This is a genomic window from Flavobacterium panici (assembly GCF_024499525.1).
GTDB lineage: Bacteria > Bacteroidota > Bacteroidia > Flavobacteriales > Flavobacteriaceae > Flavobacterium > Flavobacterium panici.
Genome location: NZ_CP100437.1, coordinates 3,460,290 through 3,575,632, shown reverse-complemented (window position 1 = coordinate 3,575,632; position 115,343 = coordinate 3,460,290). Strand labels below are relative to the sequence as shown.

The following is a 115,343-nucleotide window of genomic DNA, read 5'->3' as shown; positions in this document are numbered from 1 at the left end:
TGTTATTTTCATTTTTGATGCTGAATTAGTATTAGTATTTTCATTTTCATTCTTATTGTCTTGCGGTGCTGTATGATTGTCATTGCCACAGCTTGCATTACAGAAAGAAAGAGCGAAAAGAACAGCCATAACCGTTAGAAGAGATTTCAGTTTCATAATCTATCTTTTAAGGTTAAACATTTTTAATGAATTTTGCAGGAATCCCGCCAACAATCGTATTATCGGGAACATCTTTGGAAACAACTGCCCCTGCCGCGACAACTGCATTTTTCCCAATGGTAACGCCGGGCAAAATCGTGGCATTGGCACCAATCCATGCATTTTTTTTGATATGGATGGGTTTGGCAGTCAATCCTTTTCTCTCCTTGGGATCTAATGGGTGGTTTTCGGTAACAAGAGTGACTTTAGGGCCAATTAAAACATCGTCTTCAATGGTAATCCCGCCCAATGCCAGAAAAGTGCAGCCAAAATTGATAAAAACATTTTTTCCAATTGTAATGTGTTTTCCGCAATTGATGTAAAGAGGTGTAAATACGGTTACATCCTGGATTTTTTTATCTAAAATTGTGTCTAATATCTCTGTAATTTCCTGAGGATTTACAGCATTGTTCATCTGGGTAAGCAATGCTTTGACAGCAAATGCTTCATCCCTTAATCTGCCTAGCTGCGGATCGTTTGAAAGTATGGTTTCACCTGATAAAAGCCTCCCAAAAATATCTATTTGGGATGAGCAGGCAGCGGAAATAGGGTCTTTATCTGACATAATATTTGAATTAAATATTCAGATACAAAGATAAGGCTGCCTATAAGGATGGCAGTAACGATTATCAAACCAAAGCTTAAGAAATTCAAACTTCTGCTAAACGGAATGCGGTGGGATTGGTTCCGGTAATTTTTTTGAAGAAATTATTAAAGTAGGTCGGATATTCAAATCCCAGCGCGTAGGCGATTTCAGAAATACTCCAGTCGGTATGCTGCAGCAGCGCCTTGGCTTCTGTGATGATTCGCTCTGTAATATGTGTAGTTGTTGATTTTCCCGTGACTTCTTTTACGGCCCGGTTCAGGTAATTAATATGCACATTGAGATGCTGGGCGTAATGCTGCGCCGTTCTTAATTGAAGCGGACTCGAAGTGGTTTCAATAGGAAATTGTCTTTCCAGAAGTTCTAAAAACACAGATGCTAATCTGGATGAGGCATTCTTGTTTTGCTCAAAATTTTCAGAAGGTTCCATCTTTAAAGATTCGTGAATAATAAGACTGATGTAATTACGAATCAGTTCATCTTTAAATGCATAATCACTTTTTTGCTCGGCAATCATTTTCTGAAAAATAGTATTCAGAAACCCTCTCTGCTCTTCTGTGATTTTCAAAACAGGCGTCCCGCCGATTTTAAAAAAGGAAGATTGCTGCAGACTTTCAGAACGTTCGGAATTTTTAAAAAACTCCTCAGAAAATAAAATGGTGTAACCAACGTATGTTGTGGAAATGGTTTCCCACGAATACGGAATGTGCGGATTTCCGAAAAAAAGAATCGTTCCTTCCTGCTCATAGGTTTTATCAGAATAATGAATCTTGCTTTTTCCCGTAGTCAGACAGATTTTATAAAATTCCTTTCTGCTGTAGGTCCTGGTTTCTGCGCCATCATCCTCTATCTGAAATGCCTTAAAACCCTGGAGTTTCAATTCATTGTTAAACTGCGAAATTTCTCTTGTTATGATCTCTTTCATAATGCAAAGTTAAGAAATTCAAACATACCATAACTCTTTAATCTTAATTTCGACCTAAATCACTTTCCATTACAATCCTGTCCAAGTTTAGAATCCTTTTTTTTATAGACATAAAAAAGCAAAAAAAATATCTTACATAATAGCTGCTTTATTTTTGCACCGTCTGCAAATTAGAAATACGACAATTGAATTCAATTTTACAATTCTCCAACGCAAAATAGGGCCTGCAGCTCTAGCCCCGATAGCAGTGGAAATCCTTTTGTGCCGGGGTTCGGCGCAAAAGATTGGAACGAATAGCGGGAAAAAGCTCCTAAAAAATAATATCAAACCTTAAAATAATATACCCACCTGATCACCTGTATGCTGTTCTGTAAATGCCGACCCTTATCCTGAAAAAAAGAAACGCCCCTACCCGCTTTACTTTCAATAAAGACCAGCGCATCAGCATTACCCATATTGGAATTTTTGCGGCACTGCTCCAATTCAGAACAAATCAAGGCAACATCAATCCTATCAGAGCCTACAGGCATGAAATTATGAAAATAGCAAAGATAACCGGCCCTGCCACGTATCACAGGTGCATAAAGGATTTAAATGAATACGGTTATATAAACTACGTCCCCAAAAAAAATAGAAACCAGAAAAGCGTCATTTATTTTCTTGTTTAAAAGTGGAACTGCTATTTTTTGGGCTGCAAAAATAACTTTTACTATTGTCTGTTGTTGCATCGAGGTCAGAAATTGGCTTATTCCAAATTGTCTGTTTAACTTTTTAGCCCCGATAGCAGCGTAAATCCTTTTGTGCCGGGGTTCGGTACAAAAGATTGAAACGAATAGCGGGAAAAAGCTCCAGAAAAATAATATTAAATACAATTGACAATGCTAATCATCCCGATCAGATTGCGTTAAAAATTCCTCCTGCCGATTAATAACAGCCAAAAAAACCGGCCCTGCCACGTATCACAGGTGCATAAAGGATTTAAATGAATACGGTTATATAAACTATATCCCCAAAAGAAATAGAAACCAGAAAAGCGTCATTTATTTTCTTGTTTAAAAGTGGAGCTGCTATTTTTTGGGCTGCAAAAATAACTTTTACTTTTGTCTGTTGTTCCATTGAGGTCAGAAATTGGCTTATTCCAAATTGTCTATTTAACTTTTTAGCCCCGACAGCAGTGGAAATCCTTTTGTGCCGGGGTTCGGCGCAAAAGATTGCTTCGCCAGTTCGCTAGCGCTCGGGTGGAACGTATAGCGGGTAAAAGCTCCAAAAAAATATTAAACATAAAAAAAATATCAAACCTAAAAACTCAGTAATCAGCATCGTCTATATATACAATATTACACCTACCCTCCTGATTACCTGATCGCTATTTTATAACTGCAGCCCCTTATTCTGTAAAAAAATCCCCCCTATCCGCTGTACATTTGATAAAGGACAGCCCGCAAAGCACACAAAAGGAAAAAATGTCAGCTGCCACGGCAGTACCCACAATCTTCCTGCGGTACACCCCTTTAAAAAAACGACAGCAATAATCCAGCTAAAAAAAATAAAATGGCAGCTTCAGATACAAAGGAAAACAACCCTCAGGATGAGAAGAATTTTCAAAACCCTGACAAAGGCAATAAAGCAGATCAAAAAACTGCCTCAACTACAGCCCACCCCATTACAGATAATGCCGGGCCGGATTACGCAGATGACCTGGGCACCGATGAGAACAGTAATAAGTATGATTCAGAGAACCCCCGTAATGAACCCGGCCCCCGGTCCAAAGACATAACCGAAAAGGAAATCGAAAATGACCTTATGGAGAATGACCCATCCGGAGGTTTTGAAACTGATATTGATACCCAAAACAGCGATGAAGCGGAAAGCGACAGCTTTGAAATTATAGAACCCGATCAGGATAATCCCGTGCAGAGGGAATTCGAAATCGGACAGCTTGGAAACAAGGAGCTTCGAGAAGATGAAATGACCAGAGACGCGACAGACGGCGGAGCGCCCGGCAATTACAAACCTTCCCAGCGAAAATTTTAGTGTACTGAAAGATTTGATGCCTTAAAACTGAATTTTGAGATAAAAACATCCGCCGACATTTGCGGCGGATTTGTGCATTCCCTTTATGGAAAGCTGGTTATGATCACTGGAGTTCCATAAACTTTATAATGGAAAATTGTCCAGAATTATGCATTTGCAGCTTATCATCGCATTAAGACCCGCTAATTGCCCTGCCCTGCATCTTTGAGTTGATGTTTCCATAAAAAAAAGCTGGTTACTCCCTTTAGAATATCAATATGCTTACCAAATTTACTTAAATGCCCAATAAAAATTGAAGTAATTTTTTTTATTTAAAACAATATCGTAATATTGCAATATAAATATAAAACGATGGGAGCAACAAAAACAGATCACTTTACAGAAAGCCAGAATGAGCTGGCTGTTTTAGCCAAAGCATTAGGCCATCCTGCGCGTATTGCTATTATGGAGTATTTATTAAAAGTGGATGCCTGTATCTGCGGAGATATTGTAAACGAACTTCCCCTTTCACAGCCGACCGTTTCTCAGCATTTGAAAGAATTGAAAAATGCAGGGCTGATTAAAGGAAGCATCGAAGGAAATTCCATCTGCTACTGCATCAATGAACCAGGACTGGAAAAGATAAAAGGCTTCTTTGAGCATATATCAGATCATTTGGCAAAAAAGAGAAGTGAATGCTGCTAATCTATAAAAATATGGAAATCAGAAAACTTTCGGACAAACACTGGAATCAGGTAAAAATAATTTACCAAAAAGGGATAGACACCGGCAATGCCACTTTCCAGACCAGCGCCCCCACATGGGAAGACTGGGACAATTCACATCTTAAGTCCTGCCGAGTTGTGATGCAGGAAGATGGCAATGTAATTGGCTGGGCTGCCCTTACCCCTGTTTCTTCACGCTGCGTTTATGCAGGGGTTGCAGAAGTGAGCGTATACGTGGATCCCGAACATTCAGGAAAAGGAATCGGGCTTACCCTTTTAAATGAACTTGTCCTGCAGAGCGAAGCAGAAGGAATCTGGACGCTTCAGGCAGGGATCTTTCCTGAGAACACGGCAAGTCTCCGCATCCATGAAAAGGCAGGTTTCAGGATACTTGGAACTAGGGAGAAAATTGGAAAACAAAATGGTATCTGGAGAGATACTGCGCTTCTGGAAAGAAGAAGCTCCGTTATTATTTAATAAAAAAATATAGTTTAACTAAATATAAAAAATTATGAAACTTTCAGAAATTAAAGAAGTGCTTAAAACAGTGGAGGCTGTAAATTTTGAACTGCCGGACGGCACATTTGTTCCGGAATATTTTCACGTAACCGAAGTAGGCCTGGTTACCAAAAACTTCATCGACTGCGGCGGCGTAGTAAGAAAAGAAACGGTTGTAAATTTCCAGCTTTGGGATGCCAGCGACTACCAGCACAGGCTGAAACCTCAGAAACTGATCCACATCATTGAGCTTTCAGAAAAAGTATTGGGTATTGAAGACCATGAAATTGAAGTGGAGTACCAGAATACCACTATCGGCAAATACGATTTGGATTTTAACGGCGAAAACTTCACTCTGCTGAATAAACAGACAGCCTGCCTTGCTCAGGAGCAGTGCGGTATTCCATTAGATAAGCCTAAAGTAAAATTATCCCAGTTAAATACTGATAATGCTTCTTCATGCACTCCGGGCGGAGGATGCTGTTAATCATTAAATAGATATCAATAAACCTTTACAGCCAAAAAACTATGTTATATCCAGAAATTGAGAATACCGTTAAATCATTTGATTTCAAGCAGATCTCCGAAGACCGAAAAGCAGTCCTGCAGCCCTTAATCGATTTCATTCAGACTAAAGTGGACAGCAAGCAGCAAACCAGACTAAACCTAATCTGCACACATAATTCCAGAAGAAGCCATCTCTCGCAGGTTTGGGCGCAGACCGCGGCTGCCTATTACGGCATCAAAAACGTTTCATGCTATTCAGGAGGAACCCAGGCTACTGCCCTTTTCCCAATGGCAGCTGAGACATTAGGGGATTCAGGATTTAAGATCAAAACTCTTTCAGAGGGATTAAACCCTATTTATTCCATAAAATATTCAGCTGATGAACTTCCTGTCATCGGTTTTTCCAAAACCTATGATGATGATTTCAATCCTGAAAGCGGATTCGCCGCAATAATGACCTGCTCGAAGGCTGACGGGGGATGCCCGTTTATAGCAGGTGCTGAGAAAAGAATCCCGATTACCTTTGAAGACCCTAAAATTTCTGACGGAACGCCTCAGCAGAAAGAAACTTATCTGGAGCGCAGCGGGCAGATAGGAACTGAAATGTTTTACGTATTCTCACAAATAAAAAAATAAAATGTCAGCAAATAACTGTGTACCAGCGCTCGGACGCAAAAAATTAAGCTTCCTTGACCGCTTTTTAACCCTTTGGATTTTCCTTGCTATGGCTATAGGCGTGGCTATAGGATACTTTATTCCTTCCAGCGGAGATTTCATTAATTCTTTCTCCAGCGGTACCACAAACATTCCATTGGCAATAGGGCTTATCCTGATGATGTATCCGCCTCTGGCAAAAGTAAAATACGAACAGATGGGACAGGTTTTCAAAAATACTAAAGTCTTGGGTGCCTCTTTATTCCTGAACTGGATTGTAGGCCCTGTCTTAATGTTTTTACTGGCGCTCCTGTTTTTGAACGGATATCCTGAATACATGATTGGAGTGATCCTGATCGGTCTGGCACGCTGTATCGCAATGGTTGTGGTATGGAATGATCTGGCAGACGGAAACCGCGAATATGCAGCAGGTCTTATTGCCCTTAACAGTATTTTTCAGGTACTGCTTTACAGTGTATACGCTTACATTTTTATAACCATTCTCCCGCCCTATTTTGGATATGATGGTTTTGAAATCAATATTAGCATTGCGCAGATTGCCGAGAGTGTCGGTATTTATCTAGGTATTCCATTTGCTCTTGGAATCATAAGCCGTTATACTTTGATAGCTTTAAAAGGTTCTGAATGGTTTGAGAATAAGTATGTATCGTTTATCTCACCAATTACACTTATTTCATTGCTCTTTACAATTATTGTAATGTTCAGCCTGAAAGGAGAACTTATTGTTCAGATCCCTATGGATGTCGTGCGTATTGCAATACCGCTTGTGATTTATTTTACTTTAATGTTTATCATCAGTTTTTTTACAGGAAAATATTTTGGGGCTGACTATTCAAAGGCTGCATCTATAGCTTTTACAGCCACCGGCAATAATTTTGAACTTGCCATTGCCGTGGCAATCGGCGTGTTTGGAATAAACAGCGGCCAGGCATTTGCGGGAGTTATTGGTCCCCTGGTAGAAGTACCTGCTCTTATAGCACTGGTAAACCTTGCATTCTGGTTCAGAAAAAAGTATTTCACAAAACAGGTAGCTGCAGAAACTGCTTAAACAAAAATGAGAATTGCAGTAATATTCTTTAAAAAACTGCACAAAAACAAGATGCTATTACGCCTTATCATGCCTTTAATTTTTTTAAAGTCAACCAAAGTTATATCTCTTTTTAGGAACTATTGCAGCAGGGTGGACTCTATGCAATTTTAAATATTCTGAAGGCGTGGCGCCAACATGCTTTATAAAGGCCCGGTGAGCGGCAGCCCTGGAATTAAATCCACAGGCCGTTACCATTTGCTCTACTGTTAAATCTTTCCACCGAGTATCATTTATTTTTTCTTTGAAATACCCGATTCTCATTAAATTTATATAATCCCTAAAATTTTGACTGGTCTGTGAATTAATCAGGTGCGAAAGCGTGTGGAGCTGAATTCCTGTTTCCTGCGCCAGGTCCGGAAGAGATAAATCAGATTTTAAAAAGAGCTTTTTAGAAACTAGCGTACTTTCTATTTTGGTCAAATAAACCTGTTTTTGGCCCAGTGTTAGTTTTTTAAAATTCATATTTATATTCTTAATAAAAAATTAGTACAAGATAGCTTAAAAAGTAAACGCTCTATCAAATCACCTCAGGATAAACAAAGTAACAGCTAATACCTGCAAAATAGTCCCCTAGCGCTCCTTGCCCGATAGAGGCGGAAATCCTTTTGTGCCGGGGGTTCGATGCAAAAGACTGCTTCGGCCAAGAGGCCCGCTGATCTAAATCGCGTTTCAGGGTGTCCCACTGACTTAACACAAAAACGGAGAGCAATAGAAATAAAACCCGTAATTTTGCCTTTTAAATTAAAGCTCAGGCTGCCACAGTTCTGGGCGGGCATCAGATATGAAAAAGTTTGAAATTAAAGACGCAGGAGCCGGCATATGGCTGGTATCGCACAACGAGGTGCCAAAATTCACCTGCCGCTTTGAAAATAAAAAGTTCAATTACCAAAGAACCATAAGCGGCCTTTCCAATCCCACAGGAGACAAAAACGAAATCCAGCTTCTTGAAAAAATGGAGAAATGGCTCAGGGGGTACCATAAGGAGAAAATAGATGGTTAAGCAGACCTATTTAGTGTTCAAAAGTTATCGGCACCAAGATTAAGTCAGAAGAAATTTTCTTTTTTTCTCCAAAGCAGAAATAAAGTTCAGGCTCAGGATATCCCTGAGCAGGGATTTCAGGTACTCAAAGGAACTGGGCTTGACTGCGTAAAATGCAGCTCCCAGTTCCAGTGCTTTCTGAACATTGTCCGGATCACTGCTGGTGGAGAGCATAACGATATTCACTTCTTTGAGCCAGCCGCTATGGCTTCTTATTTCTTCCAGGCATTCAAGGCCTGATTTGCGGGGCATATTGATATCAAGAAAAATAAAGTCCGGGAGCTCATCACTTGGAAGGGCAAGCAGCTTATACATTAAATACATCCCGTCCTCTGCCTGTTCCAGCACAGCATCGGGAGCGGTTTCGCTCAGCGCATCGGCAAAAAATTCCCTGTCGTCGCTGTCATCATCGGCTAAATAGATATATTTCTGGGCATTGTCGTTGTCAGCGGCCATAATCAAAAATTTTACATTATTAAATGGAGAATTCTGCAGCAGCAGAACAGCATTTATAATTTTCCGCGGGCGTAAATTCAGGGTTCGTCATCATGTCCAAAACCGGACAAGGGTAGTAAAGATAATTCTTATTTAGGAAAAAACACACTAAAAAAAATCTTTTTACATTTTCTTAATCCGGCCCTTTAAGCAAAAAATCAATATTTACTGCCCCTAGCCCTATCAGAAAAAAAATGACTAAATAAATTTGTCATAAATTAGAACATGCTAATAGTAAAAAATTCTACGATCTGTCATGATCTTAGCGCTTATAAAAGCAGAAGATTATGCAAAGGCCGGTTGTACATATCGATATGAACACATTTTGTGTCCTGTGAAAGGCTTAGCAACCCGAAATTAAACAGCATTCCGCTGATCATCGGCAGTGGTATAAGAGGCGTTGTGGCATCGTGCTCTTACAGGGCGCGGAGCTCTGCGCCACCTTCAGCCATGCCTCTCCATAGGGCAATGAAACTCTGCCGGCAGGCCAAAATCATGGAAGCAGAGATGCAATTGTATTGCTGCTTTTCCCACGATATTATCAAAACCATTAAGAAAAAGGCGCCTGTGCCAGAAAAGCCCTCATCGATGAGTTTTATCTGGATAGGTTCAAAGTAAGCTCATCTGAACAGCAGTTTGGGAAGATTCAATTAAGATACTGTCTCCCAAAGGGATATGAATATTCAAAAGAGCAACGAGGCTGAAAATAGGCCATTTGAAACCATTGAACCCGAAAAGGATAATCCCGCGCGCAGGGAATTCGAAATCGGGCAGCTTGGCAATGAAGAACTTAAAGAAGACAAACTTACCAGAAATGAGACAGATAACAGTGCACCGGACAATCATAAACCTTCCCAGCGAAAATTTTAATGTACCCGCATTATGCTGCGGGGAATAAAAACTGAAAATACCTTAGCAGCCCTTTTTCAATACTCAATAACTATTTTTCAATACTAAATAATGACCAGCTGTATTTCAAAATCAGCCGGGCATTAAAAGGGTTCCTGCCGTCAAATGAATTTCCTCTACCCGATCGGTCTGACCGGCCTTGCGCGATTGGCCAGCAATTGTGTTTCTTTGCATCTGGCATCAAAAATGCTGCCCATATGGAGTCCAGCAGAAATAATCCTTATAAACACGGCAGGTAAAACTACCTGATCTGAGCAGTCTTTACCTGCTTTATTTGCATGCCAAAATTACTTTTCCTATATTTAAGAAACATTAAATTCAAAAATGATGAATTCAGCAAAAATAACAGGTATTGTGCTTATAGTGATCAGCATTGCCGCAGGCTATGTGGGCTTAAACCGTGTAGCGGACAGCACCAAAGAAATTAACTTTTTAGGACTTAAGATTGATGCTTCAAACGAGTCGGGCCAAATGCAGGGTTTTCTTTATCTTGGAGCGGCAGCTGCTCTGTTGGCAGGCGGACTGTATACTTTAAAAAAGTCAAACTGATTAAAAATACATAGTAAAACAGAAAGCCTGCAGCATAAACCGCTGCAGGCTTTTTGAATCAATAAGCTCCTTGATTGAAAAGAAGGTTAATACTTGAAAAATCAGGTCTTATTGGAAAAGTCAGTTTATGCAGGAGTGTCTCCCTTAAAAATAAAGAATTAATCCGGAAGTTAAACGATTTGGGTATATAAGCATAAAGCTCAAAATAAAATTTTTCAAGCTTTATTATAAAAATGGAAGCTGGTATTAAATCAGATCAAAAAAAGCCCCTGCTGCCAGGGGACCGGTAAATAGATCTGCAAGCTTATGCGGCATAATCCGCACTGTGAGCATCCTCACGACAGGCCGTTATAATAATTCACGCAGCATCGCCCTGAATTCCTCCATACCGGCTGGCTTGGATATGTACTTTACCCCTGCATTGTTTCTCTCCAGCCAGGGTGTCATAACCTGCTCGGGCGGGGTTGAAAGCACAATGACCTCAATGTGCTTTAGGCGCTCTGTGGACTGTAGGCGCTTTATAAATTCCAGTCCGTTTACCACAGGCATATTATAATCCAGGAAAATAATATCGGGCAGCTCCGGCTCTTGCAAAGTCTCTAACTCTTCCCATGCCCTGGCGGGATTAAGTCTCGTGCGGCATACTGCCTGGTTGTTTACCGCACTAAGGGCTTCAACAAAAAAAGGGTATCGTCACTGTCATCATCAATAAGCAGTATATTTTTGTAAGGCATATCTAAATTTTAAAAACTTTATTTCTTCGGCCATCTGATCACGCCAGTGTCATGGAATGGTAAAATAAGCAAAAGCGATGACATTTACCGGCGCTTATAAGCAAAATCTAAATTAGGTTCCGCTGCATTGCCAGCCTGCTGCCTTATTTTCGGGTATTTAACCCAGTGGAATGGGATTCATTTAGCAACGATATGGAACTCTACATTTTAAAGTTTTGTAGATTTACTTACTGCTTTGTTTAAAATTATTTTCAATCAGGCATTCTCGGCAGTCCTTATTTTTATTATGCCCTGGTCGGTAAGATCATCCAGAATTATCAGGTTATTATCCGCTAAATAAAGCAAGGACTCCAGCACTAGTGCCTGGTTTATCTTTTCAGAAGAACAGCATCGTCTTGCGATGTCCAATTATCCGAAGCGGGAATGATCATCCCAGAGCGTTCTTCCAAAGTGCAGCTCCTGTTGTGATTCTCCGTCAGGATCATACCTCTGAGTACAAATGATTTTTGCGGCATATCATAATTTTGGTTCAATAATCCATTAGTGAAAAACCACTCAAAGATATATAAAATTTACAGGAGGGATTTCCCAACCACTACTGCGGCCTGTAATATGCCGTTGTGCAAGACAAAATGGGGCTCTGCGGCAGCCCTCAGCCCCGATAGCAGTGAAATCCTATGCATCAGGGGTCCGGCGCATAGATCGGAACGGATAGCGGGAAGAGCTTCTAAAAAACAATAACTGCCTTAAAAAATGATCCACCAAGAACTGCAGCCCGAAACACTAAATACTATTTCATACGGCCCCTGATTTACAAACTGCAAAGCCATCACTGCGCCGGATCGTTTATAAACGGCAGTACGGGTATCCCCTAAATTAAACCTTTTGCTGTGAAACATATCTAATCATATATCAAAAGGTTTAAACTGCTGGTACACTTGTATAATTTAATGACGCAGACCCTCAAATTGAACCCCAATTAAATGCAGCAGAGCAGAAAAAACAGCAGGTAAACCAAATATTGGAAACTTAATTTCAGAACAAGACAAAAACGAAAAATATGAAAATAAAAGACATACTGCCGATATTTCTATTTTTGACCAGTTTCCCATTTTATGCACAAAATGAAAAAACAAACCAAAAATTCGAAAAAATTAAAGCCTATAAAATTTCTTTTTTAACCGCAGATCTGGAACTTACCCCGGCAGAGGCTGAGAAATTCTGGCCTCTTTACAATACTTATGAAGACAGGCGATATGAGCTGAGGCATGAAAAAATGAAAACCTATGCGCAAAAACTCAATGATGATACTATCAATTCCATTTCAGAGAAACAGGCCGGAGCACTTTTATCACAAATGGAAAGCACCAACAGGAAACTGTATCTGTTGAAAAAAAATTATCTAAGCAGCCTTCGCCGGGTACTTCCAGCGAAAAAAATAGTAAAGATCAAAAAATCCGAAAAGGATTTTAACCGAAAACTGCTACAACAATACCGCAATAAGGCCGGTAAAAAGTAACCAAGGAAACTAACTAATAGCTATGAAGCCCTTTAAGTAGTTTGTTTACTTTGGGCTTCTGGTTCTCTTAACCGCATCGGGCGTTACACCCTGTGTGCTCGATAGTACGGCTGAGATAAGCGGTATGAATTCTCAGGGGTGCATACGGGGGAGCCATAATACTAAAAACAATTTACCTTTTTTTTGTCCTGGTCAGCTCTACATCGAATACCGAAGTACAGTTGTCCTCTATGGTAATGGTCTGGGTGCCTTTAATGACATTGTCCTTTATATCATCCAGGACAACGTTGATTTTCAGGCGACTCTCCGAGAGGCTGTCAGGGCAGGATTCCAGGATGATTTTATCCCCCTTGTGTATTGCCCTGAATACACTGAGCAGCTTTTTGCGGTTCAGGCCATTGGCATACACCCTGACGGAGTCCTGTATAAACTCCCAGAGCTCATTTCGCCGGTCCCCGATCACATACAGGCCGCAGTCTGCTTTGCTGCAGAGCATCCCGCTGTCCCAAAGCCCCTGCAGCGATAATTCCCACTGCCTGACGGACTGGGCATTACTGAACACCGAATCTTTTAAAATTACAGCTTTTTTACTGTTCTCAAGTCCTGACTCTTTTTTTCTTTCACATGACATACACAGAAATATAAGAAGTACAATTATTGGCAATTTTCTCATGGCTCTTTTTTTTGGACCTGTAATGTACTGAAAATAAAGCGCGAGACCAAAAATAAGGACACAAAAACTGAAAGCATCCTATAGAGCAAAGCCAATAAGCAGCAATAAAATGCAACAGAAAAGCAGTGAATTGGAAATAAAAGCATGATTTTAAGTAAAGAAAAGTATATTTGATAAACTTTAAATATTTCAAAATGAAAAACATCACACTTTTTTTTCTAATATTATTAAGTACAGCGGCTTTTGGCCAAAAGGGGCCTAAAATTGAGTTTTCAGCCCCGGATAACACTATCGATTACGGCCAGGTTTCAAAAGCAGAAATCACAGAAGGGGCTTTTGAATTTAAAAATACGGGAGACGCGCCCCTGCTCATTACAAGAGCAGCATCCACTGCCGGCTATATCGTGGTCATAAAACCTGCCATGGCCATTATGCCGGGTAAAAAAGGAAATATCACCGTCAGGTATAAAAATGTGCCCGCCGGCCCGCTGCGCAAAACCATTATCGTGGAAAGCAATGCCGTAAATCAACCCGTCGGCAGGGTTGGCCTTAAAATTAAGGGAGAAGTTTTATAAAACCTACTCTTTGAGTTATGCTATTATAAGGGCGCTATTTGCCTGTTGAAAAAGCGTGCCAGTTTCAGCAAGGCTTGACTCAGGCAATAAAAAAACCCGAAACTAATGCCCGGGTTCTCCTATTTTTTGATATAATAATTTACCTTTAAATGCTGCGCCCTTTTTATCCTATCTTCCATAACGCCTTGAAGGCGGACAGGAAGAAATGCTGCCAGGGAGTTTCATTCTCTGCAAAGATAAGATTTTTAAACTAAAGCCCGGCTTTGAACTCGGTGATGCAGTAAATTTTACCAATCTGCCGCTTCTTTGCAGTGCTAATGCCCTTTTTTAAGAAACTCATCAAATGCCTTATCGGGATCTGAGGTGGCATATTCATTTTCGGGTTCGGGGATAACGTGAATTTTTGAGTCCTTTACCGATACAATAGCCGAGCAGACATACACCCCTATCTTTCCTTCGTTGTATTTAAAATCCAGCAAGGTCAGTTTTACCACTCCATTGATTGAAAGCTCATAATAATTGCCATGGCGGATTATTTTAAAGTAAATTTCCTTAGGGTCCACAATCTCAAACTGATTGGCCTGGATGTTTTCAAAAATGAAATTGTTTCTGAAATCTTTTTCATTAAATCCCCAGGCCCTGAACTGGACATATCCATTTACAAAATCGATCGAAATGTAGTAGGCAGTTGCCTGCTGGTCACATTCAATTACAAATCCCGTTTTTCCCATTCCTTCAACGGCAAGGGTTCCTTCCCAGACAAAATCACTGGAAGGTTTTTCAAAACAAAAAACCTCATAACCGCTTCGGCATCCAAAACGCCATTTGTTTTCATGCTCCAAAACAAAATTAGCCGAAGGGTTTCCTAAAATGGGCAGTGGCACGGGTAAATTTCCCTGGGCAATGGTTCGCTGGTAAATGGATTCCCAACGATGGTAGCTTTTTAACACAAGCCTGCCGGTACTATCCACTCCAAGCTGTTTTGGAGGCGGGATAACGCGGTGCGTGTTCACATTTCGGCCTACAAAATAAAAATTGTAAATCAGGTAAGAATCACCCTCTTTTACAATTCGGGCAGCATAATTTCCCTGAGGCATCAGTACATTATTATGAAAGGCGTGATATTCCCCCTTAAAATCGGGTGAAAACCAATAACGCACTTTTATATCCTCACGAATAGAGCCCAGCAGATAATGCATTCCTTGTATTTCCACAACACAAGGGCATTCCACATCATCGTATACATAGGGAAAATGCAGCGGTTTTTCAAGCACAAAACCATCTTCTTCTCTCTTTGCCACACCAATACAGCCTCTTCTGTAAGCCGGACCAACGGCACTCCGGGCACAAATAAGCAGATAATCCACACCTTCAAAAGTATATTTATAAGGATCCCTGAAGCTAATCCATTCCCGGGGATTATTTACCGCGCTTTCATAATAGGGTGCCTGGCTTTTTAAGGGAAGTCCATATTCATTTTCTTTTCTCCAATGAATCAAATCCGGTGAAACTGCCCTTCCCACTTTCTGGGTAATTCCCTTATCCCTGCGCTTAAGGCCTGTGTAGTACATTTCATAGCCTTCTGCTGCCGTATTTTTACTCACATGCATTGTCCAGAGCATATCATCATCCCACTGTCCGGGATCCCCAACAAACAATGCATTTTTAACCCTCTTCCAGGAAAGGCCGTCCCGTGAGACTGCATGCGCAATATAATCGTGATTGGGAATAATCAAGTGAAATAAATGATGGAGCCCGTTCTCATCAATAAAAACATCAACATCACCAATTTCCCAGCTGCTAAAACCTGATCCTGAATACATATTTACTTAATTATTTTATAATGTTTTAATCCTTCTAATATGCCGGAAGAAGCCGGACTTTTTGCCACAAAAATGCTTTTGGAGGTCTGGTAATGATTTAACTCAACACTCCGGTTGCCGACAATAATACCTTTTATGGCTCCCCTGAACATATCAATATCATTGCCAGAATCGCCCGCCGCAATTACATTAGACAAGGGAATTGCCCACTTACGGCATAGAAATTTAATGGCATTTCCCTTAGAGGCCCTCTTGGGAATAAAATCCAGAAACTGTCCGTGGCTGGGAATAATATTGATTTTATACCATCCTTTACCTAAAGCGGAAACAAGCTGGTCATAATTGTATTTTTCCTTATCATAGTAATAAGAAATCTTAAAAGGGTTCTGCGCTTCTTCTTCCTGGAGCTTTATCCACGAAATGGCTTTTAAGCGGTTTTCTACATCTTCTCTTTTCCATCGGCCTGACAAAAAAGTGGACCATCCCTTGTCTAAAATATAGTCTTTGCCATTTGTATAATAGATTTCGGTTCCTACAGAGCAGATAATAAAATCAGGCACAGGAAACTTCTCTTCTTCAATTACCTTTTTTACTAATCTTAAATTTCTTCCAGTCGCTAAGGCAAAGGCCATTTTGTCTGTACGGCTGGCCAAATACGCCTTTAATTCCTTCAATCCCGGGTTTTTTAATTTAGGTTCTATCAGCGTTCCGTCAATATCTGAAACCAGTAAGTGCTCCACTTTTCTTTTCAAACGCGAAATATTGATGTTTGGATAATGCTGCTTTTTAATACCGGCCCCTGAAGAAAGCTCTAAATTTTCTTCAATAAGCTCCACATACTGATTGACATGACTCAGCCAGCTGTAATGCTTCTGAATGTTGATTGCCCCGTTATTTGAAAAATATTTCCACTGGTTCTCATCGGTTAAGATAGTTCGCAAAGCCTTTTTTATCTGACCCGCATCCAGTGGGTCTACCAATATTCCGTTCTGGCAGGTTGGTATAATTTCCGATGGGCCGCCGTTTTTGGTTACTACAACAGGCAGACCCGAACTTGCAGATTCAATGACGGTGAGCCCAAAATTTTCATGCAGGGTCAAATTCACAAAAACTCCTCTTTTCTCGGCTGCGTAACGATAAATGATAGAAACTTCATTCTCGACATCGTGCTTTTTGGGAATTGCCATTTTTCCGTACAAATCATATTTGTCCATTGATAAAAGCAGATCGGTCAGAACGTCTTTTTCAGATTCCGGCATTCTTGTAATATCTTTTCGGATTCCGGCAAATATTACCAGATTGGCCATACTCTGCAATTCTTTATCTTTTCCATAAACATCTATCAAAGTATGAAGATTTTTATGACGGTCAGGCCTCGATAGTGCCAAAATAAAAGGTTTATGAGGATTGGTTAAAAACTTAGAAATCGTTTCGGCTACCCAATATTTCCTTTGCTCCTCTTCCATATGTTTTACAGAATCCTGTTCCTGGTGATAATAGGGAACAAATTTGCGCGTATCAATTCCCGGGGAAATGGCATGGTATTTAGCCAGTCCGAAATTCTTATAAGGCCTATAGGTTTCAATTTCCTGCTCCGTGGAGGTGATAATAAATTCTGATAATTCCAGTGTTTTTTCCTCAGCGGCAATCCTGGCTTCAAACTTAAATTTCTTCTCCATCTCTTCTTCTGAAATACCGTTTTCAAAGAGTTTTTTCCTTTTATAAAACCCCAGGGAATGTCCGGTGTGGGCAAAGGGAATATTCAATATGATTGATAATTCTGAAGCAACATATCCTGCATCACCATAATGGGAATGAATCCAATTGGGAAATATATCATGAAAGGTAATGTGCTGTACAACACCAGTTACAAAAGTATCAAGACCTTCCCACAATTGTTCTTTCGCTTTGTATTTTTTTCCTAAAAAAGGAATTCTTCGTATACTAAGCCTTTCATTTACAGCTTCAATTGGAACGGCATATTGAGGAGATAGATTTGGGTCATCAATCAGTCTGGTAAATAAATCAACGTGTTCTACATCCGGGTGCTGAGATAAAAATTCAGCCAGCTCGTAGACATATTTTGTCTGTCCTCCATTATCGGCATCTCTACCAATCTCAAGACCTGAACCTTTCAAAAGTCCATGAATGTTGATTATTGAAATTCGTAATTTTGTCATCATTTTTTTTATTGATTAGATTTTTAATTTACAAAAAAATAATGCGAATCTGTCTAAAATTCAAAAAAAACTGCAATTAGCTGTCTTAAAACACTAAGATTGAAAAGATATATAACCACATAAGTTCCAAAAAATCTGATTAATTATTAAGGAAAACCTAAAACTTTATTGAAAGTGACAGGTATTATTAAAATAAACTTTATCTTTAATAAAAAGAGGCTTATAACATATTGATAATCCTAATTCTGAAAGAATATGAAAAAAATTACTGATATTCTAAATCTAAAAGAAGGAGAGGACGACAGGGAAAAGACCTTGGAAACCGTTAAAAAAAACATTTCTTTTAAAGGAGCAAATCTTTGGATTCTGGCCTGTGCCATAATTGTGGCCTCGGTAGGACTGAATGTGAATTCTACGGCTGTCATTATTGGCGCAATGCTCATATCACCCCTTATGGGACCAATTGTAGGAGCTGGTTTTGCCCTTGGAATATATGATTTTACACTGCTTAAAAAATCACTTAGAAATTTGCTCAATGCCACTGTGGTGAGCCTGGTGGTTTCTACTTTATATTTTTACCTGAGCCCTTTCAAGGATGTGCAATCAGAATTGCTGGCCAGAACGGCGCCCAATATCTATGACATCCTTATTGCTTTTTTCGGCGGTGTTGTAGGGGTCATTGCTGTTACCAGATCAGAAAAAGGCAACCCCATTCCCGGTGTGGCTATTGCAACGGCCTTAATGCCGCCATTATGTACTGCAGGATATGGAATTGCCACCGCGCAATGGACTTTTTTCCTGGGTGCCTTTTACCTGTATTGCATTAACTGTGTATTTATCGGAATTGCCACTTTTTTAATCATCAAGTACCTGAATTACCCTGCCGTTAAACAGGTGGATGAAAAACACCAAAAACGGGTAAAGTACACTATTGCTTTTCTAATTACCGCAATGCTGGCTCCCAGCAGTTATCTGGCCTATTCCTTGTACCGGGAACAGCAGTTTAAAAAGAACGTGAACCTTTTTATTGACGATGAATTCAGCAGTAAGGGATATACCGTTGTGTATAAAAAAACCGATTTTAACCCGCAGAACAAAAAACTCGAACTTGCTTTTTTGTCTAAGCGTTTCTCCCCCGAAGAAATAAAAGACCTTAAAAACAGGCTTAATCGAAATAAATACCTGATTGGTACCAAGCTTCATATCAGGCAGGACAGCACTGATCGCTTCAATGACATAAAAGGCGATATTTTAAGTCAGATCAAGAGCAGCGAGAATGAAATGAATGTGAAAGACGTGAAAATCGTACAGCTTGAAAAAGAGCTGGCCAAAAACAAGTTTGACAACAGGCAGCTTTTAAAAGAAATAAGAACCTTATTTCCCAATGTCAATTCGCTTTCGATTGCCAAAAGCTCCCTTACCAACTATAAAGACAGCACCATAACAATCACCGCTGTGATCTACGATGCCCCAAAGAGCCTCAGTGCGAATGACACTGAAAAACTAAGAAAATACCTCAATGAGCGCCTATCGGTAAAAGATGCGGCACTTTTCAAAAGGCAGTAAGCAATATGAAATTATTTTTGCTGCTGTTTTTTATTGTAAAAGCTTAAAAGCAGGAAACCCGACACACCGGCAAGTATTGAAGCAATTAAGATGGCAAATTTAGCCTCATTCTGAAATGCCTGCTGGGAGAAAGACAAAAGGGCAATAAATATGGACATGGTAAAACCGATTCCTCCCAAAAGGCCCAGGCCCAGTACATGTATCCATGTGGTTTCAGCCGGCAGGTCCGCAGCCCTGATCTTCACAGAAAACCAGGACATTACAAAAATACCTATTGGTTTGCCAAGAAAAAGACCAAGGATGATGCCAAGACCAAGATTTCCGGTAAGCCCCCTGAGCATTTCGGGTTCAAAAGCAATATTGGTATTGGCCAGGGCAAAAATAGGCATAATGATAAAATTTACCGGCCTTGTAAGGGCATGCTCGAGTTTTTCCAGGGGCGAATCAGTATCCTCTTCATTGGTGGGCAGGGCTAATGCCACAAGCACCCCGGCTATAGTGGCGTGAATGCCCGAATGATGGATAAAATACCACATAAGGGCGCCCGGCAGCAGGTAAAAAAATAAATTCTTGACCCCCATTCGGTTAAAGAACATAAGCAGAACAAATATTGCTCCGGCATAGCCCAGATAAAGAAAATGAAGCTCCGAAGAATAAAAAATCGCAATGACCAGAATGGCAATCAGATCATCGACAATGGCCAGTGCGGCAAGAAATATCTTAAGGCCCGACGGGACTTTATTGCCTAAAAGTGAAAGTATCCCCAGGGCAAAGGCAATATCGGTAGCCATCGGAATCCCCCAGCCTTTTGCCGTTTCAGGGCTCTGCCCGTTAAAAAGAAAGTAAATGAGAGCAGGGACCGCGACCCCTCCAAGTGCAGCCAAAACAGGAAGGGCTGCCTGACGAACCGAAGAGAGTTCCCCTTCTATAACTTCCCTTTTTATTTCAAGGCCGACCAAAAGAAAGAAAACAGCCATCAGTCCGTCATTGATCCATAACAAAATAGGATACTCAAGGTGCACAGAAGCAGTCTCATAGCCCAGCGGGTAGGCAAGGAAATCATTAAAGGATGTCCCCAGGGATGTATTGGCTATTAAAAGCGACACAAAAACACATACCAGAAGCAATATGCCCCCCGATGAGGAGGACTGAAAAAAATGCGCGAAAATCTTAAGGTTAATCAGTTTTGCCATTTCACAAAAATAGGCAATAGCTGCTAAAACGGCAAGCCGATAATGGGAAAATAAATCCAAATACGAACAAATGTATCTTAAGATTCAATCACAGGTATCCTTTTTTTTTACCCTTGATTCCTATACCCCTTTTTTATATCTGCTGATAAAGCTGTAATTATTCTTTAAAATAGTATAAGCCCTTTTGGGCTTTTTGAACTTATATTTGTGTATTGAAAATACCTCTTCCCATTACAAAAGTAAGCTGGTCCAAAACCTGAATTATTTGATCAGATAACACTCATTAATTAATTTTATTATGGAAAATCTAAACCACAAGGCCTATAAAAAAATGGCACTCATGCTCATTGCATCCTTTATCATCATGTACATGGTGATGTTCCTGAACGCTGATAAAATAAATGACATTTACTTTAGTTTGGCAAGAACCTATATGGCACTCTTAATGACAGCGCCCATGGCATTGTTAATGCTGGCACTAATGCCGGATATGTATGCCAGTAAAAAATTAAATACTGTAATTGCCACTATTGCCGTTATAGTCTTTACCTTCGCATTAACTGCCCTTAGAAGCCAGGCCTTCATCAGTGATACGCAGTATATCAGGGCAATGATCCCGCATCACTCTTCGGCAATAATGAGCAGCAAAAATGCCAATATAAAGGATCCTGAACTGCGCAGGCTCTCGGACAGTATAATACAATCACAGGACAGGGAAATCAGGCAGATGAAAAAGATCCTGGAGCGTTTAAATTAAAATTACCATTACATTAACATTTTATTCTTTGAGAAGGAATCTTTAGAAGTACCTTTGCACTTCTACTGTATAATTCAAAAAAATGTTCAAAATACTTCTCTTACACGCAAAACAATTCTTAGTGAGAGGACAGCAAAAACTGTCCAGAAAACAATTTATTTTTCTTTCCAGTATATTAATAGGCATTGTTTCTGCCTTTGCGGTAATTTTTTTAAAGGCTTTTGCCCATTGGGTATATTCCTTTGCAACGGCAATGAATGCCATATTAAAGTTAAGTTTCATCAACAGTATCCTTCCGGTAATTGGTATTGTACTGACTGTTTTTGTAGTGAAAAGAGTATTGGGGGGCACCCTGGAGAAAGGAACCTCCCAAATATTATATATTGTTGCCAGAAAGGCAAGCATCATCCCTAAAAAACAGATGTACGCCCAGATTATTACCAGCTCCCTTACAGTGGGGCTTGGCGGATCAGCAGGACTGGAAAGCCCCATTGTGATTACCGGCGCGGCCTTTGGCTCCAATTTTGCCCAGCAGTTCAGGCTTACTTACCAGGAGCGTACTCTGCTGATAGGATGCGGTGTTGCGGCCGGAATTGCGGCCGCTTTTAATGCCCCGATAGCCGGTGTGCTTTTTGCCATTGAAGTGCTGCTGGTGGATGTGACTATCTCGGCCTTTACCCCTATCATGATTGCAGCAGCTACAGGAGCATTGGTATCGGCTATCATATTAAATGAAAATATACTATTGATATTCAGGGGAAAACAGACCTTCGATTACCATAATATCCCTTTTTACGTCCTAATGGGGATCTTTACAGGTTTCATAGCCGTTTTTTATGCCAGAAATTTTTTAAAAACAGAACACTTTTTTGCCCATTTAAAATTTGGAGCCTACAGAAAAGCCTTAATTGGTGCCTCGATCCTGGGACTTATGATTTTCATTTTCCCTACCCTTTTTGGCGAAGGCTACGAAAGCATTAAAACACTTGCCGATAAGGATCCCGGAAAAATTCTGCAAAACACACTCTTTGCCGATTACAGTAGCAACAGCTGGATACTTTTGGCCTTCGTCGGTCTTTCTATGCTGCTGAAGGCTTTTGCCTCGGGAATTACTCTGGGAAGCGGCGGGAATGGCGGCAACTTTGCCCCTTCGCTTTTTCTGGGTTCTTACGCGGGATATTTCTTCTCAAAATTTCTGAACCTCACCGGATTTACAAACCTGCCTGTGAGCAACTTTACCCTTGTGGGTATGGCAGGAATCCTCAGCGGCCTGTTTCATGCGCCTCTTACCGCTATTTTCCTTATCGCTGAAATAACAGGGGGATATGACTTAATGATTCCCCTTATGATAGTAGCCTCTGTGAGTTTTGCTATTTCAAAGCGTTTTGAAAAACACTCTCTGGATGTAAAGAACCTGGCCAGAAAAGGGAATGTTTTTACCAGCAACAAAGACACCAACATTTTATGCACCATGAATATCGAGGATCTTGTAAAAAAAGATTATCTCACCGTTCAAACGCATCAGTACCTTGAAAAGGTCTCGGATCTTCTGGCGCATTGCGATCAGGTCATTTTCGGCGTGGTAAGTGATGATAACGAGCTTCAAGGAATAGTATACTTTAACGATATAAGGGAAATCATTTTTGACAATGACAAAATCAAAAATACAGCCGTAAAAGACATAATGGTCCAGCCGGTTCAAACAGTCCATTTATTTGACAGTATGGAAACTGTGATGAATAAATTTGAAAAAAGCAACAAGGTATTTCTTCCCGTACTGAAAAATGGAAAATATTACGGTTTTATTACCAAATCCGATGTTTTGGAGTCCTACAGAAACAGGCTTAAATCCATGATATTTGAATAATTTGGGCAGTTGATTGTCCATTTCATAATGCTCTGCCTGGAGATAGCACAGCGGATATATAAACCCTTGCTGCTGATCCGAAGTTAAAGTTAATTTTGTGTATTTTCTGATAGAAATGTAGCAAAAATAGGATTTTAATGAATTATACTTTGCTATTTGCCTCTCTAATCTCTATATTTGGGACTTTACTAATTTTTAGCCCTGTCTTTTGCAGAGAAAAAGTATAATCCCTTATTTGATTAGATGAAACAGTTTAAGTTCATAGCCGGCATTTTATTATTTCTGTTTTCCTATACAGCAAGCACGGGAAACTGCAAATATCCGTCCGCGCATCAAATTCTTCCAACCGGGCAGAGTGATTTTTATTTTGGCTTTAAAACTGCAAAAACAATTTTTTATGATGCATCCCTGTCCACAGATGCGGACGTTCATTGTAAAATCAAAAAGAAAGTACGCTCTCGTGCCACTGCTTCTGAAAGCAGTTCCCTTAAAACACCATACTTCTCGAAACTGGTACGTTTTATCATCTGCAAAAGCCGTTTGATTTACGGTGTTGCTGTCATTTATCACATTGATCGCCACACTCACCTGCACCTCTACCAGCTTTTTTAGATTAAGCTCACCCTTTATTTTTTATTAAATACTTTCATCGAAAATCCTTTGCATAACTTGCAAAGGCATTGTACTGTTGTAAAAATATTTAATTACCGAGGTGTCTCACCAGCACCAAACAGCATTCAAAAAACATAAATCCAAACATAATTAATGACTGTACTGCCTGTAAATATTACAGGCAGACGGCCTGATTATATATTTCACCCCATTATGAGTACTATCACTAAAATAATTCTCTCAGCTGTTTTATCCATTCTATTTCTAGGCTCATGCGGGGATAAGCAGAGAAAGAAATCCAAAGCTCTAAAAACCGTTCCCCTTTACAGGGTCGAGCTCAAAGACACCATCGTCACCAACCGGTTTGTGGCAGATGTGCACGCCAAAAACAATGTAGAAATACACGTTCGCATACCAGGCTTGCTTGATAAAGTTTTTGTAAGTGAGGGACAAAAAGTAAAAAAGGGACAGCTCCTGTTTAAAATTAGCGATGCCGAGCTGCAGATACAGTTGTTAAAAGCACAGGCGGTATATAAGACTGCACAGGCAGACCTAAGGATTGCTTCGGTCCATCTTGAGCAGGCGCAAACACTTTTTGATAAAAAAGTAATAGCGGACAAGGAGCTGGAACTCTCCAAGGCCAAATATGAGGCGGCTTCGGCCAAACTGGCGCACGCCGCTGCGGAGAAAAAGGCCATTGACCAGCAGATTAACTTCACCACTATCAGGGCTCCCTTTGACGGAACTGTGGACCGTATCCCCTTTAAGGAAGGAAGCCTTGTAGAGAACGGGTCACTCCTTACTACCGTATCGCAGTTAGATGATGTATATGCCTACTTCTCTATACCTGAAAATATCTATTTTCAAATGATGACCGATAAAACGCTTAATCAGGGGGATATCAAGCTGATCCTGCCCAACGGCATGGTTTACAACCAGAAGGGAGAACTTAGAACCGCCGACGGGGAAATAAACAGGCAGACAGGCTCTATTCAGTATAAAGCTAAATTCCACAATCCAAATGGCTTTATAAAACACGGAACATCGGGAAAACTCATTATTTCCGAACCTAAAAAGGACGCGGTTATGATTCCGCAAAAGGCTGTTTTTTCCATACAGGACAAACAATTTGTTTTCGTGGTTAACAAAGAAGGATTAATAAAAATGACCAATATTATAATTGGAAGCACGCTTGATGATGTTTACATCTTAAACAAAGGACTGAAAAAAAACGACCTTATTGTAGAGGAAGGCACCCAGTCACTGCGTGATGGCGATAAAATCAATATCAAGGAGATGAAGATGTAAGATTCAATGCGTTACTAATTATTAAAAAACATACCATGATAGAATTGTTTATCAGAAGGAAAATATTGTCCTTAATCATATCGGTCATAATCGTCCTGCTGGGCCTGCTTGCCCTTTTTCAGCTTCCTATAACACAATTTCCCGATATTGTTCCCCCATCGGTAACCGTGACGGCAAAATATACCGGAGCCAACGCGGAAGTCTCTGCCAATGCAGTTGCACTGCCGCTGGAAAGGGCCATTAACGGGGTTCCGGGCATGACCTACATGTCAACTGTAACCTCAAACGACGGTTTAACGCTCATACAGGTATTCTTCGAGGTAGGAACCGATCCGGACCTGGCCGCGGTAAACGTACAGAACCGGGTCACTACCATACTGGACGAGCTGCCCGAAGAAGTAATCCGCGCAGGGGTCACCACCGAAAAGGAAGTAAACAGTATGCTGATGTATCTCAATATCACCAGCACTGACAAATCTCAGGACGAGCAGTTTATCTTCAATTTCACTGACATCAATATCCTGCAGGAACTAAAAAGAATTGACGGGGTGGGAAGGGCAGAAATTATGGGCCAGAAAGAATATTCCATGAGGGTGTGGCTTGATCCCCAAAAAATGCTTTCCTATAATATTTCCCCCAATGAAGTTATTGCCTCGCTTCAAAAACAGAATATCTCTGCAGCGCCGGGTAAAGTCGGAGAAGGGTCCGGAAAGCTGGACAACCAGCTTCAGTATGTTATCAAATACGGAGGGAAATTTTATGAACCCGGCCAGTATGAAGAAATCCCGCTCAGGGCCAATTCCGATGGAACGGTCCTGCGATTGAAAGATGTTTCAAAAATTGAATTTGGCTCGATGAGCTATGGGATGGTTTCAAAAACCGACGCAAAACCTTCGGCATCTATCATGCTCAAGCAGCGTCCGGGCTCAAATGCATCGGAGGTCATAGCCAGCGTAAAGGAAAAAATGGCTGAACTCAAAACAAGTTCTTTTCCTCCGGGAATGGAATTCAGCATCGCCTATGATGTATCACGATTTTTGGATGCTTCAATTGATGAGGTACTGCGAACACTTATTGAAGCCTTTATCCTTGTAGCTTTTGTGGTATTTATATTCCTTCAGGAATGGCGCTCGACCTTAATACCTGTTCTGGCAGTACCGGTGGCCCTTATCGGCTCGTTTACCTTTATGTCCATGATGGGCTTTTCCATTAACCTGCTTACCCTTTTTGCCCTGGTGCTCTCGATAGGAATAGTGGTGGATAATGCCATTGTGGTTGTAGAGGCCGTGCATGTCAAAATTTCCGAAGAACATATGGACCCCCTGCCGGCAACCATCAGCGCTATGAAAGAAATTACCGGAGCCGTTATTGCCATCACAATTGTAATGAGTGCCGTATTTATTCCCGTAGCATTTCTTAGCGGTCCTGTTGGGGTTTTCTACAGGCAGTTTTCACTCACAATGGCCATTAGTATTGTCATTTCCGGGATAAACGCCCTTACCCTGACCCCTGCTCTTTGCGCCATATTGCTGAAACCCCATAATCCCGATAGTGAAAAAAGAACATTTTTGCATCGTTTTTTCCTCGGCTTTAACACCTGGTTTGACAAGGTTACCTCTGGCTATATCAGAATTCTTTCAAAATTTGCTGACCGGACTGCTGTAACTATCGGTTTACTTGTTTTATTCTGCTTTTTTGCCTGGGGAGCAGGCAGACTGCTTCCTTCGGGATTCATACCATCGGAAGATCAGGGGATGATTTATGTCAGTGTCACAACCCCGCAGGGCGCGACGGTGGAACGAACAGAAAAAGTACTCGATGAGGTAACACGCCTGGCAAAAGAAATTAAGGGAGTCGATAATGTCACTACCCTTGCAGGATACAGTGTTGTTACAGAAATCGCAGGGGCTTCTTATGGTATGGGAATGATCAACCTGAAAGACTGGGACCATCGTGATATATCGGTAAGCGAATTTATAGCCATGCTCAGCGAAAAAACAAAGAATATTTCCGATGCCCAGATTGAAATTTTTGCTCCTCCAACTGTTCCGGGTTTTGGTAATACAAGCGGATTTGAACTGCGGCTTCTTGATAAATCAGGAGGAAGCATCACCAATACGGACAAGGTTACCAAAAATTTCATTAAGGAATTAAATGCCTCTCCGGAGATTCTCAATTCCTTTACCAGTTTTGACGCCACTTTCCCGCAGTATATGATCCATATCGATTATGATCTTGCCGCCAAAAAAGGAATTTCGGTCGATAATGCCATGTCAACCCTACAGACGATGCTGGGCTCTTTTTATGCCACCAATTTTATCCGTTTCTCCCAGATGTATAAGGTAATGGTGCAGGCCAGTCCGCAATTCAGGAGAAACCCGGAAAGCATTCTGGATATGTACCTTAAAAATGACGCCGGGGAAATGGTGCCTTTCTCTACCTTTATCACCCTTGAGAGGGTATATGGTCCGGAAGTCCTGACCCGATATAACATGTACATGTCTGCCATGATTAATGGTGAACCTGCTCCGGGGTACAGCTCGGGGGAAGCCATTGCTGCGGTAGAAAAAATTGCAGCGGAAAAGCTGCCCGGCAGGTTCGAAATCGAATGGTCGGGTATGACGCGCGAAGAAATCCTCTCGGGAAACCAAACCATATACATTTTTGCCTTATGCATCTTGTTTGTTTACCTGCTTTTGGCAGCTCAATATGAAAGCCTGCTGCTTCCCTTCCCTGTGCTTTTAAGCCTTCCGGTAGGGGTTTTCGGATCTTACCTGGCACTTTTGATCGTCGGGCTTGACAATAATATTTACGCGCAGGTGGCGCTGGTTATGCTCATAGGGCTGCTGGCCAAAAATGCCATTTTGATTGTGGAGTTTGCCATGGCCCAAAACAAGCAGGGACGTGATATCTCGCAAGCCGCAATTGAAGGGGCAAAACTGCGCTTCAGGCCTATTCTAATGACATCGTTTGCTTTTATTTCAGGTCTGATACCTTTATGTATTGCCAGTGGAGCCGGTGCGGTGGGGAACCGTTCGATCGGTACAGCCGCTGCAGGGGGAATGTTAATAGGAACCGTATTCGGACTTATTATCATACCCGGACTTTATATCCTGTTTGCAAAACTTGAAAAATCTTTGACAAAATAAATTTAAAATGAAAGACATCATAAACCGATATATAATTTACGGCAGCATTGCACTGCTTACGTCCTGCTCTGCTCCTAAAATCAATGAAAATTTAACCCCGAAAGCACTCCCTGAAAATTTTGATGTAAAAAACCGAAAAACAGTTGAAGATCTTAAAGATTTCGTTCCGTTAAAAATAGAAATGTATTTTAAAGACCCCAAGTTACAAAAGCTGTTAGATAAAGCCATCGCTCAAAATCCTGATTATCTCATCATGGAGCAGCGCATACTTATAGCCAACTCGCATCTTAAGACTGCAAAACTTGCCCTTTTGCCATCTCTTGACCTGCAGGCAGATATATCAGGGACTCATTACGGAAAATATACCATGGATGGTGTTGGGAATTTTGATACGAACTTTTCACAAAACATCAGCGAAAAGCAAAGGATTGCCACAGATGTAACACCTAATTTATTTTTGGGCGCGAAGGTATCCTGGGAGGCCGACATATGGGGAAAGCTAAGGAACCGTAAAAAAGCGGCACTCCTGCGCTACTTTGCCTCAAAGGAAGGTGTCCGTTTATTACAGACAAAACTTCTCAGCGATATCGCAGAATTATATTACCAGCTCATTGCACTGGATAAGCAGGCTGTTATTTACAAAGAAAACCTCAATACCCAGCATAGGGCACTGGACATTATCTCTGCGCAGAGATCCGTTGGAAAAGCCACCGAGCTTGCGGTACAGCAATTCAACGCCCAAAACAATAACTTATTGGCCGAGGCAGAGCAGCTTGACCTTAAACTTGACCAGGCCGAAAAGGCAATGCTAAACCTGCTTGGAGAATACGGGGGCACCGTGGAGAGAAATACTGATTTTTTGTCCGGCCACCTTGAGGTATTAAATCAAAAAATAAGCGTGGATTCGGTCATTCATAAAAGGCCCGATGTGGCCAAGGCATATTTTGAACTGAAGGCATCAAGCGCTGATGCTAAAGCGGCCAGGGCTGCCTTTTTTCCAAGTGTAAATTTGGGTGCCTACGGCGGGTTTAATTCGTTTTCTTTTTCTACTTTTTTTGACAGCGGCTCACTTGCCTGGCAGCTTCTCGGAGGACTTACCGCTCCTATTTTCAATAAAGGGCAGATCAAAAATAATTTTTTTACCGCTAACAGAAGGCAGCAAATATATTTTCTGCACTATCAAAATTCAATAACAACAGCTTATAATGAACTCAGTGCACTGCTGCACAGAACAGCAGCCTTTGAGGACGTTTTAAAATATAAATCCAAAGAGATAGAGCATCTGGAAATAGCAGTGAATGTCTCCAATGATCTTTACCTGAGCGGGTATGCCAATTATCTGGAAATCATCAGCGCCCAGAAAAACAAGCTGCAGGCCGAACTGGATTTCGTTGACATCCAATTAAAAAATGCCAATGCCCAGGTGATGCTTTATAAGGCTTTAGGGGGTGGAATATATTAAAACCGTTTTTTTATCTTATAAACTGCAAAAATTTGAATTAGTATTTAAAACTGCAGTTATAAATCCCATTTATATAAATGGGATTTATTTCCTTATCAGTAAACATCAATCCGGCAGCATGCTAAATTCATGTCAGCTCAATTATAGGCAATGACGCAATTTTAACGACAATTAAAAATAAGATCTTTAATGGTCATTAAAAGATGCTGGATCTTATACAGGTAATGAGCGTTTAGCGAATTGCTATTTTTTTTATAAAATTAACTGATCTACTGTGACTTAATTTCAGCGGACAACGATAATTAAAATATAGTGCTGTACATCGCAATTATGAACCCCTTTGGTCAAGCAGTGCAAATATAACAACTTAATAAACAACTTAGCTCAAAATAGATTCAATCACTATGTACCGAAATATGAGGCTTTTAAATGATATAGTGGACAATGCTCCCTTGCCCATTGCAGTATACTCAGGGGAAGAACTAAAAATTGAATTGGCCAATGCCGCGATGATTAGAACATGGGGCAAGGGCGCTGAGGTAATCGGTAAGAACTATCTCGATGTACTGCCTGAAATAAAGAAATATGACTTTTTCCAGCAGGCCCGAAACGTTCTTAAGACCGGCATTCCTTTTCACGCCCTCAATAAAAAGGTCGACCTGTTAATTGACGGAGTGACCAAAACACATTATTTCAACTATAGCTTTGTACCCCTTATGGACCCGGAGGGAACTATTTACGCAGTAATGAATACCGGTACCGATATAACGGATTTACAGCTTGCCCAACAGCAGATTCAAAGTTCAGATGAAAGGCTGCGCATGGCTATCGATGCATCAGATATGGGTACTTATGAAATAGACCTTGCCTCGCAGGAAATGAGGACCTGCGGAAAATTTAATTCAATTTGGTCTATTGATAAGGATATATCCTACAAAGAGCTCATAGCCAGACTGCATCCCGAGGATTTGGCAGTTCATGAAAAAGCCCTTCTGGAAGCGGAAGCTACAGGTAAAATATCGTATGAAACCAGAATCATAAACCATGACCAATCCGTTAAGTGGGCCAAAATTACCAGCAAGATTATCAAAAATCAAAATGGCAGGCCAATAACGATCATTGGCATCATTCAGGACATTAACGAGCAGAGGGAATTTGAGCAGGAACTAAAAAGGCAGGTTGCCTCCAGTACCGAGGAACTCAGGCGCTCCAATGATGATCTGCTGCATTTTGCCAATGTCGTGAGTCATGACCTGAGGGAGCCAGTACGAAAAATCAAGATTTTCAATACCCTTCTAAAAAATGAAAAAGACAGTGTTTTTAATGACAACTGCAAAGTATACATCCATAAAATAGGCCAGTCCGCCCTGAGAATGAACAATATCATAGAGGGTATTCTTGCCTATTCCACCATCAACAAAACCAAACAGCCCATTGAAAAAATTGACCTTAATGAGGTTATTGAAGACATACAGACAGATCTGGAACTGATTATTAACGAAAAAGGCGCCATCCTCAACACATGTGATCTTCCTGAAATACAAGGGGCTCCGATTCTCATCACCCAGTTATTTTATAACCTGCTTCAAAATGCGCTGAAATTTTCCAAAGCACAGCAGCCCCCACGGCTTATCATCACCTGCAGTGCCAGCACTCTTGATGGCCAGGAGGCTATCGAGATTACAATCAAAGACAACGGAATCGGGCTTGATCCTGTTTTCGCCGAGAGGATATTTGGCGCCTTTGAAAGATTGAATTCCAAAGACCAGTATGAAGGAAACGGGCTTGGCCTTGCACTGTGCAGAAAAATAGCAGAAAGGCACCATGGCATTATAACTGCGGGGGGAGAAAAAGATAATGGGGCAGAATTTACAGTAACACTTCCTTTAAAGCAATCCAATATCGTATGAAGTATTCATATATAATCATACATTGCAGCTATATACCATAGATAAACAATATCTTCTTAATATTGTCTATAATCCTAATTCGATCATGATGCTCCCTATAAGAAAGGCTGCCATAAGGCAGCCTTTTCCTACTACTAATAAAAAAAGAAAACAATTAATTCCATCCGCCGCCCAATGCCTTGTAAATATTGACAAAAGCATTCATCTGCTGTTTTTTGGTCTCGATAAGTTCGAATTTAGATTCCAATGCATCTTTTTGAGTAAGAAGCACTTCTATATAATCCGCCCTTGCAGAACTAAATAAATCACTGGAAATCTTTATGGATTCATTGAGTGCCTGCACCTGTTTGGATTTCAGATCATAGCTCTGTGCCGTGTTTTTAATTTTAGAGAGCTGGTTGGCCACCTCAATATATGCATTTACCAAAGTACGCTCGTAATTATAAACAGCCTGAATCTGCTTGGCATTGGCAGTCATATAACTGGCCTTGATCGCATTCCTGTTTATTAAGGGAGCTATCAGATCTCCAGCCAAAGAATACATTAAAGACTCCGGAGAGGTTAATAAATATTTTGTATTGAAAGCCTCATACCCAATACCTGCGGAAATTCCCAAAGAAGGGTAAAACTTTGCTTTGGCTGCTTTTATGTCTAGTTTGGCAGCTATCAGATCCATCTCGGCCTTTTTAATGTCAGGACGGTTTTCCAGTAATTGGGCGGGAACGCCGGCTTGAACAGCAGGGGGAATCATGGTATTAAAACTATTATCGTCCCTGGCTATTGTCTGGGGGAAACGCCCTAAAAGGAAATTGATTTTATTTTCCGTTTCATATATGTCCTGCTGTATCTCAAACTGCAGGCTCTGCGTATTGAAGACCTGCGCCTCAAAACGGCGTACAGCAAGCTCATTGACCCTGGCGGCTTCTTTTTGTATTTTTACAATTTTTAAGGCGTTGGACTGGATATCAATATTTTGATTCACTATTTTCAATTGATTGTCCAGGGCCAACAGTTCATAGTAAGAGTTTGCAATTTCAGCTATCAGGTTAGTAACCACAAAGTTTTTTCCTTCTACCGACGCCAGGTAACGGTTCAAAGCTGCTTTTTTGGCATTATGAAGTTTGTTCCAGATATCAATTTCCCAGGATGCCGAGAGTCCAAATCCGTAATTAGGCAGAGGATCAGGCGTTTCTTTACCAGGCCTGATTTCAGTAGTTGCCTCACCGGAACCCGTACTGGTATAGCGGCCTGATTTATAAAGGCTGGCTCCTGCATTAAATCCCAGAAAAGGCAGATATTCCCCTTTTCTTGCCCTGACTTCACTTCGGGCAACCTGTATTTCCTGCAAAGTAATGTTCAGCTCCTGATTGTTCTGTAATGCAATCTCTATAAGATTTTTTAAATTCTCATCTTTAAAATAACTTCTCCATTGTACTTTTCCTGTATTGGCGGTATCTGCAGAAGCATTTGCATAAACCGCCGGAACGGTCTTATTTTCGTCTTTTTGTACAACAGAAGGGGTTTTACATCCAATTAAGCACATCAATACGCAGGATAAGCCTGCGTATTTTATTTTTATATTATTCTTCATTTTCAAGCGTTTGATCGTTTGCTGAAAAATCATGTACGTGATGCATAAAATCATCTGACAATGAACTTTCTTCTTCTCCTTTAATTAATTTTCTTCCCTGGGCCAGTGAACCAAAAATATAGTACAGTCCCGGAACTATGATTACCCCGAAAATGGTTCCAAAAAGCATTCCGCCAAGAGCAGAACCGCCAATGGTACGGTTACCGATAGCACCTGCCCCCGAAGCAAAAATCAAAGGGATCAGTCCCGCAATAAAAGCAAAGGAAGTCATTAAAATAGGCCTGAAACGCACCCTGGCCCCTTCAATAGCCGCTTCTAAAATTGTAGCGCCCTGCTGATGTTTGAGCACCGCAAATTCAACGATAAGCACTGCATTTTTCCCCAGTAATCCCACCAGCATAATAAGTCCGATCTGGGCGTAAATATCATTCTGCAAGCCCATCATCTGCAGTATTACAAAAGAGCCCAAAAGCCCTATTGGTATGGACAGGATCACAGATAAGGGAATAATAAAGCTCTCGTATTGCGCCGCCAGCACAAAATAAACAAAAGCCAGCACTACCAGAAAGATATACAGTGATTCATTTCCTCTTGCGGCCTCGTCATACGAGAGCCCTTCCCAGGCAATATCATATCCTCTTGGAAGCGTTTTGGCCGATACTTCACGGACGGCCTTGATCGCATCGGCGGTCGTATATCCCCTGGCCGGCTGTCCCTGGATTGCCGCAGAATTATACATATTATAGCGGGTAACTTCATTGGGGCCCTGCGTTTTTTTAAGTTTCATAAAGGCAGAGTACGGAACCATTTCTCCGTGGTCGTTCTTTACGAAAAGATTTAAAACATCCGAGGGAAGCCTTCTGAACTTTGGATCCGACTGCACATATACCTTGAAAAAACGTCCAAACTTTATGAATCCCTGCTCATAAGTACTGCCTATCATAATGTTTAGGTTCTCCATTGCTTTTCCGATGGAAACGCCTTTCTGCATGGCCAGGTCATTATTAAATTCGAGTTCGTATTGCGGATAATTGGCGGCAAAAAACGTAAATAATCCAGAGAGTTCTTTACGTTTGCCAAGCTCTGCCATAAAATTTTTATTGATTTTGTCAAACTCCTGATAATTGGTGCCTGTTGTTTTATCGAGCAGACGCATGGAGAAACCTCCCGAAGAACCAAAACCCGGAATCGCCGGCGGTTCAAAAAATTCAACCACTGCCCCAAGGCCCCTGGATTTTTCCTCCAATTCCTGCATAATTTCCTTTACGGTATGCTTTCTGCCTGACCATGATTTCAAATTAATCAGGCAGGTTCCGGCATTGGATCCCCTTCCTTCGGTCATAATTTCATAGCCTGCCAAAGACGAAACTGACTCCACTCCTTCTACATCTTCACAAATTTTCTGAAGCCTGTGCGCCACTTCATTGGTGGTTTCCAGAGTTGATCCCGGTGGTGTCTGAATAATTCCATAAATAGTTCCCTGATCTTCACTTGGAATAAATCCTGAAGGCAGCACCTGGTTCTCAACAAATATAGCTCCACAGAATCCAATTAGAATGAAAAAAGTCAGCCATCTCCTGCTTACAATAGATTTTAAAACCGCTACATATCGGCCAGTCAGACGGTCAAACCATCTGTTAAAACCATCTAAGGCTTTGGTCAATACATTTCCTTTCTTTGGTTTCCCGTGATTGTTTTTCAATAAAATAGCACATAAAACCGGCGTAAGTGTAAGTGCTACTAGAGCCGAAATGATAATAGAACTTGACATAGTTACCGAAAACTGTCTGTAGAAAGTACCTACCGGTCCGGTCATAAAGGCAATAGGAATAAACACCGCTACCATAACGGCAGTAATGGCTATAACAGCACCACCAATTTCTCCAAGCACCAATTTTACCGCATGATAAGGGGTAATATGAGGAAATTCCTCAAACTTGGCGTGGACGGCCTCTACAACTACAATAGCGTTATCTACCACAATACCAATAGCTAATACCAATGAGAATAAGGTAACCAGGTTTATCGACATTCCAAAGAGCTGAATAACAAAAAAGGCACCCACCAGAGAAACCGGCACAGCAATAATAGGAATCAGAGTGGAACGCCAGTCTCCTAAAAAGACAAATACGACCAAAGCAACCAAAATAAATGCATCCCGAAGCGTATGCATTACCTGATCAATCGAAGCATCAAGGAAGCTTGATACGTCATAGCTGATTTTATAATCCATCCCCGGGGGAAAACTAGCTTTCATTTCCTCCAATTTTGCTTTTACATCATTGATTACATCACTTGCATTACTGCCATAGTTTTGTTTCAGTACAATAGCCGCAGAAGGGTGCCCGTCTAAATTGGAATAAATATCAAAAAATTCACTGCCAAGCTCCACTTTTGCTATATCCTTTAAATGAATGCTCTGTCCCTCTGCATTGGCACGTATAACAATATTTTCATACTGTTTGGGTTCATTATATCTCCCTTTATAGGTTAAAACATACTCTAAAGACTGTGCTGAGATACCCGAACTTTGCCCTAGTCGTCCCGGACGTCCAATAATACTCTGCTCCTGGAGAGCCTCCATGACTTCTTCTACAGAAATTCTGTAAGCCCTCATCCTGTCGGGATTCAGCCAGACACGCATGGCATATTTACGGCTACCTAAAATTTGTGATCTTGCGACCCCTTTTACCCTTGAGATCTCTGGTATCATTTTTACGTCAGCATAATTATAGAGGAATTTTTCATCCATACTTTTGCTTTTCGAATACAAATTGACATACATCAGCATGCTGGGCTGAATCGGCGTAATCACAACACCTTCACGCTGGACCAATTCAGGCAGCAGCGGCATTACCTGGTCTACCCTGGTTTTGACCCTTATAACAGCCTGATTGGGATCTGTTCCCGGCTCGAATATGATCCTTAGCGTTGCTTCCCCGGCGCTTGTCGCATCAGTGGCCATATAGCGAACCCCCTGTACCCCATTAAGGGAATTCTCCAGGGTAATCAAAGTTGATTTTACCAGTACATCTGCACTGGCTCCCGGATAGGCTATAAAAATGTTTACCGTTGTTGGCGCAATCTGGGGAAACTGTGATATAGGAAGCTGTTTGATGGCCAGCGAACCTATAAAGACAATTACAATCGAAATTATAATTGCAAAAACGGGCCTGTGTATAAATTTATTAAACATGTTTTTTTATTTTTAAAGATTCAATTACTCCGCATACAGCTCTAAATGAGACAATACGGATTCTGGCTGTACTAATTTGTAGTCTATTCTGTCGTTCTCTTTTACAAGACGCAGACCTTCCAGGAGAATCTTATCATCCAGGGACAAACCTTCTTTTATGACAAATAAGTGAGGCATCTCGGCCATGACAACAACTTCTCTTGATTTTACAGCGTTATCTTTATCAATTACATAAACATATTTTTTATCCAGTACCTCAAATGTAGCCTTCTGTGGAATAAGCATTGCGTTTTTTAATGCTATCGGCATCTCAATGCTTCCGGTTTCTCCATGTCTGAGTAATCTTTTTGGATTAGGGAAAGTAGCCCTGAATGGAATATTACCAGTCTCATTGTCAAAATCCGCTTCAATTGTTTCCACTTTTCCAGGGTAGGGAAATCTCTGGTTATTGGCCATTAAAAGGTTAACCTGCATTGGACTTCCTTTATCTGCCTGGGTCTGATAATCCAGATATTCGGACTCCGGAACATTGTAATACACCCACATGGAGCTGTTGTCAGCCAGTTCTGTTAGAAGCTCCCCTTCATCAACCAGACTTCCCGGGCGGACATGAAACTTATCGATGATACCATCAAATGGTGCCCTGATTTCAGTAAACTGTAAATGGACCTGGCTTAAGGACATTTCGGCATTGGCTTTCTCCAATTTTGCTTTTGCCATAGCCAGCTCGCCCGGAGCAACCACATTTCCATCGGCTAATCTTTTGGTATTTTTATATTCTATCTCCGCAAAACTCGCTTCTGCTTTCGATTTCTTTAATTCTGCCTCGTAAAGGGTCGGCATAATTTTAAAAAGCAGCTGTCCTTTCTTGACCGCCTGTCCTTCATCAACATAGATCTTCTGCAAATATCCGCGTTCCTGAGCCCTTAGTTCAATATGCTGGATGGAATGAATCTGAGAGACATATTCTTTGGTAATGGTAGTATCTCTTTCTATTGGATTGGTAACCAAAAATTTGGTTTTTTCTTCTTTTGTTTCTTCTTTTTTAGAGTTGCAGGCAGTATTCAATAGTATAGCCGCCACGCTTAGAAGCATGAGGATTCTGTTCATAATAATTTTAAGGTTTAAACCGAAATGATTTTTTTGTTTTAAAAAAGTCTTCAGGGAAGACCAAGGAAATCCTTACCCGTTTATTATAGCAGTAAACACTGCGCAACAAAGGATAAAAAACAATATATTATAAGTAATTTGGAATACTTACAGATTAAAAATCAAATTCTGAAAACCTGAAAAAGGACATATACCTTGTTGGAAAATAAATTGAAAATTTTGCGGTAATTTACCTTTTTAGTAAAGGCAACCGTATACTCGGTTAATTTATTACTGCCTAAAAAATTTAAAAAATAAGTGCTTTTTACAAGCTGTTTTTGGATACCTGCGAAATTTTCTTCTGTTTCTTCATTGTCAAGAAGACAGGCTTTTCTTTTAAATGTTTCAAAAAAACGGCCCCTGTCCAAACAGTGCCCGGAAACTGAATTTCCTTTGACAGGGATTATCAAATTTAGCTGACGATGAGAAAGCTGGGTGCTATGCGCGTTGACATTACCTTGTCCGCCGAGCAGAATGATAAATAAAAGGAAAAATTTTGTAAACCATTTTTTCATAGCGTGACAAATTTAGTAAACAGTATGATAAAAGCAATCATTAAAATTCAAAAATTCCAAGAAATGCTATTTTGCATTTCTTTAGTGCTATAATTTTAAAATATCGTTATTTTTGATTCTTAAAATAAAAATTTGATAAAAACGTTCTCAGTATCTTTGCAATCGGACTTGAAAGTTGTAAATAAAATGGAGAAAAGATGTTGAGCCTGCTTTAATTAGTATGTCATTTTTTTTGTTTATTTAAGTGAATTGCCAGTGCTCAAAAAATATTGAAACAGCTATTTTTTATAAGTCTATTTATTTTTTGCCATTTTTTTTTAAATTTTAGAATAATAAATTTTTCAAAATAACTATCTTTGTAAAACAAAATATAGCCTCAATTCAAAATATTTTTTTGCCTATAATCCCCAATGAAACAATTTAAGTTCATAAGTGTTATCTTTCTGCTACTGCTTTCCCTTGTAGGCAGAGCAGAATGCAGCAAACACAACGGTGCGCTTGAAAATTTCAAATCTTACAATACCTTTATAACTTCTGGAATTCAGATCAATTCAGCATCCGCTTTGGCGCATACTAAAGACCAGGATATTCATTTTATAATAAAAAAGAAAGTAAAAAATCGTGCTACGTCTTCAGAGAGCATCACTTTTAAAACGCCGTACCTGATCAAATTAGTTGATTTTAAGATCTTCAAAAATCGTCTGATATATGGCATTGCATCGGTTTATCAAATTCAGCGCTATAATTATCTGCATCTCTACCAGCTTTTCTAACATCTGGTATTTCCTATTTTTAAAATTCAGTTTTTTTAACGTTATCTTCTTTGATGATTTTGACAAGGCAAATAACCTTATAAAATCATTTTAGAAAACTGTATCAAATTGCCCCGCCTGTTATTAATAATAATGCCAAATATCTTTTTACAAAGACTTGCAGCATAACCTTTAATAATTTCAAAAACTGAATATCCAAATTTGTAATTTTTACAATACGCAAGATAAATCCAAAGAATTAAAACCAATAAAACATACCTTATCATGAAAAAAATTACTCAAATCATCTGTGTTCTTTTGACAGTTACAAGTATGAGTGCACAACAGGAGAAAGGAATCATTGGCTACTCGAACTGGCTTTCCAACTGGTCGGAATTTAAGCCTCATAAAGCAGAATACGGAGAGGCCAACCAAATTTTGGCAGGAAACATTTCTGTCAATACCAAACTGCTCAAAAGGAATATTTATGTGCTGCAGGGAAACGTGTATGTCACTAATAATGCGGTGCTAACAATCGAACCCGGGACTTTAATTATCGGTGATTTCCAGACAAAAGGAACCCTGGTTGTTACAAAAGGCGCGCAGCTTGTTGCAGACGGTCTGGAAACCGACCCTATTGTGTTTACTTCCAACCGCAGCATGAAAAAAGCAGGAGACTGGGGAGGGATTGTACTTCTTGGAGATGCCCCTATCAATAAATTTGGAAATATTGGTTCGTATAACTTAGATCTTGATCCTGCACTAACAACATATGGCGGGGATAATACTTTATCGAATTCCGGAATTTTAAGATATTTGAGAATCGAATTTGCCGGCAAAAATATTAAGGGTGCCGATACATTCAACGGTTTGACAATCGCAGGTGTCGGGAGCCAGACCATTCTGGAGAATATAATGGTCAGTTATTGCGGCGGTAACTCATTTGCCTTCTATGGTGGTGATGTAAATGCTACTAAATTGGTATCCTATAAGTCAATTAACGACGACTATAAATTCACTCAGGGTGTCCAATGCCGATTGTATAATTCGCTGGCTGTAAGATCTTCTTATCTGTCAAGCAACAGGGACGGCTCACGCTGTCTGGAGGTAAAATCATACGAAAATAAAAATGAAACGGATTTTACCAAAAAACAGACTTTTGTTTCGGCAGCCAATATAACAATGCTCAATGACAGTGAAAATATCAATGCCGATATTCAGTCAGGTCTTGTCAAAGAAGCCCTGTATATTTCCGAAAATGCCTCCCTTGAAATGAAGCGCAGTGTAATTTCAGGATTTAATCCTGCTGTTGTACTGGACAGCAAAATGGAGGTTAAAGCTGATAACCTAAAGGGAATTAAATTGGAGGAAATGTTTTTTAATCTCTGTACGGCAAATATCCTCACAGAGGGCAACAGGAACAAGGAAGAATTAGAACACTGGTATGGCAACAGTTTGTTTTTTAATGTGTATTCCAAAACGGACAATAAAGAGACATTTGTTGACATATTTGATCCAAAAAGACCGGATTTCAGATTGCAGTTAGGAAAAATTACCGCCTCAAGCGGCAATAGATAATTTTAATTTCCATATCTAATCCACATGCCGCTTATTTAGACCCATATTAGATTTTAAACTAAAGGTATTTTGATAAAAATATCTTTAAGCTAACCCGTTTATGCGGTTTTGCAATCAAATCATACAGGAGCTTTTAGCCTGTAGGACATAAAATAAGACATTTATGTCCTATAGGCTAAAATAATTCAAATGTTGTTTTTTATCTGCTGCTCGATTATTCTGCTTATCAGCAACATTTTTTTTGCATTGATCCACTTCGACAGCATGCAGATGACAAGTTATGTGCACTGCTGAAGCGGATTAGGTGTGCTTTTTCCCCAAATGCCGCTGCCAAAACTTATTACTTAACTGCATTAACCTTACCCCAACTGTTCACCTTGAGAAAATTATTATTTCCAATTATAATTATAACATCCGCCGCTATCTTAATTATAAGAATATTTTATTTACAAATTTTGAATCATTCCTATAAATTAAAGGCTGAAAACAATTCCATAAAAATTCAATATGTAATACCCGAAAGAGGCAATATATACGACAGATATGGCAAAATATTAGTAACAAACCAGCTCTCATATGATATTATGGTCATCCCTGGGGAAATCAAAAATATCGATACTTTAGAGCTTTGTAAATTATTAAAAATTAGTACCGGGGAATTTTCAAAACAAATAGCAAAAGCAAAGTCATACAGCACCCGGCTGCCTTCTTTATTTCTAGCCCAATTGGATCGCAGTAAATTTTCAGCATTTCAGGAAAAAATAAGAAATTTTCCCGGATTTTATTTTCAAAAAAGAATGCTCAGGAAGTACACAGTAAATTATGGGGCAAATATATTTGGCTATACCGCGCAGGTAAACCAGGAATTACTAAAAGAAAATTCATATTATAAAAGTGGTGACTTAATAGGGAAACAAGGCGTTGAAGAAAGTTATGAGGAGCTTCTGCGCGGTGTCAAAGGAATAAAATATTTTCAAAAAGACAAATTCAACAGGAAGATTGGATCCTATCAAAATGGCAATTATGATACGCTGGCTGTTAAGGGAACTGATATGAACCTGTCAATTGACGCAGAACTGCAGTGCTACGGAGAGCGGCTGATGGTACATAAAAGAGGCGCAATTGTAGCTATTGAACCACAGACCGGCGAGATACTAGCTTTAATAACTGCCCCCTCGTACGATCCGGGTTTATTAACAGGAAGCTCGCGGTCAAAAAATTACACGAAATTATTCTATGACTCGATTTCAAAACCATTGTATAACAGGGCCCTATTAGCAGAGTACCCGCCCGGCTCGCCCTTTAAGATATTGACAGGTTTAATTGGCCTTCAGCAAGGTGTCATTACCGAAAATACAAGCTTTATATGCAGCCATGGATTTAGTTATGGCCGAGGAAGCTTTATGAAATGCCACGGGGCAGGGCCCCATCAATTACGTAATGGGATTTACAATTCCTGCAATACCTACTTTGCCAATACCTATATGCTGAGTATTAACAGGTATTCAACACCATCAGAGGGTGTTGACTCCTGGGCTAATTACCTGAAAAGTTTTGGTCTGGGCAACTATATGGGCTATGACCTGCCAACGGGAAGAAAAGGCAAAATTCCAACATCGCAGACCTATAACAAAATTTATCCAAACAGGAAATGGAAGAGCACCACTATCATTTCCAATTCTATTGGACAGGGAGAGGTTTTAATCACTCCTATCCAGCTTGCAAGCATGATGGCGGCAGTAGCGAACCGTGGCTATTATTATACACCTCATATCGTAAGGAAAATTTCCGGACAAAAGATCCCCTCAAGGTTTACCACAAAACATGTAACCGCTATAGAGGAAAAGTATTTCAATGCTGTTATTGATGGATTGTCTGATGTATACAATTTTGGGACAGCACGCGGTTTGAATGTTCCGGGAATAGAGATTTGCGGAAAAACAGGTACAGCAGAAAATTTTGCCAGAGTAAATGGAAAACGGGTTCAATTGACCGACCATTCCATATTTGCTGCATTTGCCCCAAAGAATAATCCCAAAATTGCCATTGCAGTATTAATTGAAAACGGCGGTGCCGGCAGAACCATTGCAGGTCCGATAGCCAGCCTTATGATCGAAAAATATCTTAAAAGAAAAATAAGCCTTGCGGATTTGGAAATTAAAGTTCTTAATACCAGTTTAGAAAATCAATACAATCATTCAACGGAGCTAAAAAATAAAATGTAACCGAAAAACAAAGCCATCCTTTAATATTCTTAATTTCTAAAAAGAACAGCCTTTTGTGCAATATGATCAGACAGCCTTTTCTATATAGTACTTTTCGATAGTTTTACATAATCAGTCTTACCCCTCCCAATTCAGAAACCCGATAGGAAAATTTATCTCCAGGCGAGGCAATAAACATAAAATTTTTGGGAATCTTCCACTGCTGTGACAATTCATCTATAAGATCAGGTCCAAATACGCCATCAATCTCCACAAACTCAATATGGATTTCAGGATAGGCCCTGTCAAGCACCTCAAGATCTTTCCTGAGTGCGTCGTTGCATTCCTCCACTGCCCTGACATTGACAATTTTCAGCTTTCTGGTAGTCTCATTGTTCTGAACATACTGCATTACTTTGTTTAGTATTGCCACGTCGTCACCTTTTGTAAAAAAAACAAACTCCTGAGAATGAATTTTATTCTGCACTTTTCTCAAATAGCGATTGCTTATAATGGCAAACTTGCGGACAGGCTGATAGAAATATTCCAAAATATCCACCATCGTCTGTATCAAAAGCGATCTGTTGAGCATAATGAGCACAAATAAAACCGCGGGTATAAGATAATTAATAAAGGTTTGAAAGGCCTCCTTATTTAGAATAATATTCCCTGCAAATCCAATTAGTATAAATGCAATTGCCACCACTACTGCTATTCCCCTTGCCTTTTCAGGTCTGGGAAGTTTTCTGCGTTTTATTTTCAGCAGCAGATTTCCAATACCAAAAAGCGCCATAACGGCCAGAAAAGAAAAAGTATAAACACCGGCTAATGCTTCCAGTCTTCCTTTTGTAACGAGCATAACCGATACGCATAGTATCAGAAAGGTAACGATGATCCTGTAATTGGAGCCTCTTTTGTTTTCTTTAAGAAAATAATTGGGCAGTATCCTGTCCAGGGTCATTCTTTTGAGAAGTCCTGAGACACCGACAAAAGAAGTAAGCACCGCACCGCACAAAACAAGAACGGCATCTATGGAGATCATCCATGCCAGCCAGTCCCCGCCCGTGGTGTGTCCCAGGTAGGATAAAAGCGATTCTTTGTGCTCTCCAAGCTGGGCAATGGGTATTATGGCAATTAACAGCAGGGCGATTACTGGATTAAAAAAGCTTACAATAGCCCACATATTGCGAAGGGTCTTTGGAAAAACCCCTGCCTTTTGTTCTTCTACAAAGTTAGCAGAACTTTCAAAGCCGGAAATCCCCAGCATTGCTGCAGAGAAACCCAGAAACAGCGTATATATTATCCCATTGGAATTCATAGGCAGTTCCCAGTTAAGGTGAAAGGTTTCCAATCCATTTGAAAATATAAAAAAACCTGAAAACACCACCAGCAGTACTAGGGTAACCAGATGAATTATAAAGATACAGACAGCGACAATGGCCGACTCCCCTATTCCAATAATTGCCAGTAAGGTAAATAAAACCAAAACTACTGCCGCTGCCATAAGGATATTGATTCCCTCAAATATAGTATGCAGATAATGCATAGCCTCAGTGGCTGATATTACTGCCGTGGTCATATAGGACAGTACGGTAAGAATCGCTGCAAATGAAGCTATCCTTTTTGTTGATGTATTGAGCAGCACATTATATGCTCCTCCATTAAGAGGCAGTGCCCCGACAACTTCACCATAAATTTTCCGAAAAAGCAGCAGCACAAATGCCACTATCAAAAGTGAGATCCAGGCATACTGCCCGGCATATCCAATGGTAAGAGCAGAAACATAAAGGCAGGAAGAAGTAATATCGTTACCGCAGATAGCAGTTGCCTGAAGTTCATTTAGTTTGTGCGTAATGTTCTTTTTCATAGAAATAATGGTAATTATAAAAAGGAAATAACCCGAGGTTTTTTTATAAAGGGTATTCTCCTATAAACAAAGTTAAGTCTAAATTAATACTTTACCCAACAAAAGTGCTAAAAGTCCAACAGGGCAATTATCCAGATAGTCTGTCATCTTATAAAAAAGAAAAAATAGAACTATTGGTTATTTTTCTTGGAATCGGTTTTTTATATGGTTAACTTTGAAAATACTAATTATCAGTACACCTATTTCAAAATTATAGCTGTGTAAATAATTCGTTACTGCTTGTGTCAATTAACTGTTGATCTACTATTTTGATAGTATTCTTTAGCTTTCACTGTCTTTAGACAGCACTCCCCGGGCTTTTTTCAACTAAAAACTTTGATAAGCAAAATTTGCGTCTATTTTATGCTTTTGTAATCTCCAGGTGTTCCGTTAGTCCAATACTTTTGAATCGAAACATTAAAACTTATCTATGGATATCTTAAACACAACCTTTTTAGACAATACTTTTTTAACATGGCTTATCGCAGCGTCAATAATAATAGCATCTGTAATTATTGTAAAGGCAGTCAAAGTTGTGGTTATCAGAAGACTCAAAAACTGGGCCCTGAATACAAAGACTACCTGGGATAATTTTATCATCGAGGTAGTGGATAAATCTGTACTTCCTCTACTATATATCAGTGCTTTTTATTTTGCATTGCAGACTCTTAAACTCCCTGCAAATATTGACAAAATCATACAGGTAGCCTACATGTTCGCCTTTACCTACTTTATCCTTAAAATCATCAGCGCAGCCTTTAAAAAATTTATCTATTCCTTTATCCAAAGATCGGAAGAAAGCGAAAGCAAGCAAAAACAGGCAGGAGGCCTTATTGCTATTGTAAATATTATTATATGGGTTTGCGGTATCATATTTCTAATCGATAATATGGGCTACAACGTCACTACTCTGATTGCCGGATTAGGTGTCGGGGGTATTGCCATAGCCCTTGCCGCACAGGCAGTTCTGGGGGACCTTTTCAGTTATTTTGTCATCTTTTTTGATCGTCCCTTTGAAATTGGTGATTTCGTGCAATTAGGACCTGACAATGGAATTATTGAATATATCGGAATTAAAACCACCCGTATTAGGACCCTTAGCGGAGAACAGCTGATCTGCTCCAATACAGACCTTACGAATTCCAGACTCAGGAACTATAAAAGAATGGAAAAAAGACGTGTTGTTTTTTCTTTGGGAGTTACCTACCAGACCACTCATTCACAGTTATCGGAAATACCAAACATTGTAAAAGGAATTGTATCCTCAAAGCCTCAGCTCCAATTTGACAGGGGACATTTCTCGGGATATGGTGATTTCAGCCTGAATTTTGAATTTGTATATTATGTACTGGATGCTGATTATAATCTTTATATGGATAATCAACAGGAAGTCTATCTTGAAATATTTTCTGTTTTTGAGAAAAAGGAAATTGATTTTGCTTATCCTACCCAAACCATAGTTATGGACAAAGAAATCAAATTGAACTAACAGCATGCTGTCGCTATTCTGATTGCAAATTCAATACACTTTATCAAAATTGGCAAACACTGCTTAAATTATAGTCAAAAATTATATTCCTTAAGTCAGATTTCTTTAGTTAAATTATAAAGTTATGACCGGCTGGCCTTTAATCAATCTGCAATAAACATTTTTAGCATGGAAAAAAATAAAAAAAGCACCACTTTTGACAAAGGTGTGACAATACCCGGGTTACTATTTATATTCGGCATCTGCACATTTACAATATTATTTCCTAAACCAACGGAAATAGTGCTCGAAAATATTAAAAATTTCATATTTGTAAACCTGAATTGGGTTTATGTCTGGTCAGTTACCCTATTTGTGATATTTCTGGTATATCTTATGTTCAGCAAATATGGCAATATAAAATTAGGAAATAACGACAGTGAGCCTGAACATTCTTTCTTTTCCTGGATATCCATGCTTTTCGCGGCGGGAATGGGAATTGGACTGATGTATTTTGCAGTCGCAGAACCGATGTCTCATTACGATGATGAGGCTTTTTCCACAGATCATTATATCAATCAGGCGAAAAATGCACAATTATACACTTTTTTTCACTGGGGCATACACGCTTGGGCTGTTTATGGTTTGGTAGGGCTCTCACTTGCTTATTTTTCTTATCGGTACCGCTTACCCCTGTCGCTTCGCAGCTGTCTTTATCCGCTCTTAAAAGAAAAAATTAATGGCCGGTGGGGCAATGCAATTGATGTTTTTGCCCTGTGCAGTACTTTCTTTGGAATTACAACTACATTAGGTTTTGGAGTGGTGCAGATTAATTCAGGACTCAAGGCATTGCATATAGTATCGGACACTAATTTCACCTCTCAGGTCTTTATTGTTGTGGTGCTGGTCTCGCTGGCTATTTTCTCGGCCATTTCAGGAGTAAGCAAAGGCATTAAAATTCTAAGCAATATCAATATATCGGCTGCCATAATCTTAATGCTTTTTGTGCTTATCGCAGGTCCAACCGTGTATATAATTGCAAGTTTTACCGAGGGCCTCGGGAATTATATCAGCAGCTTTTTTACCATATCTTTCAATACCCATGTTTATGATGAAAAGTCCCTGCCCTGGTTCTACAACTGGACCATATTATATTGGGCCTGGTGGATTTCATGGGCACCATTTGTAGGATTGTTTATAGCCCGTATATCAAAGGGACGTACTATAAAATCATTTATAGCGGCAGTACTTCTTTTGCCAACGCTCTTTAATTTGATTTGGATGTCAGTTTTTGGCAGCAGCGCAATCTGGACAGACTTTCATATTGCAGGAGGAGAACTGAGCAGCCTTGTAAATAATTCTGAAGCCTTAATGTTCAGCTTTTTGGATTACCTGCCTTTTCCCCTTATTTCAAAGGCACTAGTTATCCTGATTGTAATCATATTTTTTATGACCTCCGCTGATTCAGGAATTTTGGTTATGGACAGTATTGCAACAAAAAATTCCCAGGTCTCCCCAACATGGCAGAAAATTTTTTGGGGTATAGTGCTTGCAGCTCTTGCGCTTTTGCTTTTAGACGCAGGAGGATTAAAAGCACTTCAGACCATGACACTCATAACTGCCCTGCCTTTCTCGGTAATCATGCTTTTTATGGCAGCCGCCCTCATGAAAGGCCTCATTATAGATTATAAATACTACCAGCGCAGTTTTTCTGTGTCCACTGTACCCTGGTCGGGAAAATTATGGAAAGAGCGCTTAAAACAGATCGTTACTTTCAAAGACAGACGCTCTGTGGAGGAATTTATAATCATCAAAGTAGAACAGGCCTTTACCGAATTGCAGGATGAATTTGCTTTGAGGGGAATTCAGGTATCCATCAAATCTGTATCGGATCCCTTTGGTGTGGAACTGGAAATTTCGCATGATTTGGTGCATAATTTCATATATGGAGTTAAGATCGAAGCAAAAATAGTTTCAGATTATCTGGTTGAAGAACAGAACCTGCCTGAATTTCAAAACAGCAGGACCTACTATCCTACAACCTATTTTGGCGATACCAGAGCAGGATATGATGTTCAGTATTTTACTAAAAACGAACTCATCAGCGATGTGCTGAAGCACTATGAAAGATTTATTGAAATTACGGCTGAACAAGCAAACGAAATGTTTACAAGCAGATAATTAAATAGTTATTGCTTTTGAGAATTTTAATACATTTTCCATCAATCCCCAACGGGACATCCAAACCAAAATACAAAAGCCACCTAAAGACAGCCTCTACCTCCAGTAAGCCAATCTCTTCAAATCCTCCATAAAATTTATAGAAATTTGTCCTGTCGGGGTCACAAATAAGCCAAATGGCGCCAATTGAAGACAATTGACGCCATTTTTTATATAACCTTCTTATTTTTATTAGTCTAAAGAACCAGGCTCCTCCAGCAGCCCTAGCCCCGATTGCTTCGCCAGTTCGCTTCGCTCGTGTGCAGTGAAAATCCTTTTGTGCCGGTGTTCGGCACAAAAGATTGCAGCGGATAGCGGGAAAAGCTCCTAAAAAATAATATCGAACCTAAAAACTAATATTAAATACAATTAACGATGCTAATCATCCGAATTAGATTTCGTTAGCAATACCCGATTAATTCAGGCCTTACAGAGCTCTGTCCGCTTTTCTGCAGTCAGCCATAAAAAAGCCGGGACTTACCAAATCCCGTCTGATGCATCTCAACGATAATTAACGGCATCAAAAAAAACATCCCCATATTGCAGATAATGGAAAAATGGCTCAAAGAGTACCATAAGGAAAAAATAAACGGGTAACACTGAAAATTAAAGCTCAGTGTTATGCTATAACCAGTCCCTTTTGGACCTGCATTTCAATTCAGATATCAGGGAAAACATTTAAAAAACATTCAAATCCTAATCAAATCTTTGTATCTTTATTCAAAGCTATTATGTTATAATTTAAACTGTTATATCTTGGAAAAATCATCCCTTTATTTTGACAGCATACTAAAAAAACTTGCCCAGAGTTATCCCGGGAGCTGCGCGCTGGAGGAGCTCAGGGCACTTGTAATGCCCCCTTACAATGTTCAGAGGACATTTGCCCAGAATATGTCCGCCCAGAGGCAAAACCAGGCAGAAATACTCGATGCCCTGATCCTGCTGGATGAAAAGGGGTATATTGTCCTGAATGAAGCTACAGATGAGAGCTCTATAACCCTGAAAGGCCTTGTCAAAATAAATCATACGGTATTGTGCAATTAACCTATGGTGCAAAATTCGGATAAAATGCAAACTGAATCAGAAGCCATCTGAATTTGGTTTGAATTTATTGTGCAATTTAATAGAACCTGACCATCTTAGCAAAAAGCATGATTTCGAATTATAAAAAATAAAAGTAATCCCTTCTATTTCAAACCTTTACACCACATTTTTTTAGTCCTGCCCACCAACGGGTCAAATATTAAATTCTACGCTAAAAAAAAACAAATAGAAAAATTACTTGTATCTATGGACTAAACTTTTATTTTTGCGCTCTTAAATTTAACCACATTTAAACATGAAAGATCTAGTTGCAAGAATCAACGCAGAAATCCAGACCTTTAAAACAGAATCAGATGCACTGATCGAAAAAGGTGTGAAAGCGGCCGGTGCAAGAGCCCGCAAGTCAACTTTAGAAATCGAGAAGCTGCTCAAAGAATTCAGAAAAGTTTCGATCGAAGAATCTAAAAAATAAATTCATTCTTACTTATTTTTACCCAAATTAGGCCTTCCGGAAAACTGAAAGGCCTTTTTTATACTCTTCTTTACACTGGTAAGCCCTCTAAAGAGGGAACCTCTGAACAAAAAAAGCTGATCCAAAGCTCAAGAGCAATTTTCAATGACAATAAAGCTTAATTTTTGCTGCGCTTCTCGTTGAAAAACCCATTTCGAATCAGCAATAAAAAATATATTGAAAAATCATTCACCTGCAATACAAAGCTTCTAAACTATGATTGATAAAGATTCTAAAACTAAATATGCACGCTTTAGAGCGCGACTGGATTTTTTTATTCTTTTTATTTATGGCGGTTTGTTAATCATCACTCTAATGCTAAATTACATAACAGCTCATGAGATATTAAACACCAGGCGAGCTGATGGCTCAATGCATATTAACAGGGCAATGTGTGCTGTATTGTTGATCTCCATGTCTTTGTTTTCTCTGGCATTATATCGTATTATAAGAGTATGCAGAGAAGCGGTTTTTTTCATCAACCAAGTTCAGATAAGCAATAAGAGATTACTATTAAAAGGATACAGGTATGATGCTATATGGGAAGAAACCCTTGATATTAAAAATACCCAAATTGAAATGTTAAACCGCGGAAAAAGCAGGGCTCCCCAGGTATATTATCTGCAATTCACCGATGAATTAAATCTAAAATACCACATAAACACATCTTTTTATTGGAGCTACACCGAGATTTTGTTTTTATACAGAGATCTTAAAAAAATGCAAAAACAAGAAATAGCATCCGTAAAAACGGCATCGAGAAACTAAAATTTCCTTTTTTACAAATCCTGCATAAGCATACCATAAGAAATGTAATATACTCAAAGATCAGGTTAGATCGATACATCCCCAATAGTTCTAAAGCAAAATCCTGAGAAAATTAGCCTGTTCAGGATTCTTTGCGGTTTGATCTATTCTTGCTTCCATTTCTTGAAAGTTTTAAACGCCTGTGCATTCCAGGACAAATGCCTTGCGCCCTATTAGGTCTAAATTATACCAAAATGCGTTTGACCCGTGTTTAAAAATTTAAACCTTCAAAAGAAACTAAAATTGCCAATAGGTAAATTCTATTTATCTGCTTTTTTGCCCATTATCAGACATTATCTAATGATTACATTTTATCGCACAATCATATATAAAACTAAACACATTTTTGCTTCAATCCCCAACAGGACATCCAAACCAGATTTCTAGTGCCATTAAAAGACAACACCTTCTTGTACTTGTAGTAAGATAATCTCTTCAAATCCTCAATAAAGTGGTGCGAAATCTATCCTTTACGGGTCACCACGGCCAAAGGCGCCAATTCAAGACAATTGGTGCTTTTTTTTATACTATTAGCCCCGATTGCTTCGCCAGTTCGCTTCGCTCGTGTGCAGTGAAATCCTTTTGTGCCGGGGTTTGGCACAAAAGATTGGAACCTATAGCGGGAACAGCTCCTAAAACCAAAAAAAAATACTGCCGGACTGTAAATTATATAACAAAATAATACAGTAATGCGTTAATTTTGCAGGCTGCAATTCGGCAGTAGAGAGATATAAAAACAACACTAACAGCCTGCTGCGCAGCGCTGTTATGGAAATGATAAAAAATGAAAAAATTTGAAATTAAAAAAGCCCATCACAACAAATGGCTGGTATCCCACAACGAATTCCCTAAATTCACCTGCCAGTTTGAGGACAAAAGGTTTCATTATCAAAGAACCATTACAGGGCTTTCTGATCCTGCAGATGATCTTAAAGAAGTCCACCTTTTGCAGAAAATGGAAAAATGGCTCAGGGAGTACCACAAGGATAAAATAAACGAATAAAGCCGGAGCATTAAAGCGCAGCTTTAGAACCGCAAGCTTGAAATTTTCGATCTACTGATAAAAACAGCAGCAAACGCAGTGCATAGGCACAATGCGTCGTAAACAGCTGGAAACCCTTATTGCCCACCAGGAAATTTATTTTCATAAATTCTTCAATTTTATTGCTGCTTCATCTTTTATCTGCCCTGGCACAGGCAGTAAAAAAAGAATATCAGCGAGCTGGATTTCGCTCCAGATCCTATCCATTATCGCAGCTGACTGCCTGTACTTTCGTTTATGGCAACCTGCTCAATTGTCAGACTCCCGAGACAGTAAAGTCCATCTGGATGATATGTCAAATAAAATTATAAATAATTAGCTTTTACAGCTAATAAATCGTATCTATCAATATAGCATTATCTTATTTTTTTTATAAATAGGTATTCAAATCAGCAGAATAAAAGTGCTTCCTACTCATTTAAAATAAAAAATAAGAATCTTACAGTAATTCATTAAAAAATAACATTACCCGCATTATTGAGAGACTGACCGGGTATCAAGGCGGGCGGATAATTTAATATTCACCCGCCGTTTTTTTTATAGAATTATGATCCGCAAATCTTTACTTCATCAATGTTACTTTACATCCATCTTCTCACCAAATCAGAAAACCGCTGCAGGCAAAAAGACACAAAATAAAGAAACAAGTGTGGCTAAAATTTTGGTTGGCCTGGAAACTTATAAGCATAGGTATATCTAATCAGAACTAATTTCCGGTTCTTGGAAATGTTCTTCCTTTCGCTGGCAAATCTCTCTGAGTTTGCGTTGCTTCCCATGAGAACACTTAGGAGAACAGGGCCATAAGCCTCTTAATAATAGATTCGTTTTTATTGTACATTACATCACCTAATTTTTTTTATAAAAAACCATTGCTATTTGGAGGGCACTAAAAAAGTAGCTATCTACCAAAAGAGGCTATTTTCAATATTGAAAACAGCCTCTTTTTCTTTGATGTATTCGGATAAGATAGGTGATGGAGACCACTTTCGTACAGACGATTCTCAGAGCCTCTATTTTACTTGCAAGCCTGCCTTTTCAACTCTAAAGGACTTTTTGAGTGCCCTCGCTATTTGACGACTCTTTATATGAAAAAACCGCCTCAACTTTTAAATTGAGAACGGCTTTCAGTAGGAATTATTGATTGTGGGATTGTTTGATCTTGTGTTTGCCGGACAAATAACGGTATAACACGGATCGTTTTGTATCAGAGTATAATTTTCTTCATCAAGAGTGTGAACAATTCATACTTAGGGAGTTCTTCCCTCATTGAATCGGCAGTGTCCTGACAACAAAATTCATGGTAACTTTCCTTGCAAAGTGTGTTTACTAAATTTTTAAAGAGAGCCAACAACCATTCTAAAAGGACTTGTTGCACTTGCAAAAGTGTAACCTCTATAACCAATAACCGGTATCTCTGCAAAATAAAGACCATTAGGATTCATAAATTCATCATCAAGCGCTTTTAAGAAAGATGGGCGTGAGATTGTTGGCCCTTCCGGAGGAGTCGCTGATTCCCCTGCAATTGCAGTACTTTTTTTCCAAACACCTGGAATAAATATAACGGTTTTGTTTACATCATCTGCTTTTATGGTGAAGTAGTGATAATATCTTACTTCTGTTTGGTTGTCACCAGATCTGTATTCTACATAATTTGTCCCATCAGTATTATTAAACCAAAACTGTGCTCTTATAAGCGGTACTCCGCTAGCTTTCTCTATATCTCCTAATAAAGATAAAAATAAGGGAGAATTTGGTCCTTCAAATTCTGTAAAACCATGCATATAGGCATAGACATTATTTCCGCCTCCGGGTAATAGCAATTTATAATCATCCGTTAAAATCAAAGGTTTATCACTATATTTAATTGCAGCACTCACCCCATTTGTACCGGTTGCAGTAAAACCCTCACTAACATCATCATAAATAAATTCGGTTAATTGCTGGTTGCTGACTTCGATAGCGGGACTTACAATAATACCTTTTTTTGTAAAAGCAATACCCATATTATAACTTTTACTGTAACCTTGTTCTACAGAATTTGCAGTTGCAAACCGAGTATTTGAAGCATAATTAAAGTCTAATTTATGAATATCGGTACCATCATTAATTTCCAAAAATCTAAAAATAGAGCGCTTATCTGAACCTATTACATTTTGAGCCATTTCCGTATTTAGTTCTAGATCTGTCCAATCTTCGGCTGTTGCTTTTACGAAACGCAATTCTTGAAAACGATTGGTTTTAAAAATTATTTCACCATTTTCCTGTCCATAATATAAAAATTGAAAATCTCCTTTATATCCTTTGCCTTTTAATCCCGCCGTAGGAGAATTATTTGCATCGGATAACAAGTGTATTCTGTTTTTGGTAGAGAATAATAAACTAACTGTACTTCCCATCTCAATACTGTAATCGCTGTTATAAATACTGGTATCGCTATCAAAATCAGACGCCATAGCTACTTTTCCGTCAACAGAAAATTTAAACAAATGTGTAAATCCTCCAAGTTGTGTATTATCTGTGTAATAAACTGCCTTCCATCCATATTCAGACGTTAGTAAGACATCATTAAGCTCTTTTTTTTGGGCATTTATTCTTTCCGTTGGCGTCTTATCAAATTTTTGTTCTGCTTCATTCTTGTCGCAGGCTCCTAATTGTGTTGCCAGAAAAGCAATAATCAGAAACTTAAATATATTTTTTATTTTCATAATGTTTTCTTTTTTAAATTAACCTAACCTCAATTAGTTTAAAGTCCATTTAGTACAGCTGTAGTATTTTTTTCTGCTTCATTCCTTAAAGCATAAAAATCCACATTGAATTCTCTTTTAAAATATTTCACAACAATAGCTTCTTTGGCCCTTATCACAGCAACAGCTGTCTCACTATGTATACCTTCCAAAAAGGTCTCATATTCATCTTTAGAATTAGTTAGCATAATAGAAGCCATTTCAGCAAAATCCTCATTAATATTTGACTTTGCATAGGCTGTAATAAAACCTTGTTCATTAGCATCCTGATCTGAGGTAGCATACCAGTCTGCTGTGTAACCGGATGGCGTTATTTTTGCCATCGATTTTTCATCATATGGTTTATGCTGATTTAAAATATGAATGTATTCGTGATGAATGGTATGTATAAATCGTTTTACGTTTTCCCTGTCTGTAATATCTACATTATCAGTTTCAAAAAGTGTTACTCTTTGCCCGCCTTCTGCCAAACCCAAAGTAAGGGTTCCGGTTAAATCCAAATTCATTCCGCCAACCATTACAATTTCTCGGGGAGCAATTTTCTTTGCAAAATCAGGACCGGCAATTGTTGTATAGCTATTCAACCAGATTTTTTGTATAATTTCTAAAACGGGCTGTACTTTATCTTCCTGAGGCGGATACAGGTAACGATTATTGTCAACTGTATTCTGGTTCCATTTGTATTGAACATTTATGTTATAAGGATTTGAATAATTAGTGGCAATCCAATTATCTAACATTGATTGAGGAGGATTTGTAACATCTAATTGACTGCCTCCAAGCTGATCTTCGTGTGTACATCCCGAAAAAGCAATTGCAGCTATTGCCAAAAAAGTCATTGTATATTGTTTTACTATTTTCATGTGCTTGATATTAATTTATCTTGGATTTTTTTCGATACCATTTGTTGAAGCCTGAAGTGGTATTTGTAATGCCCGGCGATTGTCATCTTTAGTTAAAATGTTTGTTGGCTCGTTGTATGTTTCATGTTTAACCTCTAAATTAAATCGTTTAATATCAAACCATCTGAGGCCCTCTTGTACAAATTCTTTTCTACGCAGTTCTCCTATAATATTTATGTATGATTTTTGCAAATCAGTCAAAGCATAAAAAGGAGCATATTTATTTTGGGTTGCAGGATATTTATTAACTATTAATTCATCAGTTAAAACATCAGTTGCCGGATCATAATTCGCAGTTCTTGATCCAATAAAATATTGCAATGCTGTTCTTGCTTCATCTATTCTGTTTGCCATGACAAGTGATTCTATCCTATTCAAATAGAATTCATCATTACTAAATAATACTATTGCAACATATTCGTAACCGATACCTGCATTGGCATTTGTATACTTGTACTGTTCATTAAACTTAGGTACAAATGATGTATTATTATTGTAGCTTAAGTATACATAAAGCCATTCTTTATTAAAAATATTTGTTGCAGAACCTAAAACTTCATTTTGTCGGGCTAATGTCAGCTGAAACCTGTTTGAATAAAAAGATCTTGAATAATAAGAAGTTACTGAGGCAATCAATAAATTTGTTTCCTGAGTTGGCTCTGCATAAATTTTTAATTGAGTATTATAATCAAGATTCAGATAAGATCCATAATCCCTTAGTTTTCCATCCGGATTAGCTGCTAATTCATCCGTAAGTTCAATAACTCTGTCCCAATTTCCCTTTATTAAGTAAAAACGGGATGCAAAAGCTTTAGCAGCTTCTTTATTAAAATGGAATTTACGCTGACTATAATCATCAGTAACATATTTTAGACCTTCCTCGATATCATTTTCCAGATAATCAAAAACCTCCCTCATAGAATTTCTTTTGTATTTTCTGATCAATACATCTTCCGGCTCTGTTACATATGGTATTCCCAAATCTGTATCAGCAGTAGCCGGATCATAACGTTTAGACCAAAAAGAAACCAACATAAAATGTGCATAAGCCCTTGCCATTAAGGCTTCTCCTTTTTGCGGATTTAGGCTTGCAGGACTGCCTAGCTCGTCAATGGCCTTAAGTGCTTTATTAGCATGGGCAATTGCAATATAACAGGCATTCCAATAGTTAGCCTGAGTATCTGTAGTAGTACTATTGTTCATTTCCCAATTGTAATTTTCTGTATTTACAGCTGTAAATAATCCAGCATCACCACTATCAAAAACATTGTCAGTCATGGTTTCTGCAAAATCCATATAACATGCATTTGGATAAGCATTAACCAGTAACTCAGAAATCTTTTCAGGTGTATCTATTTGTGTCCTGTTATCGGGGGTTTCAGAAAGAAATTCATCACAACTGCTAATACTTATAAGTAGTAATAATGCCAGTAGAATTTTTAATTTTTTCATAATATTATATCGTTTATAATGAAACATTTAGAGTAAATGTATATTGTGTTGTAACTGGTAATGCAACACCTCCCGCATTGCGAAATTCAGGATCCTGACCGTTTAATCTTTTATCAGAATAAAGTAATAATGGATTAACTGCTGATCCTTTTAATGTAAAATTTGTTACTCCTATTTTTTCTTTAAAAGCTTTCGGGAATTCCCAACTTAGAGATACATTCTTTAATCTGACAAAATCTCCATCTGCGATACGCACATCCGAAAAATTGTATGTGTTATAAGCAATTCCCAATGTTTTAGACTGAGCATTATAACTATTAATCAAAGCTTTATCTGCTATTACAGGTACATTAGTATTATTTTCATCTCCCGGATTAATCCAACGATTGCTAAAATCTTTTGTAAAAACAGTTAAGTCATTGTATTCGCTGGAATAAACAGGATTCAATCGAACTTTATTTCCTCCCGATGCAACGACAAAAACGTATAATGACCAATTTTTGTAAGTAAAAGTATTCGAAAGTCCAAAAGATTTATTAGGTTCTATCGAACCCTCATATTTTAGATACTTGGTTACATTATCATTATCATAAAAATTTGCTCCGGTAATGTTATCCGATTGCCCATCTTTCATTACAAAAGTTGGCAAACCCTGATTGTTTAATCCTGTAAAATGATAAGAATACAGAGAGTTTCTTGGATGACCAATAGTATTTCCTCCTGTTCCTTCGATTAAATCAAAAGCTGATGCCTGGCTCGCTAACTTTGTAATTTTCTGGTTATATACAGAAAAATTAAAATTGGTTGTCCATTTAAAATTTTCGGTAGATATATTTTTAGAGGACAAACTAACTTCAAGACCTTTAGTTTCCATATCTGCATTATTACCTTGTTTCATTGTTTGTCCACCAATTCCTGATGTCATAACATAATCCACTAAATCAAAAGCTTTACGGCTGTATACATCAGTTGTTAATTGTAGTCTGTTATTAAACACACCCACATCAAAACCTAAGTTGGTTTCAAATTGTTTTTCCCAGGTTAAATTTTTGTTTTGTAATTGGTCTATACTAATCCCGGATTCTCTGTCGCCAAGATTTATACGATCCGTGATAAAACTTTTATAAATTGCTAATGAATTAGTAGCCGGCCCAGCCGTTGCGGTAAGTCCATAAGAAGCTCTTAATGCTAAAGCATTTATAGATTCGATATCTTTCATGAAATTTTCTTCCTTTATGTTCCATTTTCCACTAAGAGTGTAGGTTGGCAGCCAACGGGATGAGGAATTATTACCCTGCCTGTTTGAACCATCATAACGTCCGGTAAATGATGCCGTATAACGTCGATCATAGGTGTACCCTGCTTTTCCAAAAAACCCTACCGTTCTTTCTCTCTCTTCATTAAATCCATAATAAGAACCTCCTTCGCTCATCGTTTTCTCCAATATTCTTGGATCTGTAAAACTGGTAAGTCCTTTATCGTACTGCAACCCATAAGCCGTAAAATTGTCGCTATTTCTATTTAAAGACCTTAGCTCAGTACCAAACAATCCTTCAAATTCATGTTTAAAATTAAAAGTACGTCTATAGTTGACGCTATTTCTTATATAATAGGAAGTCAGGTCGTCTGTAAATTTTCTTAACATTCCTCCATTAGGAAGAACGGCAACTTTTGGAGCTGTTAAATCATTTGGATCCTGATATAGAAAAATATTCGCATCTCTGACAGTTGTTGTTTCTGCGGCATTATAAGCTCCTACTATATTTGAATTTTCAAGAATTTTATGTTCCCTGCCAGTGTTAGCATAACGTGCTGAACCCGCTAGATTATAAGTCAGGTAAGGATTGATTTTATATTCTAAATCCATTTGGAAACGAATATCTTTTACCTGAATTTCCATAAAATTATTTTTAAGTTCATTCAAAATATTAATAGGTGCCCAATTGTTCCTGTAATATTCCAAATCCCCATTGTCATCGTAAGGTCTTAGAGTTCTATTTGTATTTAAGGCATATTTAAAAGGGTTAATATCAAAATTTCGGGTTGTCTTTCCATAATAGGTGTCTGTTTCACTATCATAACTTCCAGGAACACCCTGATCCCTTACAGAAGCTTGTGTAGTCAGCGTAATATTTAAGTCATCATTAATATAAAAAGTTCCTTTTAAATTTGATGAAAATTGTTTTACATGATCGGCAATACTCCAGCCCGGATCACTATAATAACCTAAGGAAGCGTACATTGTACTTTTTGCTCCTCCTCCCGAAAAACTCAGGGAATGATTTTGGGCAATCGAAGGTCTAAAAAGTACCTTAAACCAATCTGTATTGGCTAATTCATATTTTTTTAAAAAAGTATTACGTCCAGCGGGGTCATTACTTACTAAATAGCTGTCCGTTTCGGGAACATACGTATTAATTCCTCTGGCTAAAATATTATAAACACCCCCATAACGCCCTTGTGTAGTCGAAGGCAGATCTAAAAATCCTTTTGCCTCCACTTCTTTCAAAATACTCATTGTTTCTTTTGAATTCAAAATATCGTATTGGCTGTAATTAGGTGTTGCTCTAACTGTTTGGTCAGATGAATAGGTGATCTTTAATGGAGAATCTTTTCGTCCTTGTTTTGTAGTTACAACTACAACTCCATTTAAAGATCTGGATCCGTAAATCGAAGTTGCAGACGCATCTTTCAGTATTTCAATACTCTGTATATCATTAGGATTAATTCCAGCAACAGAAGAACTTAATAACGTTGAAGAATTTCCGGAAGCCAAATCAGCCACAGACACATTAATAATATCTTCCTGAACAACACCATCAATAACCCATAATGGTTTTGTATCTCCAAAAATTGAAGAAGATCCACGAATGGTAATTTTTGGCGTAGTACCAAAGGTTCCTGAAATATTCTGTACAGTAACCCCAGCAGCTTTTCCTTCTATCGCTCTGCTGATATCTGCCAATCCATCAACTTTAAGTTCGTCAATAGGAATCTTACTATAGGCACCTGTAAAAGTTCTCTTCGAGGTTTTCTCATAACCTGTTATAACTACAATTTCTTTTAAAGTTTGTCCCTCTTCATTTAAAACAATTGTTGGTGAATTATTTTCTATTCCAATTTCTTTAGTTTCCATTCCAACAAAAGAAACAACTAGTTGGTGACAATTCACTGGTACGTCGATCGAAAAAGTACCATCAAAATCAGTTAACACAACATTTTTAGTCCCTTTGGCAGTTACTCTCACGCCCGGCAGAGGGACTCCGTTTTGGTCCGTAACTTTTCCTTTAATAACAGGGTCAGTAACCCTATTAGATTTTATATTATTATTCTGTAGAATAATCTGATTGCTTATTTCTATATAATTAATATTGAGTGGTTTCAGAATTCGATTAAGAATACTTGACAATGTTTCCTGATGTGCCTCGATAGTGATTTTCTGAGTTAGCTGCGGTAATCTTGAATTATAAGAAAATTTCACACTTGCAGATTTTTCAAGTTTAGATAACACATTATCCAGACTTAAATTTTCAACTGTAATAGTGACTTTTGTATCTAATTTCTTTTGTCCATTCACACTGTTTGCCAGAGTAACACTTGAAAATAAAAGTGCTAAAACGAACTGAAATAGCGTTATTTTCGAGATTCGATAAATTAATCGTTGTTTACCAACTGATTTTTTCATAATTTTGATTTTGTTTTGATTAATACTGTTCAAGCGTATTTTGTAGAAACACAATAAAATGACTCTTTCCAGAGAGTAATTCTATTTTATCAAGTGTCGGATATGTTACAACATTTCGACACTTTTTTTGTATTTTTTTACATAGGCAATAATTGGGTTTAATTAAAAATTATTATAATAGTTTGATTTATTATTACTTAATAACAGCCCTCTGATGTTATTATAATTTGATTGCCATTCATTTCAAAACTGGCATCATTGCCAATACTTTTACAAATAATTTTAAGTTTTTCTGATAATGGCTGGTCGCTTAAGGAAGTTGTTAAATGGCAATTTTTTAATTTATCCTTAGGGAAATCAATATCAACCTGATATGCCTGCTCTATTGTTTTTAAAATCTGATCTACAGGAATATCTGTAAATTCAAAACTTAATTGTTCAATATTTCCAACACTCCTTGCCAATGTTTTGTCTTCTGTAATATTGGTTATCTTATCAAAACTCAAATCGCTTCTTAAAAAGCGCAGCGCTTCATTAGGAAGTAAGACCACTTCGGTCATTTGTTTTGAATTTGCAGCCAATTCATTTGAACTTACCCTAACTTTACCGGTGCGAACTAGCACTTCAATTTCTGGTTGATCCAGGTACGCTCTAACCCGAAAACTCGTACCCACCACTTTTGTAATGATTTCGTTTGCGTAAACAAAAAAAGGTTTTTGGGGATTTTTACTAATCTCAAAGAAACCTTCTCCGGATAAGTAAACCTTCCTTTCGTTTCCGGTAAAGATCTTAGGATAACTTAATTTACTATTGGGTTGTAATAAGACAGAACTGCCATCAGACAGAGTAATTACTTGCGGCTTGTTAGAATTATTTGTTTGCTCAACAAGCCCTTCGTTATTATTAACAAGTTCTTTATATGTAACAGAAGTATGACTGGTTCTAAATTGATTTTTGAAAAAACCAACCGATAAAAAAGCAAAAAACAGAGCAGCTGCAATTCCTGTTAACCAATACTTTTTTAAGTATCTGCTCTTATTGGTTTTAATTGATTTATTGCGATTTTCTATCTCTTCAATTTTGCCCCATGTTGATTCTAATGCCGTATTTAGTTCTGAAGAAGAAATACTAATATAAGGTACTTTCATTGCCAGCAATAAAAGGCGGGCATCTTCAACCAATTTAGCGCGTTGTTGATTTTCTAAAGTCCATTCTTCCCAGCCTTCTTCATCAACTTGGGACAAAATCCATGTTCGGAATGATCCATCAGATAAGAAATCTTCAATTTCGATATAATAATTACGTTTTTGCATCTATAAATAAGGTTACAAAAACACAGAGGACAACTTGGTTATAAAGTACTCACCAATTTATATATTTTTTATATTTTTTTTAAATAACTTTAAAAACACTTGAAGACAGCAATGCAATAATCGAAAAACTTCCCTTCCATTCCTTACGAAGAGTAAGTAATCCGCGATGCAAAATATTCTTTGCCGATTGATAATTAACATCTAACATTTCTGCAATTTCTTCTACACCCAGACCTTGATTATACCTTAAAAATAAAGCTTCTTTTTGACGTGGAGGTAAATCGTTTAATAACTTATTGAGGTAGAAAACACTTTCTGCAGTTGCTTCATCATCAATAAGTTCTTTCTCAATCGAAAAATCAAAAAGAAATTCAATTGAATCTGTATTAGTAGTTTTTCTAAAAACATGATCCCGTTCATATAAACGTGCAATTCTCTTTCGTACACTTGACAATAAATAAGCCTTTACCACATTTGGTTCTTGCAAGGATTCACGATATAACCAAATATCTGTAAATACGTCCTGGACACAATCCTCAACTCTTTCAGGAAAACGAGAAAATGAGTTTCCATAATTAATTAAATCACCATAGTACTTTTCAAAAAGCATAGTAAATGACTTTTCTTCACCTGCTTTAAGTTTATTCCAAAGTTCGTGATCATCATAGGTTCTCATTGTCCGAGCGCGAGTCTTCATAAAAAAATGTTTTTTAGTAACGATATCATTCGGTTTTTTAATAATTAGATAAAATGAACATTATTCAAAGAATTTTATAGCTTTAATAACTACTATTCTGAAATATGAATTCTAAAAAAAATCACTATCAATTAGTCTAATAAAATATGATTAACGTATTTACAAGAATAAAAAAGGAGACTATAAAACTCCCACATTTAAAAAGTGAACTACCTTAACCGTTACTATTCCGCTTGTAATTCAGTAAAAAATATCATCTGCAAACCTCATTAAAACTTCGTTATACTATGGTATCCTTTTGTATCAAAAAACTGCCTCATTTGTAATGGGATTGAGTAAGCCATCAGATTGATAGTTAAAAAACTTTTAGTGATGAAGGACAGAAATATGGATTATAAAAAAAAACTTCCAAAATCAAATAGACTTTGGAAGCTATACTTTTTTGCAGGCGAAGACAATGATTTAGAAATTTACTGCATCGGAAACTTTATAACCATGCATACAACCAATCAGGACTAATTCTAACTGTAAGCCAGCTCTCATATATTATTGCAAAAGAAAATAAAGAAACAACTGTGACTAAAATTTTGGTTGGCCAACCATCCCATTCTGCCAGTATGGATGGCATAATACTGTTTCTCCGGTTTACCTCGAATGTTTTGTCCTAATTTTTATTAAAATAAAAACGAATCACATTATTTTAGTGATGCGCAAGGCTGTAAAAGGTTTCTGCGGAAGTTGAATTAAACTTTTTCCACTAAATTCTCCCTTAACAGGCGTAATTGTCATATCCCATGCATTGATAATTTCAATTTTATATTTTGAGTTTTCGGGTAAATATACAATTTGGCTGCGTGACTGGTCATTATTAAAATAGTGCAGAAAATATTCATCTTTAAAAGCAACGTATGAATATGGCACCCAAAATTCTGTATTGTTAATTGGCGTTAAATATCCTGGGGCAGATTCAATAATATTTCTTAAAAACTTAATCCTTTCCTGACTTTGCCCTCTGAGAACTCCCCCTTTAGACCACCACAAAATATCTTGCGATTCATATCCCCATTTAACGGGGTTTTCAGTAACATAAGTTTCACCATGCCCAACAAAGCCTCCATTTACAACACCACGCCAAAATTTGTTCACCATTTCTTGCGCTGATAAATTTCCCCACGGCCAATTAATATTTCCTTCATACCGGCATTCATCATAAACTATTGGTTTTTTATATTTTGACCTTAACTCCTTTGCTTTATAGGTGTCTTCATTTTGTATGCTCACATGTGTGATCAAAGGGTTTTCGTGGTCATAAAGGTTAGCTCCATTGTGTATTGAACGCAAGTGATTGTATGGGTCTTTTTTGGCAAATAACTCAAAAAAATGGTTCCAATCATCTGTCGCCTTAGATTTCACATAATCATATTCATTAGCCAGACTCCAACAAACGTTTTTATAGGCAGCAAAGCGGGCAATAATATAATTGATGTATAAATCATCGGTTTTTCTGTCCATTTTTTGAAACCCCCAACGGTCGTAAGGATGAAAAACAATTAAATCGGCTTCGATGCCAAGTGAATCCAATTGCGCTATCCTTTTCTCAATATTCTGAAAATATGCAGGGTTAAATTTCGTATAATCCCAATCAGTTAAAGGCCGTCCCTCAAAAGGATACAAGAGTGGTTCGTTTTTATTCCAATCGTAGTCTTTAGTAAAAATACACATGCGCATTTTGTTGAAATATCCCTTAGCAAGGGTTTTCAATGTTGATTGGGCAAGACTATCTCCTTGATGAACCCATGCATAAGATGTCGTACCAAAAGGGTAATATGGTTTATTGTCCGAATAAGCAAAATTAAAAGTATCTTTCACTACTACTTGTCCGTGATTGCTACAGGTGTTTGAAAAACATTCAAATTTGCCTTTTTTATTATTAAGTGAGTTTAAATTACTTAATGTGATATAAGTCCAGGCACCTGTCGCTTGTGGCATAAAACGGATTTTATATATTCCATTTCCGTCATAAAAGCCTGAAACTATTTTTATATTCTTACCATTTGTAAATTTAGCACTTAGTTGTACATCAGTGAACGGATTACCTTTTGAGTCACTATTAAGAGTAATTTCATAAATATGCCATTTTTCAACTTTATATTGAGCCGAAATACTCAAAAAAGATAAAGAGACTATCAATAATAGTATTAATCTACGCATAATTGTAATTGTTTAGTAAATATGTAAATCGAAATTCTATGTAAAATAATTGCAAGTTTTCTCCGGCTTTCCATGCTTGCCTGTAACGTTCTGGTACTACTGTGGGATCGGGACATCGTTATTTTTATTTGGAAAACTTCCATTTAGATCTAAAAAAACAACTTGTAAATGTTCGTAATAATTACTGTCATGCAATCAAAAATTTCACCTGCAAACCTCATTAAAACTTCGTCATGCAATGGTATCCTTTTGTATCAAAAAGCTACCTTGTTTGTTAAAAATAATGGTATTACCCATACCATCGGATTTATAATTCAATACAGTAACAAAAACTAAGTAATGATATTCCGATCGCTGCAAAAGCAATACAAGAAGTCACACAAATGCCTACATAAAGAGTGTAATAAATAAACCATTATCCCAAATTCAGGAATTCTAACTTTGGAAAAGTCTTAAAATAAGAAACGAATATCTTTACATTATAAATTAATAATCGATTGCTATGATTTTAAAGCATTTTATTTACATCACTTTTACCGTTTTATTATTTATCTCGTGTGATAACGAAAATGATACTCCTGTTGCTATTGATACAAATGTTACAGACTCTGTTTTGATCGAAATAAACAAACTTAGAATAACGGGTTGTAAATGTGGTACCGATGATATGCCTCCTGTACCCCCATTGTTAAGCAATTTGATATTAACCCAAACTGCGATCAATTATGCACATGATATGAATGTACGAGATTTTTTTTCGCATATGTCTCCCGAAGGCACAAGTCCCATACAAAGAACTTTTGCTCTTGGTTATACCGGCACCTACGTAGGCGAAGTAATTGCCCGTAATTATAATACTCCTAAAGAAGTTGTAATAGGATGGAAAAATAGCGAAGACCATTGTAAAGCTATTATGAGCATCACTTATGTTGAGATGGGCGCTGGAAAATCTGGAAACATATGGGTAGCCAATCTAGGAAAGTAAACTATTTTTCTTTACTAAATCTCTATCTAATTCTAATAACGAAGTAAAAAACAATTTTTCTCTCCACAAACAATCAAATTCATAGAATTATTCTTACTATATTTAAGAGTTACTCAATTTTATTTTTTATAAATTATAATATTCTCAGTTTTTTATTTTATTTATAGTCAATTTAACCATAAGTAAAACTAAAATTTACATATTAACAGGTTATAATTATTTTTTATGATTATAATTGAAAAATTTATTTGCATTTTAATAAAAACTACAACAAATACATAATTATCAATACATTAGCACAACTATTCTAATTAACCTTAAACTGAAATTTTATGAAAAAATCAACTTTATTTGTAGTATTAAGCCTTGTATTGATGAGTTGTGAAACAAGTGACACAAACAAAGATTCAGAAGTTAAAGCTGCATGGTCATCATCAGCTCAATATGCCAGCTGGTCCAATGGTGGCTATACTGTTTACAACAACATATGGGGTTCTGGAGCCGGAAGCCAATCTATATGGGCAAATAGCTATAGTAATTGGGGACTTTGGGCAAATCATCCTAATACAGCAGGTATCAAATCATACCCAAATTCATCCAAATATGTAGGTAAAGTATTGAATACAATCAATACACTTAGTACTAGTTTTAACGCCACTACACCCAGCGGAGGTGCCTGGGTATCAGCCTATGATCTTTGGGATAGCAATAAAGCTAATGAAATAATGTTGTGGTTGAATTATACAGGAAATTCAGATGGTTCGGGGAATGTAAAACCAATTTCTTATAATTATTCATCAACTGGTGCTGCTGTTCCGGTATACACAAACCAAAGTATTGGTGGTCACACCTGGAACGTATTCCGAGGAAACAATGGTTCTAATAATGTGTACTCCTTTTTACGTACAACAAAAACCAATAATGGAACCATTGACGCAAAAGCAATTTATAACTGGATAAAAAACAAAGGCTGGTTTGGAAATATCACTGTTGGAGATATTCAATATGGATTTGAAATTTCATCCTGTTACGGTACCAATGGAACTGGGGTAAATTATACCTGTAACAGCTATTCTGTAACTAGTAATTAATTTATACGAAATATTAAAACAGACTCAGGTTAAAGAATTGAGTCTGTTTTTTTTATAATAAAATGTAAATAAAAACACTATTATAGGAATATCAACCATAAAAATTTGTTTATTACAATACCTACTACTGATATTGCTTATTTTAGATGTGAAAATAAAATAGTACATCTCACAACTCATTCAAACAAAAATATTTTATAAAACAGACACTCGATGAATGATGTGTTTACATAACCCAACACACAGAAAAGCGCATTTTAGAAGAAAATATTAAATTAAAAAATCACATATTTTCTTTCCATTGCTAACTTTTCGTACTCCCTTACATTAAATTTATATCGCCTTTCCGTTTCAATTTCACCACTTTTTTGCTCATCAGCAAGAGGTACTATGATTTTTTTCTGCACATTTTTTTTGCTAAAAATCAATTCATTAGCCTCAATACCTAAGATTTCCTTATAAAGATTTGTAAGCTCAGATAATGTAAATTCCTCTGGCAGAAGCTCAAAACCTACTGCTGATTCACGTAATGCATTCCTTATTTGATGAAGACTTAAATCCAGAATTTTATTATGATTAAACAATAAATCCGGTACATCTGTGACTTTCCACCATCTCTTATAATACGGACTGGCTCCAAAATTCGATCTATAATTATCAATATTTATGAGTGCATAATATTCAATCGTTACATTGCGATCCGAACTTTGCTGATCTGGATTAATAAAAGTTCTTAACTGTCTTAAAAATATATATTTTCCCGTTCCATACTCTTGCGCCAAACGAGATGCTGTATCATCGGCACTTTCATTATCCTTAAGCATGCCACTTAAAATTCCCCATTTAGCATTTGCGTTATTGTTTTCCTTTGATAAAAGAACTTTAAGAGTGCCGTCATCATAACAAAAAATAGCACATTCTATAGCAATTTTAATCATAACAGATATTTAGTTCATTTTTTTTATAATTCATTATCTACTCCAAATCAACATACCAACAGGTTTCAGTATTTTCTCCCCAACCAGTACTTTAGCATTTGCAGTAATCAGGAAAATTAACACCAAAATTGTTTCTTATAAAACTGATTTTTTCATCTTCTTTTATAATATTCATTCATAATATACCACGCCTTCTTTTTTTCTCCTTTTTCAGATAACAATCCTTTTCTATTGTATCCCTTTTGATATACCTGATTCATTCTTCCCAATGATTTATAATCAAATAATAGCCACGGAGAGATGCCACATAAGTTTGAAATGGTATTAAACATTTCAAGCTGATCGATATAAACCTGTTTCTGATAGTCTTCTGTCCAGCCAGAAGCTTCATCTGTAGGTCCTGTACTACTTCCATAAAGTGCTTCTGCGCCAAACTCTGAAATAAATACCGGTTTATCCGGATAAGTAAAGTTCCATTTTACATCAGATGGTTTACCCTGCCAGGGAATATACCAGCCAATATATTCATTGATGGCAACCAAATCGGAATATTTATAAAGTGTATCCCAAACATTAAAAGAGTTATTCGCATAAGATTGTGTATTGATAACATGGGTTATCAACCGTGTTGAATCTATTGCCCTGCATTTTTGAGTTAATTCAACAAGAGCATCGTTCCGGTTTGGTGTACCGGGATAGGTTTCGTTTGAAAGACTCCAGACAACAATTCCACAGCGATTTTTGTCTCTGCGAATCATTTCTTTCAACATCGTCTCCATCTTTTTTGGAACAAGGCTATCCGAAAATTGAATAAACTGATATACCGGAAGTTCACTCCATACCATAAGTCCCATTTTTTCAGCTTCCCTGACCATATTTTCATTATGCGGATAATGAGCCAGGCGAACAAGGTTGCAACCTAATTCTTTTGCGGAATTTAACAACAACAGGGCATCTTCTTTAGAATAGGCCCTTGCTCCTTTATTTGGATTTTCTTCGTGTATATTTACTCCTTTAAAAAAGATCTCTTTTTTATTAAGCAGCACTTTACTTCCTTGTACTTCAATACATCTAAACCCAATAGTATCACTAACAGTATCTGTTTCACTTTCAATTATTACTTTATAAAGCTTAGGATTTTCAGGAGACCAAAGCTTTAGATTCGAATCAAACTCTATAAAGGCATACCCTTTACTATCTGATTGGGTTTTGTAGGTTTTGTTGAGTTCAGGAATTTTTATTTTAATCTTTTGTTTTACATTGCTTCCATTGAGCTGAACCCATCCCAATACTTTGTTCAGACTTCCTTTTTTTAGCTGAACGGAATAATCTTCTATAAAGGTTTTACCAGTTTCAATCAAATTAACATCCCGGGTAATACCTCCATAATTGAACCAGTCGTATCCTATACCCGGCAAACCATTCTGCAAACGCTGATTATCCGCTTTAACGATAAGGGCATTTGCTCCTTCTTTTACTTTGCCTGTAATTTCGAACTCAAAAGGAGTAAATCCGCCTTCGTGGCTTCCTATTTTTTCACCGTTAAGATATATGTCCGCCAAATAATTTACCGATCCAAAGTATAGAAATAACCTTTTTTCATTATTAGATTTATAATGGAATACCTTTTTGTACCAAACAATACCTTCCAAATAAGTCAGTTCGGGTAATTGCGAATTAAAGTCTCCGGGGACTTTTAGCATTGGCCCGCCATCAAAGGAATACTCCACAAAGTCGGTTTTCTTTTGCGGCTTTTTTTCCAGCCAGACCTGTTTCCATTCTCCTATTCTGGTGGGATCCAAAATAATCTGCCATTCATCATTCAAACTAGATAAGTGTCGGGACTCAACATTGGCCATTGCAGTTTGAGCCTGTAAATAATTGCCCAGCAAAAGCATGATCAAAGGAAATAATCCCGTGTTTTTCAACCCTCTTCTATGCGCTTTTTTATTCATAATTTAATTGCTTTAATTACATTAACTGATTCTTTAAACGTAATGTAAGTGTTTAGAGATTAAAAAATTATAACTATTCTCTATTCCCGCAATATTTTATTTGTAATACTTCATAAATACATTAAATATTATTTATTGATCGAACCAACAAACCCTCCGCCTGGAAGACATTCAATTTTTACAGTACTTCCTTTTTTTATCTTTATTATTTCTGAAGAAAAAGATTTGCCATCCTTTCCGTCTTTGATCAGCTGAAAGCTATAATTTCCTTTATCAATAAAATCAAACTTCACCAGTAAAGTCTGAGATACATTTTTTCCGTTTAGTCCGGCTATGTACCACTTCTCTCCTTTCTTTCGCGCCATAATCACTTTCTCCCCTGGATAACCATCGATTAGTTTTGTATTATCCCATACAACAGGAACATGTTTCAAAAACTCTTTTGGTTCTTTCGGTAAAGATTCGTAGGCTGAAGGTTTGTCGGCAAAGTGCTGCAATCCTGATTCAAATACAACAGATAAAGCCAATTCATGTGCATAAGATGTTATATGTGGATGTTGTGAATCTGAAAATGTAACCGGAGTATAATCCATTGAGCCAATCACATTTCGTGTAAACGGAAGTGTGGTATTATGAGCTGCAGCTTTATTAGTCAATACCTGATCATTAGTGTACCATTCGGCACCATATACCGCCTCTGTTGTCATGAGGTTGGGATAAGTACGCGCCCAGCCACGCGGCACTGTTGCGCCATGAAAGTTGACTAATAAATGATATTTGGCCGCATCCTTAAGGATATCAATATAATAGTTCATCATATCTTGCTGGTCACCGGCAAAAAAATCAACCTTAATTCCACAGACTCCTATTTTATTGAGCCATGAAAATTCTTTTGCACGTTTTTCTGCTGTAAGTAAACGATCATTTGGTGTCGGGTCAAGCCATATTGTTCCTGAATTGTACCACATCAATGGTTTTATTCCTTTGCTTTTTGCATAGTTTACGGCATCGGTTATATTTCCACCATTAGCCATTACATCCCATTCCCAATCGATCAGCACATATGGCCAATTCATTTCTACCGCTAAATCTACATATTCAACTACCTTTTTATAATCCTTTGAACCATGATTATTTGCCCAGTAGATCCACGAAACTGCGCCGGGTTTAATCCATTCCGTGTCTATTAACTGGCTGGGGTCGCTTACATCTGAAATCAAAGTAGATTCGACAATATCTGACAATTTTCCAATGATAAGAGTATGCCATTGAGAATTCCATGGTAATGTAGTCTTAACACCTGTCTGCTGAAAATTATCACGGGCAGAAGGGTACGTAACCTGATATTGGTTACTGTTTTTCAGGTTAGATAATTTTGCAGCACAATTATTGGCTGTTATATTCGCTTCAGAAATTAGCACCCAAACTGGCTGATCATTCACTTTGCACAAAGCCGGAAAACCCCATTCCTGATCTTTATTAACAGCTGAATCTGTTTTGTTTAGTGGGAAGAATTTTTCATACGAAATATCATAAGGCTGCATCCAAGAAGATGTTTTATCCGGTAAAACATAAGTTGTAACTTCATTAATAATAGCAACCTGTGATTCTAAATGATTTGGAAAAACATAACGAAATGCAACACCGTCATTATAGACCCTGAAAACAATATTCATTGGCTGTTGATTGGAATTTTGAAAATGGAATGTTTTTTCGGTGCCTAAATTTTCGCATAATTGGCGTTTGCCACAAACCATTTTGTACTTATCGTGTATTGAAACAGGTTTTGATTCTGCAACAAAATTCAGGTTGTCTGTAAACTGTTCATCAGCACGATTAATACCTAATTTAGAATCAGGCAATACCTCTGTAAACTTATTTTCGATTTTATATAAAGCTTTAAAAGAAAGATGATGTAAAGCATTTTTATCGTACAAATTCAAAATAACTTTTATTTTTCCGTTGGGCGAAATTATTTCCTGTGCATTTATAATAAATGAACTTAAAATAAAAAATAGAAAAGTGATGGTATGTTTCATTGCTCTTTTTATGTATTACTTATTTTGAGTTGATTTAATAGAAATACTATTTTCTTCCAACTGATCAGATGTTACACTTAATTTGATTTCACCTGCCTGATGATTACTTTTTATTACTACTAGTGCCCTCCCATGCCAAGTCTTACGAGTATTATTGAAGTATTTCTCAAAGTCCTTAATATCAGCGTTATCAACTCCCGCAATGATACCTGGTCCATCGATTTTAAAATTCAATCTATTGGTCGCGTTGGGCTGGAATATTCCGTTCTTATCTGTTACTTCGATAGTTATATACGATAAGTCCTGACCGTTGGCTGCTATTTCCTTTCGGTCGGCTGTAAGCTTTATTTTTGCGTCATCACCGGCAGTTTGTAATATAACTGATTCTGTTTCCTTATCACCTTCTACTCCAACAGCTTTAAGCAAACCTGGTGTATACGGAATCGAAAAAGCAGCCTTAAATTGCTCGTCTTTACTCGTTTTTTGTTCACCAACCAGTTTGTCATTAAGGTACAACCTTACTTTTGGATATTTTGAATATACTTCTACCTGAATTGTTTTCCCTTCAAAACCCGGCCAAGTCCAGCTTTCCCACGTTGGATAAACCGACCACCATGTTTCTTTGATTTCTAACGGTTCCGGGGCTGGTTCACGAACCGCCATGTAGAGCTTCTCGTTAGTATTATACAACATACTTCTGTAATACGAAATAGGCTTTCTCCAGCCAATCAAATCAATATCACCACAGTATGCACCGTGATAAGGGAAGAAATCATTTTCCCAGTGCTGCCCGGGAACTTCTCCCGAATAGTAATAACGACCAATTCCTGACTCACCCAAATAATCCATGGCCGTCCAAACAAAATCTCCTATTACGTAATTGTTTTCCTGTACCAATTTCCAATTGTTAAAAGCATCTTTAGGATAGGATTCCGTTTGCACTATGATACGCGAAGGCACTCTTTTATGGTCGTCGGGAGTAGTATGCAGGTTGTAATTATAACCAGCAACATCGTGAACGTTTATCAAAGGATCCAGGTTTTCCCATTTGTCTAAATTCACAACTGCAGAAGTTACAGGCCTTGTCGTGTCTATTTTTTTTATTTCCTGCAAAAGCATTTTAGCTGTTTCAACAGCCTCCGGTTTTCCTCGTTCAACAATTTCGTTACCTATGCTCCACATCACGATAGCGGGATGGTTTTGATCCCTCAAAATCATGGACTGCAAATCTTTCTTCCACCATTGATCAAAATATTTTGCATAATCGTTGGTGTTTTTCCCAATTTTCCAGCAATCAAAAGATTCGTCCATTACCAGTAAACCTAATTTATCGCAGGCATCAAGGAACGCTTCAGAAGGCGGATTGTGAGAAGTTCTCACTGCATTGAATCCGCCAGCCTTAAGTAATTCTACTTTGCGCTCTTCGGCACGGTCAAAAGCTGCAGCGCCTAAGCAGCCGTTATCATGATGAACGCATCCACCGTTTATTTTTACTGTTTTTCCATTCAATTGAAACCCCTTTTCGATAGTAAATTTTAGAGAACGGATACCAAAATTGGTTTTTGAATCGTCCAGCACTTTTTTATCTTTTGATATCTGAATCTGAGCCTGATATAAATTCGGCGTTTCTGGTGTCCAAAGCATCGGATTTGACACTTGTATGGTTTGCGTTATTTTCTTCTCGCCGTTGGCAGGAACCTCAACCTTTGTTTGATTATTTCCAACACTTTTAGAACTTTTATTTAGCAAATAAGTTGAAACAACAATTCTCTGTGGCGATGCTGTTTCATTTTTAACCTTGGTTTTTACCAGTACAGTCGCCTTTTTTGAAGATACCTCAGGAGTTGAAATAGCAACTCCCCAATTTGCAACATGTACAGGATCTGTAACCATCATCCATACATGGCGATAAATTCCTGATCCACTGTACCATCGGCTGTTCATTTGCTGTGAATTGTCGACACGTACTGCAATAACATTTTCTTTTCCAAAAATCAAATATGGTGTAAGATCATAACTGAATGATGAATAACCATAAGGATAAACACCTAGCGATTCTCCGTTGATAAAAACTTCAGAATTCATATAAACACCTTCAAAATAGATAGAAGCTTTTTTTTCCTTCCAGTTGTTCGGCACCTGAAAGGTTTTGCGATACCAGCCAATTCCTGACGGAAAATATCCGCCACCTCCACCAGTAGTATTTTTAGGATGAATTTTTCCTTCGATACTCCAATCGTGTGGCAAATCGAGTTTACGCCAGCTTTGATCATTGAAATCATTTGCTTTGGCTTCAGGAGCATCACCTAAAAAGAATTTCCAGTCATTATCAAATAACTTTTTCCTTTCCATCCTATTTTGCGCATATCCTGAAGAAAAGCTTATAAATAGTATAAATGCGAATACTAGCTGTTTTGGGAGATATTGCTTTTTATATGAATTTAAGTTATTCATTTTGTTTTGTTTGTATTTCTAATTGAATTATTGGATATAGTATTCTTTTATCGATATGCTATTGCATAATTATAACAAAGGCTTTACAACACTTTGCAGAAAATTATTATCTTATCGCAAAGGAGTTATCTTATATAGTCCTGCCCCATGTTGTGGCAATTCTCGCTCAAAGTTTCCATTAAAAGTTCCGAGATCTTTGTGGCTCCACAAATCGTGCACTTTTGCTTTGCCTTTTATACCAATGTCCTCAAAGTTTACTTTTACATTTTCGTTATCAGGAATATCTAAAGTTCCTTTATCAACCAAAACCCCAAAATTCACTGAGCCTATTTCCTGCGTTACGTAGCCGGTTGCGGTAAAAGAATCATATCCTTCAGGCAATTGATAAATGATCACAGACTCTGCATGAGCACCAATGCCCTCTCGTGTCTCATTATTTATAATAATTGGGTTATTGTCGCAGGTACGATTGACATTCGCTTCTCCCCAGCCCGAGGTTGCGCTCAGCCATTTGAGGCTAGTCAGTTTTAAATCGCCTTTGGAACCGTGAAGTACAGGGTCTACCCAAATAATATGATCCCAATCATTAGTGTTTCCGCCATCTTTCACAAAAAGAATAAGTTTTTTACCCTCTTTTACCGATACTTCTACCTTTTGCGAACTTCCTTTGCCGGCAATTATTGGACTTATATAATCGGCATTGTTGAAATCAATATTCTCTCCCTTGCTTTGCGCATTAAAAAGAGCCACATATTTGTCTTTGCTATTGGGTACGTCGGCTGTCCAGACAATCAGATTCTTTTCGCGCGACACCTGACGGTTATTTATACTTTGTTGATTTACTTTGAGCATTTCGGGATTGGTGAGCATTTCCTTGGTAAAATCGTCGAGCTTGGTCATGTCTCCACCAAAAATAAGCGGTGAACGACCAATAGCCCAAAGGCTCATAAGCGTATATTGTTCGTTTTGGGTGAAATTAGTTGGACGTTTGAATTCTACAATTCCTATGGGTAACATATCGGCATCTGGGAAATGTCCGGGTCCACGAAATGGTGTCCACACATCCAGTCGTTCAAACATGCCTTGCAGCAGCCCCCAGCGATCCCAAAAATCATCGGTGATACGCCACATATTGGCATGATTCATAACATGCTCGCCCATTTTAACCGGAGTTGCTCCCGGCGATAAACTTAACAGAATATGTCTCCCAGTTTTGTCTATTGCTTTGCGAAGAGCTTCAATTTCTGCCTTTTGCACATCATCGTAAGGTCGTGAAATATCGTCACATTTGATAAAATCAACGCCCCAGTCGGCATACATCTGTACAATAGAATTATAGTAAGCCTGACCCTCTGGACTATTAGCATTAACGCCGTACATATCAGGATTCCATGGACAAATAGAACTTTTAATAACAATATCCTGAGCTTTTATGTTTGTTCCGAGTACCGGAGTATTTTTTTCGACAGCCTGACGAGGAATTCCGCGCATGATATGAATACCAAATTTCAGTCCTTTAGAGTGCACATAGTCGGCAAGGTGTTTGAATCCTTTTCCATCAGCAGCTGAAGGAAATTTTTTCAGGCCGGGAGTTAAGCGGCCATATTCATCCATGGTAAGTGTTGCCTTCGGGTCGTAAGCATGTCCTTTTGATTCAGACTCATACCATTGAATATCTACTGTGAGATATTTGTATCCGCTGGGTAAAAGGTATTTTGCCATCGCATCTGCCTGTTCTTTTACCTGTTGTTCAGTAACGGTTGTTCCAAAACAATCCCAGCTGTTCCATCCAAGAGGCGGTGTTGATGCCCATTGGTGATATTTTTGGCCTGTTTGTGCATTTATAACACTAAAAACAAGTGCTAAAACCGGAGTAAGTTTATATTTCATTCTATTTTATTAGATTTAGTATTCCGGTTAATACTTTTAAATTGATTTATCGGCTAATTATAAAAGGAATACTTCTTTTATACCTGCTGTTTTTTACTAATAAAAAATACGAACCGACAGAAAATTTACTAACATCAAGAACTTGTATAACTTCGGGATCACTATTTACATTCATAACTTTTAGTTTTTGCCCTGCCATATTATACACTGTTAATTGGGTTGGTTCTGTAATTGTTAAATTAAATTTTATCTGAAGTTTATCGTTTGCAGGATTAGGATAAAGCATTACTGTTTCACTAACTGGTAGTGTATTTACATCATCTACTGACAATGTAGTTGCTGTCTTAAGCAAAACTGCAGTTGTAGACAAAGCAGGCACCGTAATGGTAAATGTACTTGAATTAACGCTTACAGTACTCTTTTTTAAGGCATTATTAGTGTGAGATACAAAGGTTTCTGTTGTCGGCAGTGCAGCAATCTGTAATGTTTCTGAATTTCCATTCGCTACTGAAAAGCCACTAAGATTTACCGTTATAGTACGCGATGCATTCATATCCTTGTTAACAATCATTACTGTCATTGCATCTCCAGATTGGTTTACGGAGGTATATGCTGAAACTGTGTTCTCTAGTGAAGAAGTACTGGAAACACTATATTCTTTAGCATAACGGCTGAAAAGATGTAAAGTTTCCCACATACCTATTGACCAGTTCCACGGACTAAACAATTCAACGCCGTTGTTGGCAAACGTACCGAGATGCGAAGCGTAAATAACAGATTCAAGACTTGGATTACTGCTTGACATGGTTCCCCATTCACTTAAACCGGCAGTTATACCGTGATTTGCACCAAAATGTTCAGTTAACCAACCATCAATACGCTTGAAAATGTATTGCTCTTTAAGAGAATCATCCCAACCTCCGGTACTTGTTTTAATACCGTTTGAACCCGGATAATCATAGCTTGTATCATAATAAATTCTATGTCCTTGTAATGCCGCTGCATCATTATTATTGTACGAAGGGTAGTTATGAATATCCAATACATCGACTAATTTAACCCCGGTTGCTTTATATTCATCACCGAGACGTTTTATGAAATATTCAATCCATGGATAATACCTTCCATTAACATATATTTTTTCATCTGACCATTGGTACCATTGCCATTCAGAGGTTGTAACAGGTCCACAAAGCTTGATACCCGGATAAATGGCTTTTGATTTTTTTGCTAATTCGATATAGCGATCCATAAAGTCAGAAGCCGATAATAATGTTGGCATAGCCCAATCATGGGTTCCGTTCCATATATCTACTTCGTTGTCCATATTCCAGTATACAAACTTGTCTTTGTTAAAGCCTTTACCATTGGTTCCAAACCAATCAGTAAGGATTCCCACCGAAGAGTCTGCTGGCCATGGTTTACTAAATAACTCAGGGTTTCCGTCAACAAGTGCTTTACTTCCTCCGCTTGTATTGGGCGTACCTCCACCAGCTAAATTCTGACCCACTCCAGACCAATACTGCGCCTGATTATACCCCCAATCATTGAAATTATTATTACTATTGGATGCAACCCTGCCCAGTAACTGAAAAGCAAACATACCTTGCATATCTGGAAAGTTGGCATTAATTTTTTGCGCCGATGCACTCCAATCAGCTGCATAAACATTATTATACCAATCGGGGTGAACGGCCAATTTTTCCTGCCAGTTATAGGCAGACGCATTATTTCCTCCATTTATACGGGCAAAACGCAAGCCAGCATCTTTATAAAATTGATCAGGATGATCAAGGAAGTCGTTTTTTCCATAGATGTATGGTGATATCTTTTTTTTGTTCACAGCAGCATTTACTTTAATCTGAACCGTCTGAGTAAAAGCTACAGTAGAAGTAAAGCAACAAAAGCTTATTACAAAAAAGTGTTTTTTCAAAAATAAAAATTGGTCATTCATTGTATTTGGGTTTTAATATATCTATATTTAGAGCATCTGAATCGCAAAAATTTCTTAAAAATCTTTTCTTTATCAGTAAACAAATCTGTATAGTTTCTCTACTTATTTTATCTTAAGCACTACTGCAATATCATTCGGAATAATCTTCGGTTTTATAATTACTAATGAGTCAGCATATTGTTTCCACGAAAGTTTCTCTTTACTTCCAAGTATCTCAATACTTTTAATTTTGCCCTCATTTTTATTCTTACTCAGCGATTTTAAGGAAATATTCTTTGATGGCACTCCCAAAAGCGTGGCGTAAAGAATTTTTCCATTTTGATTATAACGGATGTCTTTGGCGGATAACTTTATTTTTCCTTCATTAAAACTTTTGTTGTCAGCAGTTTTTACCAATTCTGAAGCAGGTCCCTCACCAAAGTATTTCCATGGACGTGTATCAAAAATGCTTTCTTTGTTGACATCCATCCAGGACGCTATTTTTTCAAGAATTGCTACTTCCTTATCATCGATCGTGCCGTCTCCCTTAACAGGAATATTAAGCAAGAGATTTCCGTTTTTACTAACAATATCAACTAACATATGAATTACTGTCGCTGCAGATTTGTATCTGTTATTTTCATAAACAGACTTACTGTAATGCCAGTCACCAATACAGGTACAGGTTTGCCACGGAAGACTTTGGGGAGTATCCGGAGCACCACGCTCTACATCCCAAACCATGCATTTTTTTTGTTCATCGGTTAGTATTTTCCCAAATAAAACAGCCTCCAGTTTGTCATTATGGGTTGCCATATTATGATTGTAGAAGTCAGCTGCAATTTTGAGCCCTGCATCGCTTATCGGATAAAGAGGCAGTGCAACATCATCAAAATAAAGCAAATCAGGATTGTACTTATTGATAAGATCTATGGTTCGGTTATAGAATTTTTCACAGTACTCCTGTGAAGGTACTGCTGCTTCATTGCTCCAATCCCATTGATTCCACAAAGCATAAAGGTCATTTTCACTTCCCTTGCTCAAAGGGTGATTTTGAGCATACAGTTCGGCAGGATCAAGTCCTTCCCACCATGTTCCTTTACCATCTGCTTTGGTAAGTTTTCCATCGTAGGGAACTCCTGCTAATACTCCCTTCTTATCTGAACGTTGAGCGGTTTCAAACCAGGTCCAGGCGTGTGAAGCGTGTACACTAAGCCCGAATGGCAGATTATATTTTTTTGCTGCTTTTGACCAACCAGTGATAATATCTTTCTTAGGCCCTACACGTACCGAGTTCCATTGCTGGTATTTACTCTCCCACAGATCCAGATTATCATGGTGATTGGCCATGGCAAAGAAATACTGAGCACCTGCCCTTTTGTACAGTGCTACAAGTTTTTCAGGATCCCAATTTTCAGCTTTCCAATCCTTAATAACTTCCTTGAATCCAACTTTGGAAGGATGCCCGTAATGCTCCGTAAACCATTTATATTGGTCACCGTCTTCGTTGTACATAAATCTCCCAAACCAGTCTCCTTGTTCAGGCTGGCATTGAGGCCCCCAATGTGCCCATATGCCAAACTTGGCATTACGGAACCATTCAGGTGTCTTATATTGCTGCAGCGATTGCCATGTTGGCGCGAACTTTCCGGCAGCAACAGGTTCGTTACCCTCCCTAATCGGGGATACATACTTTTCCTGAGCTGCCAAAAAATTCAAAAACAACATACAAACCATTATAAACCGGTTAATTTTCATATGTCTTTTATATTTTAATATTTATATTTTTTTAAATCTCAACAAACCGATTTACTTTTTAAGAATCTTAAATGATTTTGAGAAATTTGAGTTTATTCCTTCAACTTTCACCAGGTATAATCCGGGTTGCAATGAAGCCCCCATTAACATGTGCTTTAATTCCGGAGCGGATACTGCTTCCTGTACTTTTTTTCCTGTAACATCAAAAATGCTAACACGAATGGGTTCATTCGATTTTGTCGATTCAATCTTAAATTCAGTATTAAACGGATTTGGAAAAAACGCTATCGAAAGCTCTGAATCCTCTGAAATATCCTGAGAGATCGAATTCATTTTTAAACTTTGGCTTACTGTTATATTTATTGACCATTGCTGATTAAAACTGCTGCTCTGGCTCCATTGAAATAAATTAGCACCATTAGTGGTAGTACCCATTCCATCCAGATACAAACCTGTGGCTTTATTTTTAAACTTAACATAGCTCCCTGCTGTTTCGCCTGTCCAATATTGTGCATCACTGCCACTAGAACTATATTGCCCTACAACCAACCATTGGAATTCCTATACATGCCATCAAGATACATTCCTGAAGCTCGATTCTTTAACATTACATAGTTTCCAACCGTTTCAATTGACCATTGTTGCGCCGTTGCGCCGCTGTTAGCATATTGCCCTGCATTGGAACCATTATCGAACCTGTACATCCCATCCCAGCATCTCCAAGTGATACACCCGAACAGCCAGACCAGCTTCCCCCATTATTGGTGGTATACCAGGTCGTGTTGGATCCCCAGGGACAATGCAGTATAGTTCCTCCATCTGCGCTTATAGCTACCCTTCCTGATACGCCCATATTTGTGGCGGCGCCCGTCCATGTCGTTCCCTTGTCAGCAGAATAGTAAACCACATTTTCCCCGTTACCAATTCGGACTACTTTGCCAGGGTTGGCTGCAGCATAAGCAATGCTATGGTTATTATGACCTCCTAAAGGAGAAATCCTCGTTGATGGAAAAGAAGTCAGTGACTCATGTACAAAGCCTGATACGTCTCCGAAAGAGGAAATAAACGGACCTCCCGGAATGCTGACTCCATCAAGCAGTGCGGTTTCTTCAATTCCGATCACATCATTTTTCCATGAGGTATTTGTGGCTGTAATATTGGAACAGGTATATACTCCGCCTCCGCCTATTACTCGTACTTTTAAAGGATCATTAAGGTCAAACTCGACAGAGTCCATCCAGTTAATCGCTCCCCCGGCTGTCCAGTTCATGCCGCTAGCATTATAGGTGGAATCCGGACCGATCTTTAGGTTCCAGGTCGATCCTCCATCAATGGAGAGAAATACAAAATCTCCCCAGCCGCTACCAAACTGTTGGTTCCAGTACATGCCACAGGTTGAAACCACTACTCTATTACTATTGGAAGGATCTATACTTACGCCACCATATGGATATTTTGCCGTAGGATGATGCGCAGGGGTAACATTGGTCCATATTCCCGTACTAGTGTTGAGCTTATATACTCTGCCCATATCATTCGCAGGCGTGGTTCCTGTGTAATCACCTGAAATATTGGGACCTTGTTCAACCGAAAGCGTCGCATACATAGTATTCCCTTGTAGTGCTACCCGGTGCGGCATAAATCTATTGTCGGGAGAAACGTCTGTAAATGTTACTCCTCCATCTGTACTCTTGTAAATATTTGCGCTTCCGATGCGGGAAACACCTATATAAATGGTTTGTGTAACCCCGTTTACCACAGCGCTCAAAGGATCATAAGCAACAAGACATATTCCATTTCCATTAGCAGTGTTCGTTACTCCATTCCAGGCCTGGTTCCAGCTAACGCCCCCATCTGTACTTTTCCATAATCCGTTGGCTCTGGTTCCACAGAATAACACGTTGCTGTTTTTGGGATCTACAACAAGGCGTTCTCCGTTGGAACGTCCATATCCGTTTCCATGTGTCTTGAATTTGGAGGTAACATCTGTATAAGTGAAGGTATTTCCTTTGTCCGTAGATTTTAATATGGCTGTTCTTCCGTTGGCTATATATTCCGTTCCACAGAGCATAAAAACATTATTGGGATTCTGCGGATCCACGGCAAGAGATTCCACTCCGTAAAATCCGTTTTCTCCTTCACTCAACCAGTCAAGTAACTGAACCCACTTATTGTTGTTAGTATCCCAGCGGTAAGCGCCGCCTATATCCGTGCGACAATACCTGTCGCCGGAGGTTTGGTGGGTAATGAGTCCTGTCACAAATCCGCCTCCGCCGATGGGTACATTCTTTGAGGTATACGTCTGGGCGTTTGTTACAACCGGACTAAACACTAAAATAAGGTACAAAAAGAAAATTTTTATATACTTTTTCATATTTAATATTTTAATTGTACAAAAACATTTTAAATTTTATTCTGCCTTCTTGTTTCAAATTCTGAATCATCTGAACTCAAAAAAGCTTCATTACCTTTTCGTTTTTATTGTTATTACCAATAATAAAATATACAGATACATAAGTACTGTTGGTTACAAGACCAACAGTGGATTAATCAATGAATTTCCATTCATCAAACAGAAAATCTTCTCCATTAAATACAAAATAGATATTCGCTGTACCTTTATATATTCTCTGTTCTATTTTCTTTGAGAGCGTAGTCCATTCCTTCCCATCACATATAATGGAAACAAGAGCTTTACCTTTAAGATTATTTACATATACATCAATTCTGCCTTTTCCTTTCACCCTAGCTTCAAATTTTGCAGGAACCTGTTTAGTGAAATCAGCTCCTCGAACCATAAGACATTGTTTATCAACTTTTCCTTTGGCAACCATATTGCCAACATCTCCAGCAGCTTCGAACTGAACTTGCCCTGAAGTACCTCCGGTAGTTTCTGCCTGCTGAACAACGAATGGATTTAATGGCTTAATTTGAGACGGACCTTTAAAAGTTGCTTTGCCCATATGGAAATTCACATTCTCCTCATCCACCTGCATTTCTTCGATACCTACATTACGAAAACCTCCCTTGGTACCAAAATAATCCTGTAAATACATGGCATGATACGTAATATAATATTTCTCTTTAAACTTAAACAGGTGGGTGTGATTGTTTGTCCAGGGACCTATGCTATCTTCTCCAGCATTCTTAAAGTAGTTATCTCGATACTTCCAGCTATCCGGATTTAAGGGAGTTTTACTGGTCATATAAGACATGTTGCATTTGGTTGGTTTATCAATATTGCTATAAGGCCATTCCGTACGTTCTTCCCAATTTGTATTATAGGTATAAACATAGGTTCCATTGATAAAGTTAAGATCACTTGCCTCAAAAAAATAAGGAGCGGGTATCTTGGCAACAGGACTGGCCACGCTGATCATATCTTTTCCTAATTTGACAATTCTGGCATTATCCGGCATATATTTGGTTTTAGGTGTTCCTCCTCCAAAAGTCAGCCAGCCTGCACCCTGGTCGTCAATCACAACTCCGGGATCAAATGGCGCTTCGCAATCTACACCGGGAACAGAACGGTCGATTATATTCTTTCCCAGCGGGTCAGCCCACGGGCCAACAGGAGAGGTTGAAGTAAGCATGGCTGTGCCAATACCGCTATTGGAGTAATACAAATAGAAGTGCGTCTTACCATCTGCCTCCAATCTGGATGTAATAGAAGGCGCCCAGGAATTCTGACTCCATGGTGCAAGCTTTGCAGTATCGATGAGACCGTGATAAGTCCAGTTGACCATATCATCGGTAGACATCATGACCAGTGTATGAATATGTTCGTATGAATTTTTCCCATCCTTTCCTACATGCTCATACTGTTGGTTATCATTTGTGCCATACACATAAATTCTTCCATTGTATTCTACAGCTGTCGGGTCGGCCGTAAACATAAAATCTAATAAAGGATTTGCATTATCCGAGTTAAGTTTCGGCGAAACATTTGCGAATTTTTCTGTCAGGCTTTCTTTAACCTTTTTTGGTTTACCTGTATTAGTCTGAGCTTCTGTAAATTCTCCTCCTAGAAAAGCCATAACAACTACTGTGCTTAACAATACTTTTTTTCTAAACATGCTTTTTTTATTTTGCCCAAAAACGGATAATCGTTAAGGGTTAATTTTTATTAATTATTCTTTAAGATACTGTAAAAAAAAGGTTAATCCTTCCCAGAGCTGGCGCATAATTTGCCTTTCTCGGGGAAAGAAAATAACCCTATGCTATAATTGACATTATACTATTAATTATATCCTGCTTTAATGGCATTAATCAAAGCTTGGTCCTTTATCGAATTATTAGCTCTGTCTAAATTAAAACCTATCTCCCACCAGAATGGCAGCATACCATTAGCTTTAGCTGTTTTGGTCACAAAAGTTGCCCAGGCCTCCACAGACCTGTTGTGCATCTCCGTATCCAAAGGAACAGCTCTGCCAAGGTCGGCAGTACGTCGCCAGGTTCCATATTCCCCCAATATCACGGGGATACCTGCATCAACAAACTTTTTAATCTTTCCGATTTCTATGCTGAGCTCATCCTCTTCTCCATCAGGGGCGTTGCGTTCCGGCTCAATAGTAGAATGGTTCCCAGCACCCCAGTAGTAACTCGCTTTGGTGTCCGGATTATATTCTCCATCCTTTAGTAAATTAAAATGCCAAGGCCCATAAAAATGCACCTCAAGCATCAAGCGATTAGGTACCACATCGTTAGGAAGCGTAGTCATCAGATTAGAAGTTTTAATAATGTCAGTTGAAGGCCCCTGCACAACCAGCACTCGGTAACTATTTTTACCTCCGGTAGCGCGAACTGCCTTGATGAATGTTTCGTGATAGGTATTTAGTATGGCCATCTGCTCGGCATTGTCAACTGCAGGTTCATTTGTGCCAGCAAATATAAGGTGCTCATCAAAATCACGCATGCTTGTAGCAATCTGCTCCCAAATCGCCTTTTGCTTTGCATTAATGGTCTCTTGCATTTCTTTATTGACACTTTTTTCCAGCCAGCCATCATCTCCATGAGCATTCAGTATCACATACATATCATTATCTACACACCATTTAACCACTTCGTGCACACGACTAAGCCATGCAGGGTCGATTTTCATTTTATCAGGATCACTTAAATGACTCCAAACCCAGCCAGTAGGAAGCCGTACAGCATTGAAACCTGTTTGCTTTAAAAATTTCACATACGATTCGGTAATTTTACTACTTACCCACTCCGCTTCTTTTGGTGATTCCATGGTATTACCAATATTTATTCCCATACCCATACGCATTTTTGCCGCCAATTGTAGCGCTGTACTACTCATTCCTGTTTCATCGGGAGCTTTAGGCGTTAAATTATAGGTTGGATATAAACTCCCTTTTTGTATAATCGTAATTCTTCGCGCCTGACCATTAGCTGCTTCAATAGTTAGTACCACAGAGCGGGTAAATCCGGTTTCATTACTTAACACTGTAAATTTTGTTGCAGTAGCCCCACTACTGCCGCTTGTTTTGGTTAATTGTAGCCAGGATGCTGCCGAATTGCTAACACTCCAGGCACTGTTGGCTTCAATGGTGATTTCTTCCGATGTACCACCATCTGACTCAAAAGAAACCGTTTTTGCGGAAACCGTTAATTGTGGGTCTTCTTCTTCATTTTTTGAACAAGAGACCGAAAGTCCCATAATGATCAGTAGGGGTATAATTTTATAAAAATGTTTAAATTTCATTTTTTGTTCTTTTTTAGAATTAATAAATTTTTATTTAAGACCTGCAGAAAAGCTTGACATTCACAAATACCTACAGGTCAATACTTTATAATTTAAACTACAAATTTGTTATTTAAATTAAAAAATTTTGATTATTTGATTTTGATTATTTGATTTTGATTTTCACAACCCTAATATTGTCAATAGCGCCATAAAAACCTGTTGCTGTCCTTGAAGAGGTGAAATTTTTAAGGGTAATATTATATTTACCCGCACCAGTAGGCCCTAGTAATTTAATTAAACTAGGAACCGGATCACCATCACCTAATGCGACCTTTTTTGATCTGAATTCAGATAAGGGAATAGTTACGGTTTGCCAACCCTCTGTTTTAACAGCAAGAGTTTTATTAGAACCAGGGATTTTCCATGGTTCATAACGCGCTACAAAACTTTCATCTGCAAATTCTGTTTTAAAATAAAGAGTGCCACCATTCCATGGACGAGCCACACTTATTTCAAACTGAATAGCCCAGTTTTCAACAGGATCTGAAAGATTTGATACAGGTATCCACTTATTACCAGTATTAGAATTACCCAATGGGGCATACTTACTGGCACCGGCATCTAAAGCAGGAGAATCAAAATACACATACTGGCTTCTATTTGTTCCCATCGAACCATTAAAATCGGCTACATTTTGAGCCAAGGTAATATCTCCCGACCAATCATAACCAAAATAATCACCCCACTCAAAATTTGCTAAAAGACCTAACCAAAGCTCATTTTTAGTATTTATACTATAAGCAGTGGTAACCGTTCCATAAGAATTAATAATGCTCACTGGTCCACTAGCGAAGTTCATGTCAGGAGCCAAAAACTTGACCGACGTGCCATCAACAGCTTCCTTAAAATCAGTAATAACAGCACCGCCAAATTTAAAGTTTGTAATACCATTCAAATTTTTACCATATACACGTATCGAATCGCCTTGTGAAGGATTTGCATTAGAAATAGCAAAAATTTCCGGAACAATTAAAACATTAAATTTATAGGTACCAGATGCAGCAACAATCTCTCCGGCCCAAGGCATTGGCGCATCAATTTTTGGAAGTACAAATCCAACAGAACTACCATCATCTGCTTTTGCAAGTGGCGAAATATCCGTACCTGCTATAGTTAATTTTTCTATCAAATATAAATTGGTACCATAAACATAAACCGAATCACCTACCATAGTACCAGCAGACATCGAATTACCTGTGATGGTAGCTGGCGGCGCTTTTACATTAAATCTAAAAGTAGTTGTACCTCCTTTGGTAACATATTGTATAGTATTAACAACATCTGGAGCAAGATTATTAAAAGGCAATGACGAAGGAATTTGTAAAACAGCTGTTTGATCTGAAAACAATGCAGCATCGAAAACAGCAGGACTACCATTAAAGCTTATCTGAGTGGCTTCTTTTAGATTACTTCCGTGAATTACAATCCATTGCCCAGGGACAATACTTGTTACTAATGTATCATTAGGAGCGGGTGCATAATTCCTTACTGCTGTAATAACAGGGATGCCATTTAATTCATCATCATTATTACAAGATGATAACATTATAATAATCAACATCATGCTTAAAAAAAGCAAATGAGTAACACGGTTAATTAATAATTTTTTCATGTTTATAAATTTTTTATCACTATTCATAATAAGGTACTGATGGTTCGTTCAATTTAGGATTAGCAATCACCTCTACTGCAGGCAGCTGTAAAGTAAAAGTCGCGAAGGTAGCAGGAGAAATGGGGCCAATAGGATCTTCAGGTGTAGCTACTTCCGTAGCACTATCATATTTAAAGGTTACTCTTTGCTGACTACTAAGAAGACCAACTGCTTTTTGAGGATTATAATAAGAAAGTCTTACCAGATCAAACCAATATTGTCCTTCGCAAGCAAATTCAAGCCTTCTTTCATTCAGGATAACATCTGTATTAAGTACTGTTACCGGATCAACACCTGCTCTTGTTCTTACCTTATTAAAATACAATAACGCATTGGCATCACTTGTAGATCCATTATTACCAAGTATAGCCTCAGCATATATTAAATAAACATCTGCTAATCTTAATAATGAATTATGCTGTATAGAACCCAAAAACGTCATGGCGGGTGCATTGTTATCTGCCTCATTACCAATAATATGTTTTTTCATACCTGGTCCCTCGGCAGTATAACCACCACCAGCAGCGTTTAATTCAGGATAGTGGTCTCCAGTCAGCATAAAAGTCGCTTTACGTCTTATCGAATCCTGCTTAGGATACGCTACATACAAATCATAACTTGGTGACGGAGCCCCCCATGCTCCATCCTTTTGAGGATTAATATCTTTACTCGGCGAGTATGTCAATAATTGATTTCCTTCCATCCAGCCATTGGTGACAGACCATTGCAGTGCAAATAATGACTCGGAATTATCATTGAATTGTGTTTTAAAAAGATCCGGATAACTTGGAAGCAAGGCTAAACCACTGTTTTCGATTACATCCTTTGCGTACAGTTTTGCCTTGTTTAAATATTCCTGATTACGTGTACCTCCGAGCTGTCCTAATCCAGCCATAGTTAAATACACTTTACTTAACATTCCCTTTGCTGACCAGCTGGTAACTCTGCCTTTCTCCTCAGTTGCAGGAAGATTCTCTACAGCAAAAGTTAAATCTTCAGTAATAAATCGGTATACATCTGCCGTTCTATTTTTATTTATCAAAGGTGATTTTATCAACTTAGTATTATCTTCAATAATAGGCACTTCTCCCCACAACATTACAAGATGATAGTATGCCATGGCACGTATAAATCTTGCTTCAGCTAGTCCGGCATTTTTATCTGCAGCAGCAACTGTTGCCGGCGTATTTTCATTAATCCCCTTAATTGTACCATTACAGTGTCCAACTATAATATATAACCCTGTCCAGCCATCTGTTAAACGTTGGTTAGATCCTGAAAGAGTGAAAGTATTAAGCTGTACCAAATCTGCACCCTGCCAAGGTATAACAAGGTTTCCGCTTAATATATCTCCTAATGGAAGGTATGCAATATTATTCCATTGTGCCCATACTCTGCTATAAAGTGCCGCCGTAGCTAACCTGATTTCTTGTTTTGTCTGATAAAAATTTTCAGTGCTTATTTCCGACTGAGTAGGGCGATCTAAAAAATCATCCTGACAACCAGTCAAAACCAGTACTCCCAAAAGGGTTGAAACTGTTATTTTATAAATTGACTTCATATCTATCTATTTATTAAGTTTTATTTTTATTTAGTTAATCCAACATTAATTCCCAAAGTAAATGTTCGGGCTTGCGGATAAAAGCCATTATCAATTCCTGCCTCTAACGGATTCCATGAACCCACTTCCGGATCCATTCCTTTGTAATTTGTAATAACAAATGGATTACTGACATTAACATATATGCGCAGGGAACTTAGGTGAATTTTTTGTATCCAGTCGTTTGGCATCGTGTACCCCATAGTCATGTTTTTACATCTGAGGAAAGATCCGTTTTCGACGTACTTGTCAGAGAAACGATGATTTCTGTTACTATCGTTATTTTTAAGCCCCACAATTGTAGTGTTTGGATTGGTAACATATACGTTATTGACATCTGAAGCTGACCCATTTGGATCAATTAAAGCCAAATTAGCATGATCATTTAATGATTTTAGGAAGCCAAATTGTGTCGAAGGATTTTCTCCGGTAATCCTCAATCCATTTACTACTTCATTACCAAGGTTAGCACTAAAGAAAATATTCAGGTCAAAACCTTTATAGGTAAAGGTGTTACCAAGGCCAAATTGAAAATCAGGAATAGGAGAGCCTAAATAGGTTCTGTCTTTTTCAGTAATTACGCCATCACCATTTAAATCTTTAAATTTAAGGTCTCCATACCATACCCCGCCAGGGTTTGGCGTAATTGGCAAAACTGCCCCATTTGTATCTGTAGGTAAAGCATGGGTCTCAAAATCCTTAGCAGTTGCAAATATCCCATCTACTTTATAGCCATAAAAGTCACCAATAGAACCACCCACCCGTGTTTCAGAAACTACTTCATTATTATATTTTCCAAGCAATGAAGCTCCGTCTGTATTTAATTTTAGAACCTTATTTTTATTATGTGATAAAGTAAAATCGGTAGTCCAGGTAAATTCATCTCCTTTTCCGATTATATTTCTGGAACTCAAATGAAGGTCTATCCCTCTGTTTCGAACAACCCCAACATTTACAAACGGAGGATTAATTACTCCTGATCCACCAAGTGTTCCGGAATACAATGGCAAAGGAAGTTGCAGCAAGAGTCCATCTGTCAGACGATTATAAACATCAGCAGAAAAATTAAGTTTCCAGCCGAAAAGTGCTACATCGATTCCGACATTACCATATTCTGTTTTTTCCCATGAAACTTCACGGTTTCCTAGATTATTAATAATTTGTGCATTACCCGCCAAAGCCGTTGAAGTTGTCTTTAATGTCGTGATATAAGCATTATCTCTAACATTTTGATTATTGGTCAAGCCATAACCTGTCCTTAACTTTAATTCATTAACAATTTTTGAGTCTTTTAAAAATTTCTCGTTATTTAATTTCCATGCAAATGCTCCTGAATAAGTGGTTACCCAGCGATTCTCCGGTGCAAATCTTGAAGAACCATCTGCACGTGCATTTACGGTAAACAAATATTTATCATCATAAATAAAATTGATACGCCCAAAAAAAGATTCTTGTGCATTCTCTCCTCTGGCTCCATCATTGGTTGCTGTTGCCGGATCTCCGCTACCTATATTAGTAACACTGTTTGAAATGAAATTTTTTCTTGCTGCAGAAACATTTTCAAACTGGGACAACTGTGCCTCATGTCCTGCCAGTATGTTAACATTATATTTGCTTTTAAATACTTTAGCATACGTTAAAAAACTTCTAAAAGTGGTAAAATAGTCTTGACTATAAGAATAAAAGGCATCATTTACTAATCTCTCAGCTAACCCAAACTTGTAAGTAGGATTAAATCGGTCTTCTGTCCTAAACGAAAAATTCCCCGACACTTCATTTCTAAATGATAAATCCTTTGTAAATGCTATATCTGCATAAAAATTACCAAACATCTGATTTCTTTTAGGAGTATTTACATTAGTAAGTGCAAGAGCATAAGGATTTACACGTTTACTAATCCATCCTTCACTGCTTTGTTCGCCAGCAAAACTACCATCAGGATTTCTTACAGGGATATCTGGCGTCTGACTTAATGCCTCTGCAATAACATTTGAACCTGTTGAATTTACATTCTCATTAATATGAGTTAACTGTAAACTCGTCCCTATTTTTAACCAGTCAGTAGTTTTGTTGTCTAAATTTAATCGTACCGAACCTCTTGTAAACTCCGATCCAAGTGCTATACCTTCCTGGTTAAAATAGGATCCGGACAATAAATACTGCGTTTTGTCATTACCACCACTTAAAGTTAGCATATGGCTTACTACGGGGGCCTTTCTAAATAATTCTTTTTGCCAGTTTGTACCCTCGCCTAAATACTGTGAATTAGCAAATTCCGGTCTTTTATCAAAACCCCAAACAGCAGACCTGTCGTTAATAAACTTACCATATTCTCTTAAATTCATAGTTGGATATTGCTTGATCAGCTCCTGATATCCGGTCGAAAATTCATAAGTGATTTTTGGCGCTCCTTCTTTACCTCTCTTAGTCGTAATAACAATTACACCGTTAGTGGCTTGTGAACCATAAATTGCTGTTGCTGATGCATCTTTTAGTACATCTATAGATTGAATATCCGAAGGGTTAATTGTGGATAAGGGGTTTGTACCATTAGCTCCACCATAACTTTGGCCAATTATAACACCATCAATTACATATAACGGAGAGCTGCCACCAAAAGAAGACAAACCTCGTATCTGTATATTAACTCCTCCACCCGGTTGACCGGAAGTCTGCTGCACTACTACCCCGGCAACTTTACCCTGCAAAGCCTGGTCAATTGTTGTAGGACGTGTTTTCATAAGGTCTTCTCCTGATATCGAAGATATTGCCCCGGTTAAATCTTTCCTTTTTGACTTACCGTAACCAATTACGACTACCTCATCGAGTGCTTTTCGATCTTCTTTAAGACTTATCTTTAATTGACTGCCGGTAATCTTTACTTCCCGGCTTACATAACCAAGATAACTTACAGCGAGTGTTTCTCCGATTTTAGCGTCAATAGAAAATGATCCGTCCAAATCGGTAGATACACCAGTTTTAGCTCCTTTGAGATTAATGTTGACACCAAAAAGTGGTTTACTTTCTACCTCATCTAATACAGTACCTGTAATTTTTACATTAGAATTTTGAGCTGATGCCAGGCTAAAAGAAAAAAAGAGAACCGGTAATGCATATTTTTTAAAGAGTTTCTTTGCTTTTACAAAGCGTTGAATTACATGTTTTTCATTCATAATTAATTGGTTTTGATTAGTTAGTTAAGCGGTTATTTTTACATAAAAAATGTATTGGGCAGAAATAATCTCATCATTATTTCATTTGAAACATTATCGATCTATTGGGAACAAATTAACAATAATACAATCCTAACCGACGGTTCATTTTGTATCAAAAAGCGGTATCAATTGTTGCAATTATTGTACTTGTAATAAAAAAATGACTTTATTTATTTTATTTTCATATTTAATATCATAATAAATTATCATTTCAATAAGTGATGTTTTTTTATAATGAATGCAGGTAAAAACCCATTTTTAACATTAAGTTTGCAGATGATGATTCTTTGGATTGAACGCAACATCATTATTTTTTTGAGGAAAGAACAATTAAAAGAACTATAGATTATTACAAATAAGTGGTATCCTTTTTTGCTATCAGATTAGCTGGAGCCGTACCAATAGTTAACACTGTTTTATTTCTGAAACCAACGATACAATAGAATGGAATTTGTTGACAAAACAATTACTGAAAGTTTCTTTAAACTTTTAAAACTGAAAATTGATTTATAAAAAACAATGATTCAAAAAATGAAATGAAGCTAAAAATCTTTTAATACTTCAACAATAGAAAAAAGATTTTTAAATTGACATTTAGTTTGTCAAAAGGTTTTAACTACTGGTGTAAACAAGCAAGCCACACGAAAGGATCGTGTGGCAGCAATTTTTTTTTAGATAACAGATTGCTTTTGTTAAAATTTATTTTAAGAATTTCCAATAATCAAAGTACAGTATATCGGTCTTGGATTTTCCTTTAAAAACAAAATACAAATCGTGAATTCCTGAAACTTTCTTAACATCAATTGTTCGCAATGTCCATTTGTCATTGTCTCCTGTCATTGGTGCATTTACTGTTCCAAGTAATTCACCATCTTTAGTGTCCAATCGTATCTCTATAAAAACATTTCTGTTGTGAGTGCTGCCAATTCTCGCCGTGAATTTCGAAGCTCCTTTTTTACCGAAATCCACCTCTCTTACTTTGGTAAAAGCGTCATTGTATTTTGCCGTAATAAAATTGCCAACTTCTTTATCATTCATTGACTTCACTCCTTCAGACCAGGCAATAGTTTCAGCTTGAGTTTTCACATAAGGATTCAATGGACTTAAACTCTGTTTGATACCTTCTGTCATATTCATTTGCACGATCGAACCATCTTTATTAAACCTGGCTTCTTCTACACAAACTGAACGGGTAAAACCACCACCTGCGGGCAATGCCGCATTGTGATAGAAAAAATAGCTTTTTCCTTTAAAATCAATTATGCCGGGATGATTGGTAAAAGAACTTCCTTGTACAGGCATGACAACACCCTGATATTTCCAGGGTCCAGTTATACTTTTACTGGTTGAATAACCAATATGTTCCGATATTGGTCCTGCGGCAAAAAATAAATAATACAGACTATTTCGTTTATACAGCCAAGGCCCTTCCTCATAAGTAGTAGGTCTTTCATCATTTTTTTCTCCTTCGCGTTTACCAAAAGATTCTATAGTATTGGGTATTTGTTTCACTTCGCCCGAATAGGATGTCATGTTCTTATTGAGTTTTACGTAATACAAGCCGGGATTTCCCCAAAACAAATACGCCTGACCATCTTTATCTACAAAAGGAGTAGGATCGATATCATTCCATATATGATCGGAATCGATAAGTTTCTTGCCAATAGGATCTTTAAATGGACCGTAAGGACTATCTGAAACCAAAACTCCTATGCCTCCGCCATGCACGGGACAGTATAAATAAAATTTACCATTTCGTTCAATACACTGCACAGCCCAGGCACCATTATCCTGCTTTGCCCAACTAAAATCTTTTAGAGAAGCAACTATACCATGGTCTGTCCAATTGACCATGTCGGTTGAGGTATAAAGTGACCAATTGAGCATTTTAAAACCCTTGCCATCGGCGTTGGCATCGTCTTCATCATGGCTTGTATACAGATACACTGTGCCGTTATATACCATTGGTGCCGGATCTGCCGTATAATTGGTCTGCACAATAGGATTTTGTGCTTCACCAATCGAACAATTTAAGAGCGCTATTAGTGTTGTTATAAGTTTATAGATATGTTTCATTTTAGTTATTTAGTTAATACAAATACGGAGTTCGGTTGGATAATTATTTATAATTTATCTTAGTATTTAATTCTAAACCAATCAAAATCAGCATAACCGCCTATTTCTTTTGTGGCGTAATTAAACAAGCTAAAACGATACCCCATAAAATGCGGAATGCTATATTTCATCTTTAAAGGTCGACCTATCGGTTTCCAAACTTTTCCATCAAGACTGTAAAAGAAAGTCGCTTCATCTTTCCCATTAAGATCGTAAAGGCTATTAGCCGCATCGTTCATTCCGGTAAAATCGCAATTGATTCTGAAGTAAATTTGATCTTGATCCAATGGAATTCGCTCTACTTCGAGAGGCTTATCATTATCAGTAGTGATCATTACTATCGACTTTTGACCCGCGTCAATTTTAACCCCCACTGATCCATACTCTTTTTGGAAAGCTGATAATCCGGCAAAATCGCCATCTTTCATTTTCGAAACATCCAGAGCAACAGAAGCTGAGCTGGTTGGACCAATAGTTCGTTGTGTAAGTGTGTTTCTGGCCTGAAGAAAATCAGTGTCGATTCTTCCTGTTTTGAGGCGCAGGAATCCTTTTCTTTCCGTTACAGACCAAAGCGCATTATCCGGATTATGATTCCATTGCCACACTAAAGGCAGTGCCGCCTGTCCTTTTTTACGGTTGAATTCATCAGAAGCTACCAAACCTGGAATCAAACCTTTACTGGCTGGCAGGTCTAATGTTTCCGGCACTTTTCCGTTATCTCCTAATACAGGCCAGCCGTCTTCCCACTTAACAGGAACGAGATAAGGAACGCGGCCAACAGCAGCATAATCGCGGAAAAGATAAGAGAACCAACGTCCATCGGGAGTGTCTATGAGTCCGCCCTGAGCAATTCCTCTATCCTGTAAGCCTACTTTTCCTTCCCAGGGACCGTTGATATTATCTGCCCTATGTATAATTACAGTTCGCATTTCACGGCGTGGCGCGCAAATATTAAATAGATAATATTTCCCTTTTACTTTAAATAATTGAGATCCTTCAGCTCCAAGACCTACTTCTTTCCCTGTTGGCGCACTGGCGTTCTCGATGAGCACTCGCTCCGGAACGTCTTGTTTAACTCCTGTCAGATCCTCATTTAATTCAACAATTTTAAGTCTGTCTGCGCCATAAATTAAATATACCTTGCCATCATCATCAAAAAACAAAGAATGGTCATGGAGGGATGGTTTAAAAGAAACTCTTTCCCTGTTTCCTTTTTCTATATCTTTTGTTTTAAAAATATAGGTTTCACCTGGTATGTCATGTGCAAAGGTGGTTACATAATACATACCATTGTGGTAACGCAAACTACTTGCCCAAGAACCTCTGCTATAGATGTTTTTTCCTTCTGTCAAATTTAGCGCCGGCAAGTCTGCCAAAGTATCATAAGCATAGTTGATGATTTTCCAATTGACAAGATCAGTCGATTTCATAATGGGCACACCCGGATTCATGTGCATTGTTGTACTGCTCATATAATAATTTTTACCAACCCTGATCATAGACATATCAGGCACATCAGCAAAAATTATTGGATTTTGGGCTTGCCCCATGGCAACGGTATGAACAAGCAAAACAAGAAAGGCGAAAATGAGCCTGATTTTTTTTTTCATGGAATAAAAGAATAATAGAGAATAGAACTTACTTGATTTTGCTAACAGCTTTACCAGATAAACAGCCAAAAGCAACGAGTAGTTTTTTCTCATGGTTTAAAAATGGGTCAATAGTTTATAAATGGTTTAGTAGTAAACAAAATAACAAGAAAACAATACCATACAACGTTTCCCTTTGTATCGCAAGAGTGCATCAATTGTATTAAATGAAAAACCTACTATCAAATACATTTATAAATCAATCTTTTATGAATTATAATAATTAAGATTTAGTATAATTCATTGACCAGATTAAAAACATAAGTAATATCAAAAAAAAAATAGTAAACCTAAGCTTACTACTCTCTAAAATTGTACTTGTACTTGTTATTTAATCCTGTATTACTTTTTAGATTAGTTATTTAATAACTCCTCTCAACATCATTATTATTACTGTTGTTTATAAATGCGTAGATATTCCGAAGGTAAAAAACCAAATTCTTCCTTAAAGTATTTAGCGAATCTTTTGGGCGAATTAAATCCTACTTCGTATGCTATTTCTGCAATTTGCATTTGGCTTTTTTCAAGAAGCTGACGTCCGCGTTTCAATCGTATAGTTCGAATAAATTCTATTGGGCCTTTACCGGTAATGGCAACTAACTTTTTGTATAAATGACCACGGCTTAGACCTAAAGCCACACTAAGGGATTCAACAGAAAACTCAAAATCACTTATATGTTCTTCTACAATTTTAATAGCTTTTGCAATTAGCGCTTCATCCAATGAAGTAATTGTAATTTCTGAAGGAGAAACATCTAACTTTTGACTAAACGAGGCATGACTTCTCTCTGTCCATTCTACAAATTTTTGAATACGTAGTTTTAGCAAATTAAAATTAAAAGGTTTGGTTATATAATCATCTGCACCAAGTTCCAAACCTTCTACTATATGTTCTTCAGTAGTACGTGCCGTCAATAGAATTACGGGAATATGAGACCAATGGATATTTGTTTTTATCTTTTTACAAAGTTCTATTCCATTCATTACAGGCATCATTACATCGCTGACGATAATGGTTACATTAAACTTTTGTAATAATTCCAACGCTTCTTCTCCGTTATTAGCCGTTATTACAGTATAGACATCCTCAAGATTATCTTTAATAAATTCGCAAAAATCATTGTTGTCGTCTACAAATAATAATATCTTTTTATTTGTAACTCCATAAGCTTCTTCTTCCTGCTCAACAGGAAATTCTTCCGGAATATTTTCTGATAAATATTCTTCGTCCATATTTAAATCAGGCATTCTGATTGGAATCTGGAAGGTAAAAATACTACCCTGAGGAACATTATCTGTAACACTTACTGTTCCTCCATGAAGATTGATATATTCAGCCACAATATGTAATCCTAAGCCCGTTCCAGTCTTCTCCTGTTCTTGCTGAGCCTGATAAAAGCGTTCAAAAATATGTTCTTTTTCTATATTACTAATACCACGACCAGTGTCAGAAACACTAACAGAAACATTATTTCCAACTTTCTTTACATGGATCTTTATGGTACCTCCGTCTAAAGTATATTTGAATGCATTTGAAAGTAAATTTGAAAATATTTTCTGAATCTTATCGCGATCAAAGGACATTTCTAAACTCTCAATATCACTTAATAGCAGCAAATTAATATTACGTTCCTCTGCATAAACACAAAATAAAAGGTAAACTTCATTAATAAAAGGAACAAAATCACCCGATTTTAAATTCAGTCTCTCTACTCCAACGTCCAGTTTATGAAAATCAAGCAATGAGTTTATTAATGTCATAAGCTGTTGTGCATTTTTATACATAACACTTAATTTTTTTCTCATACTTTCGCTCGTTGCATCATTCAATAAAATCTGCAAAGGAGTAATAATAAGGGTAAGCGGAGTGCGCAAATCATGACTAATATTGGTAAAAAACCTTAACTTGATTTCATTAATATGCATTTCTTTCTCATGATCCATTTGCACACGATGCTGTTCCAGTTTTATTTGATGTTTTTCTTTTGTTTTACGAACAAAAAATATTAGCGCTCCAATAATCAAAATGGCATATATAATAAAAGCCCAAATTGAAAAATAAAAAGGAGGCATTACATTAATAGATAATTCTGTAGGGATATTGCTCCAGACGCCATCACCATTACGTGCTTTTATTAAAAGTCTGTAATTACCCGTTGGAAGTGAAGATATTACTATTTTATTTTTTTGAGTTGGCAGCCATTGTGTATTAAAGCCTTCTATCTGATAAACATATTTTACCTTATCTGCATTCAATAAATTTCCTGTTGTAAACTGTAAGGAAATAAGTTTATCATCATGCCTGAAATTTAACTCCGAAGTTAATTGCATTGAGTGGTCAAGCAGCTTGCAGCCATCATAATAGGAGTCGACCTGAATTATATTGTTACCAACTGTCAATTCAGTAAATATAACTTTTGATGTAGACGGGTCTTTTTCATACATTTTATTCGGGTTCAAAACTGTATATCCTTCTACATTACCAAGGACAATATCATTATTTTGTAATTTGCAAAAAGCGCGATCGTTAAAAAAATTATTCATAAGGCCATCTTTGACGGAGTAATTTTTACTTGAAAAAGTAAATTCTCTGTTTGATGCCAGCCTGACTGTAATGATAGAAAGCCCGTTGCTTGTTGTTACCCAGATATTATTGAAATTATCTTCTGTTATGCCTTTTATTAAGTTATCGCATAAGCCGTTCTCTTTGTTAAAAAAATGCAGCGTATCCTTTTTTTGATTCCAGATAATCAGTCCATCATTATTACCTAACCATAACAGACCGCGTTTATCTTTATAGACATTTGAAATTTGATCCTGGGGGAAAGCTTGATTTCCTCTCTTATTGCCATGATATGAAATCTTTTTGTAATTGGTAATATCAATTACTAATAAACCATTTACAGTACCAAAATACATTGTATCACCACCATCATAAAACATATCCAGCGCATAGACAATATCATCAAATGGGGTAAGTACAGAATTAAAACTATCCGAATCTGTTGGTAATATCTGAATTTTTCCACCCAACGCTCCTATCCATACATTTCCGTAGCGGTCTTCTTTTAAGTTCCAAATACTATTACTGCTTAATTTGCTGTTCTTTGTGGTATACTGAATCATTTTGCCATTTTCATAACAAAAAAGCCCTTTTTGATAGGTACCAATCCAAACACGATTCTTCCTGTCTTCCAGTATAGATATTATGGCAATATCAGGAACAGGGAGTTTCCTTACCGCCTCCGTTTTTTTATCTTTTATATACAATCCGTTTCCATCGGTTCCCAGCCAGATATTTCCCTGATGATCTTCCATTATAGACATAATATCAGAACATTGTGGGTGCTTGAAATTGATAAAATTTCGAAAACTTTCGTGATAATAGGATAATCCCTTTTTATTATATCCCACCCAGATAGTCTCGTTGTTGTCTTTGTAAAGACACTTCACACTATTCGATGACAGGCCGGTCTCGACCCATGGATCAGATACGAGATTTTCAAACCCATCTTTTCCCTTGTCATAGATAAACAATCCTTTGTGGTCCGTTCCTATCCAGATCTGTCCCGGTTGATTTTCGATAATACTGGTTATATGATTGGCCTGCGTTTTTAATCCCGAAGTCAATTCGAATTTTTTCCACTCTTCAGTTGAATTCTTTTTGTAAAAAACCTGTTCACTTTTATCTGAACAAATCCACAAACCATTATTTCCATCTACATAAATAATATTAACAACATTAGCATTAATACCATTTTGTTTAATATAGTCAGGTAATTCTATGAACGTCAAAACTCCAGAACTTTTATTCAGCTTCCAGCACACCCCTGAATTATACTGAATTGCGTAAAGAAATTCACCACTATCAGTAATGGAAAATTCATCTTTTAAAGCAGTTTTTAATTGGAATACAGAGGTTTTCTTTTTGCTGAAATCGTGAAAAAATATTTTCTTTTTGTTGATTACCCAGAGATTACGATTTTTATCTATAAAAACCTTAGGATTAAAATCTGGTTCTATACCCAGATTAAGCAACAATAATTTTGGATCTGAAAAAGAATCTTTGTCTCTTTTATAAACCATATAAGAATATCCAAAGTCTATCCAGATATTACCGAGACCATCTTCCTGTAATTCAAGTATATCATTTGACGACAAGGCATTAGGTAGCCCGGAATGCATTTTATAGACCTTAAATCCATATCCGTCATATCTATTTAATCCAGACTCCGTACCGATCCAAAGAAAACCATAACTATCCCTTAGAAATGCTTTGACATTATTATTTGAAAGGCCCTCTGTAGTTTCTAAATGATGAAAAACATAAGAAGATTGTCCGGTAATACTTTGGAAAGAAAAGATCCAAAATAATACGCAAATAGAAATGTAGAGCTCTCTGGTATTTTTTTTCATTTTAAAATGATGAGTAAATCTTCAGGATTCAGAAAGATAATTATTTAGTATAAATTTATTTATCCCTCTTTTTGCTGTTCCTAAAATTCAAATATAATAAATGTTTTGGTCCATCTTTAACCACTTTTAATTAATTATGGTATCGCTATACTCCATTTCATTGTAAAAGTATGGTGATACCATAATTGCAATTTATTCAATACTTTGTATTTTTACTTCCCTTCTAAAACCACCACAGAAAAAGGTGGGATTGTAACTTCTAAAATATCCTTTTTTATTGAAAATTTAGTATAAGTAACCGGAGTTATCTTGTTTGGATTCTCAAAACTATTATAATCCTGGACTTTCAAAGAGGACAGAACTTCTCCTTTTATACTTTTTATTCCCAGCTCTTTCAAATTAATTTTAATTTTATTTTCTTTCTTTAAATCAATATTTACAAGTGAAATATGCGTTAAACCAGCTTTATCTTTTGAAGCCGAAACAGAAACCGCCGGTAACTCTTTATTATCAAAAATATATTTCGGAGATTCTATTTTTAAAGGAATCAGAACAGCATCCTGATGTACATTATACATTTTCATGACGTGATAAGTAGGCGTAAGTACCATTTTTTCTTTATCAGTCAAAATTACGGCTTGCAAAACATTAACTATCTGAGCCAAATTTGCGCCTTTTACCCTATCTGCATGATTGTTAAATGTATTTAATGTTACACCTGCAATCATAGCATCTCTCATTGTGTTTTGCTGGTATAAAACACTTGCACCTTCTTCGGTATCATACCATCCGCCCCACTCGTCTACTATCAAGGCAATTTTCTTCTCCGGATCGTATTTATCCATGATTGCAGAATGCTTTTGAACTAACTCTTCCATTTTAACAGCTGCATTCATGGTTTCAAAATACTGATTTTCATCAAATTTTACAGATGATCCTTTCTTTTCCCAATTTGAAACTGAGTACCAATGTAAAGCCACAGCTTCTATAAGTCCTTTGGGAATATCACGCATTAAAACTTCTGTCCAATGATAATCATCACCATTGGCACCCGAAGCTATCCTGAATAATTTTTTATCCCCTTTTCCATCCGGGATAAAAGTAGCATACTGCCTGTATAAATTTGCATAGAATTCTGCAGTCATATTTCCTCCACATCCCCACATTTCATTTCCAACTCCCCAAAGAGTCACTTTCCAGGGCTTCTCTCTGCCATTTTTCTTTCTTAAATCAGCCATTGGAGAACCTGATTCATAATTTACATACTGAACCCATTCGTCTAATTCACGAGGAGATCCGCTCCCCACATTTCCTGCTAAATAAGGTTCTGCTCCAATAGCTTCACACATATCCAAAAATTCATTAGTCCCAAAACTATTATCTTCAACAGTTCCTCCCCACCAGCGATTCACAATACTTGGTCTGTCTTTTTTAGGACCAATTCCATCTTTCCAATGATAAGTATCGGCAAAACATCCTCCGGGCCAACGAAGATTAGGTACTTTTAACTCTTTCAATGCTTTAATTAGATCGTTACGAACACCTTTTGTATTCGAAATATTACTGTCTTCTCCAACATACAGGCCTCCGTAAATACATTTTCCTAAATGTTCTGCAAAATGACCATAAATATGTTTATTAATGATAGTTTTATTTTCTGTTTTCTCAATTGTTATCTCCGTAACCTTATTTTGCGAATTAACATTTTGAAAAATTACAGCAATACAGGTTAGCAAAAAGAGTTTTTTCATTTTATAGGTTGTTTGTTAGTTTGATATTATTATATTTTGTCTTTAACTATAAGCATATCCTTCTTTTACAGCTTATTCAAAAGCTGGTAAATAAATTTCATGTAGTGTACGCTCACCCATTTGGACATTATAAATATTTCGGTTTGTTTACTGGTTATTTTAATTTAATAGATTGTAAATGTCCGTCATAGTTGACTACCTGCCCTGGAGCATCATACACAAATGCTTTACGATTTTCTTTACTCACAGGAACAATAACAAACTTTCTGTTTTTCAACATTCCTTTAAATTCGCCTTTTCGCTCACCAATAGTTAAAATGCCATTTGCTTCATTGTAACTAAATGGAATGCTGGAATGAAATCCTTTTTCATAATTATAATTTGCTCCTTCATCTTCATATAAATTAAAACTTCCATTTTTTCCTTTATAGACATAAAGAACAATAGTATCTGCTGGTTTTTCATCGGTATATTGTATTTCCGGTCCAACAGAAATAATTGCTCCTTCAGGAATAAATAAAGGAATACGGCCGTATTGTGCATCTACAGATAAAGTTTGTCCTCCTTTGATATAATCTCCAGTGTTAAAATCATACCAATTAGTTCCTGCAGGAAAGTAAACCTCTCTTTTACGAGCGCCATACTTATAAACCGGACATACCATGAAATTTTGACCAAACATAAATTGATCATTAGTATTGACAACATTTTTATCGCTTGAAAAATCCATAACCAGAGGACGCATAATGGTATAATCGTCAAAATGGGTCATTCCGGCCATAGTATAGATGTAAGGCATTAATCTATAACGCAAATTATCATAAAACAAAATGGACTCGTAAGCCGGATGTCCTTTAGGAGCTATATTCCACGGTTCACGATAAGGAAATTGTCCATGTGATCTGTATAATGGTGCAAAGACACCAAATTGATGCCAACGTGTATTTAATTCTCTCCATTCTTTATTGTCTGCATTTTCTTTTCCGTTTTTGTCGAATTCCATTTGTGCATTTACATAACGATCCTCAACACAAAATCCGCCAATATCCATAGTCCAATATGGAATACCGCTAATTGCAAAGTTTAAACCTGCTGAAATTTGTGCTTTTAAATCTTCCCAGCGTGTTGCAATGTCACCACTCCACGTTGCTGTCGAATAGCGTTGTAATCCTGCAAAACCTGATCTGGTTAATAAAAACACACGTTTATTTGGCTCTACACTACGCTGCCCATCATAAATGGCTTCGGCATTCATCAAAGCATAAGTATTAAAGTATTCTGTCGCTGACCCTAAGGCTGTTGGGCCTTGCAAGGATTTGCGATAATCCATATCTGTACAATCCAATACATTTGGTTCACTGGCATCCATCCACCAGGCATCAACTCCTGTTGGATATAAATTTTCATAAATTTGTTTCCAGAATAATTTTCTTGCACCACCCGAATAAGCATCATAAAAAGAACCTACATAACCCGGACCAACCCAGTCCCGAACATTATCTTTAATGGCCTGTTGGTACATCCATCCTTTTTGATCAAATTCTTTAAAATGTTCCGTTGTTTTATAAAACTTAGGCCATACCGAAATCATCATTTTACCATTCATCGCGTGGATAGAATCTACCATCGCCTTTGGATCAGGAAAACGTTTTGGATCAAATTTATGACTTCCCCAGGAATCCTCTTCCCAATAATTCCAATCCAGTACAATATTATCTATAGGGATCTTACGTTCTCTAAATTCTTTAAAATTGCTTAGAATCTCGGCTTCTGTTTTGTAACGCTCGCGGCTTTGCCAATAACCCATTGCCCATTTTGGCATAATTTGAGCTTTTCCTGTCAGGCTACGATATCCTTTAACTATCTCATCCATAGAATTTCCATGAATAAAATAATAGTCTAATTTTTTATTCATTTCGCTCCACCATACCTGATTGCTTTTCTCTTCAATGAGTTGAGGAGTTCTTACTCTTAATCCGCAATAAGATGTTCCCCCGTTAGGTTTCCATTCTATTTTTAAAGGAACTCGTTTACCGGCTTCTAACGACATTGAAAACTTGTAGCTATTAGGATTCCAGGCAGTTCTCCAGCGCTCTGGAACTACTAACTGATTATTTAAATACACTTTGACATACCCTGAATAATATAAAGTAAACTTATATTCCCCATTCTGTGGCGCTTCGATATCGCCTTCATAAGTAACATTAGCATTTTTTAAAGGAAAATTTGCCGGTAAGTTTTTAAAACTTTTGATGTCTTCAAAGAAAATAGATGCTTCTTTACGAACTAGTTCTATTTTTCCATTATCCGGCGTAATATAGGTGCCTGTTAAATTATCCGGTTCACCATTTTTATCGTATAATTTAAAAACAGCATTTAACTGTTCATAAGGACGGCTGTCACCAAAACGGCTTAATGAATAACTATCCCATAAAAGCCCGTAGTTTTTATTTGAAACAATAAATGGTACAGAAACTTTAGTGTTATATTGAAATAATTCTTCGCTTTTATCTTTGTAATTAAACTCATCTGACTGATGTTGTCCTAAACCATAAAAGGCCTCATCTTTTGGTGATTCAAAAATCTGACGAATTGTATACCCCTTGGTTCCTTCGACTTCTACCGGATTAAATGTCTTGCCTCCGCCAGAACTTTCAGACAAAATAAGTTTTCCGGTTTTATCTTTAAACTTAATACCTCCATCTTTTGAGGAAATCACAACATTTAAAGTTTCAGTAGCTAATTTGATAGAATCCCTTACTTTGGTAACCTTAAACGGAACAGTCCCTATATTAGGTACGATAATTAAACTGGAATCTTTTGGAAATACTTCATCTGGTGTTGCAGACACATGTATCAAATTATTCCCCAAAACTTGCAAGCGTAATTTACTTAATGTAGCGTCCTTAGGATGGCTTATATTTATAATTATACCATCATCTGTATTTTGATAATGTTTAGTAGCACATGATGTTAATACCAATGCAGTAATTAGGTTTAAGTATATTTTATTTCTTTTCATATAATTTAGTTGATTAAAAAATGATTTAACGCACTGATTAATAAAACAGTATTTTTTTGTTTACAATAATTCATTAAAGTAATCTAAAATTACTTTGTGACTGTTTTATAATAGTTATTTTATTCTTAGAAGAATGCAGTGCAAAACTCCACCTGCCCAAATTTCATTTTTTTTGTTTTTGAAAATAAAAAACTAGAGAGACTATTAAACTCTCTAGTTTAAAACTAACTTAAATTTAACCTTCAATTTTTTTAAAGTTATCATGTTAATGTAATTGGAGCAATTCACTTAATCCCCTTTTTTACATTAATTCTGCAGCAAGAACTAAATGTTTCCATAATTTAAATTCCCTAACTCCGATATTCTATTTTCTATTGAAATTGGGCTCAACAATTATTTACAAAAAATTAGATTAATAGGGAAATACAAGGATTAAATTTCATTATTAAAGTGATAATTCAATCCAAATTAATAAATCAAGTTAAACCCAAATCTTAAAACACCATTTTATCCTGCTTGTCATGCAATAAAAAATTGTATTTGCAAACCTCACTAAAAACTTCGTCCTGTTATGGTATTCTTTTGTATCAAAAAACGGTCTGATTTGTTGCAATTTTCAGAATTAATAATTTTCCATCCCTCAAATTTACTTATAAATCAAAAGTTTACCCCAACAGTCACATTATACCCTAATTATTTTTCTGGTAAATTTTACTCGTAATCCTGAAAAATGAAATTAGTAACATTGGATTTTCTTTCATTTTTTGAGGAGATTTAATTTGGTATTCCTGCCTTTTTTGCTACAAAAAATTAAGGGAGTTTGTTTTTACTTTAAATAAATTATGCAGTAAAGTTTTCTTTAAAATCATCTGCGAAATCAAATAGAATTTCCATCAATCCCCAACAGGACGTCTAAACCAAAATACTTAAGACATATAAAGACAGCCTCTACGTCCAGTACGCCAATCTCTTCAAATCCTCCATAAAATTTATAGAAATTTGTCCTGTTCCTGTCACAAACAGCCAAATGGCGCCAATTGAAGACAATTGACGCCATTTTTTTTATGCTATTGCTATTATTAGTAAAAGCAAATCTTTTCTACTCTTATTAACTTAGCCTTGAGATCATATAATTATAGTTAATTAATTTTTGACATTTATTGCTTTAGTAAATCCGGCGGAGAATAACTGCCATCGATTATATCCTGCGATGGTCCATAATATCTAAAAGTTAGGTTGTATTTTTTACCCTCAGGCGTCGGTATCCAGTTGGATTCCAGCAAATTTTGAGGTTTTTTAGGGCTATAAATAATAGTCAGTGAACCGTCATTATTGAATTTTAATGGTGATTGATTATTTAAAAGATATCTTTTCAAAGGATTTGGAATCACCTTAAACTCTTTTCCGTCAACACAGATCACAGACCAGAAATATTTTACTTTGGACTGAGGCAGCTCATTTTTAGCGAAAGTCTGAGTGTAGACTGCACTTCCATCATTTCCTGTTCTGATAAAGTAAATGGCTTCTTGTAAATTATTAGCCCAGATTCCTCCCAGATTAACCACGGTTCGGGTTTTAAAGTTTGATCCATAATTTCCTATTCCAACAGGATGCGACCATCCATTTTGTTTTTCTCCGGGCGTTTTAATTAATTCAGCAAGCTCCTTTAATGACTTCTGTTTAATTATCTGATCCACTCTGGTTCTAGCCTCACTTCCTGATTTTACCAATTTTTCTACCTCCTTAACTTTAGCTCGTACATTTTCCATTCCTTTGTTAATATCTGGCTCGCTGTTTAAAATTCCACTGGCGTCATCAAATAGTTCTGCTCCCGGCAATTTATCATTTGTAAAGTGAGCTAACTTATAAAATGGCCTTATCTGTGGTTTACCGCTTTCAATTACTTTAAACTGCTTTTCAAGAATTACCGCCTCCTGAACATTTTTACCTAGTTCCAAACGCGCCAAAACCCGCGATGTTTTCACGGGAAGATCAACTCGAAGTGCATCACCCGGTATTTTTGGATTACTGCCTTTCAAGCATAAAGCATATTTACCGTAAGGTTTTTGAGGAAAGGTTCTCTCGTTAATATTAAGTATGGTTTCTCCCCATCCATTTAGCATATGCCAGGTGTAATAACGTCCCTCAATTTTAGGAATTTCCAATATAACATAATTATTCTCATCAACCGCTATCCAGGCTTCCATATAGACTACGTCCAAATTTGGATTCGCCCAGTTAACTCCACCCGGTGCGCGATACTGAATTTTATTCCATTGAAAACCTTCTTTTTCAAAATCAAGACGCTGTTGTCTAAGTACAAATGCTCTCCCAAGCAGATACAAATAGGCATCTGAAATATCATTATCTGATAATGCTTCAACTTTAGATACATTATTATTATCAATTACATTTTGTTCTTTTTTACAAGACAGTAATAACAAAAACATAGAGAGGTATAGAAATGATTTTTTCATAAAAATATTTTTAAATAGTTAATATCAAAATCGTTATTTAAAATTATTTATAAAAGTTCACGTACCCTTACAAATTGAAAAAAAAATACGTTTCATCTTATAAAATGAAACAAAATATTTGACCATTCTAATTTTTCTGGCAAAATCGTGCCATGCAAATATTGGAGTAGCTTTTAATTCTGCCACAAAAAAGCTAAGGCGGTTTTAATAAAAATAGGATAATATTTATTTTTTTGATGCTACATTTTCCACAAATCCCCAACAGGACATCTAAACCAAATTACCAAAGCCACTGGAGGACAGTTAACTACATATAATAAGCCAATTTCTTCAAATCATCCAAAAAAAATGTTGAAATTTGTCCCGTCGAGGTCCCTCTACGGTACAAAATAAACCATTATTTAATTTCATAAACAAATGATTATCTTTGAGTTACAAAATAAAAAGATAATGAACAACCAAAAGGACAAATGGAAAATAACTCCCGAGAAGGCACATAAAATGTTAACCGACGAAGGGATGAACGTCACCCTAGATGAAGCTGCTGAAATATTATCTTTTTTAAGATTTTTGGCAGAAAGTACAGTGAAGAAATTTCTAAAAGATTCAGAAAGTGATGAACCTATCGAAAATAGTACATTAGATAAGAAAACTGACACTCCAACTAAAATTAAGCAGAAAAAAAATGTCTCTCCAGAAGAAATAATTTATTGCAGGACTTGTAATTTTCTAAACAATAATTTTTAAGCTCAGATTTAACATTCAGTATTCATAAATTTATCTGTTAAATAAAGCATTTATAGCACAAGTTTTATTTGGTGCTGCTTACAATTTCGCCAAAAAAGCAAAAGCGTTTTTTAAGGATAATAAACCATCAAAATTTTGTGGCAAAATACTAGTACAATTTATTTAGAAAAAGAAAAACCTTACAAAAATAAATACTTAGGAAGCTCATGTTCGAATGTGTATTAGACATTTTTGGGCAGATAAAATATTGAAAAAGATATATCTGAATCTGGGTGCAGAATCGGTGCACCCAGATTCAATAGACAACTTAAAACATTGTAAAAGAATTACTTGAAAGCTTAAGTTCGAAACATTACTACAACCATTAGTTCAGAATTTACCATACGTTATAATTTTGAGAATTGATTTCTGAAAAACTTCTTGATAAAAAAAACGATTATTCTTACTTAATAACGACAAAAAAATTCTTCGTCTATAAGATTTAGGGTTATGTAGATTTAGAAGTATTCTTTCTATGAAGGCTATTTATTTTTAAAGAAATTTTAAATAAAGAATATAATTATAACAAACTGAGCTTAACAAAAGAGTATTCTATAACTAATTTTATAATCAGAAAAAATGGAGTTTAAAAGTAGTGTAAATACAGCAAGGAGATCATTGGCATATGAAGTGGACAAATTGGCATTTGAAACGGCTAATTCTTAAAAAAAATACATCTTTTGAAATAGTTTTTTTTTATAAAAGGGAAGAGAGACTTTAACCTTTTGAAAATTTACTTTATAAATGTAATCGTACTGACTGTGACCAAAAAATTATGGCTTAACGCCTTTCTCATATCGCCCATTCTGGCATTCTACGGAGCAAGCCCGCCTTACCTGAGCCAAAAATTTGATTTTAGGTCTTTCCTGATTTTCTTTACTGTAATCACGGCCGTTAGCCTTGTCATCTGGTCCATTCATATCTACCTGGTGCTCAAGGAGCCCCAGATGAACAATTTTTCGAAATTTTTAACGGCCCAGGCTATTATAATTATTCTAAGGATTTTAACAAAAATAGCTATGCCTGATTATGAAATACCCGGTCCGGCCCTTGAAAACACAAATATCGTATATGATATTTTCTTTTTAATGCTTCCCAATATTGTCATCATGATCCTCTGCAATAACATTTTGACCTCCCGCAACAAAGAAATCGCAGAAAGAGAGGTACAGGAATTAAAACTTCAGAATAGCGAAGCCCAGAAACAAGTCCTGGTTCAGCAGCTCCAGCCCCATTTCCTTTTTAATGCCCTGAGCGTACTCAAGTCTCTTATCAGCTCCAATCATGACAAAGCCGAAGAGTATGTCGTAAGGCTTTCCCATTTCCTTCAGTATTCTCTTAACACACCGGAAGCCGATGTGGTGGACTTGGAAAAGGAACTGGGTTTTGTAGATGATTATCTTGCCCTGCAGCGCGTGCGCTTCGGCAGTGCCTTTACTTGCGGAATTGAAGTCCCAAGGGAAATGTACAGCCATAAACTGCCTGTTTTTGCCTTACAGACACTGGTTGAAAACATATTTAAACACAATCATTTTACTGAAAAAAAACCTTTGGAATTCCAGATTAAATATATCCCATTAGGGCTTCTTGTAACCAATAAAAAAAATCCAGCCACATATGCGCAGTGTAACAATACCGGGCTGGCAAATCTGAACAGTCGGTATAAGCTACTCAGCGAAAAAGAAATCATAATAGAAGAATCAGAGCAAAATTTTACCGTGATAATCCCAATACTTTAAACTATGAATATTGTTATCATAGAAGATGAAAGACCTTTGGCGAAAGACCTGGCCAAGACCATTGCCGAAGTGATACCGGATGCCCTGATCTGCGCCCAGCTGCCTTCTGTTGAAGAAGCAATCGAATTCTTCAAAACAGAACATAAAATTGATGTTATATTCTCCGACATACAATTAGGGGATGGTCTGAGTTTTGACATTTTTGCGGCCATAAACAATAAGGTACCTATCATATTCTGCACAGCTTTTAACAATTATATGCTAGAAGCTTTTGAAACAATGGGGATTGATTACATTATCAAGCCCGTTAATAAGGATTCCATAACCAAAGCATTAAAGAAATATACGCTGCTCACTGGGGCAGATAACCAGGTCCTGGATTTTAAAAAACTGCTCTCGGGTCTTTCCGAGAGCCTCAAGCCCCTTGCTATGCCGTCAGTCATCCTACATCAGGGAGAGAAAATCATTCCGCTCTCGGGCAAGGAAATCGCATTTTTTCTAATTGAAAACCTGATGGTATATGCCTTTAGCTTTGAAGGCAGAAAATGGCCCGTAAACCAGAACCTTGATACATTGGAGAAAAAATTCGCCCCGTTTTTTTACCGTGCCAACCGGCAGTATCTAATCAACAGAAAAGCCGTGAAATCAGCCGCACACTACCCGAACCGGAAAATAAGAATTACTTTAAATTCTGACTTTCCTGATGCCATACTGGTAGGAAAAGAGAAAGTCACAGATTTTCTGGAATGGCTCTCTAATGGCTGAGAGATCTGCCGGCGTATACTTTTGAGAGAAGCAGCCGGGAAAAGAAAACCAAACACAGTGGGGCTGAACAGGCACAAATAAGATGGCCGCGGCGTAAGATCGTAGGACGGACTGGGATATACACAGAGTAAATAGCCATAGAATAAATTCACTGCTCCCCTTATTGGCATCAGGGCAGTTAAAGCTTTTATATCTTACTACTATCTGCCGGCGCAGAACGTACTGAATGACTGTCTTAATCAGCCTCAAAAACTTTATCAAACATGCTATGCAATAAAAAAAATGAAATTTAACTGGGCATTTCCTACCTAATGCGTCCTTAGTTTAAAACCCCTAAAGCCTGTAAATTACAAAGAAAACCCTGTTTCTAAATTCTGTTTATAAGGTCTTGTCCACTTTATCTACTTTTTCGTCCACTTCAGTTTCATCTGTGCCTGAAAATCAAAAATGCTTTCACATTTTTGCTGTAAAACACATGTAGTAAATGAAAACATTTTTTATCAGGCATTTTATACCGACTGTCCTGCTTCTCTGCTCTGGCAAAAGTTTGGCTCAGCAGAAATATACCATCAGTGGTACAATCAAAGACAAAAATAACGGAGAACTCATTATTGGCGCCGCTGTTCAGATTATCCAGAACAGTGCCTTTTCAGCAGTTACCAATGAATACGGATTCTACTCTATATCAATCCCGGAAGGCCAGTACAGCATTACATGCAGCTACATTGGATTTGAACAGCAGCAGCGAAGCATCACTCTTGATAAAAATATCAGGATTGACTGGCTGTTGGATACTGGTCAGGCCAATACCCTAAATGAAGTGGTTGTCTCACGAACAAAAAAGGATAAAAACCTCAGTGAGGCGCAAATGGGGATGGAAACCCTTAACATGAAAAAAATAGAAAAACTTCCCGTGCTTTTTGGGGAAAAAGATGTAATAAAAACAATCCAGCTGCTGCCAGGTGTTAAAAGCACAGGAGACGGAAGTTCGGGATTCAGCGTTCGAGGCGGTGCTGCCGACCAAAACCTTATTCTATTGGATGAAGCACCCGTTTATAATGCATCACACCTTTTAGGAATCTTCAGCACCTTTAACAGTGATGCTCTGAAAGATGCCAGCATCATAAAGGGAAACAGTCCATCACAATACGGGGGGAGACTTTCCTCTGTAATGGATATAAAAATGAAAGACGGGAATAATCAGGATTACAATGTTTCCGGGGGAATCGGTCTTATCAGCAGCAGGCTCAGCGTTGAGGGGCCCATTCAGAAGGATAAGTCTTCTTTTATAATATCCGGCCGAAGAACATATGTGGATATGTTCCTAAAAGGCAATGATGATTTTAAGGACACCAAACTGTACTTCTACGATCTTAACATGAAGGCCAATTATCAGATAAATAAAAACAACCGCATTTATCTATCAGGATATTTCGGAAGAGATGTAATGGCTCTTGGTAGCTCATTTTCAACTGATTGGGGTAACACCACAGGTACATTGCGATGGAACAGCATTATCAGCAGCCGACTATTCTCAAACACTTCACTTATCTACAGCAACTACGATTACAATGTCAGTCTGGGGAGCGCCAGCGACCAGACAACAACAATGAGCTCCAAAATTAAGGACAGAAACCTGAAACAGGATTTTTCATGGTTTGCCAGCAGCGATCATTCTGTTCGATTCGGAGTTCAGTCTATCTATCATGCCATCACTCCAAGCACCGCATCAGGAAGTAGTGTAAGCAGTTACCCAAAAAGCACTCGATATTCATGGGAAAATGCCCTTTATGTAAATGATGATTTTAAAATTTCTGAACCTTTAACCCTTAACTACGGTATCAGGTTGTCAGCTTTCAGTGTTATAGGAGGAGACACTTATAACATTTATGAAAATGGTGTGCTCATTGATAGTAAAGATATCGCTGAGGGATCTATCGGTAAAACCTATTTAAATATTGAACCCCGTTTGACCGCCAACTACCGAATAAACGAAGTCAGCAGCATAAAAGCCGGATACTCTCGAAACACCCAGAACCTCCATTTGTTGTCCAACAGCAGCAACGGAAACCCTTCCGATCAGTGGATTGGGAGCAGTTACACGGTTAAGCCTGAGATTGCGGATCAGATAAGTGCAGGATACAGCAGAAACTTCAGCGATAATAATTACGAAATTAATGCCGAGGTGTACTATAAGGACATGAAGAACCAGATTGATTATAAAAATGGTGCCGAGATAACTTTTGATTCTGGAAAGGATGTGGAAAGCGAACTTTTGTTTGGTAAGGGAAGAGCCTACGGTATAGAGCTTATTGTCAAAAAGAAAGAGGGAGCGCTTATCGGCTGGATATCCTACACCCTGTCAAAAACCGAGCGTAAAATAAACGGCATCAACAATAATGACTGCTATAATACCCGTCTTGATAAAACACATGATCTCTCTGTTGTTGCTATCTATACTTTAAATCCCAAGTGGTCACTATCAGGAACTTTTCTGTACAGCACAGGTAATGCAGTAACTTACCCGACTGGAAAATACGAGCTTAACGGCCAGACCATTTTTCAGTACACCAGCCGAAATGCAGACAGAATGCCCTCGTACCGCAGGCTGGATATAAGTGCAACTTATGATCCTAAAACAAACAAAAGGTTTCATGGATCGTGGAGTTTTGGATTCTATAATTTATTTGGGTTTGAAAATGCCTATTCGATAACTTTCGAAGATAATCCTGATAAACCAGGCACTACAAGGGCTGTCCAGACATCCCTGTTTAAAATGATTCCTAATGTCACTTATAATTTCAAATTTTAAAGATGAAAAAAGCATTTTTTATATTATTATCTGTACTGTTAACCGCAGGATGCGAAAAAGAAATTACTCTGGATCTGCAGGACAAAAGCGGCTCTATTGTCATTGAAGGAAATATCACAGACCAGCCTGGTCCTTATTATGTACGCATCACCAAGTCTGTTGCATTTACCGAAAGCAATAAATATCCCCCAGTTACCAATGCTGTTGTTACCATCAGTGATAATCAGGGCCATTCAGAAATCCTAACCTATGAATCCGACGGACGCTATAAGACTTCCGGTCTGGTTTCTGTTCCCGGCAACACATACACCCTTCAGGTATCGGTCGATGGGGAAAATTACGCAGCACAGAGCACTATGCCTGATCCGGTAACACTGGACGGGCTCATACAGGATTCCATAACTATGGGAGATAAAACTACCTATACTATACTTCCTGTCTACACGGATCCTGAGCAGCTGGGTAACCGCTATTTGTTTATTTTGAGTATTGAATACAAAAACAACAAGACCGTACAGGTATTTTCAGATAATATAAATAATGGAATGGTGAATCAGAGAAGCTTATTCCCATCGCTGGACAAGGACGATGAACTTCTGCCTGGCAATATAATCCACGTTAAAATGCAGTGCATAGATCCGGAAGTATATACCTATTTCAGCGCACTGGTTCAAATCTCAAGCGGAAGCGTGACACCTGCAGATCCCCCAAGCAATATAAGCGGCGCCGCCCTTGGTTATTTTTCCGCACACACCGTTTCTTCCAAGAATTTAGTTATTAAGTAAATCAGCACAGCCACTGCCCTCTTTTTCCATTTATTTAATAAATCTCCCATCTACTTTAATATAGCAATGCATATGCCTAATATATCCACCTGTCTACTTTTTGAAAAAAAAACCATAACAATCCTGAGCCTGCTCACTATGCAGATTTTATTCTCACAGAAAATTTATGAATTCAATACTCCCAGAGCAAACTGTTACAGCCAGTACCTGTTCCACGAAAATTCAGCATCGCCTAAAGGAGTGCTGGTAATTGATGCGGGCGGGGAAGATTTAAAAACCCTCAGCGAGAATAACATTTACGTAAAATCAGGGCTTTTCTCTGATTATAACATAGTGTACATAAACATACTGGATAAGGAAAATAAGAATTCCTTAAATTGTTATAATGCCATTATTTACACCATATCTTCCGTACGGAAGATAAAAGAATCTGTTTTCTTTCTTATCAATCCATTGGAAGACAAAACCCAGAATGCGATCATTTACAAAGACAGCGCCTACCCTTTTAACTTCATAAACAGCCGCCATGAAAGTCTAGATCTTCTAAAAACTGAACTTGATGCTGAGCTGTCCGGTAAAAGCTATACTACAGATATACTGTACTCCTATGAAGACATACGATCAGATAAAATGCAGAATTACAAAGATAATTTCGATGTCGGCTTTTTTTATTCACCTTTAGCTCTTTTAGGTCCAAAACTAAATGGTACCAGTGATGTAGTGATGACCAAAGGACTGAGTTTCAAAAAAGCGCTCACCTCACAGTCCACTCTGCTTTTAAATATAAGCATGGGAAATAAAAAACCCGAAGGTGGCATGGAGCCAGGTAAAAAAGGAACAGTCCGTACCTTTATGCTTATGGGCACTGAATTGATGTATCGCTATTACGACAGTCCCAACAAACCCCTGAGGTTTTTTGCCTCTTTTGGTTTGGGTGGCTATACGATGACCAATATTAAAATAAAAATAAAAACAGGCGGTGTGTCATCGAGTTCAGATTCAAACCAATATTTTATATTCCTTGCTGATGCAGGTCTCGAATACCGCATATCTCCAATGGTCAAAGTAAGCAGTTCTCTTCCTGTAAAATACTTCACCAATAATATTAATAAGAGTTCAAATACGCTCGGCATGGGAATCAATTTAGGAATTTCCGCCACACTTAACCCAAATTCCAAAGCCAGAGGAATGGAAAAGAAAAAGAGTACAGGTAACTAAAT

Annotated in this window: 82 protein-coding genes and 1 pseudogene (1 of these 83 only partly in view); 38 read left to right on the top strand and 45 right to left on the bottom strand. The window is 37.6% G+C overall.

The features are described from left to right. The 4 genes from NLJ00_RS15040 to NLJ00_RS15020 all read right to left on the bottom strand — a co-directional run. Positions 1 to 156, bottom strand: the 5' end (the start) of a protein-coding gene (locus tag NLJ00_RS15040; RefSeq protein WP_256634382.1) for a cyclophilin-like fold protein. It extends 330 nt beyond the left edge of the window; only the first 156 of its 486 coding nucleotides appear in the window; it begins with the start codon at positions 154 to 156; its stop codon lies off the left edge, out of view. Positions 157 to 172: 16 nt separating this feature from the next. Beyond that, the gene (locus tag NLJ00_RS15035) at positions 173 to 763 is read right to left on the bottom strand and encodes a DapH/DapD/GlmU-related protein (protein WP_256634381.1); all 591 of its coding nucleotides are present in this window, start codon (positions 761 to 763) and stop codon (positions 173 to 175) included. A gap of 85 nt (positions 764 to 848) precedes the next feature. Continuing rightward, positions 849 to 1,727 (bottom strand): helix-turn-helix domain-containing protein, encoded by an 879-nt coding sequence (locus NLJ00_RS15030; RefSeq protein ID WP_256634380.1) that lies wholly within the window; start codon positions 1,725 to 1,727, stop codon positions 849 to 851. Positions 1,728 to 2,705: 978 nt separating this feature from the next. Next, positions 2,706 to 2,843 (bottom strand): hypothetical protein, encoded by a 138-nt coding sequence (locus NLJ00_RS15020; RefSeq protein ID WP_256634378.1) that lies wholly within the window; start codon positions 2,841 to 2,843, stop codon positions 2,706 to 2,708. A gap of 435 nt (positions 2,844 to 3,278) precedes the next feature. Between NLJ00_RS15020 and NLJ00_RS15015 the strand changes: the two genes are divergently transcribed. From NLJ00_RS15015 to arsB, 6 genes are all read left to right on the top strand, one after another. After that, positions 3,279 to 3,761: a hypothetical protein gene (locus tag NLJ00_RS15015; protein ID WP_256634377.1), complete on the top strand. Its 483-nt coding sequence runs from the start codon at positions 3,279 to 3,281 to the stop codon at positions 3,759 to 3,761. Positions 3,762 to 4,112: 351 nt separating this feature from the next. Further along, on the top strand, positions 4,113 to 4,445 hold the full coding sequence (locus tag NLJ00_RS15010; protein ID WP_041515706.1) for an ArsR/SmtB family transcription factor: 333 nt from the start codon (positions 4,113 to 4,115) through the stop codon (positions 4,443 to 4,445). After that, positions 4,436 to 4,942 (top strand): GNAT family N-acetyltransferase, encoded by a 507-nt coding sequence (locus NLJ00_RS15005; RefSeq protein WP_256634376.1) that lies wholly within the window; start codon positions 4,436 to 4,438, stop codon positions 4,940 to 4,942. Before NLJ00_RS15010 ends, NLJ00_RS15005 begins: the two co-directional genes overlap by 10 nt. A 34-nt stretch (positions 4,943 to 4,976) precedes the next feature. Further along, positions 4,977 to 5,450, top strand: a complete 474-nt coding sequence (locus tag NLJ00_RS15000) for a DUF6428 family protein (RefSeq protein ID WP_256634375.1) — start codon at positions 4,977 to 4,979, stop codon at positions 5,448 to 5,450. A gap of 41 nt (positions 5,451 to 5,491) precedes the next feature. Continuing rightward, complete coding sequence (locus NLJ00_RS14995) at positions 5,492 to 6,106, top strand: arsenate-mycothiol transferase ArsC (RefSeq protein WP_256634374.1); 615 nt, start codon at positions 5,492 to 5,494, stop codon at positions 6,104 to 6,106. A 1-nt stretch (position 6,107) separates the two neighbouring features. Further along, complete coding sequence (gene arsB, locus NLJ00_RS14990; protein WP_256634373.1) at positions 6,108 to 7,193, top strand: ACR3 family arsenite efflux transporter; 1,086 nt, start codon at positions 6,108 to 6,110, stop codon at positions 7,191 to 7,193. 90 nt (positions 7,194 to 7,283) lie between these two features. Here arsB and NLJ00_RS14985 read toward each other — a convergent pair whose 3' ends face one another. Continuing rightward, positions 7,284 to 7,697, bottom strand: coding sequence for a helix-turn-helix domain-containing protein (locus NLJ00_RS14985; RefSeq protein WP_256634372.1), 414 nt, complete (start codon positions 7,695 to 7,697; stop codon positions 7,284 to 7,286). Positions 7,698 to 8,016: 319 nt separating this feature from the next. On the opposite strand from NLJ00_RS14985, the gene NLJ00_RS14980 reads away from it, so the two are divergent. Next, positions 8,017 to 8,235 (top strand): hypothetical protein, encoded by a 219-nt coding sequence (locus tag NLJ00_RS14980; RefSeq protein WP_256634371.1) that lies wholly within the window; start codon positions 8,017 to 8,019, stop codon positions 8,233 to 8,235. Between the two features lie 39 nt (positions 8,236 to 8,274). On the opposite strand, the gene NLJ00_RS14975 is transcribed toward NLJ00_RS14980, so the two are convergent. Continuing rightward, on the bottom strand, positions 8,275 to 8,730 hold the full coding sequence (locus tag NLJ00_RS14975; protein WP_256634370.1) for a response regulator: 456 nt from the start codon (positions 8,728 to 8,730) through the stop codon (positions 8,275 to 8,277). Positions 8,731 to 9,096: 366 nt separating this feature from the next. On the opposite strand from NLJ00_RS14975, the gene NLJ00_RS14970 reads away from it, so the two are divergent. The 3 genes from NLJ00_RS14970 to NLJ00_RS14960 all read left to right on the top strand — a co-directional run bounded on the left by NLJ00_RS14970 (position 9,097) and on the right by NLJ00_RS14960 (position 10,227). Next, positions 9,097 to 9,387, top strand: coding sequence for a Y-family DNA polymerase (locus NLJ00_RS14970; RefSeq protein WP_256634369.1), 291 nt, complete (start codon positions 9,097 to 9,099; stop codon positions 9,385 to 9,387). Positions 9,388 to 9,444: 57 nt separating this feature from the next. Then, the gene (locus tag NLJ00_RS14965) at positions 9,445 to 9,639 is read left to right on the top strand and encodes a hypothetical protein (protein WP_256634368.1); all 195 of its coding nucleotides are present in this window, start codon (positions 9,445 to 9,447) and stop codon (positions 9,637 to 9,639) included. 363 nt (positions 9,640 to 10,002) lie between these two features. After that, on the top strand, positions 10,003 to 10,227 hold the full coding sequence (locus NLJ00_RS14960; protein WP_256634367.1) for a hypothetical protein: 225 nt from the start codon (positions 10,003 to 10,005) through the stop codon (positions 10,225 to 10,227). Between the two features lie 348 nt (positions 10,228 to 10,575). Here NLJ00_RS14960 and NLJ00_RS25115 read toward each other — a convergent pair. Continuing rightward, a pseudogene (locus NLJ00_RS25115) lies at positions 10,576 to 10,848 on the bottom strand (response regulator); the annotation flags it as partial. A 1,173-nt stretch (positions 10,849 to 12,021) separates the two neighbouring features. Here NLJ00_RS25115 and NLJ00_RS14955 point away from each other — a divergent pair. Then, entirely contained in the window at positions 12,022 to 12,480 is a 459-nt protein-coding gene (locus tag NLJ00_RS14955; RefSeq protein ID WP_256634366.1) for a sensor of ECF-type sigma factor, read from the top strand. Positions 12,481 to 12,652: 172 nt separating this feature from the next. Here NLJ00_RS14955 and NLJ00_RS14950 read toward each other — a convergent pair whose 3' ends face one another. Beyond that, complete coding sequence (locus NLJ00_RS14950) at positions 12,653 to 13,153, bottom strand: hypothetical protein (RefSeq protein ID WP_256634365.1); 501 nt, start codon at positions 13,151 to 13,153, stop codon at positions 12,653 to 12,655. Between the two features lie 194 nt (positions 13,154 to 13,347). On the opposite strand from NLJ00_RS14950, the gene NLJ00_RS14945 reads away from it, so the two are divergent. After that, positions 13,348 to 13,728, top strand: coding sequence for a DUF1573 domain-containing protein (locus NLJ00_RS14945; protein ID WP_256634364.1), 381 nt, complete (start codon positions 13,348 to 13,350; stop codon positions 13,726 to 13,728). A 314-nt stretch (positions 13,729 to 14,042) separates the two neighbouring features. On the opposite strand, the gene NLJ00_RS14940 is transcribed toward NLJ00_RS14945, so the two are convergent. Together NLJ00_RS14940 and NLJ00_RS14935 are read right to left on the bottom strand one after the other, a co-directional pair. Then, positions 14,043 to 15,551 (bottom strand): glycoside hydrolase family protein, encoded by a 1,509-nt coding sequence (locus tag NLJ00_RS14940; protein WP_256634363.1) that lies wholly within the window; start codon positions 15,549 to 15,551, stop codon positions 14,043 to 14,045. 2 nt (positions 15,552 to 15,553) lie between these two features. Continuing rightward, positions 15,554 to 17,734, bottom strand: a complete 2,181-nt coding sequence (locus NLJ00_RS14935) for an HAD-IIB family hydrolase (protein ID WP_256634362.1) — start codon at positions 17,732 to 17,734, stop codon at positions 15,554 to 15,556. Between the two features lie 252 nt (positions 17,735 to 17,986). Between NLJ00_RS14935 and NLJ00_RS14930 the strand changes: the two genes are divergently transcribed. Then, positions 17,987 to 19,297, top strand: coding sequence for a DUF389 domain-containing protein (locus NLJ00_RS14930; protein ID WP_256634361.1), 1,311 nt, complete (start codon positions 17,987 to 17,989; stop codon positions 19,295 to 19,297). Between the two features lie 11 nt (positions 19,298 to 19,308). Here the strand turns inward: NLJ00_RS14930 and nhaA are convergent, their stop codons facing one another. Continuing rightward, positions 19,309 to 20,490 (bottom strand): Na+/H+ antiporter NhaA, encoded by a 1,182-nt coding sequence (gene nhaA, locus NLJ00_RS14925; RefSeq protein WP_256637478.1) that lies wholly within the window; start codon positions 20,488 to 20,490, stop codon positions 19,309 to 19,311. A 298-nt stretch (positions 20,491 to 20,788) separates the two neighbouring features. On the opposite strand from nhaA, the gene NLJ00_RS14920 reads away from it, so the two are divergent. The 7 genes from NLJ00_RS14920 to NLJ00_RS14890 all read left to right on the top strand — a co-directional run bounded on the left by NLJ00_RS14920 (position 20,789) and on the right by NLJ00_RS14890 (position 31,555). Further along, the gene (locus NLJ00_RS14920) at positions 20,789 to 21,247 is read left to right on the top strand and encodes a DUF305 domain-containing protein (RefSeq protein WP_256634360.1); all 459 of its coding nucleotides are present in this window, start codon (positions 20,789 to 20,791) and stop codon (positions 21,245 to 21,247) included. 82 nt (positions 21,248 to 21,329) lie between these two features. Beyond that, a complete protein-coding gene (locus tag NLJ00_RS14915) occupies positions 21,330 to 23,114 on the top strand; it encodes a chloride channel protein (RefSeq protein WP_256634359.1) in 1,785 nt (594 codons plus the stop codon). A gap of 243 nt (positions 23,115 to 23,357) precedes the next feature. Then, positions 23,358 to 23,726, top strand: coding sequence for a hypothetical protein (locus NLJ00_RS14910; protein ID WP_256634358.1), 369 nt, complete (start codon positions 23,358 to 23,360; stop codon positions 23,724 to 23,726). A 153-nt stretch (positions 23,727 to 23,879) separates the two neighbouring features. Continuing rightward, positions 23,880 to 25,034: an efflux RND transporter periplasmic adaptor subunit gene (locus NLJ00_RS14905; RefSeq protein WP_256634357.1), complete on the top strand. Its 1,155-nt coding sequence runs from the start codon at positions 23,880 to 23,882 to the stop codon at positions 25,032 to 25,034. A 35-nt stretch (positions 25,035 to 25,069) separates the two neighbouring features. Continuing rightward, complete coding sequence (locus tag NLJ00_RS14900; RefSeq protein ID WP_256634356.1) at positions 25,070 to 28,183, top strand: efflux RND transporter permease subunit; 3,114 nt, start codon at positions 25,070 to 25,072, stop codon at positions 28,181 to 28,183. Positions 28,184 to 28,190: 7 nt separating this feature from the next. Then, positions 28,191 to 29,645 carry a TolC family protein gene (locus NLJ00_RS14895; protein WP_256634355.1) on the top strand — a complete coding sequence of 485 codons (1,455 nt, stop codon included), beginning with the start codon at positions 28,191 to 28,193 and terminating at the stop codon, positions 29,643 to 29,645. Between the two features lie 404 nt (positions 29,646 to 30,049). Further along, positions 30,050 to 31,555 (top strand): PAS domain-containing sensor histidine kinase, encoded by a 1,506-nt coding sequence (locus tag NLJ00_RS14890; protein ID WP_256634354.1) that lies wholly within the window; start codon positions 30,050 to 30,052, stop codon positions 31,553 to 31,555. A 154-nt stretch (positions 31,556 to 31,709) separates the two neighbouring features. Here the strand turns inward: NLJ00_RS14890 and NLJ00_RS14885 are convergent, their stop codons facing one another. The 4 genes from NLJ00_RS14885 to NLJ00_RS14870 all read right to left on the bottom strand — a co-directional run bounded on the left by NLJ00_RS14885 (position 31,710) and on the right by NLJ00_RS14870 (position 38,006). Next, positions 31,710 to 33,146 (bottom strand): TolC family protein, encoded by a 1,437-nt coding sequence (locus NLJ00_RS14885; RefSeq protein WP_256634353.1) that lies wholly within the window; start codon positions 33,144 to 33,146, stop codon positions 31,710 to 31,712. Continuing rightward, positions 33,136 to 36,342 (bottom strand): efflux RND transporter permease subunit, encoded by a 3,207-nt coding sequence (locus NLJ00_RS14880; protein ID WP_256634352.1) that lies wholly within the window; start codon positions 36,340 to 36,342, stop codon positions 33,136 to 33,138. The genes NLJ00_RS14885 and NLJ00_RS14880 overlap by 11 nt, the downstream gene beginning before the upstream one ends. A gap of 24 nt (positions 36,343 to 36,366) precedes the next feature. Further along, a complete protein-coding gene (locus tag NLJ00_RS14875; RefSeq protein ID WP_256634351.1) occupies positions 36,367 to 37,452 on the bottom strand; it encodes an efflux RND transporter periplasmic adaptor subunit in 1,086 nt (361 codons plus the stop codon). A gap of 161 nt (positions 37,453 to 37,613) precedes the next feature. After that, the gene (locus tag NLJ00_RS14870; protein WP_256634350.1) at positions 37,614 to 38,006 is read right to left on the bottom strand and encodes a hypothetical protein; all 393 of its coding nucleotides are present in this window, start codon (positions 38,004 to 38,006) and stop codon (positions 37,614 to 37,616) included. 410 nt (positions 38,007 to 38,416) lie between these two features. Between NLJ00_RS14870 and NLJ00_RS14865 the strand changes: the two genes are divergently transcribed. The 3 genes from NLJ00_RS14865 to mrdA all read left to right on the top strand — a co-directional run bounded on the left by NLJ00_RS14865 (position 38,417) and on the right by mrdA (position 42,561). After that, on the top strand, positions 38,417 to 38,779 hold the full coding sequence (locus tag NLJ00_RS14865) for a hypothetical protein (protein WP_256634349.1): 363 nt from the start codon (positions 38,417 to 38,419) through the stop codon (positions 38,777 to 38,779). Positions 38,780 to 39,043: 264 nt separating this feature from the next. Beyond that, a complete protein-coding gene (locus NLJ00_RS14860; protein ID WP_256634348.1) occupies positions 39,044 to 40,336 on the top strand; it encodes a hypothetical protein in 1,293 nt (430 codons plus the stop codon). Positions 40,337 to 40,713: 377 nt separating this feature from the next. Beyond that, the gene (mrdA, locus tag NLJ00_RS14855) at positions 40,714 to 42,561 is read left to right on the top strand and encodes a penicillin-binding protein 2 (RefSeq protein ID WP_256634347.1); all 1,848 of its coding nucleotides are present in this window, start codon (positions 40,714 to 40,716) and stop codon (positions 42,559 to 42,561) included. Positions 42,562 to 42,664: 103 nt separating this feature from the next. On the opposite strand, the gene NLJ00_RS14850 is transcribed toward mrdA, so the two are convergent. Then, the gene (locus NLJ00_RS14850; RefSeq protein WP_256634346.1) at positions 42,665 to 44,407 is read right to left on the bottom strand and encodes an APC family permease; all 1,743 of its coding nucleotides are present in this window, start codon (positions 44,405 to 44,407) and stop codon (positions 42,665 to 42,667) included. A 469-nt stretch (positions 44,408 to 44,876) separates the two neighbouring features. On the opposite strand from NLJ00_RS14850, the gene NLJ00_RS14845 reads away from it, so the two are divergent. From NLJ00_RS14845 to NLJ00_RS14820, 6 genes are all read left to right on the top strand, one after another. Then, positions 44,877 to 45,935, top strand: coding sequence for a mechanosensitive ion channel family protein (locus NLJ00_RS14845; RefSeq protein WP_256634345.1), 1,059 nt, complete (start codon positions 44,877 to 44,879; stop codon positions 45,933 to 45,935). 168 nt (positions 45,936 to 46,103) lie between these two features. Next, positions 46,104 to 48,095: a BCCT family transporter gene (locus NLJ00_RS14840; RefSeq protein ID WP_256634344.1), complete on the top strand. Its 1,992-nt coding sequence runs from the start codon at positions 46,104 to 46,106 to the stop codon at positions 48,093 to 48,095. A 795-nt stretch (positions 48,096 to 48,890) separates the two neighbouring features. Further along, positions 48,891 to 49,178 (top strand): hypothetical protein, encoded by a 288-nt coding sequence (locus NLJ00_RS14835; protein WP_256634343.1) that lies wholly within the window; start codon positions 48,891 to 48,893, stop codon positions 49,176 to 49,178. A gap of 295 nt (positions 49,179 to 49,473) precedes the next feature. Continuing rightward, a complete protein-coding gene (locus NLJ00_RS14830; RefSeq protein WP_256634342.1) occupies positions 49,474 to 49,650 on the top strand; it encodes a histone H1 in 177 nt (58 codons plus the stop codon). A 255-nt stretch (positions 49,651 to 49,905) separates the two neighbouring features. After that, positions 49,906 to 50,457 (top strand): hypothetical protein, encoded by a 552-nt coding sequence (locus NLJ00_RS14825; protein ID WP_256634341.1) that lies wholly within the window; start codon positions 49,906 to 49,908, stop codon positions 50,455 to 50,457. Between the two features lie 823 nt (positions 50,458 to 51,280). Then, positions 51,281 to 51,499: a hypothetical protein gene (locus NLJ00_RS14820; RefSeq protein WP_256634340.1), complete on the top strand. Its 219-nt coding sequence runs from the start codon at positions 51,281 to 51,283 to the stop codon at positions 51,497 to 51,499. Between the two features lie 10 nt (positions 51,500 to 51,509). On the opposite strand, the gene NLJ00_RS14815 is transcribed toward NLJ00_RS14820, so the two are convergent. From NLJ00_RS14815 to NLJ00_RS14785, 7 genes are all read right to left on the bottom strand, one after another. Next, positions 51,510 to 51,644 carry a hypothetical protein gene (locus NLJ00_RS14815; protein WP_256634339.1) on the bottom strand — a complete coding sequence of 45 codons (135 nt, stop codon included), beginning with the start codon at positions 51,642 to 51,644 and terminating at the stop codon, positions 51,510 to 51,512. Positions 51,645 to 52,872: 1,228 nt separating this feature from the next. Further along, a complete protein-coding gene (locus tag NLJ00_RS14810) occupies positions 52,873 to 54,243 on the bottom strand; it encodes a DUF4302 domain-containing protein (RefSeq protein WP_256634338.1) in 1,371 nt (456 codons plus the stop codon). Between the two features lie 38 nt (positions 54,244 to 54,281). Then, on the bottom strand, positions 54,282 to 55,145 hold the full coding sequence (locus NLJ00_RS14805; protein ID WP_256634337.1) for a zinc-binding metallopeptidase: 864 nt from the start codon (positions 55,143 to 55,145) through the stop codon (positions 54,282 to 54,284). Positions 55,146 to 55,160: 15 nt separating this feature from the next. Next, positions 55,161 to 56,636 (bottom strand): RagB/SusD family nutrient uptake outer membrane protein, encoded by a 1,476-nt coding sequence (locus NLJ00_RS14800; RefSeq protein ID WP_256634336.1) that lies wholly within the window; start codon positions 56,634 to 56,636, stop codon positions 55,161 to 55,163. Between the two features lie 13 nt (positions 56,637 to 56,649). Then, on the bottom strand, positions 56,650 to 60,321 hold the full coding sequence (locus NLJ00_RS14795) for a SusC/RagA family TonB-linked outer membrane protein (RefSeq protein ID WP_256634335.1): 3,672 nt from the start codon (positions 60,319 to 60,321) through the stop codon (positions 56,650 to 56,652). 197 nt (positions 60,322 to 60,518) lie between these two features. Further along, a complete protein-coding gene (locus NLJ00_RS14790; RefSeq protein WP_256634334.1) occupies positions 60,519 to 61,634 on the bottom strand; it encodes a FecR family protein in 1,116 nt (371 codons plus the stop codon). A 79-nt stretch (positions 61,635 to 61,713) separates the two neighbouring features. Beyond that, positions 61,714 to 62,331 carry an RNA polymerase sigma factor gene (locus NLJ00_RS14785; protein WP_256634333.1) on the bottom strand — a complete coding sequence of 206 codons (618 nt, stop codon included), beginning with the start codon at positions 62,329 to 62,331 and terminating at the stop codon, positions 61,714 to 61,716. A 372-nt stretch (positions 62,332 to 62,703) separates the two neighbouring features. Here NLJ00_RS14785 and NLJ00_RS14780 point away from each other — a divergent pair, with 372 nt between their 5' ends. Beyond that, positions 62,704 to 62,850 carry a hypothetical protein gene (locus NLJ00_RS14780; RefSeq protein ID WP_256634332.1) on the top strand — a complete coding sequence of 49 codons (147 nt, stop codon included), beginning with the start codon at positions 62,704 to 62,706 and terminating at the stop codon, positions 62,848 to 62,850. Positions 62,851 to 63,021: 171 nt separating this feature from the next. Here the strand turns inward: NLJ00_RS14780 and NLJ00_RS14775 are convergent, their stop codons facing one another. After that, on the bottom strand, positions 63,022 to 64,542 hold the full coding sequence (locus tag NLJ00_RS14775) for a DUF5605 domain-containing protein (protein WP_256634331.1): 1,521 nt from the start codon (positions 64,540 to 64,542) through the stop codon (positions 63,022 to 63,024). 502 nt (positions 64,543 to 65,044) lie between these two features. Between NLJ00_RS14775 and NLJ00_RS14770 the strand changes: the two genes are divergently transcribed. Both NLJ00_RS14770 and NLJ00_RS14765 read left to right on the top strand, forming a co-directional pair. Continuing rightward, a complete protein-coding gene (locus NLJ00_RS14770) occupies positions 65,045 to 65,527 on the top strand; it encodes a CAP domain-containing protein (RefSeq protein ID WP_256634330.1) in 483 nt (160 codons plus the stop codon). Positions 65,528 to 65,859: 332 nt separating this feature from the next. Next, on the top strand, positions 65,860 to 66,618 hold the full coding sequence (locus NLJ00_RS14765; RefSeq protein ID WP_256634329.1) for a GH12 family glycosyl hydrolase domain-containing protein: 759 nt from the start codon (positions 65,860 to 65,862) through the stop codon (positions 66,616 to 66,618). Between the two features lie 275 nt (positions 66,619 to 66,893). Here NLJ00_RS14765 and NLJ00_RS14760 read toward each other — a convergent pair whose 3' ends face one another. From NLJ00_RS14760 to NLJ00_RS14660, 21 genes are all read right to left on the bottom strand, one after another. After that, positions 66,894 to 67,556, bottom strand: coding sequence for an NUDIX hydrolase (locus NLJ00_RS14760; protein ID WP_256634328.1), 663 nt, complete (start codon positions 67,554 to 67,556; stop codon positions 66,894 to 66,896). Positions 67,557 to 67,708: 152 nt separating this feature from the next. Beyond that, positions 67,709 to 69,511: a glycoside hydrolase family 2 protein gene (locus tag NLJ00_RS14755; protein ID WP_256634327.1), complete on the bottom strand. Its 1,803-nt coding sequence runs from the start codon at positions 69,509 to 69,511 to the stop codon at positions 67,709 to 67,711. A gap of 128 nt (positions 69,512 to 69,639) precedes the next feature. After that, the gene (locus tag NLJ00_RS14750) at positions 69,640 to 71,550 is read right to left on the bottom strand and encodes a glycoside hydrolase family 97 protein (RefSeq protein ID WP_256634326.1); all 1,911 of its coding nucleotides are present in this window, start codon (positions 71,548 to 71,550) and stop codon (positions 69,640 to 69,642) included. A gap of 15 nt (positions 71,551 to 71,565) precedes the next feature. Further along, positions 71,566 to 73,902 (bottom strand): sugar-binding domain-containing protein, encoded by a 2,337-nt coding sequence (locus NLJ00_RS14745; protein ID WP_256634325.1) that lies wholly within the window; start codon positions 73,900 to 73,902, stop codon positions 71,566 to 71,568. Between the two features lie 213 nt (positions 73,903 to 74,115). Further along, positions 74,116 to 75,894, bottom strand: coding sequence for an NPCBM/NEW2 domain-containing protein (locus tag NLJ00_RS14740; RefSeq protein ID WP_256634324.1), 1,779 nt, complete (start codon positions 75,892 to 75,894; stop codon positions 74,116 to 74,118). Between the two features lie 46 nt (positions 75,895 to 75,940). After that, positions 75,941 to 77,848 carry a glycoside hydrolase family 44 protein gene (locus NLJ00_RS14735; RefSeq protein WP_256634323.1) on the bottom strand — a complete coding sequence of 636 codons (1,908 nt, stop codon included), beginning with the start codon at positions 77,846 to 77,848 and terminating at the stop codon, positions 75,941 to 75,943. 102 nt (positions 77,849 to 77,950) lie between these two features. Further along, positions 77,951 to 79,585 carry an alpha-L-fucosidase gene (locus tag NLJ00_RS14730; RefSeq protein WP_256634322.1) on the bottom strand — a complete coding sequence of 545 codons (1,635 nt, stop codon included), beginning with the start codon at positions 79,583 to 79,585 and terminating at the stop codon, positions 77,951 to 77,953. 51 nt (positions 79,586 to 79,636) lie between these two features. Continuing rightward, positions 79,637 to 80,134 carry an RICIN domain-containing protein gene (locus NLJ00_RS14725; RefSeq protein ID WP_256634321.1) on the bottom strand — a complete coding sequence of 166 codons (498 nt, stop codon included), beginning with the start codon at positions 80,132 to 80,134 and terminating at the stop codon, positions 79,637 to 79,639. Beyond that, the gene (locus NLJ00_RS14720; protein WP_256637477.1) at positions 80,125 to 80,217 is read right to left on the bottom strand and encodes a hypothetical protein; all 93 of its coding nucleotides are present in this window, start codon (positions 80,215 to 80,217) and stop codon (positions 80,125 to 80,127) included. The genes NLJ00_RS14725 and NLJ00_RS14720 overlap by 10 nt, the downstream gene beginning before the upstream one ends. Next, on the bottom strand, positions 80,193 to 81,959 hold the full coding sequence (locus tag NLJ00_RS14715; RefSeq protein ID WP_256634320.1) for a WD40/YVTN/BNR-like repeat-containing protein: 1,767 nt from the start codon (positions 81,957 to 81,959) through the stop codon (positions 80,193 to 80,195). Before NLJ00_RS14715 ends, NLJ00_RS14720 begins: the two co-directional genes overlap by 25 nt. Before the next feature lie 172 nt (positions 81,960 to 82,131). Next, positions 82,132 to 83,661 carry a glycoside hydrolase family 43 protein gene (locus NLJ00_RS14710; RefSeq protein WP_256634319.1) on the bottom strand — a complete coding sequence of 510 codons (1,530 nt, stop codon included), beginning with the start codon at positions 83,659 to 83,661 and terminating at the stop codon, positions 82,132 to 82,134. A gap of 164 nt (positions 83,662 to 83,825) precedes the next feature. Beyond that, positions 83,826 to 85,298 (bottom strand): cellulase family glycosylhydrolase, encoded by a 1,473-nt coding sequence (locus NLJ00_RS14705; protein ID WP_256634318.1) that lies wholly within the window; start codon positions 85,296 to 85,298, stop codon positions 83,826 to 83,828. 145 nt (positions 85,299 to 85,443) lie between these two features. Continuing rightward, entirely contained in the window at positions 85,444 to 86,952 is a 1,509-nt protein-coding gene (locus NLJ00_RS14700) for a glycan-binding surface protein (protein WP_256634317.1), read from the bottom strand. Between the two features lie 19 nt (positions 86,953 to 86,971). Beyond that, positions 86,972 to 88,552, bottom strand: a complete 1,581-nt coding sequence (locus tag NLJ00_RS14695) for a RagB/SusD family nutrient uptake outer membrane protein (protein ID WP_256634316.1) — start codon at positions 88,550 to 88,552, stop codon at positions 86,972 to 86,974. A 26-nt stretch (positions 88,553 to 88,578) separates the two neighbouring features. Next, positions 88,579 to 91,764: a SusC/RagA family TonB-linked outer membrane protein gene (locus NLJ00_RS14690; RefSeq protein ID WP_256634315.1), complete on the bottom strand. Its 3,186-nt coding sequence runs from the start codon at positions 91,762 to 91,764 to the stop codon at positions 88,579 to 88,581. Positions 91,765 to 92,505: 741 nt separating this feature from the next. Beyond that, positions 92,506 to 93,882: a glycoside hydrolase family 43 protein gene (locus NLJ00_RS14685; RefSeq protein ID WP_256634314.1), complete on the bottom strand. Its 1,377-nt coding sequence runs from the start codon at positions 93,880 to 93,882 to the stop codon at positions 92,506 to 92,508. Positions 93,883 to 93,941: 59 nt separating this feature from the next. Continuing rightward, on the bottom strand, positions 93,942 to 95,624 hold the full coding sequence (locus NLJ00_RS14680) for a glycoside hydrolase family 43 protein (RefSeq protein ID WP_256634313.1): 1,683 nt from the start codon (positions 95,622 to 95,624) through the stop codon (positions 93,942 to 93,944). A 336-nt stretch (positions 95,625 to 95,960) separates the two neighbouring features. Continuing rightward, a complete protein-coding gene (locus tag NLJ00_RS14675; RefSeq protein WP_256634312.1) occupies positions 95,961 to 99,986 on the bottom strand; it encodes a hybrid sensor histidine kinase/response regulator transcription factor in 4,026 nt (1,341 codons plus the stop codon). Between the two features lie 212 nt (positions 99,987 to 100,198). After that, positions 100,199 to 101,737: an alpha-N-arabinofuranosidase gene (locus NLJ00_RS14670; protein ID WP_256634311.1), complete on the bottom strand. Its 1,539-nt coding sequence runs from the start codon at positions 101,735 to 101,737 to the stop codon at positions 100,199 to 100,201. 154 nt (positions 101,738 to 101,891) lie between these two features. Beyond that, positions 101,892 to 104,759, bottom strand: coding sequence for a TIM-barrel domain-containing protein (locus NLJ00_RS14665; protein WP_256634310.1), 2,868 nt, complete (start codon positions 104,757 to 104,759; stop codon positions 101,892 to 101,894). Between the two features lie 1,157 nt (positions 104,760 to 105,916). Further along, positions 105,917 to 107,236, bottom strand: coding sequence for a DUF1214 domain-containing protein (locus NLJ00_RS14660; RefSeq protein ID WP_256634309.1), 1,320 nt, complete (start codon positions 107,234 to 107,236; stop codon positions 105,917 to 105,919). Between the two features lie 450 nt (positions 107,237 to 107,686). On the opposite strand from NLJ00_RS14660, the gene NLJ00_RS14655 reads away from it, so the two are divergent. The 6 genes from NLJ00_RS14655 to NLJ00_RS14630 all read left to right on the top strand — a co-directional run bounded on the left by NLJ00_RS14655 (position 107,687) and on the right by NLJ00_RS14630 (position 115,341). Further along, positions 107,687 to 107,983, top strand: a complete 297-nt coding sequence (locus NLJ00_RS14655; protein ID WP_256634308.1) for a hypothetical protein — start codon at positions 107,687 to 107,689, stop codon at positions 107,981 to 107,983. A gap of 800 nt (positions 107,984 to 108,783) precedes the next feature. After that, a complete protein-coding gene (locus tag NLJ00_RS14650) occupies positions 108,784 to 109,761 on the top strand; it encodes a sensor histidine kinase (RefSeq protein ID WP_256634307.1) in 978 nt (325 codons plus the stop codon). 3 nt (positions 109,762 to 109,764) lie between these two features. After that, entirely contained in the window at positions 109,765 to 110,526 is a 762-nt protein-coding gene (locus NLJ00_RS14645) for a LytR/AlgR family response regulator transcription factor (protein ID WP_256634306.1), read from the top strand. 484 nt (positions 110,527 to 111,010) lie between these two features. Beyond that, on the top strand, positions 111,011 to 113,338 hold the full coding sequence (locus NLJ00_RS14640; RefSeq protein WP_256634305.1) for a TonB-dependent receptor: 2,328 nt from the start codon (positions 111,011 to 111,013) through the stop codon (positions 113,336 to 113,338). Positions 113,339 to 113,340: 2 nt separating this feature from the next. After that, positions 113,341 to 114,123, top strand: coding sequence for a DUF4249 domain-containing protein (locus NLJ00_RS14635; RefSeq protein ID WP_256634304.1), 783 nt, complete (start codon positions 113,341 to 113,343; stop codon positions 114,121 to 114,123). Positions 114,124 to 114,195: 72 nt separating this feature from the next. Beyond that, the gene (locus tag NLJ00_RS14630) at positions 114,196 to 115,341 is read left to right on the top strand and encodes a hypothetical protein (protein WP_256634303.1); all 1,146 of its coding nucleotides are present in this window, start codon (positions 114,196 to 114,198) and stop codon (positions 115,339 to 115,341) included. Positions 115,342 to 115,343 lie beyond the last annotated feature (2 nt).

Bases quoted from the DNA above. Each gene is read 5' to 3' on its own strand.
- NLJ00_RS15035 (WP_256634381.1), bottom strand. From the start codon at position 763: ATGTCAGATAAAGACCCTATTTCCGCTGCCTGCTCATCCCAAATAGAT.
- NLJ00_RS15030 (WP_256634380.1), bottom strand. From the start codon at position 1,727: ATGAAAGAGATCATAACAAGAGAAATTTCGCAGTTTAACAATGAATTG.
- NLJ00_RS15020 (WP_256634378.1), bottom strand. From the start codon at position 2,843: ATGGAACAACAGACAAAAGTAAAAGTTATTTTTGCAGCCCAAAAAATA.
- NLJ00_RS15015 (WP_256634377.1), top strand. From the start codon at position 3,279: ATGGCAGCTTCAGATACAAAGGAAAACAACCCTCAGGATGAGAAGAAT.
- NLJ00_RS15010 (WP_041515706.1), top strand. From the start codon at position 4,113: ATGGGAGCAACAAAAACAGATCACTTTACAGAAAGCCAGAATGAGCTG.
- NLJ00_RS15005 (WP_256634376.1), top strand. From the start codon at position 4,436: ATGCTGCTAATCTATAAAAATATGGAAATCAGAAAACTTTCGGACAAA.
- NLJ00_RS15000 (WP_256634375.1), top strand. From the start codon at position 4,977: ATGAAACTTTCAGAAATTAAAGAAGTGCTTAAAACAGTGGAGGCTGTA.
- NLJ00_RS14995 (WP_256634374.1), top strand. From the start codon at position 5,492: ATGTTATATCCAGAAATTGAGAATACCGTTAAATCATTTGATTTCAAG.
- arsB (WP_256634373.1), top strand. From the start codon at position 6,108: ATGTCAGCAAATAACTGTGTACCAGCGCTCGGACGCAAAAAATTAAGC.
- NLJ00_RS14985 (WP_256634372.1), bottom strand. From the start codon at position 7,697: ATGAATTTTAAAAAACTAACACTGGGCCAAAAACAGGTTTATTTGACC.
- NLJ00_RS14980 (WP_256634371.1), top strand. From the start codon at position 8,017: ATGAAAAAGTTTGAAATTAAAGACGCAGGAGCCGGCATATGGCTGGTA.
- NLJ00_RS14975 (WP_256634370.1), bottom strand. From the start codon at position 8,730: ATGGCCGCTGACAACGACAATGCCCAGAAATATATCTATTTAGCCGAT.
- NLJ00_RS14965 (WP_256634368.1), top strand. From the start codon at position 9,445: ATGAATATTCAAAAGAGCAACGAGGCTGAAAATAGGCCATTTGAAACC.
- NLJ00_RS14960 (WP_256634367.1), top strand. From the start codon at position 10,003: ATGATGAATTCAGCAAAAATAACAGGTATTGTGCTTATAGTGATCAGC.
- NLJ00_RS14955 (WP_256634366.1), top strand. From the start codon at position 12,022: ATGAAAATAAAAGACATACTGCCGATATTTCTATTTTTGACCAGTTTC.
- NLJ00_RS14950 (WP_256634365.1), bottom strand. From the start codon at position 13,153: ATGAGAAAATTGCCAATAATTGTACTTCTTATATTTCTGTGTATGTCA.
- NLJ00_RS14945 (WP_256634364.1), top strand. From the start codon at position 13,348: ATGAAAAACATCACACTTTTTTTTCTAATATTATTAAGTACAGCGGCT.
- NLJ00_RS14940 (WP_256634363.1), bottom strand. From the start codon at position 15,551: ATGTATTCAGGATCAGGTTTTAGCAGCTGGGAAATTGGTGATGTTGAT.
- NLJ00_RS14935 (WP_256634362.1), bottom strand. From the start codon at position 17,734: ATGATGACAAAATTACGAATTTCAATAATCAACATTCATGGACTTTTG.
- NLJ00_RS14930 (WP_256634361.1), top strand. From the start codon at position 17,987: ATGAAAAAAATTACTGATATTCTAAATCTAAAAGAAGGAGAGGACGAC.
- nhaA (WP_256637478.1), bottom strand. From the start codon at position 20,490: ATGGCAAAACTGATTAACCTTAAGATTTTCGCGCATTTTTTTCAGTCC.
- NLJ00_RS14920 (WP_256634360.1), top strand. From the start codon at position 20,789: ATGGAAAATCTAAACCACAAGGCCTATAAAAAAATGGCACTCATGCTC.
- NLJ00_RS14915 (WP_256634359.1), top strand. From the start codon at position 21,330: ATGTTCAAAATACTTCTCTTACACGCAAAACAATTCTTAGTGAGAGGA.
- NLJ00_RS14910 (WP_256634358.1), top strand. From the start codon at position 23,358: ATGAAACAGTTTAAGTTCATAGCCGGCATTTTATTATTTCTGTTTTCC.
- NLJ00_RS14905 (WP_256634357.1), top strand. From the start codon at position 23,880: ATGACTGTACTGCCTGTAAATATTACAGGCAGACGGCCTGATTATATA.
- NLJ00_RS14900 (WP_256634356.1), top strand. From the start codon at position 25,070: ATGATAGAATTGTTTATCAGAAGGAAAATATTGTCCTTAATCATATCG.
- NLJ00_RS14895 (WP_256634355.1), top strand. From the start codon at position 28,191: ATGAAAGACATCATAAACCGATATATAATTTACGGCAGCATTGCACTG.
- NLJ00_RS14890 (WP_256634354.1), top strand. From the start codon at position 30,050: ATGTACCGAAATATGAGGCTTTTAAATGATATAGTGGACAATGCTCCC.
- NLJ00_RS14885 (WP_256634353.1), bottom strand. From the start codon at position 33,146: ATGAAGAATAATATAAAAATAAAATACGCAGGCTTATCCTGCGTATTG.
- NLJ00_RS14880 (WP_256634352.1), bottom strand. From the start codon at position 36,342: ATGTTTAATAAATTTATACACAGGCCCGTTTTTGCAATTATAATTTCG.
- NLJ00_RS14875 (WP_256634351.1), bottom strand. From the start codon at position 37,452: ATGAACAGAATCCTCATGCTTCTAAGCGTGGCGGCTATACTATTGAAT.
- NLJ00_RS14870 (WP_256634350.1), bottom strand. From the start codon at position 38,006: ATGAAAAAATGGTTTACAAAATTTTTCCTTTTATTTATCATTCTGCTC.
- NLJ00_RS14865 (WP_256634349.1), top strand. From the start codon at position 38,417: ATGAAACAATTTAAGTTCATAAGTGTTATCTTTCTGCTACTGCTTTCC.
- NLJ00_RS14860 (WP_256634348.1), top strand. From the start codon at position 39,044: ATGAAAAAAATTACTCAAATCATCTGTGTTCTTTTGACAGTTACAAGT.
- NLJ00_RS14850 (WP_256634346.1), bottom strand. From the start codon at position 44,407: ATGAAAAAGAACATTACGCACAAACTAAATGAACTTCAGGCAACTGCT.
- NLJ00_RS14845 (WP_256634345.1), top strand. From the start codon at position 44,877: ATGGATATCTTAAACACAACCTTTTTAGACAATACTTTTTTAACATGG.
- NLJ00_RS14840 (WP_256634344.1), top strand. From the start codon at position 46,104: ATGGAAAAAAATAAAAAAAGCACCACTTTTGACAAAGGTGTGACAATA.
- NLJ00_RS14830 (WP_256634342.1), top strand. From the start codon at position 49,474: ATGAAAGATCTAGTTGCAAGAATCAACGCAGAAATCCAGACCTTTAAA.
- NLJ00_RS14825 (WP_256634341.1), top strand. From the start codon at position 49,906: ATGATTGATAAAGATTCTAAAACTAAATATGCACGCTTTAGAGCGCGA.
- NLJ00_RS14820 (WP_256634340.1), top strand. From the start codon at position 51,281: ATGAAAAAATTTGAAATTAAAAAAGCCCATCACAACAAATGGCTGGTA.
- NLJ00_RS14815 (WP_256634339.1), bottom strand. From the start codon at position 51,644: ATGAAAATAAATTTCCTGGTGGGCAATAAGGGTTTCCAGCTGTTTACG.
- NLJ00_RS14810 (WP_256634338.1), bottom strand. From the start codon at position 54,243: ATGAAAATAAAAAATATATTTAAGTTTCTGATTATTGCTTTTCTGGCA.
- NLJ00_RS14805 (WP_256634337.1), bottom strand. From the start codon at position 55,145: ATGAAAATAGTAAAACAATATACAATGACTTTTTTGGCAATAGCTGCA.
- NLJ00_RS14800 (WP_256634336.1), bottom strand. From the start codon at position 56,636: ATGAAAAAATTAAAAATTCTACTGGCATTATTACTACTTATAAGTATT.
- NLJ00_RS14795 (WP_256634335.1), bottom strand. From the start codon at position 60,321: ATGAAAAAATCAGTTGGTAAACAACGATTAATTTATCGAATCTCGAAA.
- NLJ00_RS14790 (WP_256634334.1), bottom strand. From the start codon at position 61,634: ATGCAAAAACGTAATTATTATATCGAAATTGAAGATTTCTTATCTGAT.
- NLJ00_RS14785 (WP_256634333.1), bottom strand. From the start codon at position 62,331: ATGAAGACTCGCGCTCGGACAATGAGAACCTATGATGATCACGAACTT.
- NLJ00_RS14780 (WP_256634332.1), top strand. From the start codon at position 62,704: ATGAAGGACAGAAATATGGATTATAAAAAAAAACTTCCAAAATCAAAT.
- NLJ00_RS14775 (WP_256634331.1), bottom strand. From the start codon at position 64,542: ATGCGTAGATTAATACTATTATTGATAGTCTCTTTATCTTTTTTGAGT.
- NLJ00_RS14770 (WP_256634330.1), top strand. From the start codon at position 65,045: ATGATTTTAAAGCATTTTATTTACATCACTTTTACCGTTTTATTATTT.
- NLJ00_RS14765 (WP_256634329.1), top strand. From the start codon at position 65,860: ATGAAAAAATCAACTTTATTTGTAGTATTAAGCCTTGTATTGATGAGT.
- NLJ00_RS14760 (WP_256634328.1), bottom strand. From the start codon at position 67,556: ATGATTAAAATTGCTATAGAATGTGCTATTTTTTGTTATGATGACGGC.
- NLJ00_RS14755 (WP_256634327.1), bottom strand. From the start codon at position 69,511: ATGAATAAAAAAGCGCATAGAAGAGGGTTGAAAAACACGGGATTATTT.
- NLJ00_RS14750 (WP_256634326.1), bottom strand. From the start codon at position 71,550: ATGAAACATACCATCACTTTTCTATTTTTTATTTTAAGTTCATTTATT.
- NLJ00_RS14745 (WP_256634325.1), bottom strand. From the start codon at position 73,902: ATGGAAAGGAAAAAGTTATTTGATAATGACTGGAAATTCTTTTTAGGT.
- NLJ00_RS14740 (WP_256634324.1), bottom strand. From the start codon at position 75,894: ATGAAATATAAACTTACTCCGGTTTTAGCACTTGTTTTTAGTGTTATA.
- NLJ00_RS14735 (WP_256634323.1), bottom strand. From the start codon at position 77,848: ATGAATGACCAATTTTTATTTTTGAAAAAACACTTTTTTGTAATAAGC.
- NLJ00_RS14730 (WP_256634322.1), bottom strand. From the start codon at position 79,585: ATGAAAATTAACCGGTTTATAATGGTTTGTATGTTGTTTTTGAATTTT.
- NLJ00_RS14715 (WP_256634320.1), bottom strand. From the start codon at position 81,959: ATGAAAAAGTATATAAAAATTTTCTTTTTGTACCTTATTTTAGTGTTT.
- NLJ00_RS14710 (WP_256634319.1), bottom strand. From the start codon at position 83,661: ATGTTTAGAAAAAAAGTATTGTTAAGCACAGTAGTTGTTATGGCTTTT.
- NLJ00_RS14705 (WP_256634318.1), bottom strand. From the start codon at position 85,298: ATGAAATTTAAACATTTTTATAAAATTATACCCCTACTGATCATTATG.
- NLJ00_RS14700 (WP_256634317.1), bottom strand. From the start codon at position 86,952: ATGAAAAAATTATTAATTAACCGTGTTACTCATTTGCTTTTTTTAAGC.
- NLJ00_RS14695 (WP_256634316.1), bottom strand. From the start codon at position 88,552: ATGAAGTCAATTTATAAAATAACAGTTTCAACCCTTTTGGGAGTACTG.
- NLJ00_RS14690 (WP_256634315.1), bottom strand. From the start codon at position 91,764: ATGAATGAAAAACATGTAATTCAACGCTTTGTAAAAGCAAAGAAACTC.
- NLJ00_RS14685 (WP_256634314.1), bottom strand. From the start codon at position 93,882: ATGAAACATATCTATAAACTTATAACAACACTAATAGCGCTCTTAAAT.
- NLJ00_RS14680 (WP_256634313.1), bottom strand. From the start codon at position 95,624: ATGAGAAAAAACTACTCGTTGCTTTTGGCTGTTTATCTGGTAAAGCTG.
- NLJ00_RS14675 (WP_256634312.1), bottom strand. From the start codon at position 99,986: ATGAAAAAAAATACCAGAGAGCTCTACATTTCTATTTGCGTATTATTT.
- NLJ00_RS14670 (WP_256634311.1), bottom strand. From the start codon at position 101,737: ATGAAAAAACTCTTTTTGCTAACCTGTATTGCTGTAATTTTTCAAAAT.
- NLJ00_RS14665 (WP_256634310.1), bottom strand. From the start codon at position 104,759: ATGAAAAGAAATAAAATATACTTAAACCTAATTACTGCATTGGTATTA.
- NLJ00_RS14660 (WP_256634309.1), bottom strand. From the start codon at position 107,236: ATGAAAAAATCATTTCTATACCTCTCTATGTTTTTGTTATTACTGTCT.
- NLJ00_RS14655 (WP_256634308.1), top strand. From the start codon at position 107,687: ATGAACAACCAAAAGGACAAATGGAAAATAACTCCCGAGAAGGCACAT.
- NLJ00_RS14645 (WP_256634306.1), top strand. From the start codon at position 109,765: ATGAATATTGTTATCATAGAAGATGAAAGACCTTTGGCGAAAGACCTG.
- NLJ00_RS14640 (WP_256634305.1), top strand. From the start codon at position 111,011: ATGAAAACATTTTTTATCAGGCATTTTATACCGACTGTCCTGCTTCTC.
- NLJ00_RS14635 (WP_256634304.1), top strand. From the start codon at position 113,341: ATGAAAAAAGCATTTTTTATATTATTATCTGTACTGTTAACCGCAGGA.
- NLJ00_RS14630 (WP_256634303.1), top strand. From the start codon at position 114,196: ATGCCTAATATATCCACCTGTCTACTTTTTGAAAAAAAAACCATAACA.